Below are 111,862 nucleotides of genomic sequence, written 5' to 3'. Positions count from 1 at the left end.
CATTATCATCCCTGACGAAAGAATTTTACAACCCTAAGGCCTTCATCATTCACGCGGCATGGCTGCATCAGGCTTTCGCCCATTGTGCAAGATTCCCCACTGCTGCCTCCCGTAGGAGTCTGGGCCGTGTCTCAGTCCCAGTGTGGCTGATCATCCTCTCAGACCAGCTATGGATCGTCGCCTTTGTGAGCCATTACCTCACCAACTAGCTAATCCAACGCGGGCCGATCTTTCACCGATAAATCTTTCCCCCTAAGGGCGTATACGGTATTACCACCAGTTTCCCGGAGCTATTCCGTAGTGAAAGGTACGTTCCCACGCGTTACTCACCCGTCTGCCACTATATCGTTCGACTTGCATGTGTTAGGCCTGCCGCCAGCGTTCGTTCTGAGCCAGAATCAAACTCTCAAGTTGAGTGTTGATCTGACGATCCGTCCATTGGAATATGGACGGCTACTATTGCTGTTAAGCATAAGTATTGCGTTCTTTGACGAGAAACCCTTTTAGCAAAGACCAGGTCGAAACCTGATCGATGGAAAAAAGAATTCTCTCAAGAAACACATTCGTCGTGATCGTATTGGACATCTCGCGATGTCCGCAAGCCGTCACGCCGCCTGCGTTTCTCTTCCTATCTCTTACGATGTCAAACAGCTGGAAACGTGAGCTTCCGAAGGTCGTTGCCGAGGCCCTTGGGTCCCGGCGAAGTGGCGGCTTATACAGCCGGTCTTTTTCTCGTCAACACCCTTTTTTCGCTCTTCTGCAGTTCAGTGGATTAACCACCTCAGCTGCCAAATTCAGAGCGAACAGAACTCTCCGACCGATTATCTCGGCCCAAAAATTCAGGCGTTCAGAGGAACCGCACATATAGCCGCTGTTCGGGGGAAAGGGCAAGCCCTTTTCTTCGAAGAGGCGACCATCTGGGGGTCATCACGTCGCCCGCCCGAAGGCCGGTTCAGCGAAGAGCGCGAGATAGCCCCCTCACCCCGGAGCCGCAAGCCCTTATTCTGTGAATTACACAGCTTCGGTGCGTTTTTTGTGTCCCGGAGCTCAGAACTGCGCGGAAAGATACGACTTCATGGCCTTCGCTTCGGCTTCCGTCTCCGCGATCTTCCATTTTACGAGATCGCCGATCGAAACCACCCCGGTTAGCCGGTCGTTGTGGACGACTGGCAGGTGGCGGATGCGCCGGTCGGTCATGGTCTGCATGGCCTCATCTATGGCGGTCGAGGCGTGCACTGTGACGACGGCGCGGGTCATGGCGCTGCCCACGGTCATTTCCAACGCTGAGGCCCCGTGACGGGCCACCTGGCGCACGATATCGCGCTCTGACAGCACGCCGACGATCCGGTCATCTTCGTCCAGCGCCACAACGGCGCCGATTTTGCGCTCATCCATGAGGATCGCCGCGTCCTTGAGTGTAATGCCGGCTCGCAACGTGATCACTTCGCGGCCCTTGTCGTTCAGGATCTGCTCAACAATCATCACCCGGGCCTCCCGTCCCGCCGGCGCGATTGCTCTCAAAGTGGCGTGCGCCTGCGGCAGGATAACACACCCCTGCCCCCGAATCGACGGGCTTGTTGGCCCGTCAGGCCCCGCGGGACTGGATCTGCCACAGAACGCCGCGCATGAAGAGCGCCCCGGCTACATAGCCGCCGACATGGGCCTGCCAGGCAATTCCCGCCCCCAGAAGGCTCGGCCCGATCATCGCGAACACGGCGTTGGCCACCACAAACAGCGCACTGGTCACAAGGAATCGCTGACTGAGCAACCAGCGGCCCGGACCTTCGCGCACCAGCAGAACCGCGGCCAGGAGACCGCTGATTCCGCCTGACGCGCCGACCGCAGCGCCGCCATCGGGATAGTTGCCGGCAAGATAGACGGCACTGGCGATCACCTGGCTGGATACGAAAAGCCCGAGCAGCAAGGCCGACGCCGCAGGCTCGCCTGCCGGCCAGACGCGCCGGAACAGCTCCAGCAACGGCTTCGCCAACGCCACAAGGAAGGCCGCATTCAGGATCACGTGCATCCAGTCCGAATGAATGAACCCGCTCGCAATCATCGGGACAAAGGCCGCCAGCGCGTTGGCATATGGCGGCATGCCGTGCATCGACGCCAGATCCGGCGACATCCAGAAGCGCTCCGGCACCAGGGCGCCATGGAAGAAGATCGCGTTCTGGAACGAATCGGGCAGGAGGATCCGGATCAGGTGCGCTGCCACCATGAGGATCGCGAAGATCGCCACCGGCCAGGGAGCGTTGATGATCGGCGGCTGTCGGTCAGGGGGCGTCATAGAGGCTCCGGTAGCAGCGCCTCGGGCGCCCTCGAGGCTTCTATATAGGAGGAGAGGTGCCTTCGCGTATCCCTTGCCCGCCTGCGGCGCTGCGCTAGCTTTCCCGCCATGCTGATCCGGATCTTCCTGGCGCTGATGGCGCTCATGTTCGCGGCCTTCGGGCTTTATTCTCTTCTGAACCCCATCCAGATGGCCTCAGGGCTTGGCGTTGAGGTGGGCGGCCCCAACGGCGCCTACGAGTTGCGCGGCATCTATGGCGGGGTCAGCCTCGCAGCCGGCCTCCTGTGCGGCGCGGGTGCGGCCCGGCCCGCCCTGCGCCAACCAGCGCTCTGGTTTCTGGTCGTCTACATGGGCGGCTATGTCTTTGCCCGCGCAGCGGCACTGACCTTGGGGCCGCCGCCCACGCCGGATTTCGCGGCCTTCATCGCGTTCGAAGCTGTAAGCCTATTGCTCGCCGCCGCCGCCCTTCGCGCCACCTGCCGGGCCTGAAAAGAAAGAAGCCCCGCCGTTACCGGCGGGGCTTCCTCGATCTGAAGTCTTCGCCGCCTTAGAAGGACTTGCGAAGCGTCACGCCAAACGTGCGCGGCTGGTTCGGGTAGCCCGAGATCGAGCCGGCCTGAGCCACGGCCGGGAAGGCCACCGTGATGATTTCTTCGTCAGCCAGGTTGCGAACCCACGCCGTCACGCCAAGGCCGCCATCGGTTTCGAAACCGAGAGAAGCGTTGATGAGGCTGACTTCGCGCTTGTCGTTGATCAGGGCCTGGTTGCCCGGATCATCGAAGTAGGCGGCCGGGCCTTCATACTGCCAGTCGGCGCGGACGAAGGCGTCCATGCCTCGGACATCGAAGAAGTACGTGGCTGCGGTCGACGTCACAACTTCCGAAACGCCCGAGGGGGCCTGACCGGAAATGTCGCCCGAGGACGAGTTGATGAAGCTGTCATAGACCGGGTCCTGCAGCGTGCCGGCGAAGCTCAGCAGCAGCGGATCGATCGGCGTCCAGGTCACGTCAAGCTCGACACCCTTGTTGGACTGCTTACCAGCATTGGCGAGCGCAAAGCCCGTGCCGGTGAACACGTTCGACTGGAAGCCTTCGATCGTCTGATCGAAGACGGCCACGTTGAACGCCAGGCGGTCGAACTGGGCTTTGACGCCCGCTTCGAGCACCGCTGCCTCTTCCGGACCGGCGAACCGGGTGCCGGTGCCGAGGTTCGGCAGGGCGAGACCGGCTGCGCGGATCGGCGAACCGGCAGGCGCCGGCGAGCCGGCGGGCGAGCCGGGGATGAAGTCGGCCGGGAACGGACGCGAGTCGCGCGACAGGTTCCAGGACGTCGCCTTGAAGCCTGTGGCATACGAGAGGTAGCCGTTCACGTTGTCGGTGAAGTCATAGTTGAACCGCAGCGTGTAGGTCATGTTGTTGTCATGCGTGCGGCCAGATTCCACCGCGTTCGGGAACGCCAGGAAAGGCGGCAGGAACTGCAGCGGCCGCAGGCCCAGGAAGGGGTTGACAGCCGGGTTGTTTGCCAATTGCGGCGGAACACCGTTGGCCACGCCGAGCGCAACCAGATCAAGTGCCGAGAAGGTATCGGTGTTGTTGATCCGTCCGTAGGCGGTCTTTTCGTCATCCGTGTAGTTGACGCCAGCCGTGAACGTGGCGCGTTCGCTGAGGTGGAAGTCTACCGTCGCGAAGATCGACGAAGCGGTGTTGTCCTGGCCGAACTCTTCCGCAAGGCCTTGGCCGCTCCGCGCGAAGAGGGTTCCGATGGCGCCCGGCCCTGCGATCGCAGCTTCGATCTGATCGAGAGGGCTGAGAAGCGTACCGCCCAGCACACCGCCAACAACCTGAGCGGGAGTCAGGCCCGGGTTTGCGCCCAGCGCCGCCAGGATTTCAGCGTAGTTGCGGAAGTTGGTGCCATAGCGGAAATCGTTCTCGATCTCGACCGTTTCATCAAAGTAGAACGCACCGAGCATCCAGTCGACAGCGCCATCACCCGAAGACGATACGCGCAATTCCTGCGTGAACGTTTCGATGTCGGTCTTATTGGCATTTCGGCCGATCAGGTCAGCACTCGTAAAGTCAGAGTCCTGGTTCGTGTCGAGTTTCGACTGGCGATACGCCGTGATGGAGGTGAACTGCACTTCGCCGATGTCATAATCGGCCTGGAAAGAGACGCCGCCATTGTCGATCTTGTTGGTCGAACCGTAGTTGTAATAGACGTCGTAGCTGAACGGATCTGCGGCTGAGAGGTTGCCGCCGATGGCCCGGACAATTGCGCCCGTCGGGCCGTTGACGATATTGCCGGCTGCGCAGCAGACTTCGTCGATCACGTCATAGTCGCCGAGCAAGCGGAACGACAGGTTTTCAGACGGTTCGAAAAGCAGGTCGCCGCGCAGGCCGTAGCGGTTGCGCTCGTTCTGGTCGGGGCCGCCGCCGAGATCTTCGACATAACCGTCGCGCTTGTTGTAGGTCGCGCTGATGGCGCCTGCGAGGTTGTCGGTGATCGGGCCGGTGACATAGCCGTTCAGACGATAGCCGTTGAAGTTGCTGACCGTCGCATCGACCACGCCGCCGAATTCATACTGCGGCTTCTTGGTGACGACCGAGATGACGCCCGCCGAAGCGTTCTTACCGAAGAGCGTCGACTGCGGCCCGCGCAGCACTTCGACCCGTTCGATGTTCGGAAGGTCCGAAATCTGCGATGCCGAACGCGAGCGATAAACCCCGTCGATGAAGACGCCGACCGAAGGCTCGATACCGGCATTGTTCGCGCCGTTGCCGAAGCCGCGGATGACGAAGTTGGTGTTGGACGAAGATTGCAGCTGGCTGACGGTCAGCGACGGTATGATTGACTGAAGGTCGTTGAGGTCAACGATCACGGCCCGCTCAATCGTCGCGTCGTCGACCACCGAAACAGCGATCGGCACGTCCTGAAGGGTCTGCTCACGCTTGGTTGCTGTGATGGTCACGGTCTGGAGCGTGCGCGCTTCGTCAGCGCTCGCCTCTTCGGGGGCAGTAGCATCCTGGGCAAAGGCCGGGGTTGCGAAAGCGGTGAGGGCAGTGACGCCGGCACCAAGGCAAAGCATCGCCTTAAGCCCGCCAAAGCGGGCCTTGTTGGAATTGTAAGAGTGCACTCGGATTTCCTTCCTGGGAGTTTGAGGCAAACGGTGTATCGAGACCGGCTGTTCGCATCGCGAATCCAGTCTTCATTTATTTTGGGAATGGATAATCGGCAGCCGTTGCCGAGCGCAACCCCGCCCCCGTCTGCAATCGCAGCGCGTTCGGCAAACTGAACCACTTTTCCGGCCACTGACGCGTGACTGTTGCCGCAAGCCCACACCTGATCCCAGTGTTCCGCCTTGAAACGCCATGTCGCGGGAAGATCCTGCCAACTCGCCTCTGAGGACATGCCCGGCGGCATCCGCCTCGGCTTCAGGGTGAATACGCATGTCTTCTGAGGCGAGACTTTCCCATCCCCGGTGAACCGCGATCTGGAATGGATATTGCGATTGGCAACTCCGAAGAGGTCCCCCGACGGGGCCGCATAGATATCATCCGGAGTACCCCTCGCCCATGATCGACCGGTCGGTCCACCCGAACACGCGCATCCTGCTGGATGCCTGGCGCCGCATGCAGGCAGCCCCTCACGCCCACGGTATGACCGGCCCTGACGTCAGCGACCATGCCGGCCTCGTTGACCGCATCTTTGTCATCGAGCTGCGCGAGGACCATTCCTGGCTCGTGCGCACCTCCGGCGGAATCCTCAATGCGCTGGTCGGCCGCAACCTTGTGAATCGCAACTATCTCGACCTATGGACCGGCCCTGACCGCGCCATGATGGCTGCCTTCCTCGAAGCGATCCGCTTTGACGGCGCCCCGGGTGTCGTGCGCGGGCGCGGGGAGACGCTCAACGGAGAACGCGTCGAACTGGAAATCTCGCTGATGCCGCTCAGCCTCGAAACCGGAAGGTCACCGCGCCAGAGGATGCTGGGCCTCTACCAGACGCTCGAGCATGAACCGATGGTGACCACCAAACAGGTATTCCGCCACCGGATTGCGATGCTCGTGCCGCCGGACACGCGCCGTATCGGCGCGCAGTTGAGGCTGGTCGCCAACCGCTGATCCGGCGCTGATCAGGCAGGCGTCAGCGTCCGCTTCGGTTCTTCCGGGGCGAGAGGCTTTGCGCCGAGGATCAGGTCCGCAGCCTTCTCGGCCACCATGATTGTCGGCGCATTCGTGTTGCCGCCCACCAGCGTCGGCATCACCGACGCATCGACCACGCGCAGGCCTTCGATCCCGCGCACCTTCAGGTCGCCGTCAACCGGGCTGGACGATGTCGTCCCCATCGAAACCGTCCCGACCGGGTGGTAGATCGTCTCGCCCTTCTCGCGGATGAACGCGTCGATGTCCGCATCCGACACAACCCCTGCACCCGGCATGATCTCGCCGGCTGCATAGACCTGCAGCGAAGCCTGACGGATCACCTCGCGCACCATCTTCACAGACTCGCGCATCGCGCGACGGTCTTCTTCGGTCGCAAGATAGTTCGGGTCGATCGCCGGATGGTCGAACGGATCGGCGGTCTTCAGCATCACCGTGCCGCGGCTTTCCGGGCGAAGCTGGCAGGCGTGCACGGTGAAGCCGTCTTCGGTCGGCGTGAAGTTGGCATGATCCATCATGATCGCGTTCACCGCGTGCAGCTGAATGTCCGGCATCTCGAGGCCAGGGCGCGACTTCAGGAAAGCACCCGCCTGCAGGAAATTGTCTGCGCCGGCGCCCTTCTGCGTGGCGAGATACTGCAGGCCGACGAAAAGCTTCTTGATGCCCTTCTGCATGGAGTAGGCGGAAACGGGCTGCGTCATCCGGTTGATCACCGTCACGTCGAGATGGTCCTGGAGGTTCTTGCCGACGTTCGGCGAGGCAGCGTTCACCGCGATGCCGAGCGCTTTCAAAGCCTCCGGATCACCGATTCCCGACAGCTGAAGCAGCTGCGGCGACTGCACCGCGCCGGCGCAGACGATCACTTCCCGTGCGGCGCGCACACCGGAAGCGGCCTGCCCCCGGCCTTCGACGAACTCGGCGCCAACTGCGCGCCCGCCCTCGATCAGCACACGTGTCACGAGACCCGTCGAGATCACCTTCAGATTGGGACGCTTACCCTCGATCGGCCGCAGGTAGGCAAACGAGGCGCTCCAGCGCTCGCCCTTGTGAATTGTGCGTTGATAAGGGCCGAAGCCCTCCTGCTGCGCGCCGTTGAAGTCATTGGTCAGCGGATAGCCCGCCTCCCGGCCCGCCTCGACAAAGGCCTTGTAGATCGGGCTCGTCATCGGACTTTCGGACACGTTCAGCGGCCCGCTGCCGCCGTGGAAGTCATCAGCGCCGCGTTCGTAAGTCTCCGCGCGCTTGAAATAGGGCAACACGTCCGCGTAGCTCCAGCCCTTCAGGCCCATCTGGCCCCACTGGTCATAATCGCCGGCGTGACCGCGGATGTAGACCATCCCGTTGATCGAGGACGAGCCACCCCAACCCTTGCCCCGCGGCCAGTAAAGCTTGCGACCGTTCATGTGCGCCTGCGGCTCGCTCCAGAAACCCCAGTTATGGTCGTTCGCTTCCTTGATCAGGCTTCCGACACCGGCTGGCATGCGCACCATCAGGGAAGTGTCTTTCTTTCCCGCCTCGATCAGGCAGACCCGGATCGCGGGATCGGCCGAAAGCCGGTTGGCAAGCACGCAGCCCGCGCTGCCCGCGCCGATTATCACATAGTCAAACGTTTCGGTGCTCACTTGAAGTCTACTCCCGGGGGGTATGGTTTATCCGCCGTTATGCCTAACGCCTCTGAAGGGAGCGAGGCAACCAATTGTCAATCTTCCTCTCCTAAATGGGAAAGCTCGAACCCTGCGGCCGCAGGCGTTCAGGCCGCCGGGAACCGTCACGATGACGATGCCGAATTTCCTCCGTTCCGCGCCCCCTGCCGGCGCCGTCCCCAAGCGGGACCGGCGCAGCTACAAGCGCGTGGACCTGCGGCTCACCGGCCGGTTTCTCACGAGTGAAAGCGACGACCGCGAACTGCTGACCTCGAACGTGTCCTGCGACGGCGCCTTCATTCTTTCGTCCGCGCCCCCGGACGCCGGCCAGCAGATCGTCTGCTATTTCGATGAACTCGGCCGCGTTGTCGCGGACGTGATCCGGATGACCCCCGGCGGCTTTGCCGTGCGCTTCCAGACATCTACGTTGAAACGCGACAAGCTCGCCGACCGCCTCACCTGGCTCCTCAACAAGGACACGCTCGGCCTTGCCGAAGACCGCGCCTCGCCCCGTTTCTCAGCGACTGGCCAGGCGGTGGTGATCCTGCCGAACGGGATCCAGCTTCAGTGCCGCCTGACCGACATCTCGCTCACCGGCGCCGCCTTCGAAGCACAAGGCGCGCCGCCTTTCATCGGCGACCGTGTGCATACCGGAAACCTGCCCGCTGAAGTCGTACGCGTGGCCGGCAAGAAGTTCGCGGTCCGCTATCTGCGCGGCGCCGAGGCTGCCGGCAGCTGACCGTGCGTCTGCGCCCCCGTATCGACCGCGTGCTACCAGCTCGGACAAGCCGTCCGCCCACGAACAATACCCTCAACCTGGCCGACCTCGATCCCGCGGTCTGGCATGTGATGAGCCAGGGCAAGGCGCACGGACCCTTCACGCTCGGACAGCTCCAGGCGTATGCTGACGCTGGAAAGATCGGCCCGCTGACGCGCATTTCGTCCGGCGACGGCGAGCCTTTCCTGCCAGCCCTCGATCACGCGCCGCTGCGTCCCCGCATCGATGCCTTCCTCGAGCGCCGCGCAACACAGCGCGCCGAAGCCTCCAATTTCGTCATCGTTTCCGGCCCGGACTCCGGCGCCGGCACCAACCGTCGCCACGCCCTCGGCGCCGCGCTGAACCTGCTCGGGCGCTTCGCCGAACCGATACCCGGTACATTCCTCCTGCGGTCCGGGCATGCACTCAGTGATGTGCGGCGTGCCCTGGCGGCCGCTGTGCCCGATGGCACACAGCTGATGATCGTGGAATCCCGCGATGCCCGTATCGGCTGGTCCGGACTTTCTATTGACGGCGCCGAATCCGCGCGCGCCGTATGGGACGCTCCAATCAATCCGTCCACGAAGTAAATCGTCAGGCCTCAACCGATCTTGACCGTCTTCGCTTGGTGCTTGTGCCAGTTCTCGACATAGTGCAGCGCCGACATCCGGATCATCTGGATCTGCTGCGGCGAGACATCCTTGATCACTTTGCCCGGCGCGCCCATTACCAGCGAATTGTCCGGGATCTCCTTGCCCTCAGAGATCAGCGCATTCGCGCCGATAATGCAGTTCTTACCAATCTTCACGCGGTTCAGGAGGGTCGAACCCATGCCGATCAGCGTGTCGTCGCCGATCTCGCAGCCGTGCAGGATGACGCGGTGACCGACGGTCACGTTTGCGCCGATGGTCACCGGTGCGCCGATGTCGGTATGGATGACGGTCAGGTCCTGGATGTTGGAATTCTCACCGATCGTGATCGGGTCATTGTCGCCGCGCAGCACGCAGCCATACCAGACCGAGGCATTCGCTTTCAGCACCACATTGCCCATCACCTCAGCGCTGCCGGCGATCCAGTATCTGCCGTCTGCCGGTAGGGTCGGCCGCACGCCGCCAATCTCGTAAATCGCCATTTTTCCTGCCCTCTCGTTACGCCTGCGGAATGTCACTTAATCGTCTGATAATGGTGTTAACCTATAAGGGTTGTAGATTCGGAGAGGCAATGGCCGTTTTGGTGTCCATTCATCCCTCACCGCCGGAAGCCCTGCTTCCGGAGCCGGGTAGTCCGCCACCGGGACATGCCCTCTATCTCCCCCAAGTTCCGCCGAGCCGCTGCGCATTTTCGCCAGCGGCTTTTTTCATGCCCGCAGCCAAGGAGGCCTCCCATGGGTAAACGTAATGCAGCCAAGCGCCTGAAGACCGCAACCGAGGTTCGTTCCTCGGCCTGGTTCGACGAGCCGAGCCGCACGAAGGGACCCCATCTCCACGCCATCGAAGGCGGCCGCCGAACCTGGCATCCTGATGACGGCGAGACCGTCACCAACGTCCAGCCGCACGAGCGCACCCAGCGCTACCAGAAAACCGTGAAGCCCCGCTCCGAAAACCAGGCGCAGCTGATGAACGCGATGGACAGCCACGCCCTCGTCTGCGCCCTTGGCCCGGCCGGTACCGGCAAGACCTATCTCGCCATCTGCAAGGCCGTCGAAGCGCTCCAGAAGGGCAAGGTCTCGAAGATCGTCCTTTCGCGCCCCGCGGTCGAAGCCGGCGAGCAGATCGGCTTCCTGCCCGGCGGTATGGAAGACAAACTCGCGCCCTACCTTCGCCCCCTCTACGACGCGCTCGCCGACCGGCTCTCACCCGCTCAGCTGAAACACATGCTGGCCGAAGGCGTGATCGAGATCGCCCCGATCGGCTTCATGCGCGGGCGCACACTTAACAACGCCTTCATCGTCATCGACGAAGCGCAGAACTGCACCTACACGCAGCTGAAGATGCTGCTGACCCGCCTGGGGTGGCACTCGACCATGGTGATCACCGGCGACCCCGGCCAGACCGACCTCTCGCCGGAATTCTCCGGCCTCGCCAAAGCCGCCGAACGCCTCGAAGCCCTTACCGGCGCCGCCGTGATCAAGCTCGAAGGCGTTGACGTGGTGCGCCACCCGCTCGTGGCGGAGATGCTGGACGTCCTCTAGACTCCGTCATTCCCGGAAAAGGCCGACGGCCGATCGAACGGGACCCACTCGAAGCAGCAGCCCGTCCACAAGGCGGGCTGTTTGCTTTTCAGACCGCTTGACGCCCGCGCCTTCCCCGCCTCAGGTGCGGCCCAACCAGAAACGCCGGGAGTGACACGTCATGATCCGCCACGCCGCGCTCGCGCTGCTCGTCGCTGCCTTCGCCCACTTCACCGCCCGCGCCGAGGAAGCCGCCCCCATGAAAACCTATGCCTCCTTTGACGGCACCCTGATCAGCTACCACGACTTGGGCGAAGGCCCCGTCGTGATCCTGCTGCACGGCTTTTCCGGCAATGCTGACCTCAACTGGCTCCAGCCCGCGATCGCGCAGAAAGTCGCCGCCGCAGGCTACCGCGTCATCGCGCCGGACCTGCGCGGGCACGGCGCCTCGCCGTTCGAGGCGGCGCCCGAGCGCTGGCCCGCCGATGCCATCGCGCGCGACCAGATCGCCCTGACCGCCCATCTCGGCGAAGCCCCCTACGCCACGGTCGGTTACTCGATGGGCGCCATCTCGGCCCTGCGCTTCCACCTCCTTGGCCGCAACACAGGCCGTCTCATCCTCGGCGGCATCGGCGACTCCGTGGCGGACGAAAACAATACCGACCGCAACACTGCCTTCCGCGCCGCCATCGAGGAAGGTATCGCCGGCCGGGACACGCCCGGCGCCAAGGCCATCCTCGCCCGCGCGAAAGCAACCGGCGGCACGCTCAAAGGCTATCTCGGTGCCCTCTCGGCGCGCACCTATACGCCCGCCGACCTGCTCGCGACCTTCGACGTGCCGACGCTCGTGCTGACCGGTGACCAGGACCTCGACAACGGCTCAGGCCCGGCGCTCGCCGCAAAAATTCCCGGCGCCCGCTACCAACAACTCACCGGCACACATCTCACCGCCGTCCTCGACCCCGCATTTCCGGACGCCATCCTCGGCGACCTCGCTTCCGGGCGCTGAGCCCTTCCCCAACGTCCCCCCTCGCCCCGCCCTTACGTGCGCGTTAAACCGCCCTTCAAGCGGCGTTCACGAAGGAGCATGTGGCATGGCAAAAGGTGATCTTCCGGTCCTGATCGGTGTGGGCCAGTCGCTCAGCCAGTGGGACGGCAAAGCTGGCCCGGACGATGCGCCGTCGCCGCTCTCGCTGATGACCGACGCCTCGAAAGCCGCCTTCGCCGATACTGGCGTCCCCGGCATCGCCGGCGCCATCGACACCATCGCCGTCGTGCGCATCTTTGAGGATTCCGTGCGCGGCGCCCCGCACCCGCACGGCCACAACACAAACCTGCCCGGAACCCTCGCCCGCGAGACGGGCACGAAACCCGTCCGCCTCATCTACGAGACCGTTGGCGGCCAGAGCGCGCAGGCCCTCGTCAACGAATTTGCCCGGCGCATCCATGACGGCGAAGTCGATGCGGTGCTGATCTCCGGCTCGGAGGCCAACCGCGCCTCCAAGGGCGCGCGCAAGCACGGCGTGGAGATCAACTGGGCCGACAGCTCGGATGCTCCGTATGAGGATCGCGGCTCGGGCCCGATGATGCTGTCGCGCGAGGAAATCAAGCACGGCCTTGTCGCCCCAGCCTATTTCTACGGCCTGTTCGAGAATGCCATCGCCGCCCGCGAAGGCCGCGGTCGCGCCGCCCATCGCAAGGCAATGGCCGAGCTGTTCCAGCCCTTCACGGCGGTCGCAGCGAAGAACAAGTATTCCCAGTTCCCGCAGGAACATTCGGTCGAATTCCTCTCCACGCCCTCGCGCGAGAACTACGAGTATGCCGATCCCTTCCTGAAATGGTTCATCGCACAGGACGCCGTAAACCAGGGCGCAGCCGCCATCCTCGTCTCGTCCTCGAAAGCCGACGAACTCGGCGTGCCGCAGGACAAGCGCATCTACCTCCACGGCGGCGGCGACGCGGGCGACGACCTCATCTCGCTGCGCCCGGTGCTCGACCGGTCCTGGGCGATGGACATCGCCATCTCCCGTGCGCTCGCGCAGGCAGGCAAGTCCTCCGCCGAGATAAAACACTTCGATCTCTATTCCTGCTTCCCCTGCGCCGTCTTCTCCGCCGCCGCCGCCCTGGGCCTCAAATGGGAAACCGACAAACGCCCGCTCACCCTGACCGGCGGCCTGCCCTTCTTCGGTGGTCCGGGCAATAATTACTCCCTGCACGGAATAGCCGAAATGGCCGCCGCGCTGCGCAAGAACAAGGGCGACTTCGGCCTTGTTCTCGCCAATGGCGGCTGGATGACCAAGGAATCCGCCGGCGTCTATTCCACCACACCGCCGAAGACCTTCACCGCTGCCGAACCCGCCGCCAAAGCGAAGACGCAAGTGGAAGTCGCGATCGTCTCCGGCGATGCCACCCTCGAGACCTTCACTGTCACCCACGGCAAAGACGGCCCCGAACGCGGCATCATCTTTGCGCGCTTTGCCGACGGCCGCCGCGTCATCGCCAACAACGCCGACGCCGCCACCCTCGCGGTCCTGCGCGAAGACGCAAGCCCTGTAGGCCGCAAGGTGAGTGTCACGGCAAAGGACGAAACCGCGACGTTCGTCTTCTCCTGACCGGAATTTGCTGCCGTGACATCGCCTGAGCTTCCCATCAGAACATCCAAGCCGCCTTCGCGGCTGCGTCTCCTCGCTGGCAGCATCTGGCCATCCTTAGCAACGGCATTGTCGGCCATCTTCTCTCTGTTCGGCCTCCCCGTCTTTCTGCTCGCGATGGTCGGTGCGGCCAAGTACCTCCAGCTGTTCGACCTTATTGAACTCAAGGGCTGGGCCTTGAGCATTGTTGAAACCCAGGCCGACGTGCTCGAAGAGATCGCTGAGGCCGCGGCGGCTTACGGGATCAAGTTCCCGGCGATCCTAGCCGACGCGGCAATCATGTACCTTTCGGTCGGCAACACGATGGCGAGAGCTGAGAAGAATGACCTTGTAAGCGTCGACAACGACGACTCCAACCACTGGGCGCTATTCAAGGAGTGGCTCACTCGCGGCCGCGTCGATTCGCTCTTGCTCAGCCTGCCGAAGATCACCCGCGACGGGTTCGTCCGAATTTGCTGGCCCCTTATGATGCTCTACCGCCTCAAGACGCCTTTTGTCGTAAGCGGTCCGGGTCCATCGGGCGATACGATCAGTTCGTCCGTTCCGCGCCGCGAACTCGTGGCTTTCGCGCACATGGTGACCGAAGCGCACCAAACTTGGAAAGGGCAATCGGTCCAGGACTTCCGGCAGATTTTTGTCTGGCACGTCGTCCTTGTGCTCGGCGCCACATCTCTTTCGGCCTACGTATTCAAGCTCCTCGGCTGAAGCACCGCTTGCTCCCCATCCCAGCCTGCGCCACAACGCCCCCATGACAACGCACTTCAAGAAAATCGGCGTCATCGGCGCTGGCGCCTGGGGCACCGCCATCGCACAGATGCTGACCCGCGAGGGTCAGTCTGTTCTCCTCTGGGCGCTTGAGCCCGAGGTTGCAGCCGCCATCAACACACGCCACGAGAACACAGTCTTCCTGCCGGGGGTCTCGCTGAACCCCGCCCTGAGCGCGACGACCCATCTCGGTGATCTCGCCGGCGTCGACGCCCTCTTCTGCGTCACACCGGCCCAGCATACCCGCGCCACGCTCTCCCGCCTCGAAGGCTGGTTCAAACCGCAGGCTCCGGTCGTCCTCTGCTCCAAGGGCATCGAGCTTTCGACTGGCAAATTCATGACCGAAGTTCTCGCCGAAGAACTCCCCGATGCCGTGCCCGCCGTCATGTCCGGCCCGAGCTTCGCCATCGATGTCGCCAAAGGTCTGCCCACCGCCGTTACCCTCGCGATCCAGGACGCCGCCCTCGGTGCTGAATTGATCCAGGCCATCTGCACACCCACATTCCGGCCTTATCTGGGTACGGATCTTCTGGGGGCGGAGATTGGCGGAGCTGTAAAGAACGTCCTTGCCATCGCCTGTGGTATTGCGCTCGGAAAGGGCCTTGGCCGCTCCGCCCATGCCGCCCTCATCGCGCGCGGCTATGCCGAGATGACACGTCTCGCCCTCGCCCTCGGCGCCGAAGCCGAAACGCTGACCGGCCTATCCGGCCTCGGCGATCTCGTGCTCACCTGCTCCTCGGAAACGAGCCGCAACATGTCCCTCGGCCTCGCCCTCGGCGAAGGACAGGCGCTGGCCGATGTCCTCGGCGCGCGCAACTCGGTCACCGAAGGCGTCGCCACGGCCCCCGTCCTGCGCCAGCTCGCCCGCTCGAAAAACATCGAGATGCCGATCTGCGAAGCCGTGGCCGCAGTGGTCGAAGGCGAGATCAGCGTCGACGAAGCGATCCTCGCGCTCCTGATGCGTCCGGTGAAGGCCGAGACCGTCAAGGCCTGACCGGCCACCCTTTCGCCGGCGCGTTCACGTCCGCGTGATCGCGCCGGCCAATCCCTGCCGGGCTTCGTAAGACGCGCATCGGAACAAGCCACTGTCCGATTTGAACACGAGCCCCGATGGAGCCCCTGATGAAATTCCGTACACTGTTACTCGGCGCCGCGGCTGCCGCGCTCGCCGCCGCCTGCACGTCGACCGACGCCGCAACCGAAACCGCCCTAGCCGCACCGGCCGAGAAAGCCGCTGCTGCCGAAACCACCGTGATGGTCGGCGGCGCCGCGATGTATCCGAGCAAGAACATCGTGGAGAACGCCGTGAACTCGGCCGACCACACGACGCTCGTCGCCGCCGTCACTGCCGCGGGCCTCGCCGAAACCCTCTCCAGCCCCGGCCCTTTCACAGTCTTCGCGCCCGTCAACGAGGCCTTCGCGGCCTTGCCCGCCGGTACGGTCGACACGCTCCTTCTTCCGGAGAACAAAGACGCCCTTGTGAAAGTGCTCACCGCGCACGTTGTCGCGGGTGACCTGAAGGCCGCCGACCTGATCGCGCTGGCTGAAGCCAATGGCGGCACCGCGACGCTGACCACCGTCAGCGGCGACACGCTCACCTTTGCCGTCGAGGGCGGCGCAGCCGTCGTCACCGATGAAGGCGGCGGCAAGGGTACCGTCACAATCGCCGATGTCGACCAGTCGAACGGCGTCATCCACGTCGTCAACCGCGTCCTCCTGCCAAACTGACATCCGGGGTCGGAAGGCCCCTGCAGTCCCCTGCGCAGCGGGCCTGAAGAGGGGGGGAGCGGGCAACCGTTCCCCCTTTTTCCTGCGCCCGGCCCGCGCGCCCTTCACCCGCGGTTACCCCTCGCCGCCGCGCGCGCGCCTGCTACACTCCTGCCAAACGGAGGAACAAACCCATGCTCAAGACATCCTATGAAGCCTTCAAGGTGACGATCACCGATAAGGTCGCTCACATCCAGATGAACCGCCCCGAAGCGATGAACACGATGAACAAGGCCTTCTGGAACGAGCTTCCGGAAATCGTCCGTACCATCGACCAGAACGCGCTCGCCCGCGTCATCGTCATCTCATCCACCGGTAAGCACTTCTCCGCCGGCATGGACACCACCGTCTTCACCGGCCCGCGCCCGGCCGGCCCGCAGGATCGCTACGTCGCCGCCGAGGCTTTCCGCACAAACGTCAAGGCGATCCAGGCCTCCTTCAACTGCATGGAAGAGGCGCGCATCCCGGTTCTCTTCGCCTGCCATGGCGGCGTCATCGGCGGCGCCATCGACATGATCACCGCCGGCGACATCCGCTGGTGCACGAAGGATGCTTTCTTCTGCATCATGGAAATCAACATCGCGATGACCGCCGATGTCGGCACCTTCCCGCGCCTGCAGCGCTATATCCCTGAAGGCTGGGTCAAGGAACTTGCCTATACCGGTCGCCGCATCGACGCGGCGAAAGCCAAGGAAATCGGCCTCGTCAACGACATCTACGACACGCACGAAGAGCTGATCGCCGCCGTCATGGCCACCGCCCGCGAGATTGCCTCGAAGAATCCCGTCGCCGTCACCGGCTCGAAGGTGCTGATCAATTACGGCCGCGACCACAACACCGCCGACACGCTGGACTATATCGGCATCTGGAACGCCGCGATGTTCCCGCCGACCCACATGGCCGAAGCCTTCGCCGCCCGAGCCGAGAAGCGCGAGCCGGTGTTCCCGGACCTTGCGCCGTATCGTTCGGAGCCGATGTAGTTCCGGATATCCCCCACCTTCTGTCGCGCCGCGACGGGAGGTGAGGGCCTACTGCGGCGCCATCATCTGCGGGGCGTCGCTGCGCACCGCGCGGCGCAGAACATCGCCATAGCCGCGCGAGATGCACGCATAGCCGTCATAATAGCCGCGCGAGGCGAGCAACCTGTGCAATTTGCCCAGGTTGTAGGGCGGAATGCTCGCGAACATGTGGTGCTCGAGGTGATAGTTCACGTCGTTCGGCGCGATGAACACGCGCTGCCAGAACGGCGCCACGGTCGTGCCGGTGTTCAGGCGCGCATCCAGGCTCGTACGGTCCTGCGCCGTGCCATGCTCGCCGATCTGCCGAAGGCGGACAATGGCCGGATATACGGTCAGCTCCGCCGCCCACCACATCAGGTAGGCCCACGGCGCGCCCGCCAGCGTCAGCGCCCCCAGCAGCAGCACGTGGAAGGTCAGCCACGGCCAGTTCTTCGACAGCTTGAAGTTCCTTATCTTGCGCAGCGTGTCCCGGTACCCGGTCTGACCTGTCAGATCACGGAAGAACTTGCGCTTCAGGCTCTCCTTCGAGACGGGGTAGCTCTTCACGAAGCCGATATCCGGATCATCGGGCGTGCCGGCATACTTGTGATGCTTCAGGTGATAGGCCCGGTAGGCATGCAGCGAGGTATTCAGCGGCGCGCCGCACAGCCAGTGGCCTACAAACTCGTCCACTTTCGGACTGCTGAAGAAGGCATGATGCGCGCAGTCATGGTTCATCACGCCGAGCGCCAGCAGACGCCCGCCCAAGATGATGATGCCGAGCAGTATCGTCAGCGGGTTCGGCCATACTATGGCGATGGCAAAGGCAAAAACGATCAGGCCCCAGGTGAAGGCGAACGAGGCCGCCGCCTTCAGATCGGACTTCTTGCGCAGGTCCCGCAATTCGTCCTTGGACAGCGTGTCCGACAGTTTCAGCATATTGGCCACGGCAAGCCTCCCGGCAGGATCTCTTTTAGTGATTTATTACATGATCCGTCATATGATGTCAAAGTATGTTCTATTTTGAACCCCTCGCCCCGGCTGATGTCTCCGCCCGCGCCCTTGTCCTGTCGCTGATCAGCGGCGCCGAGGCCGGACCACAATCAATCGCGCGTCTCATCGGTGCCGCCGCACTGTTCGGCATCGAGGCGCCGGCCGTGCGTGTCGCGGTCACCCGGCTGATCAAGGAAGGCCTGCTCGAAAGCCCGGATCGCGGCCTTTACATGCCTGGCCCCCGCGCCCGCGCGCTCACCCGCCGCCTGCAGGACTGGCAGAATGTCCGCCGCAAAATCGCCCCCTGGAAAGGCGACTGGCTGATCGCACTCACTCACCATCTCGGCCGCAGCGATCGCAAGCAGCTGCGCGCCCGCGAGCGCGCCCTCACGCTTACCGGCTTCCGCGAGACGCCCTCTGCCATCTGGGTGCGCCCTGCCAACCTCTCCGACGGTCTCGCAGACCAGCGCGCTGACCTGATCGCCCTCGGCGCCGATGAAACCCTCACACTCCTGCGCGCTTCCGGCATTGCCGGCGAAGCCCCCTCAAGCTGGCCCGCCCTGTGGTCACCGGACGCACTCGACGCCAACTACGCCGCCGCCATGCGCGCCATGCAGCAAAGCCTCGCCCGCCTGCCCGGGCAGCCCGCCGACGTTGCCGCGCGCGAGACGCTCCTCATCGGTCAGGCCGTGCTCCGCCTGATCAACCTTGATCCGTTGCTGCCGGCAGAACTCGGCAACCAGGCGGATTTCCTTCGTATGGTCGACCAGATGCGCGCCTACAACGAAACCGGCCAGGCCTGCTGGCGGGACTACTACGCTGCCGCCGGCTAACCCGCCCGCTGCACCAGATCGCGCACCGATTGCCGCGACCGTTCGACCACGGATGAAACCAGCTCGTGCGAGAAGGTCGCCCCACTGAACCAGGTCCGCTTGCCGCCCTGGGCCTCGCGCATCGCCGTGAACAGGCCGTCCGCCACCGCCTCGGCGCGGTACTGCGGAAAATACTTCCAGGTCCGCGCATAGATCACGGTCTCGACCGTCACGCCAAGCCGTTCGATGTCCGACAGCAGGATCTCGCGGAGTTCCGGCGGCGTCAGGCCGTTGGAGAACTGCCCGGTCACATAGAGCCGCGCGCCATCCTCCATTACCTCGCCTTCTCGGCGCGAACCGAGCATCGCGCCGCGCAGCGACGGGTTCTTGCAGGCGCGTGAATAGCCATGCACCTGCGCGCCCGTGAACCAGTTCTTTGAGGAGACCAGCGTCGTCGTGTAGTTCTGCCACTCCACACCGTCGAGGATCGCCTGCTCTGCAGGCAGCAGGTTCGTCAGGCGGGCAAACTCATCCATCGGCAAGGTCGAGACCAGCGCGTCAAAGCGCTCGCGCCCGCCGCCGGAGACCACGACCACGCTGTTATCGCGCCGCTCGATCTGCTCGATGCCCGCCTCCAGCCGGATGTCGAACCGCGTCGCAAACCGCTTCCAGAACTCGCTCCAGCCTTCCACCGGCATGTGCATGTCGTTCAGCACGCCGGAGATCAGCAGGTCGAAATCACACCACTGGACCGTCTGCCCGATGGTCACTTCCTGCGCATAGCCATAGCCTTGCGCCGGCAGGATACGGTGCATGGCAAGATCCAGTTTGGGCAGGTCGAGGCGCGCCAGCCACGCGTCCACCGTCATCGACGCCTCAGCCAGAACGGCCGGTTCAGACGGCGCCTCGGCAATCCGCCTGCGCAGCCGCCCCGCTTCCGCCACGAACTTCAGCGCCTGCACCGCCAATGGCGGCCCAGCGCCCTTTTTCACATAGTCGACCACCGGCGCATCGTCATACCGCGCCTCGCCCAGCCGCCTCAGGTGAATGCCGTGCTGCTTCATCCAGCGCTTGACGATCACATGCTGGCGCGTGGTGTAGCAGGTCCCCATCTCATTGAACGCATCGCCGGTGCTGAACGAGAAAGACTTGCCGCCGATCCGATTATCCTTTTCAAAAACAACGGCCTGGTGGCCGGCCTCAAGGATAAACTGAGCTGCGCTCAGCCCCCCGGGGCCCCCACCAATGACCGCGATTTTCAACTTCTGCATGCCCGCACATCCTCGCGCCGCGCCTGCTCGTGCCAGCCTGACGGCGCCCTGTCCACATCCGGATTGGTCCGCGTGCCCATTTGCCCGCCTGTTGCACACGGGACACCATTCGCAAGCTGAAGGGCCAGGCTGGTTAACAAGTCGGAAACACGGGCGCGAAAATCCGTCCGGCCACTCAAGGCTGAAAACAAGGTTTCCCTGCCATAAACGCGGCCATGAGTGATACGCACAACTTCTTGCGGTATGTCCTGACGGGCAAGCCGAACGAGGACGCCGCCATTGGCCCGCGCGTACGCTTGCAACAACATCTCGACCTTGCGCGCGCCGTCCAGCTGATGGCGCTGATCACCATCTTCAACACGATAATCGCAGCCTACGTCGCCTTTTCGATGACGCAGGAATTGATGGTCGCGGCCTGGGCCAGCACAAACTTCGTGATGGCCGCGCTGATGCTGTTCGACTTTGCCCGCAAATCCGGCAGGCCGACCCCGAAAACCGTCAGCGGCCGCTACGTGCTGCGTTCGGAAAGCATGTCGATCTTCGTCGGCTTCGTGTTCGGCAGCCTTCCGCTCTACCTGTCGTCTGACCCGTTTGACTCGCTGATCTTCGCGAGCCTCTTCACGGTTTCGATGTGCGCCGGCCTGATGTGTGTCCTGCCGCGCAACCCGCGCCTCGTCATGCGCTATCTCGTCGGTTCGGTCCTGCCGCTTCTGGTGCACATCTGCATCCACTTCAGCGACCGCATGATCGCCATTGCGATCGGCCTCTCGCTCCTCTTCTTCACGATCTATTTCGGCGCCCGCGCGGCATTCAAGCTGTATCTGAAAGAAGTGAGATCCGTCGAGGAAGCCACCCAGCTTCGCGAAATCCTCGAGGTCGCCCTCGACGGCTCCGGCCAGGCCTTCGCCGTTCTGTCGAAAGATGGCAAGGTCGTCTTCGAGAACGAACTCTACACGCAGGTCAAACCCGCGCTGCGCAATGTCGAATCCCTCGGCGGCGTTGTCCACGCGCATGACCGCTACTGGCAGACCGCCAATTACGAAGTCGACAGCATCGGCTCGGTGGAAATCTTCACCGACGTGTCGCGCATCGAAGACGCCCGCCAGGAAGCTGAATCGCTGCGCCAGGAAGCTGACGAAGCCAGCCACGCCAAGACGCGCTTCCTGCGTTCAGTCACGTCCGAACTTCTGGTGCCGCTCCGCACCATCCGCCTGCAGGCCTCGATGATGGATGCAGGATCACGCATCCCGGTTACCAAGGCCGACATGAACCGCGCCGCCGACCAGATCCGCCTTCTGACGGAATCGCTCGAAGGCCGCGTCGAGCAGATCATCGGCTATGCCAGCGGCGACGCGACCCAGGCCGACCTCGCTGCCACCGCAGACCTGCGAGAAGCCGACACGAACCCGGTCCTCAAGCTCGAAAGCTTCCTGCGCCGCAGCCTGCGCACCGGCCAGCCCGGCCAGTAAAACCTATCGGCGCGCGGCAATCCGCTCGCCGTCCGGGCCGTCCATGCGCAGCGCGCCAGTCTCATCTACACTGAACATCGTGATGCCCACCAGCGCCTCCAGGAAGGCGCTCTCCTGCGTCATCAGCGCCCCGTCGCACGCCTTCTCGGTATAGGTAGGATCGCCGATGGAGAGGCCCTCCCCGGTCAGCGTGTACGGCGCGCCATACGAATTGCAGCCACCCGATCCGCCGATTTTGTCCGCTTTCGGATCAAACATCATCGTTACGCTGAAGCCGCCCACAAGGCGCTCGCCCCGGATGGTCTCCACTTGCCAGGCCGCACCGGTGAGTAGCGATTCTGTGTCCCCGCCGCAGCCCTTGAACACTTCATCGCCCAGCGTCACAGTCACGGTCTCCGGATAGGGAAGACCGGACATCACGTCGGCGCACGGCGCGTTCAGCACTGTCACCGCCAGACCGCCCGGCTTTTCGAAATACTCAATCCCGCCCTCGATCGCCTGCGACGGCGGCAGTACTGCCGTGTGACTTTTCTCGCCGTACGCATATGAGAAATCCGCCTTGCCGTTCTCGATCGTCAGGATCCATCCTGGCTCCTGCCCGCGCGCGGTCCATTTCGCAGGCGCAGCGACCTCTAGGGCGGGTTCTGCAACCGACGCCGCCGACTGGGCCGGAGCCGCCTCTGGCGCAACCGCCGCTTCGCGGGCACAGGCGGCCAGGCTCATCGCAGCGGCAACCATCAGGGCTGAGCGACATGAAATCATGGGACCGGTCCTCACCTGTTTCTGCTGGTGGCGACTTTACAGCTCCGTATGGCGAATCCACGGCAACAGCGATGGGAGACTGGTGGGCGATGACGGGCTCGAACCGCCGACATCCTGCGTGTAAAGCAGGCGCTCTACCAACTGAGCTAATCGCCCCCGCCGCCTCTTTGCCGGGCGACGCGGTGAAAGGCAAGTGTGGTTCGGCTTGGCCGCGCCAGTGCGTTCATGACCCCAGAACAAAAAAAAACCCCGCCTCCGTGGCCGGAATCGGGGTTTTTGATTTCAGATCCCTGGCCCGCTCAGTGCGGCGCGCGGATCGTGTCGGAGTCTCCGGTGCTCACGCCCGGTCCGCCCGTGAGGCTCGCCTGCAGCGCCGCTTCGTCGGCTTCAGACCACTCGATCGGCACCAGCGGGCGCGTCAGCGCCAGCTTGAGCACTTCCTGGATGTCGGAAACCGGGATGATCTTCATACCCGTCTTCACGTTCTCCGGGATCTCGTCGAGGTCCTTCTCGTTCTCCTTCGGGATCAGCACCGTCTTGATGCCGCCGCGCAGGGCAGCGAGCAGTTTCTCCTTGAGGCCGCCGATCGGCAGTACGCGTCCACGCAGGCTGATCTCGCCGGTCATCGCCACCTCGCGGTTCACCGGAATGCCGGTGAGCAGCGACACGATGGCCGTCGTCATCGCCGCGCCGGCGCTCGGGCCATCCTTGGGCGTCGCGCCATCCGGCACGTGCACGTGGATATCCGTCGTGCTGAACGCAGTCGGCTTGATGCCGAGCGAAACCGACCGTGCACGGACCAGCGAGCTGGCCGCCTGAATCGACTCCTTCATCACATCGCGCAGGTTACCCGTGACCTTCATGGCCCCGCGTCCCGGCATCTTGACCGCCTCGATGGTGAGGAGGTCACCGCCGACTTCGGTCCAGGCAAGGCCGGTAACGGCGCCCACCTGGTCGGTTTCGTCGGCCAGGCCATACCGGAACTTCCGCACGCCGGCGAAGGTCGCAAGGTTGTCCGACGTGATCGTCAGGCTCCCGGCCTCGTTCAGCGCCAGCTCACGCACCGCCTTGCGGGCAAGTCGCGCAATCTCGCGCTTCAGGCTGCGCACACCGGCTTCACGGGTGTAATAGCGGATCAGGTCGCTGATCGCGCCATCCGTGACGATCCACTCCTCGGCTTTGAGGCCGTGATCCTCCCGCACCTGAGGGATCAGGTGGCGCTTGGTGATCTCGAGCTTCTCATCCTCCGTGTACCCCGCAATCCGGATGATCTCCATCCGGTCCAGCAGGGGCTGCGGCATGTTGAGCGAATTCGCCGTCGTCACGAACATGACGTCGGAAAGGTCATAGTCGACCTCAAGATAGTGGTCGTTGAACGTCGAGTTCTGTTCGGGGTCCAGCACTTCGAGCAGGGCCGAGGCCGGGTCGCCCCGATGGTCCATGCCCATCTTGTCGATCTCGTCGAGCAGGAACAGCGGGTTGCCGCTCTTCACCTTCTTCAGGCTCTGGATCACCCGTCCCGGCATCGAGCCGATATAGGTGCGCCGGTGGCCACGGATCTCGCTCTCATCGCGCACGCCGCCGAGCGATACGCGCACGAAGTCACGCCCCGTCGCTTCCGCGATGGACTTGCCGAGCGAGGTCTTGCCGACGCCCGGCGGGCCGACGAGGCAGAGGATGGGTCCCTTCAGCTTGCCAGTGCGTTTCTGCACGGCAAGGTATTCGAGGATTCGCTCTTTCACCTTGTCGAGACCGTAGTGGTCATCGTCGAGCTGTTTTTCGGCCTTGCGCAGATCCGTGACGATCTCCTTGCGCTTGCCCCAGGGCAGCGACAGCAGCCAGTCAAGATAGTTGCGCACAACGGTCGATTCGGCCGACATCGGCGACATCTGACGCAGCTTCTTCATCTCGGCCTCGGCCTTGGTCCGGGCTTCCTGAGAGAGGGGCGTATCGGCGATCTTCTGGTCGAGTTCGGCCAGCTCGTCGCGCTCGCCGCCTTCCCCGCCCTGATCGCCCAGCTCGCGCTGGATCGCCTTCATCTGCTCGTTCAGGTAATACTCGCGCTGGGTCTTCTCCATCTGCCGCTTCACGCGGTTTTTGATCTTACGCTCCATCTGGAGCATGCCCATCTCGCCCTCCATCAGGGCGAACACCTTCTCGAGCCGGTCCTTGGCGTCCGGCATCTCGAGCAGTTCCTGCTTTTCGGAAAGCTTCACAGAGAGGTTCGAAGCCACCTGGTCGGCCAGCCGGCCCGGCTCGCTCATCTGCCCGATCGAAGACACAGCTTCCGGCGGGATCTTGCGGTTCAGCTTCACATAGCTCTCGAACTGCTCCTGCACGGCGCGCATCAGGGCCTGGATGTCCCCGCCCGCGCTTTCCGCTTCCGGCACTGTCTCGATCTCGGCCTCGAAATACTCGCCGCGGTCATGCAGCTCCACGAGCCGCGCACGCGACTTGCCCTCAACCAGTACCTTCACGGTGCCGTCTGGCAGCTTCAGCAGCTGCAGGATGGTCGCCAGCGTGCCCACCTGGTGCAGGTCGCCGGAACCAGGGTTGTCGATGGCGGCGTCACGCTGGGCCACAAGCATGATCTCGTTCTCGCTCTCCTCGATCATCTCGAGGGCGCGCACGGACTTGTCTCGGCCGACAAACAGCGGCGCCACCATGTCGGGGAAAACAACGATGTCCCGAAGCGGCAACACCGGTACTGTCTTCGATCTTGGCATGTTCATGCCTCCTTTACGTGAGCCCTGACTGGCAGCGACCCGGATACCCTAGTTCGCCGAATTGGGCGATTGTCAGGCGATGTGAATGATTTGGAAACCTCGGGTCCCAGCTTCAAGCCGCACTCTGCTCAACAAAGGTGTGAATTCCGCTGATCGTGTCTTTGAGGCGAGAGGACGGTGAACCGCAGGTAAATCTGGTATTTGGCACCTCGCGCGGCCCCCGAGAGCGCACTTTACCCTGCACGACAGGGCGATCCGGCGCTGCCGGCCGTGCGTCGCTGAGCCTCTCGACACGCGGGCCTGATCCGGCGCAGTCTCTTCAGGCTCAATGGAGACCTGCCATGCACCGTCTTGCCGCCACTGCCCTGTTCCTCGCCCTCGCCGCAGCTGCGCCCGCCAGCGCCCAGCTGGAAGGCCGCCCGGCCCTTGACCTTTCGGAAACCGGCAAGACGACCGGCACCGGCGCCGATACCGCCTTCGCCCGCTCTGTGGCCACCCGCTACGCCGGCGGCATCTCCGCAGACAGCATCCGGGCCGACCTGGCCGCCCAGGGCTTCGATTGCGCCGCAGACGGCACCTATTGCACCCGTGCGGTCATGGTCGGCCCCTGCGCCGATGGCTGGACCGTCGACATCGGCGAAGACGGCGCGCTCGGCAGCACGCTGCAGCGTGTCTGCATGGGGGCTGCGGCCGACGACGAGTAGCTCCACCCGCTCCGGCCGCGGCGCCTGGCCCCTTGCCGGCGTCCGCGAGTCCGGCTTCATACCGCCTCCCGGCAGAAAGCTGAGGGTTAAAGAGCCATTAAAGGTTTCTGCCTCTATCTGTCAGGACGATTCCGCCGGGGATTCCGGCGCCCCAGAGACGGAGAAACGGTCCCATGTCCTCAGCCCGGCAACTGAAGTCCGCCGACGACCTGCTGACCGGCTCTTCGGGCTATTCCGCCAAGGATATCGAGGTCCTGGAAGGCCTTGAGCCCGTCCGCAAACGCCCCGGCATGTATATTGGCGGCACCGACGAGCGCGCCTTCCACCACCTCTTCGCCGAAGTCCTCGACAACGCCATGGACGAGGCCGTTGCCGGCTATGCCAACCGGATTGAAATCAAACTCACCAATGACGGCTACCTGACCGTCACCGACAATGGCCGCGGGATCCCGGTCGATCCCCACCCGAAATTCCCCAAGAAATCAGCCCTCGAAGTCATCATGACGACGCTGCACTCGGGCGGTAAGTTCTCGGACAAGGCCTATTCCACCGCCGGCGGCTTGCACGGGGTCGGCATTTCGGTCGTCAACGCACTCTCCGAGCATGTCGAAGTCGAAGTCGCACGCGACCGCACCGTCTACCGCCAGGAATTCTCGCGCGGTACGCCGATGGGCAAGCTCGCCAAAGTCGGCACGACGCCCAACCGGCGCGGCACGAGCGTAAGGTTCAAGCCCGACCCCCAGATTTTCGGCGACAAGCTGCGCTGGCGCCCCGCGCGCCTGTTCGGCATGGCACGTTCCAAGGCCTATCTCTTCCGCGGCGTTGAAGTGCGCTGGTCCTGCGATGCGGACCTGCTGCCGGAAGACTCGAAAATCCCCGCTGACGCCATTCTCTCCTATCCTAACGGCCTCGCCGACCAGTTGCAGGAAGTCTTCCACGACAAGGCGACCATCACCGAGCAGCCCTTCACCGGCCTTGTCGACATGGGCCATGACGGCAAGTGCGAATGGGCCATCGCCTGGACCCAGGCCGGCTTCGGCGAGCAGGACGGTTTCGCCCGCTCCTACTGCAACACCATCCCGACCCCCGAGGGCGGCACCCATGAGGCCGGCTTCCGCTCGGCCATCACCAAGGGTCTTCGCAACTTCGGTGAACTGACCGGCAACAAGAAAGCTGCCGAGGTCACCGCCGAAGACGTCATGGGACATTCCGGCTTTCTGCTCTCAGTCTTCATCCGCGGCCCGGAATTTGTCGGCCAGACGAAAGACAAGCTCTCCTCTACGCACGCCTTCCGCCTCGTCGAGAACGCCGTGCGCGACCACTTCGACCACTGGCTCGCCCAATCACCCAAGGAAGCCAACAAGCTCCTCGCCTGGGCCATCGACCGCGCCGACGAGCGCGCCAAACGCCGCAAGGCAAAGGAAATCAGCCGAAAGTCGGCCACCAAGAAACTCCGCCTTCCTGGCAAGCTGGCTGACTGCTCAGCCAAGGGCCCGGAAGGCACCGAACTCTTCCTCGTCGAAGGCGACTCGGCCGGCGGCTCCGCCAAGCAGGCCCGCAACCGCGAGACCCAGGCGATCCTGCCCCTGCGCGGCAAGATCCTGAACGTCGAAAGCGCGTCCGACGACAAGCTGATGGGCAACCAGGAACTCGCCGACCTCTCGCTTGCTCTGGGTACGGAGCTTGGCCGCAAGTTCAACCTCGATGACCTGCGCTATGAGCGCATCATCATCATGACCGACGCCGACGTTGACGGCGCCCACATCGCGGCGCTGCTGATCACCTTCTTCTACCGGCTGACCCCCGGCCTGATCGAAGCGGGCCGACTCTACCTCGCCCAGCCGCCGCTGTATAAGCTCGCGAACAAGGGCAACATCCACTACGCGATGGATGATGAAGACCGGGCCCGGATCACCAAGGAACACTTCAAGGGCAACCAGAAGATCGAGCTGACCCGCTTCAAGGGTCTCGGCGAGATGAACCCCGCCCAGCTGAAGGAAACCACCATGAGCCCCGGCAGCCGCATCCTCGCGCGCGTCACCCTGCCGGACTCGATGGACGAACTCACCGAAATGAAGCCCGCCGACCTCATCAACACCCTGATGGGCAAGAAAGCCGAACTCCGCTTCAAGTTCATCCAGGAAAACGCAGCCTTCGTCGAAGCACTGGATATCTGACCTTCTAATCCCTCTCCATTCGGGGGGAGATCAGAGACCCTTGCCTGGCAATGGGAGGCGAGGGCCTTCACCAGACCCGCTGGCCTCAGGATCGTGCCAAAAGCAGATTGGAAGGGGCTCGCCTTACTCTACCTGCTGAACAATACCGCCGCCCGTGCTCGCGGTCACAGTCCCGCCCGAGGCACTGCCGAACGCCTGCGCGAGGCCGCGGTAAAAGGCGATGCGGTCTTCCGCATCCGGTGAAAGCACCAGCGCACGTCCCGCCCCGAAGAGCGGCGCAGGTTTCTTGTCCTCATGCGCGATTTCCATAATGTCAGACCAGAGGTCGGCCGGAAGGCCACCGCCTGTCACCCGGTTCATCGCGCTGTCATCGTCATTGCCGACCCACACGCCGCCAACATAGGCGGAGGTGAAGCCGATGAACCAGGCATCGCGCCAGTCCTGACTGGTGCCGGTCTTGCCCGCCACGGTCCAGGCGCCGAAACGCGCCTTCTGGCCAGTGCCGATAGAGGCATTCACCACCCGCGTCAGCATGGCATTCATGTCGGCGGCATAATCTTCCGCGTACACACGTTCCGGCTCAGTGGCCGGCTGCTCGAACAGCACATTGCCGCGCGTATCGGTCACTTTCGCGATGATCCACGGCTCCATCCGCTTGCCACCGGACTGGAACACGCCATAGGCGCCGGTGATCTCCCACAGGTTAACCTCCTGGCTGCCCAGCGCCAGCGAGGGAAAGGGCTGCATCTCGCTCCTGATGCCGAAGCGCTTGGCGAGGTCTATCACGCGCGCGGGATTCGACTCGTTGCCGAGTTCTGCGGCCACTGTGTTGGTCGAGCGCGTCAACGCCTCGCTCAACGTCATCGGGCCGATATACTCACCGTTATAGTTCACCGGCTTCCACTTGCCGATGCTGATCGGGCGGTCGTTGAACACGTCATAGGGCGAGTAGCCATCTTCCAGCGCCAGGGCGTACACGAACGGTTTGAAACTCGAGCCCGGCTGGCGCTTGGCCTGCGTCACGCGGTTGAAAGGTGAAGCCTTGTAATTGGTGCCGCCGGTCATCGCCACCACGCGCCCATCCTTGCCGAGGATCAGCGCTGCCGCCTGCCCCGCTTTTGCCGCCGGACCATCCTTCTTCATCCGCTCGGTGATACGCTGTTGCACACGTGCCTGCAGTTTCGGGTCAATCGTCAGCGTCACCACCGCGTCGCCGGGCACGCGCGGCATCACCGCCGCCAGCCGCTCGGTCGCCACATCGATCACATAGCCGAGTTCGGCGTCGTACACCGGCGGCGTGATAATGCTGATGTCTGCGTCCAGCGCGGCCTTCTCTTCTTCGCGCGAGATGAACCGCTCGGCGCGCATCTCGCGCAGCACATAGCTCTGCCGGTCCTTCGCCCCGGCCAGGTTCTCGCGCAGGTTCAGTTTCGACGGCGCCTTCGGCAGCGCTGCCAGCAGCGCGGCCTCCGCAATCGTGATCTGGTCAGGCGCCTTGCCGAAATAGTAACGCGACGCGGCATCAATACCGTAGAGGCCGGAGCCGAAATAAATGCGATTGAGATAGAGCGACAGGATCTCATCCTTCGTCATCTTCTTCTCGAGCTGGCGCGCCAGCGTGATTTCCTGCGCCTTACGCTGCATCGTCTGGCCGGAATGCAGCACCAGGTTCTTCACCACCTGCTGGGTGATCGTCGAGGCGCCAGAAACCGTCTCGCCGGCCGCTGCATTCGACAGCGCTGCGCGGGCGATGGCCGCTTCGTCGGCGCCGTCATGCTGATAGAAGCGCTTGTCTTCCGCCGCGAGGAAGGCCTGCGGCACGTGGCGCGGCAGGTCCTTCACGTCGATGGCCCGGCCGTAGCGGGGGCCCTTCACGGCCACGGTGACCCCGTTCGCGTCCACGAACTCGATGGCGGGTTCGCGGTTGGCGTCCCACAGCTCTGCAATGTTGGTTGGCAGTTTTGGCATACCGTTGTGCAGGCTGTGCCATTTCCACGCCGCCCAGAGGCCGCCGGCCAGCAGGATGCCGCCCACCGCGAGGACAAGGTAGCGCACCGCGGGGCTCTGCCGGCGCAGGAAGGCCGGCGTCGGCACGCGCACGATGCGGGGCAGGTTCGGAGGGGTGGGAAACTGGTTGGTCATGGGTGCGGGCGTTCTCGCTCTGCCAGGCTGAACCTGCCGTGAAAGCGCCAGCCTACCTGATAGAAGATTACGGCAGCGTGAAGGCGCACCGTCTAGGGACACTTCCCTAGCGTGCGCCGGCGCAAAGGGTGGTAAGGGACTCTCAGATGCAACCCGGGATTCCTCACATGCGACCTCTGCTATTTGCCCTCGCCGCGACAGGTTTGGCCCTCGCCGCAGGGTGCACCCCGGCCACCGAGGCGCCCGTTTCTGTGCCGGTCGAAGTGCCGGACGCCGCTGCCCCGGCCCCGGCTCCGGCCCCGGCTCCGGCCGGCCCGGTCATCGACGCGGCCGCCCTCGGCATCCCGATGGACGAAGCCTCCATCGCCGACGGACGGGAGATTGCCGTCCACAACTGCTCGAATTGTCATGGGCTCGACCAGGCCGCGAGCCTGCGCGCCGATGCCCCGCCGCTGCGCTATATTCTCTCGGTCTACCCCGCCGCCTCCCTCGCCGAGGACTTCCGCGCCGGCATCCATGTCGGGCACGAAGACATGCCCGGCTTCGTCTTCGGCGACCTCGGCATGGACGTGCTGCTGAGCTACCTCGTTTCCATTCAGGAAGCGCCCCCGCCGGAGTGACTTCGTTGCCATTCGCCCGCTTGAAGAAGAGGGGCCCAGGTAGCTAGGCCATTCCCGGCCGCCACGCATCCTTCAAGTGCGAGGGCAGATAGCCCGGTGCGATCGCTATGATGTCATACCGCCAGCCGCAGTCGTGAAATCTCGGCCGCTGCGCCAACCAGGTCTCCGCCGCCCGCGCAATCCGGCGCCATGCGGCGGGGCTCACGCAGCCAAGCGCCTCGTCCAGCGTCGCGCGCTCCTTCACCTCGATGAACACGATCACGTCACCCTTGCGCGCCACAAGGTCGATCTCGCCGACCGGCAGGCGCACCCGGCGCGAGAGGATCGTGTAGCCCTTCGCCCGCAGCCACCAGGCCGCCAGCGCCTCGGCCCTGCGGCCACGCGCTTCGGCGGCCTCACGTTTGCCCATCGCCGGACTTTATCTGGAGGGCGCGCTGGTAGACGTCGCGCTTCGGCAGGCCAAGCGCTTCGGCGACCGAAGAGGCCGCCGCCTTGGTCGGCATCTCGTTCAGCGCCACCCGCAGCGCCGCGTCGATATCTGCCGCTGTCGCAGCCACCTGCTTGGGCGGGCCGACGAGCAACACGATCTCGCCGCGCGGCGGACCGGCCTTGTCATAATGGGCGGCCAGCTCTGTCAGCGTGCCCCGGCGGGTTTCCTCAAACAGCTTCGTCAGCTCGCGCGCTACCGCCGCGTCCCGGTCGCCGAGCACGGCGGCAAGATCGGCCAGCGACTCTGACAGCCTCGGCCCGCTCTCATAGAAAACCAGCGTTGCCGGCACCTGTTTCAGGCTCCCGATCTCGGTGCGGCGCGCGCCGGATTTCGGCGGCAGGAAGCCCGCAAACAGAAACCGGTCGCTTGGCAGGCCGCTCGCCACCAGCCCCGCCAGCAAGGCGGACGCTCCCGGCACCGGATAGACCTTGATGCCGTGTTCCAGCGCTTCGTGGACCAGCTTCCAGCCCGGATCGGAGATCAGCGGCGTGCCCGCATCCGAAACCAGCGCAATCCGCGCGCCCTCCTCCAGCCGCTTCAGGAGGCCCGGCCGCCGTTCCGCCCCATTGTGGTCATGGTACGGGCTGAGCCGGGCTTTAATCCCGTAAGCGGACAACAATTTCGAGGCCACCCGCGTGTCTTCCGCCAGCACTTCTTCTGCGCCGCCCAGAATATCGAGCGCCCGCAAGGTGATGTCGCGCAGATTACCGATCGGTGTGGAGACAACATAAAGTCCGGGCGCTACAGCCACGGGCGGTTGCCCGGCCCGCGCCCCCACAATAGACTCTCCCTCGTCGGGAATCGCATCGGCGCCAGAAGGATCAGAAGATGACATCGCGTCCACCATCGCTCAGGAAATTCACTGCGCCAAGTGTTGTGCTGGCTTCGCTGCTTCTGGCCACGGCCTGCGCCAGTGCGCCGACCCGCCCGCCGGTGTCCATCGGCTCCGGCCAGCCACGCGTCGACCCCGTCACCGGTGAGCGCCTTCCCGAAGAGGCGGCAATCACCGAAGAAGCCACTGACGGCTTCGTGCGCGGCGATGGTGGCCTGACCCCGCCCTTCATGGTGGGCAAGGACGTGAAGCGCGCTGCAGTGCTGCTGCCCTTCTCGCATCCGACCGCCAATGTGCGCGCCGAAGCCGAGGCGATGCTCGCGGGCATCGAGCTCGCCCTGTTTGAAAACGGCGGCACCGATTTCCTGATCCTGCCCAAGGACACCGCCGGACGCGCCTCAACCGCGGAGGCCCGCGCCGATGAGGCCATCGATGAAGGCGTCGACATCATCCTCGGCCCGCTGTTCGGCGCTGAAGTCACCCCCGTAAAAGACGCGGTCAACCGCGAGCAGATCCCGGTCGTGGCCTTTTCGAACGACCGCACGGTCGCCGGAGGCGGCAGCTATCTCGCCTCGGTGATGCCGGAAGAAGAAGTCGTCCGCATCATGGGCTACGCCGCCAGCCGCGGCACGCGCACCTTTGCCTTCCTCGGCCCGGATTCCGCCTATGGGCGCCAGGTCGAAACCGCGATGCGCGCCGAAGCCGCGAAGAATGGCTGGACCATCATCGGCGCCGGTTTCTACGATCCGAGCACCAGCGCCAGCTCCGAAGTCTCCCGCGTTGCAAAACTCATCAAGGCTGAGTCGAGCCAGGTCGGCCTGCTGATCCCCGAACGCGGCACCAAGCTGCTCTCGATCGCCCCGCTGCTCGTGGTCAATGGCATCGACCCCGGTCGCACCCGCTTCCTCGGCACCAGCATCTGGGACGACTCGGCCATATGGCGCGAACCCGCCTTGGCTGGCGCGCTCTATTCGGCGGTCGACCCGGACAACATGACGACCTTCAAAGACACCTACCGCCGCATTTACGGCCGCGCCCCGACCGACCTGGCGGCAGCCGCCTATGACGCCGCCGCTCTCGCGATCACGCTGGCGGGCGAAAACAACATGAAACACGGCGGGGTCACCGATCCGGACGGCTTCATGGGGGTCAATGGCCTGTTCCGCTTCCGCCTCGACGGCACCTCGGAACGGGGCCTCGCGGTCAAGGAAATCCGCCAGTCAGGCGCCTCGGTCGTCGAAAAAGGGGTTACCAGATTTCCCCCCGGCGGTAGCTGATCGGGCGCGCAAGCCTGATGGAAAGCCCTTGCGGTGATAGGCGACACGCCCCAAATCACCGCCCACAGGGCAGACATCCCGGTTTGGCGGCCAGTTCATGAGCAAGCGCGACTATTATGACGTTCTCGGTGTAGAACGCGGAGCCGATGAAAAGGTTCTGAAATCAGCCTATCGCAAGCTCGCCATGAAGTATCACCCGGACCAGAATCAGGGCGATGCCAGCGCTGAAGAGAAGTTCAAGGAAGTTGGCGAAGCCTATGCCATCCTCTCCGATGCTCAGAAACGCGCCGCCTATGACCGGTTCGGCCATGCCGCCTTCGAGAATGGCGGCGGCGGCCCCGGCGGCAGCCCGTTCGGCCAGGGCGCCAATCCTGAAGACATCTTCCAGGACCTGTTCAGCCAGGTATTCGGCGGCGGCTTTGCTTCGGCTGGCCGCAAGCGCGGCGGCCCGCAGCGCGGCGCCGACCTGCGCTATGATCTCGAGATCACCCTCGCTGAAGCCTATGCCGGCAAGGAAGAAACCATTCACGTGCCGCAGGCGGTGGCGTGCAAGCCATGCGATGCTACCGGCGCCGCCCCCGGCACCAAGCCGGAGCCGTGCGAGACCTGCGGCGGACATGGCCGGGTGCGCGCCCAGCAGGGCTTCTTCACGATGGAGCGCACCTGCCATATCTGCCAGGGCCGCGGCACTGTCATCCGCAAGCCGTGCAAGACCTGCGGCGGCGCGGGGCAAGTGAAGGAAGAACGCAAGATCTCGGTCAAGATTCCGGCCGGTGTCGAAAGCGGCATGCGCATCCGCCTGACCGGCGAGGGCGAACCGGGTTCTGCCGGCGGGCCGAAGGGCGACCTCTACATTTTCGTCGAAGTCGTCGAGCACGACATCTTCGAGCGCGACGGACCGAACCTCTATTGCCGCGCGCCGGTGCCGATGGCGACGGCGGCGCTCGGCGGCGAGATCGAGATCCCGACGATCGATGGCGGCCGCGCCCGCGTTGCCATTCCCGAAGGCGCCCAGACAGGGCGCAAGCTGCGCCTGCGCGGCAAGGGCATGCCCTCCGTGCGCCAGGGAAACGCACAGGGCGACCTCTATGTCGAGATGTTCGTCGAGACCCCGCAGAACCTCACCGCCCGGCAGAAGGATCTGCTCCGTCAGTTCACGGAATGCTCCGGCGCGGACTGCCATCCGGAGAGCGAAGGCTTCCTGGGGCGTATCAAACGCTTCTGGGGCGGCAGTGATGGTGACGAGAAGCGCCCGACCTGACGGCGGGCGATAGGCTGGAGGCAGGCCCCTTCCCCGACGCGGCGGCTTGATCCCGCAGATGCGGACCATAGAGTGCCGCGCTGAACCTGCCGGGATATCCATGACCCATATTCTGAGACTACTGCCTCAAGTGGACACGCTGCTCAGCGGCGAGGAAATGGCCGGCCTTGCAGCAACCTATTCGCGCAGCGAGGTTGCAGACGCCCTGCGCAGCGAACTGGCTGCACTCAGGGCCGGCATCCAGTCCGGCGCCGTGCACGCCCTGCCGGACTTTTCAGGCAGGGCTTTCGCAGACCGGATCAGCGCGCGGCTGGACGCGCGCCGCCGGCCGAACCTCGTCAGCCTCATCAACGCCACCGGTATCATCGTGCATACCAATCTCGGCCGCTCGCGCCTTGCGCCGGAAGCGCTTGCCGCGATCGAAGCCGCCGGGCGCGACCATACCAATCTCGAAATGGACCTCACCACCGGCAAGCGCGGGTCACGCCACGCGCATGTCGAACAATTGATCTGTGAACTGACGGGAAGCGAGGCAGCGCTGGTCGTGAACAATTGCGCCGCCGCCGTTCTTCTGAGCCTGATGGCCACCGCGCAGGGCCGCAAAGTCATCGCCTCGCGCGGTGAGCTGATCGAGATTGGCGGATCGTTCCGCCTGCCGGACATCATCGCGCAGAGCGGCGCGGTGCTGAAGGAAGTCGGCGCGACAAACAAGACGCGCGCCGCCGACTATGCAGACGCCGTTGATGACGACACCGCCGTTCTGCTCAAAAGCCATACCAGCAATTACCAGATCGTCGGCTTCACGGCAGCACCAAAGCGCGAAGAACTGGCCGCCCTCGCCCGCGAGACGCGCACTATCTTCATGGAAGACCTCGGCAGCGGCGTGCTGATCGACCTGTCACCTTACGGACTTAAGGATGAGCCGGTCGTCTCTGACGTGATCCGTTCCGGAGCCGATCTCGTCATGTTTTCCGGCGACAAGCTGCTCGGCGGCCCGCAGTGCGGCATCATCGCCGGGCGCGCCGACATTGTCCGCAGCCTGAAGTCCCACCCCCTGTGCCGCGCCGTGCGCATCGACAAGCTGTCACTGGCCGCACTGGAGGCCACTCTGCGCCTTTACCGAGCGCCGCATGATCCCTTCAGGCGTGTACCTGTCCTGCGCGCGATTGCGCAGACAGCGGACGAACTTCAGGCACGAGCGCAGCGGCTGTCAGGCGCGCTGACGGCGCTCGGTCTAGGGGATGTCTCGGCCGTTCCGTCAACTGCCTATGTCGGCGGCGGATCTCTGCCGCAGCAGACGCTGGACAGTTGTGCCGTGACCGTCGCCCTGCCTGGCATGGCGCCGGATATGCTGGCTGCTCGGCTGAGGGGCTGCCGTGTTCCGGTCATCGGCCGCATCCGGGATGAACGTTTCCTGATGGATGTCCGCACACTGATCGATGAGGATGTTCCACAGATCGCGGCGGCCTTCAGGACCGTGACGGCGACATGACAACCTGCCCGCTTGTCGTGATCGGCCATGTCGATCATGGCAAAACCGCGCTGGTCCGCGCGCTGACGGGCAAGGACACTGACCGGCTGCCGGAGGAGAAGCGCCGCGGCCTCTCCATCGTACCCGGCTTTGCGCACCTCGAGCATCAGGGACACGTCATCGACCTGATCGACGCCCCCGGCCATGCCGATTTCATCCGCGCCATGATTTCCGGCGCAAGCGGCGCATGCGGCGCCCTGCTCGTCATCTCGGCGGTAGAAGGCATCCAGGCACAGACGCTGGAGCATATGGCGATTGCAGCAGCGCTCGGCATTCGCGAAGCGGCGGTGGCCGTAACGAAAGCAGACCTGCTCGCCCCCGGCGCGGCAGCCACGCGGGAGGCAGACCTGCGCAGCGCCCTGTCCGGCACCGCGTTCTCGCAAGCGCCGTTCGTATTCTGCTCGGCCGTCACCGGCGAAGGCCTCGCCCAACTTTCCGGCGCGCTGGCCGCCCTGGCGACGCGCGCCGTAGGTGATTCGCCGCCCCCTGGCGCCTTCCTCCCGGTTGACCGGGTCTTCATCGCCGAAGGCCACGGCACGGTGGTGACCGGCACACTGCTCGGCGCGCCCGTCGCGGTGAATGAGACGCTCGCGCTGTCGCCCGATGGGCGCGAAGTAACCGTGCGGCGCATCCAGGTGCGCGGCGAAGATGCGGTTATCGCGAGGACGGGCGAGCGTACGGCGCTGAACCTGCGCGGCCTTCCCGCAGGCGCCGTGCACCCCGGCGACATACTGCACACGCCAGGCGCCTTCGCGCCATCGCGCGAGGCTGACGCCGTCTTCTCGCTGCCAGCAGGTGCCCGCCGCCCGGTGCGGCACATGGAAGACGTGCGCGTACATTTCGGCACCGCGCAGGCGAGCGCGCGCCTGCACCTTTTTGGTGCGGCGCAAGTCGCGCCAGGCGACGCGGCGATGGTGCGCCTGAAGTTTCGTGCGCCGGTCTGCCTTTATGCCGGACAGCGCGTGATTCTGCGGCGTCTTTCGCCGGCGGAGACGCTGGGCGGCGCCCTGCTCCTTGATCCGGCCGCCCCGCCGCTCACGGCCGGCAAGGCTGCCCGGCTGGCGACCCTTGCGGCAGCGCAGGCCGGCGACCTTCCGGGCCTTGCGGACGCGCTCGCAAAGGAAGGCAGCGGCCTGGCGCGCCTCGCGGACATAGCGCGCCTCGCCCGAAGACCTGCAGAACGCGTCGCCGAAGCGCTGGTGAACAGGCTCGTTCCGGTCGGCAGTGATCGGCTTACTCCCGCCGAAACAATTGAGGCGGCGAAGGCTGCTTACCTTGCAAGCCTCGTCGCCTATCATGCCGCGTTTCCGCTCCGACTGCTTGCGCCCCGCAAAGACATGGCAGACCCGAAACTGGCGCCTGCAATTACTGCGGATGTCGAAATGCGGCTCGCGGCAGCAGGCGCCATCGTGCTCACCGCTGTCGGCGCCGCAACGGCAGGCCATGCACCCGAAGACAATCTTCTGCCGGCGCAGAAGGTGCGCATGGACGAGATCGGGGCAGCCGTCAAAGCCGCAGGGCTCAGCGCGCCGGGCATTGCCGCCTTTTCCGGCGCAGCAGAAGACGCCGACCTCCTCGCGCTGCTGATCCGTTCGGGCCGCGTGATCGAACTCCACAATGTCGCTCTGAACCAGATGCTGGTCTTCCATGCGGACGCGATTGCCGCCGCCGTCCGAACACTTGCCGAAGCCTTTCCCGGCCTTACCGCTTTCACGACCAGCGAAGCGCGCAAGGCGCTCGCCACCAACCGCAAAAGCATTGTACCGCTGCTCGAACATCTCGACAGCCTTGGCGTCACCGTGCGGACGGGTGACCTGCGGCATGTCGTATGAGGTTTGACGCGGGGCGGACGCCCGCTACTGTTGCGGGGTCACGGAGGTGACTGGAGTCTGGTGGCTTCCCTGGTCTTCAAAACCATGGACGCGCCCAACCGGCGCGTGGTGGGTTCGATTCCCATCCACCTCCGCCAGCGCCCCTGCGTAAGCCTAGACAAAAGCGCCGCGGCGCGGACTATAGGATCAAACCTGAGCGGACGTCGACATGACCGATTCAAAGCCTGCCTTCTCTCTGAAAACGCTGACTGGTGAAACGGTCAGCCTGCCGGGACCCGGCCCCGCGCTGGTCGTGTTCGTGAAGGAAGACTGCGAGACCTGCAACACGGCGGCGCCGGTCGTGCAGGCCTTCCACAGGGCTTATGGAGCCGCGATGCCTGTGGTGATGCCCGCGCAATCGGGCGAAGGCAATCACGTGCTGCGCGACCGTCACGGTCTCACACTGCCCATCCTCGATGACAGCGCCTGCAGGACATCTTTCGACTGGGATATCGAGATCGTTCCGTCTGTATTCTGGATTGACGGGAACGGCGGCGTGCTGTCGCATTTCGAGGGCTTTGTGCGCGAGGAATGGCAGGGCCTGAACGGCCAGATCGCCGCCAGCCTCGGCCTGCCCGCGGCGCAGATTGACTGGGACAGCCTTCCGCCCTGGCGGCCGGGATGCGGATCACAACATCTGTATCCGGAATATTTCGACAAGCTCACGGCAGAACGGGACGGCGGGCAGCTGAAGGCCCGGCGGATCGAGATTGCCGTGGCCGACGACGTGTCGGAGTTCATGTTCGACCAGGGTTTCTCGGACGGCCTTCCACTGGTGCCGCCGACGCCAGAGCGCGTGCTGCGCATGATGCAGGGCACCCGGCGCGCCCCGCAGGATCTGGTGGCGATCGTGCCGCCCAACATGGGTGAGGCGACCGTCGAGAAGGTCGCGATCAATGCCGTGATGGCGGGCTGCAAACCGGAATACATGCCGGTGATCATCGCGGCGCTCGAAGCTGTATGTACCGATGCCTTCAACGTCCACGGCGTGACGGCCACCACGATGGGCGCGGCGCCCGTGATCGTCGTCAACGGCCCCATCCGTGAACGGATCGGGATGAACAAGGGCCTCGCCGCCCTCGGCTCCGGCAACCGAGCCAACGCCACTATCGGCCGCGCCATCAGGCTGATCGTCGGCAATGTCGGCGGCGGCAAACCGGGCGGCGTCGAGCGCTCCACACTGGGCAACCCGATGAAGTACACGATGTGCTTTGCTGAGAACGAGGAACGTTCTCCCTGGCCGCCGCTGCATGTCGAGCGCGGGTTCCGGAAGGAAGACTCGGTTGTGACGGTGTTTGCGATGACCGGCGGGCCGGTCCACATTGTCGATCAGGAATCGCGTGCACCCGACCAGGTGGCGGGCTCCATCGGTCTCGGCCTCGAAGGCGTCTTTCTGCCCAAGCTGCACAATCTTCCAGTCGACACGCTGCTCGTCGTCTGCCCGGAACATATCGACACGCTGATGAGCGACGGGCCCTATTCGAAAGAGCGGCTGCGCGCCCGCATCCAGGCCGTCACCCAGCGGCCGCTGCGCGAGATGGTAGCCGATCCGGTCTCCGGCGCCGGCATACCGGCAGCCATCGCCGAGAAGATGGGCGCCGAGCGGCTGGCGGCGCTGGCGCCCAAGTTCGCCGGGGAGCAATACATCCACATTGTTGTGGCCGGCTCCGATGCCGGGAAGTTCAGTTCGGCTTTCCATGGCTGGGCGACAGGGGAAATCGGTTCACAGTCCGTCTCTCGCCGGGTCGATTCGGACTAGCCGCGCGGGCAAATGCAGTTACTCTGACCCCAGCCCGACAGAAAAAGGAGGACGGATGACGATAATCCTAGACCCCACCGATGAACGAAAGCCGGTCGCCCGGCAGGTGAGCCCGCGCAAAGCCGCAATCAGCGGAACGGTAGGCCTGATGGACATCCGCAAGCCGCGCGGCAATGTGCTGCTCGACGAACTGGAACGCCAGCTCATGGCCACCGTGCCCGGGATCAAGGTGCAACGTTTCGCCAAGCCGACCTTCACCAAGCCCTGTCCGGATGACCTGCGCCGCGAGATCGCCGGCAAGGTCGACTACCTGATCGAGGCCCTTGCGGATTGAGGTTCCTGTACGACGTGCAGTCTGCACGACACAGTCTGGTTTGAAATCCAGGGAATCCCGTCCGTCAGCATAGCCTCTTCGGAGTTTGACGAAGCCGCCGACTTCCAGCGCAAGGCGCTCGGAATGAATGATGCGCGTTACGTGCTTGTCCCGCACCCGATTCAGGATGCAACGGATGAGGAAATGCGCGCCAAGGCCCGCGCCGTACTGCAGCAGGTGCTGGACGCGCTGACGCTCTGACATACCGCGCCGCCGTGGCTGCTCCCTGCTCGGGAACGCGGCGGCGGCGCGGTCACTGCTGGCGTCCGGCGGCGAGGTCCCCTAAAGCACCTCAGACCGAGCCTTAATCACCCCCGGATGCCATGGACCCTGACTGGCCCCTTTCCAGAGACCTTGTGCTGGTCGGCGGCGGGCACACGCATGCGCTGGTTCTGCGCCGCTGGGGGATGAAACCGCTGCCGGGGGCGCGACTGACGCTGATAGAGCCCGGCGCCTGCGCCACCTATACTGGCATGCTGCCCGGCCTTGTGGCCGGCCACTACGCCTTGCGCGACATCCAGATCGACCTCGTGCGCCTTGCCCGGTTTGCAGGCGCACGGATCATCTTCGACAAGGCCACCGGGCTCGACCGGGAGGCCCGGCTGGTGCACCTCGCGGGCCGTCCGCCAGTGCGCTACGACCTAGCCTCGTTCGATATCGGGGCCACGGCGGCCTTGTCTGGTATCGAGGGCTTTGATGAATTCGCCCATTCCGTCAAACCGATGGGTCCGTTTGCTTCTGCCTGGCAGGCCTTCGTGGAAGGCCGGCAGGCGCGCCGCTCGCCTGCCCGGTGCACCGTGATCGGTGGCGGCGTGGCGGGGGTGGAACTTGCTCTCGCCATGGCGCACAGGCTTCGCGCGGCGGGCCTTCCGGATTCGAAGGTTGTCCTGATTGAAGCCGGCTGCAGCATACTTGCCGCAACGCATGCCGGTACGCGCCGCCGCCTCATTGCAGCGTGTAACCGGTTGGGCATCGAGATTCTGACCGCAACCCGCATCGTCCGCCTACGAAGTGGTTCCGCGGAACTCTCAGATGGACGTGAGCTGGCGGCTGACTTCATCGTCAGCGCGGCCGGGGCGCGCGCGCATGACTGGATCGCGCGGACGGGACTTTCACACACAGACGGGTTCATCAATGTCCGTGCAGACCTGCGGTCCGTGGATGATGCCAATGTGTTTGCGGTCGGCGACTGCGCTCACCTGACCCATGCGCCACGCCCCAAGGCCGGCGTATTCGCTGTACGCGAAGCCCCTGTCCTTCTGCACAACCTGAGGGCGTCGCTATCCGGCGCGTCCTTGATGGAATATCATCCGCAAGCGGATTACCTGAAACTGATCTCGATGGGCGACAAGTCTGCCATCGGGCACAAGCACCTCTTCGCGCTGTCAGGCCGCCGGGTCTGGTCGCTCAAGGACCATATCGACCGGACCTTCATGGCGCGGCTGAATGACCTGCCGGTTATGCGCGCGCCTGAGCCGCCGGCCGAGCGGGCGCTGGACGAGGTGGGCGGCGCGCCGCAGGACAGGCTCTGCGGCGGGTGCGGCGCGAAGGTCGGACGCTCCAGCCTGAATGCTGCACTGAAGGATATCGCCCCCGCCCAGCGGGACGATACGGTGCGCGGTCGCGGCGATGACAGCGCAGTGCTGCGCACCGGCGGGCAGCTCCAGGTGTTCACGACCGATCACCTGCGCGCCTTCATCGAAGACCCGTATCTGATGGGCCGGATCACCGCCGTCCACGCGCTCGGGGATATCTGGGCGATGGGCGCACTACCGCAGTCCGCGCTCCTGTCGCTGATCATACCGCGCATGAGCGAGGCGATGCAGGCGGCAACGGTGGGCGAGGTCACTGCCGCCGTGAGCGACGTGCTGCGCGACACGGGCGCCGATCTCGTCGGCGGACACACCAGCATGGGGCGTGAGTTAACGGTGGGTCTGTCCGTGACCGGGTTATTGGAGGGGGCCGCAATCGGACTTGACGGCGCCCGACCGGGTGACGTGCTCGTCCTGACCAAGCCGATTGGCTCCGGCGTCATCCTCGCCGGCGACATGCGCGGCGCCGCGCGCGGCGACGAAGTGCGTCAGGCATTGGAAATCATGCAGCGCCCGCTCACAGCCGCCTCGCGCATCCTGGCCCCCGCCGCGCACGCGATGACCGACGTGACCGGCTTCGGCCTCGCTGGGCACCTGATGAGCATTCTGGAAGCCTCCGGCGCAGCAGCCGAGGTATCTCTGTCGGCCGTTCCCATGATGCCCGGCGCAGAATGGCTGGCAGGACAAGGCGTGCGCTCTTCGATCTGGCTGTCCAATTCATCCCTGGACGGACGGATCACGCGACCTGCTTCGGCGGCCAGTGACCTGCTTTACGATCCCCAGACAGCCGGCGGGCTTCTGGCCGCTTTGCCGGAAGCGCTTGTGCCGGGCGTGCTGGATCAACTGGCGGCAGCCGGAGAAACCGGCTGGGTGATTGGCACGGTCACCGAGGGAACGCCTGCGATCAGGGTGACCTGAGCGGCGCAGTCCCGCGCTCTGTCAGCTTGATGATCTCGGCTGCTGCACGCTCCAGATCCGGTACCGAAAAGTCTGTCAGGCGGATCGTTCCCAGTTCGGGCTCCGTATCGCGGGCACGCTGACGGGCGTATTTAGGATCGTAGTGATGTGCGGCTATCTCCCTGGCCAGTTCTTCGGTGCGCCCGGCGGCGGCAAGGCCATGCCATTCCGCAATCCGGTCGGCCGCATGATAGGGCCGCAGCTGGTCAATGGTCCGGATCAGCCGCTCCGGGTCCGCCGCAACGTCGACGTAAGCCCGGGCGAGATAGGCGCCGCGCGCAGTCAGCGTCGCTTCGATCCGGATCCTCGGGGCGCGGCGCATGTTTTCCCAGATCGTGCGCGGCAAGGTCAGCTGGCCGATCCGGCTCGATTCGGCTTCCACAAAGACCGGGCGGGACGGATCAAAGGCCACGATCTTCAGGGCAAGGGCGCTCTCCAGCGCTTTCTGGGACGGTTGTTGCGCAGCGAGCGCGCCGAACAGCGAGCCCCGGTGTCCGGCAAGGCTTTCAAGGTCGAGCACCTGAGCGCCGTGGCCCGCGAGTTTTTGCAGAATTTCGGTCTTGGCGGTTCCGGTATTGCCGTCGAGGACCACGATCGGACCGGTGAGGCTTTCGCCCGCCTCGCGGGGCCGGTGCAGCAAGTCGACAACAAGACGGCGGAAGGACTTGTAGCCACCCTCCAGCGTTTCGGCCCGCCAGCCGATCTGTTTCAGGATGGTCGCGAAGGCGCCGGACCGCATGCCGCCCCGCCAGCAGTAGACCAGGGGCCGGTAGCTGCCGGGCCTGTCCAGGAGGTGCGCCTCGATGTTCGCACCGGCCCGCCTGGCCACCAGCGCGCCGCCCACTTTGCGGGCGAGGAATGCGCTCTCCTGCTTGTAGATCGTGCCCACGCGGGCGCGCTCTTCGTCGTCCAGAACCGGCAGGTTGATGGCCCCGGGCACGTGGTCTTCGGCAAACTCGCCCGGCGAGCGAACGTCAATAATCTCGTCGAAGGGGCTGCGGAGGAGATCGTTCAAGGCTGAGAGCGTGTAGGGCATGCGCCTGCCTAACCACTGGAGTTTCCAGCGCAAGGGGGGCTTCTGCAAACCTGGGCGACGCAGGAGCCCGCTTGGAGAACAGTGCGCCGTCACCCTCCCGGGCGAAGTGGACATTAAGTTTAGATGAAGTCGGCCTTTCCAGTATGGCTGTCGCTTGCAATGCGGGGGCGCCGCCGCCAATTACTCCGTGTGCGGACCGGGCCCCTCTGGCAGGCGGCGCTCCCTCGAGGGAGGCGCCTGCGATGTCGGACCGCACCGGGAGACAACCCGGTGCCGGCTCAGTGCAGACATTGCCCGACAACCCGCATCGCAACTCCCGAAACCAAGCAAGAGGAGTATGCCATGTCATCCAACTACATCCACGCCTTGGCCCAGCGCCATGCCGCCATCGAGCGCCGGATCGAGGACGCCCTGAAAGCGCCTTCGCCTGACACGCTCTATATCACCTCGCTGAAGAAGCTGCGCCTCGTCTATCGCGAGCGCATCCGTGAAGCGATACGGCAGAAGCGGATGCGCAGCACGGCCGCCCGTCCGAAGCGATGGTCACCGGCGGCAGCAGCTCCGGCGCAAATCGGCGGGGGGCACTGACCATGCCATTGCATACATCGCCGATTGACGGCGCCCCAATGCGTACTGTCCGCCGCTACGGCATCGAGATCGACGTCTGCCCGACCACGGGCGGCGTCTGGCTCGACCGGGGCGAACTCGAAAAGCTGATCGAGATCATCCGCGAGGATGCCGCACAGGAAATCCCCTCGCGCGCGCGCCTGCGCCAGGACCAGGATGAGTTTGACGATGACGGCCCGTCCCGCCGCGGGCGGATGGATCGCAAGTCCAGGCTGCTGGACCTGTTCGACTTCTGAATGGCTGAGCGCCGCTCCGGAAACGGGGCGGCGCTTTAGCCTTCGGGCGGAACTAGAAGCGGTCCGGCCGGAGGACCTTCACCTCTGCGACGCTCAAGACACCGATATGGCTGCCGAGCAGCCGTTCGAGCTCTGAAAGTGCGGCCTGGACCTGCGCATCAGCGCCAATTGAAATAATGACCACCATGTCGCTCGAAGCGGACATGTCCGTATCACGGCTCCACCGTGTCTTGCCGCCGAAGCCGGAGATGGCCGGCAGGATCGTGTAGCCGGTGAGGCCGGACGCCTCGAGGATTTTGGAGGCGCGCGGCGCGGCCATGCGCTCGATGAACAGTTCAAGGCGATGGCGCGTGTGCATGTATCAAGCGGCTCCGGGCGTTATAGCTCTTGCCAGCCAGATATAGAGCGGCAGGCCAAGGATGAGATTGAACGGGAATGTAATGCCGAGCGAGAGCGTGAGATAGATAGAGGGCCGTGCTTTCGGAAGGGCTAGGCGCATGGCGGCAGGCACGGCGATGTAGGACGCCGACGCCGCCAGCGTGATAAGCAGCGCTGCATCGCCGGTGCCCATGCCATTGAGCGCCGCCACGCCGGCCGCCAGCAGGCCGGAGATAAGCGGCATATAAATCCCAAAGGCAATCGTTCCCGGACCAAGCTGGCGCCAGCCATTGCGCAGGCCGCGGCCGGCGGAGAGGCCCATATCCAGCAGGAAAAGGCAGAGCACGCCCTGGAAGGGCTCCACAAAAAAGGGCGCAATGGTCTTCATGCCCTTCTCGCCGCTGATCCAGCCGATGATCAGTGAACCTATCAGCACGACGACCGACGCATTGAGCATTACCTCACGGGCAAGCTCGCCCCGGTCCGATCCAGCAACGCTTTCCTGGCTGCCGGGGCTGCGATGTGCGATGATCAGTGCCGAGATGATCGCGGGCACTTCCATCAGCGCAGCGACAGCGACAAGGTAGCCCGAGGTTTCGAGGCCGGCGGCCGCGATGGCCTGGCCGGCGGCGACGAAGGTGACGATGGAAATGGAGCCGTAATGCGCGGCGGTGGCGGCGGCATCGACGGCGCCGAGGCGTGTGGTGAAGCGCAGGAGGCCGTAGGCGATGACCGGCAGGAGGAAGGACAGCGCGACAGCCGAGATCATCACGAAGCCGGCATCCCAGCCCAGATCACCCTCGGAGATGGCCACGCCGCCTTTCAGGCCGATCGACATCATCAGGTAGATCGCAAGGCCTTTCGCGAAGGCCTCCGGGATCGTCATCTGGGACTTGAGAAGCGCTGCCCCGAGGCCAAGCAGAAAGAAAAGGACAATCGGCGACAGGAGCGTGGCGAGCGCGATGTCCATGCGGGTCTGCTCCGTTGCCAGAAGGCGGGCGGCCTCCGTCTGCCGCAGGCCTCTAGCGGAGTAAGGGGCGCAGACGCCAATCGATAGAAGGGATGCTTTCGATAGCCTTAGGCTATCGAAGTTGACCTATTCGGAGCGCAATACCTTTTCAGCCGCGGCCCGCAAGGGGCCAGCAAGTCCCTGCAGGCTGGCCGCCAATGGCGAGGTGTCCCGCCAGATCAGCGACACTTCCCGCCGGGCCAGAGGGTGATCGATAAGGCGCGCATTCAGCCCCTTGTTTCGCCGCGCTTCGGACAGCGCGTAGAGGCTCGGCAGGACGGCAATACCGGCGCCCATCTCCGCCATCAGGCGGATCGCATCGAGACTGGTGCCCTCATATTCGGTGCTGACAAGGGCGCCGGAGGCTGCCGCGAGTTCTCGAATAATCGCGTTCAGACGGTGACCCTGGCCGAGGGTCAGCAGGGAGTGGCCCTTGAGATCCTTCAGCCGCACCGGACCTTCGCCCTTCGACAGCGGATCTTCGGCGGGCGCGCAGACATAGAGCCTTTCAGAAAAAAGGACTTCGTGGTGGACGTTCTCATGGTCGATGGCGCAGGAGATGATTGTGTCGAATTCGCCGGCCTGCAGATGCTCGTCGAGATCGACGGTGCGCTCCTCGCGCACGCTGAGGCGCAGCTCGGGAAAGCGCCTGTGCAGATCGCCGGTGGCAAGCGGCAGGAGATAGGGACCAACGGTCGGCAGGACACCAAGGCGCAGCCGGCCGGACAGCTCGGCCCGGCCGAAACGCGCAACCGCCTTCAGGTCTTCCACCTCGCGCAGGATGTTCCGTGCACGCCGCACCAGCTCCTGGCCCGCAATGGTAAGCATGGCGCCGCGACGAGAGCGTTCGACAAGCTGGACGCCGAGGCTCGCTTCCATCTCCGCAATCTGCGCGGACAGGCTTGGCTGGCTGACATTTACCTGGCGGGCGGCATCGCCGAACTTACCGGTATCGGCAATGGCGATGAGATACTGCATCTGACGAAGTGTCGGTCTCAAGGTATAGTCTTTTGCTATCGAATTGAAAGAATAGTTAGATTGGAACTATCACTCTTCAAGCCCCATTTCGCTAGTGAACCAGAAAGCGGTTCGCAATGAGGAGACCACCATGAGCTACGATATCCATGCCAAAGGCCATGTCGGTGTAGCCGGACAAGGCCACCTTCCGGCGACCGTGCAGGCATCCCCCATCTCTGCGCGGCCCGGTCAGCCGGAGCGCCGGGGCTGGCGCAAGCGGCGGAAATTCCGTGCACGGCGCGCCAGCGGATTGCGGGGTATCTGACATGCTGTCGCCCGCGGACTTCGACATGCTGTTTCCGGACAAGCCGCGCAAGGCCGCACAGCCGGCCCGGCGACCTCAGCGACAGCGTGTGCTGCAACCAGCCCTGGCGGTCGCAGCCTACCCCCTCCAGACCGTACGGCGGCGATAGCCGTCGTGGGTCACTTACCGCCGGCGGGAACCCTCTCCCCGCCGGCGGATTTTTTTTGCCTGTTATCCTCAAGCCAAAAGTATGCCGGCGGCGCACTGGAGCTGCGCCGCCGGCCGCTTTGTCCTCTTCTTTTCCTTATTCCTCGCGCGGCGAGAGAATCGACAGGATGAACTGGAAGAGATTCACGAAGTTCAGGTAGAGCGAGAGGGCGCCAAGGCTGGTGGCCGCTGCCATCGCGCGCGCATCCCCTTCAAGAACATAGTATTCCTGCTTCAGTCGCTGCGTGTCAAAGGCCGTGAGGGCTGAAAAGACCACCACGCCGATCACCGAGATGGCGAAGCTGAGCAGCGAGGATTGGAAGAACAGATTGGCGAGGGAGGCGAGCACCAGGCCCACGACACCCATCACGAGAATTGTTCCGAAGGCGGATAGATCCCGGCGGGTCGTATAGCCCCACAGGCTGAGCGCGCCGAAAGCCGCCGACGTGATGAAGAAAGCCTTCGCAATCGTCAGGAAGTCGGCGCCCGTGCCAAGCCGGGCGGCAAGTACCCAGGCGCCGAGGCTGGCGCCGATCAACGAGGCAACCGACCAGTAGAGCAGGTTTGCGGCGATCGGAGACGGCCGGCGCATGGCGAAGGCCGCGACAAGCAGGAGTGCAAGCGGGCCGAACATGACGACATAGCGCAGCGGTGTGCCGAAGATCAGCGAGGAAAGCGCCGGCACGGAGCCAACCGTCCAGGCGATGGTTGCCGAAACGGCGAGGCCCAGGGCCATCTTGTTGTAGATGCCCAGCATGTAAGCGCGAAGGCCCGCATCCACAGCCATGCTGGGCGCCTGGGGCGCGGTCCGGGATGCGTAGTTGAGTTCCGACATTTAAGTCTCCGGGGTTGGACACGTGACCCGCGCAACGATGCGGGGCTCTGGAGGGAAGTCGCTATGCGAAGGCGTCCGTGCCAAGACGATTTTCCGTTACTCACAATAGGAGTTTCCTATATTCCCCGGACCCTGTCCGGCGTCCCCAGGAAAGTCAGCACTGGTACTAATTTCTGATCGCAGCCATAGGCGCGGACTATCGCGGCAATTGAGCGCCAACCCCAAGAACATGTTTTTTCTGTTTTATATCAATGCACTGAACTGGGGACGCCTCTGAACACTCCCGCCTTCAAGGTCAAGCCGCCGCCGCCGCAAGAGGCGAGAAGAAACGTCCGGACACCTCCTCTTGCTACGGAAGATCCGGCAAACCATATGACGCGCTGCAACCGGGCCCCTCTGGCAAGTGCCGCCCGCACACTTGCGATGTCGGAGCATGAAGCGTGATCCGCCGGGCGGAGTGATCAAACATGGAATTTCTGTTCGCGAACGTGCTCGGCACGCCCTTATGGCTGTGGGCGGCGTTCATCGGCATTGTCGTGCTACTGCTTGCCTTCGATCTCGGCGTGCTGCACCGCGATGCCCACGAGATTGGCGTTCGTGAAAGCCTTTTGCTTTCGGCCTTCTATATCACCATCGGCCTCGCCTTCGGTGGATGGGTCTGGTACCTGCGCGGCCAGGAAGATGCCGTCCTCTACTGGACCGGATTCGTCGTCGAGAAGAGCCTCGCGATGGACAACGTGTTCGTCATTGCGATGATCTTTGCCTATTTCGGCATTCCCCGCGCTTACCAACACCGCGTGCTGCTGTATGGCATCCTCGGCGTTATTGTCCTGCGCGGCATCATGATTGGAGCCGGCGCGGCCATTGTCGATCAGTATAGCTGGGTACTCTATATCTTCGCCGCTTTCCTGATTTTTACAGGCGTCAAGATGCTGTCGGCCGGACACTCCGAGTATGACGTTGCTTCAAGCCCTGTGCTGAAGTTCGTGCGCAAGCGCATGCGGGTGACCGATACGCTGCACGGCCAGCGCTTCTTCGTGCGGGAAGTCGACAGCAAGACCGGGAAGATTGTCACGGCGGCGACGCCGCTCTTCCTGGCGCTCGTGATGGTGGAGTTTGCCGATGTGATCTTTGCGGTCGACTCGATCCCTGCGATTTTCGCGATAACGACGGATCCTTTCCTCGTCTACACCTCCAACCTGTTTGCCATTCTGGGCCTGAGGGCACTTTATTTCGCGCTGGCAGCCATGGTGCACCGCTTCGTCTACCTGAAGCATGCGCTGTCACTGGTGCTGATCTTCATTGGTTCGAAGATCTTCCTGGCCGACATGCTTGGACTTGCGAAGATACCGCCTGCCGTCTCGCTGAGCGTGACGCTGGCGTTGCTCGCCGGCGGCATCATCTACTCGCTGATGAAGACGCGGGCGCCGAAGCCGGGCATCGAACAGGCTCAGACCGAAGTCTGATCACAATCATCGGCGGCCCCTTGGTATGAGGGGCCGCCGACTCTTTCTTTCTGTCCCCGCGTCTGGGTTGCGCCGGGCGATTCAGAATTCCCGGCCGATGAACACCTTTGCCATGAGGTCATCGGATCCGTCCGTCAGTCCGGCGCGCACGGCCGTTTGCAGGTAGGCGCCGTTGTCCCACTTGGCCTTAAAGACAGGGCCGAACTGGTGGGCCTGCTGATTGAAACCCGGCAGGTCGTCGCTGTTGCCGTACTCGCTGAAAAGTTCGGCGCCAAAGCGCATCTCGTCTGTGCCCATCCACCTGGCGGAAAGCGCCCGGGTCAGCTGGAGTCGGCTCTCCAGCTCGGCGCCTTCGGCACGCTGATCGCCGGTTTCAAAGGCCGCGATCAGGTTTGCTCGCCATTCCCAGTCCCGGGCGAACTTGTCGGTCAGCGTAACGCGGGCCGCGACTTCGTCAGGCGATCCATTCTCGGCGAAGGTGTAGGCGAGCCGGAGGCCACCATTCAGCCCCGCGCCATCTCCAGCTTCCTCAGCCCACTGAAACCAGTTCTCGAGCGTGAACCCGGAATAGTCCCAGCTTCCACCTTCCGGCTGCCGGAATGAGGCAATGGCGCGCAGCTGGTACCAGCCTGCAAAGGCGTGCTCGATATGAGCACGGCTCCGGACGTTACCTTCGTCATCGATGCCGGCACGCAACTCTGCGGCGCTGTCACCCGCGGTGATGTTTGCAGAGCCAGCATTCCCTGTCAGCGATTGAGCCTGCGCGGCGCCTGTGAAAACGCCAGAAACTACTAATGAAAAGAGCAAGGGGCGGACCGAAAGAGGCATATTTGAATCTCCGGGTTTCGGGAAACGCAGCGAGGTCTGAAGCCATGCGGAGGACGGTGGCGGACCGGGCCGGAACTGTTGCGATGCCGATCGAATTACCGACCAGGATCCACGGTTCAAGCGGAGGCAACGTCTGTAATTTTCTGTTCATCTGCCCGTAATCGCTCTGTCATCGGATTGTCAGGCGTTTCTCACCGTATTCTGCCATCTCGCAGCTCACGACGCGGCAAACGCTGCGCATCATCACAGAGGAACGAAGATCATGAGCACAAGCAAGCTGCGCATCCTGCCCGCCCTTTTACTGACCGGCGTTATTTCGGTCGGCGCCTGCGCCACGGCGCAGCCGCCCGTGGCTGCAGCCTCGGCGTCCGAAGCGGCCCTGCCGACCAGCGAAATCTCGCGCGAGGAAGTGCTCGCGGCGCAGCAGGCCTGGGGCGCTGCGCTGGTGCAGATTGCAACCGACAACGAGAAGGGCGGCTTTGACGCCGCCAAGGCCACAGCGGAGAAAGTTCTGGACTCGGCCTATGGCTACAATCTCGGCCCCGTCCTGTTCAAACCGACACTGACCACGGCCCCACAGACTTTCCGCACGACGCGCGACGGGGCACTTGCCTATTTCGTTGGCGGCGACACGAACTTCCCGGCTGACAAGGGCTTTGCCCTGAACGACTGGCGCAAGTTCGAGACTGAAAACGCCGCGATCTTCATTGACGGCGATGTGGCGATGTCGATGGGCAAGGTTCGCCTGACCGATCAGGAAGGCAATGTCACGGAAGTCGACAAGACCTGGGGCTACAAGCGCGACCCGCAAGGAAATCTGCGCATCGTGCTGCACCACTCCTCGCTGCCCTACACGGCGGACTAGGACCTGGGATCTACCTTAAGGGCGGCGGCCAGTCCGGCGGCCGCCCTTTTTTTATCCGCGGATGCGGTAGCCGACTCCGCGGACCGTTTCGATGATGCTGGTGCCGAACGGTTCATCGACCTTAGAGCGAAGACGGCGGATATAGACATCGACCACATTCGTCAGCGGATCTTCGTCGATGCCCCAGACATTCGTCAGGATGCGCTGGCGGCTGAAGACCCGGCCCGGCGCCGACATCAGAAGCTCCAGCAGCGCGAGTTCCTTGGTCGTCAGACGGATTTCCTCGCCGCCGCGGTGCAGCGTAAAGCGCGAACGGTCGAGTTCCAGGTCAGCAACCTTGAGGACCGCGCCGGCGGGCTCTGAAATCAGGGGTCCGCGGCGCAGCAGCGCTTCGATGCGGGCAAGCAGCTCCTCGAAGCCGAAGGGTTTGACAAGGTAGTCGTCTGCGCCCATGCGCAGCCCCGCCACCCGGTCCTCGATGCGGCCAAGCGCTGTCAGCATCAGGATTGGCAGGTTTATGTGCGAAGCGCGCAGTGTCTGGCAAAGATCCAGTCCGTTCATGCCGGGCAGCATCAGATCGAGCAGGACAAGGCCGCGCGCACCGGTCTGAACCTGCTCGTCCCAAAGAGCGCGGCAAGCCTCCAGACCGTCCGTACCCGTCGCAGCGACACGAATGCGGTAGCCTTCGGCTTTCAGGCCGCGCTCCAGGAAATCAGCGACGCGCTGGTCGTCTTCAACAATCAGAATGTTCATCAAGCCGCCTCAAGCCTCAACGTCGGCACGCTGAGGCGCACGGTGGTGCCCTGCCCGACGGCGCTTTCGAGATCAAGTTTGCCGCCGTGGCGCTCAGCGAAGGCCTTGGCGATCGAAAGGCCGAGGCCGGAGCCGTCGGCGCGGTGCGTGCGCGCCGAACTGGCACGGAAGCCGCGTTCGAAGATTCGCGGGAAGTCTTCTTCCGGGATGCCAATCCCGAAATCGCGCACTTCCAGGTGCCAGCCGTCCGGGCTGCACCGCGTGGCGACCTCGACCCTGCCGCCGGGATGGGAATAGCGGATCGCGTTGTCGAGCAGCACGCTCATGATCTGGCCGAGGCGGCGGGCATCGCCCTGCACGAAGGCCTCAGCCTCCTGAAGCGCCGGGACAAGCTGCACCTGGCGCAGATTGGCGAGCGTGCTGACCTGGCTTATGGCGCGGCGCAGTTCCAGTTCAGGCTCGACCACATCTGTCTTCAGGGTGAGCATTTCAGCATCATCGAGTGCGATCGTGAGCAGGTCTTCGATCTGTTTGCCGAGCTGTTCGGCGCTGGTGGCAATGCGTGCGAGGCTCTCGCGGTAGGCGGCGTCGGTCATTTCCCGTCCGCGCAGCGCCACTTCGGCCTCGCCCCGGATCACCGTGGTTGGCGTGCGCAGTTCATGGCCGATATCGGCGAGCAGCTGGCGCCGGCGCGCTTCCGATCTCTGAAGGTCGGCCACCGCTGCCTGAAGGTCTACCGTCCGCTCACTGACCATGACTTCCAGACCAGAGCGCAGCTCCCGCTCGCGCTGGCTGGTCAGGTCGAGCTGGCTGGCCATCTGGTTCATTCGGCTGGCGAGCGTGCCGAACTCGTCCTTGCTGAGAGCGGGGATGCGAAAGGCAAGGTCGCCCGCTTCGAAGGCCTGCGCGCCAGCGGTCAGCTCGCGCAAAGGGCGGCGCAGAGCGTAGGAAAAGTAGACCGACAGGATAACGGCGAGGATGACAATGGAGCTGGCCGCCATATTGGAGACAGCGCGGGCCTGAGCGAGCGATTCATCGGCGGAGGCCCGGTCGCGCCGGAGTGCCTCGGTCTCGGCGGCGATCGCCTGGTTCAGCACCGCGCGGACGTCATACTGGCCATAGCGGTCGAACACTTCGTCGACGGCTGATAGAGGGATCTTGCCGCCGTCCCCTGCGGCGCGTGTATTGATAACATCCACCCGGTTGAGCATCGAGGCGACGGAATTCTCGAGCAGATCGATCGTCCGGGCCCGATCGGCATGTTCCTTCTGGAGGCCCGGATCGTTGCCATCCATGCGGGCAGCTTCGGCGGCGAAGCCCCGCAACAGTTCGATGTCGCGCTGCATGCTTTGAGCAAGCCCGGGCCCGGTCTCGGGATCGGTCGAGGGGTCGGCGATGCTCTGCAGAACCCAGACTCGCAGGCGGGCCTTCTCGGCAGACACGTCGAGATAGGTGCTGAGCAAGTCCGCGGCGACTCGCCCCCGGACCACGCGGTGCTCCGCAAGCCGGGAGACCCAGCCATTGAGGGCGCCGAGCGCTACCGCCAGCAAGGCAAAAGCGGCAAAGGCGAGGATCAGGCGCCGGGAAAACATCAGTCTCATCCGAAAACGGGGCGCAAGTCCGCCTTGGGGCGGGTTGTAGGGGCCTGGCGGGCCGACACAACCCACCGCGCGGAACTCCACTGTTAAATTCAGATGAACACTGGCCGGGCGGGCCCGGCGCCGTGCAGGTCAGGCATGCGCCCGCGCAGGCCGATTCCGCTTTGACAACGTTGCAATTCCTGCGTTTGTGTTCGCCCATGACCGCTCACAAGACCGCTCCTCTCAGCCTCGACTGGGCGCAGGACTTTCTGCGCCGGGAGGCGGCCCGCATCGACGCCGACCCGCTGACCAATTCGGTTTTCTCCCTTGCCCAGACGCTCTTCCGGAAACTGGAAGCGGGCGAGACGCGGCTTGAGGACCTCTCGGCGCTGGCTGGCGAGGTGCATCTGATCCTGCTCGAAGAGCGCGCCGGGCATTTTCGCGAGCAGCATGCCGGAGCCGAGCCCAAGGCCGGCTGGGCGCCAGTGCGCGCGCGGTTAAAGGCGCTTGCAGGGGAAGGGTTTGACGCGTTTCGGGCGGCGGTGGAGACACCCGCCGGCGGCATCGTGTTCACGGCGCACCCGACCTTTGCCCTTTCGCAGGCGCTGCGCCTTGCGCTTGCCGCCTATGTGACGAAACCCGGCGCGGGCCAGCGCGCCGCGCTGAAGAAGCTGATCCGCGAGGATGGGCGTATCTGGAACCAATCGATCACGCTCGACGGCGAGCATCGCGAGGCGCAGGCCGCGCTCGCCCACGCCGCCGAAGCACAGGCGGTCTATGCCGGGCATGTGGTCGAAATCGCGCGCGAGGCGTTTCCGGGTGCCTGGAAGGCGCTGCGGCCCGCTCTGCCGACAATTGCGAGTTGGGTCGGATATGACCTTGACGGGCGTACGGACATTCCGTGGTTCCGCTCGGTGCAGCTGCGGCTTGGTGAGAAGGCCGTGCAGCTGGAGCGCTACGGCGCGCAGCTGGCAGAAATACTTGAGGGCGTGAAGGCCCCGGCGGCGCTGGGCGCGCTGGTGAAAAAGCTGAAGCGGGCGGCGACAGCGGCAAATGCGCATGCCGTGCGGTTCTCGGCGGAGCTGACAGACGCGGCGCTGCTGGTGGAGGCGGCGAACGCGTTGACCGCTGAGAGCCCGGACAAGATTACCCATGTCCGTGAGCTGACGGATGTGATTGATGCGGCGATCGGCAAGGTACCGGAAATCACGGCGGCGCAGCTGATCGTGCTGCGAGCGCAGATGGAAGCGCTCCAGCTTGGCACCGGGCGCATCCATCTGCGGGTCAATGCCGCTCAGGTTCGAACCGTGCTGGCGCGCGACCTTGGTCTCGAGACAGAGGACCGCGAACTCGGGCGCGTGGCGCTTGCGGAACTGGCGGAAAAGGCGCGCGGGTCTGTGCCGCTGCCGATAAACTTCGCCGATCTCTTCCGCGAACAGTCCACCGCCCGGCGCCAGTTCATGATGTGCGCGCAGATCCTGAAGCATGTCGATTCCGGCTCGGAAATCCGCTTCCTGATTGCCGAGAGCGAGAACCCCGCGACCGTGATGGGCGCGCTCTACCTCGCCCGCCAATACGGCGTCGCCGGACACCTCGACATCTCGCCTCTGTTCGAGACACCTGAAGCGCTGGAGACCGGCGGGCGCTTCATCGAGCGACTGCTGGAGGAGCCTGAATTCCTTGCCTATGTGAAGGCGCGCGGTTGCCTGTCCATCCAGTTCGGCTTTTCCGATTCCGGGCGTTTCATCGGTCAGGTCGCCGCCTCGATGGCGATCGAGCGGATCCACAACCAGATCATCCGGGCGCTGGCAGCGGCGAACGCGAATGTCAGCCTGCTCATCTTCAACACGCATGGCGAGTCGATGGGGCGCGGCGCCTGGCCGGGCACGTTTGAGCAACGCTTTGATCATCTTCTCAGCCCCTGGACGCGCGCGGGTGCGGCGGCGCGCGGCGTGCCACTGATCCACGAAGTGAGCTTCCAGGGCGGCGACGGCTTCCTTCACTTTGCCTCGCTTGAGCTTGCCGAGACGACCTTCGCCGCCTGGGCCGAGAGCCGCCTTGCCCCGCCGCCCGAGGGCGTGACCGACCCATTCTACACGCGCACGGATCTTGTCTGGGACTTCTACCGCTCGCTGCGGGCCTGGCATGAGCGATTGTTCGCGGATCCTGATTATGGCCGCCTGCTCGGCTCCTTTGCGGCGGGACTCGTGGTGCGCGCGGGCTCGCGCCAGAAGAAGCGCAGCGGCGGGCCAGCAGGCCCGGCGGCGCTGCGCGCGATTTCGCACAATGCGACGCTGCACCAGCTCGGAATTCCTGTGAACACGGCGGCGGGCATCGGCTCCAGCCTGCAGCGCGAGAGCGAGCGCGTCGCCGCGCTGATCAGCGAGAGCCCGCGTATGCGCAGCCTGATTCTGCTCGCCAGCGAAGCGCGCACGCGCACGAGCCTGCCGACGCTGCGCGCCTACGCCAACCTCTTCGATCCCGGCGTCTGGATCGCGCATGCCCGCCTTGCCTCGCCGGACAAGGCCGGCGCCTACCGCGCCGCCTATTATGTGCTGCGCGGCGATGAGACGGCCGTCTCCATCCACCGGATCGCGAACCTGCTCTCGATCGACCTTGGCCGGTTTGACCGGCTGCTCGCGCGCGTCTCAGGCGTACCGTCAGCTGCTGCGCGCCGTGAGAGCCGGCTGGACCTGCACGTGCTGCATGCGATCCGGCAGGCGCTTTTCATGAAGGCCATCGCCCTCGCCGGCAGTATCCCGCGCATCTCGGAGCGCCACGACGTGAGTCAGCGTGACATCATCCGTATGGTAACGGAACTGCGCCTTGGCGAAGCCGTCGAGGTGCTCACTCGCATCTTTCCCCGCTCCGGCAGCGAGGACGAGCCGCTGACCGGTCTGACCGAGCCCGGCTCTGGCCAGACCTCCGGCTATGGCTACGACCGCATCCACGAGACCATCATCGGCCCGCTCGACCAGATCGACCGCGAGTTGCACGCGATCAGCCTCGTGCTGACGCATGCTTACGGCGCTTTTGGCTAGCGCAGGCGCGTATCACGGGCGTTCAGCTCGACACCGAACTGCTCGAATGGGATGTCCGGCAGGCTCAGCACCATCCGGCTGCGGCGCCGGTCGATCTGCACACGGAACTCCGACAAGAAGTCCAGTCCAATCACCATGACAGGCTCCTTGTCGATGCCGAGCAGGCGGAACAGCGCAGGATCGGAAACGAACAGGTCCGCGTTCCCGAAGTTGAAGTCCCCGAGGCGCACCCTTCGCGCAGTGGCCACGCGCAGCGACTGGTCGCCGCCGGTGGCGCCCTGCAGGAGCTGTGTCTTCTCCGGATTGGTCTTGAGGCCGGAAAGGTCTGCGAACACGGAATTGACATAGGTCAGGTTCGAGCCGGTATCGATCAGCGCACGGCCCTTGCGGCCATTGATTCGGATGGTGACATACATCAGCCCGCCATCCAGCTCATAGGGCACGATGTCGTAAAGCGCGGTCTCCGGCTTGTCTGGCTGGCCGTCATAGGCGGAAATCTTCCGGGCGCGAAAATCAAATTCGAGGATGTCGCCCGGAAAGGCCGAAGCCGGCAGGACGTTGGCGGCCGAGCCCGGAATGTCGAGATCGCGGCTGAAGGCTGCTTCGAACGCATCGAGCCGCACATTGCCGGACCGCACGCTGCCGAGGCGGACAATGGGATAGTCCTTCACGCCGTTAACGCCCAGGATGCTGACGCGCGGTGTGGCAGCATCCGGAGCGGTCACGCCGCTGCGCAAAGCTGTGCGCCCGTCGATCATCGGAAAGGTCGCGGCGGTGTCCACCACGCCCGTGGTGATCGTCGTGCCGTTGATTTCCAACGGGATCTGCATGTGTTCAAGATCGCTGATCTGGAACGGGATCACGAGACGCTCTGCCCCAAGAGCAGGCATACCCAGCGCGGCCGCGCCAAACAGGGCCAGCGCCAGTTTCAAGATGGGTCCACGGCTTTGCGCCATGTGCGTGTCTCCCGTTAGGAATTTATCTCACAGTTTACCACGGACGGACAGGGGCGGCATATTCAACAGAGCCCCTTCAGGTGCCCCAGCGTCACGGCTTCCGCTTACGCTTACGTTCGCGTAAAGCAAAATTCAGTGACGCCTCTAGCCTATGGGCAGTCCACAAAGGGAGATTCATCATGGCCGAAGCCTATATTATTGACGCCGTCCGCACGCCGCGCGGGATTGGCAAAGTTGGCAAGGGCGCGCTCGCCCACATGCACCCGCAGCATCTCGCCGCGACCGTTCTGAGCGCGCTGCGTGATCGCAACAAGCTCGATACCGCCACTGTTGACGACATCATCTGGGGCACCTCCAGCCAGCGCGGCGCGCAAGGCGCCGACATGGGCCGCATGGCGGCCCTCGACGCCGGCTTCGACATCAAGGCCTCGGGCGTGACGCTCGACCGTTTCTGCGGCTCGGGCATCACCACGGTCGCCCTCGCCGCCGCACAGGTCATGTCCGGCATGGAAGACTGCGTCATCGCAGGCGGCTGCGAGATGATGAGCTACACGGCCTCGACCGCTGATCCGAAAAACCCGCCGACAATGGACGCCGGCAACACCCGCCTGCGCGAGAAGCATCCGCAATCGCAGCAAGGCGTGTGCGCCGATGCGATCGCCACCCTGGAAGGCATCGACCGCGAAGCCGTTGACCGCCTTGCCGTGGTCAGCCAGCAGCGCGCCGCCCGCGCCATCGCCGAAGGCCGCTTCAAGAAATCGGTCGTGCCGGTTTACAACGTGGACGGAACACTGGCGCTGGACCACGAAGAGTTCCCGCGTCCGCAGACGACGATGGAAAGCCTTGCCGGCCTGAAGACCGTGTTCAACATGTATATGGACATCCCGGTCGACGACAAAGGCAACACCTATGGCAACATGGTGACCCGCAAGTACCCGCAGATCGAAGGCAAGGTGAACCATGTTCACCACGCCGGTAACTCCTCGGGCGTTGTGGACGGCGCGGCGGCCATCCTCGTCACTTCGGAAGCCTACGCGAAGAAACATGGGCTGAAGCCGCGCGCCCGCATCGTCGCCACGGCGAACATCGGCGACTGCCCGACCCTGATGCTGAACGCACCGGTCGCCGCTGCCAAGAAAGTGCTCGAGAAAGCTGGCCTGAAAACGACCGACATCGACGTGTACGAAATCAACGAGGCTTTCTCGGTCGTTGCCGAGAAGTTCATCCGTGACCTGAAACTCGATCGTGACAAGGTGAACATCAACGGCGGCGCGATGGCCCTCGGCCACCCGATCGGCGCCACCGGTTCGATCCTGATCGGCACCGCGCTCGACGAACTCGAGCGTTCGGGTGGCCGCTACGGCCTCGTCACCATGTGCGCCGCCGGCGGCATGGCCCCAGCGATCATCATCGAGCGCCTCGACGCCTAAGCCTTCCCAGAGGGACATCGAACAAACCCCGCCGGTTCACGCCGGCGGGGCTTTTCTTTGACGTTGTCTGGCGCGGTAAAACCGGGATACCGGCACCAAAACCGGGAGGCTCGCCGGCAAGTCCGTGCTGATCATTGGCGCGCAGGACAATGGTCCCGGCTCGCGCGACGAGATGATCCGGCCGCTGATGGAGGCTAATGCGGCGATCGAAGCGATCAACGCCACGACCGTCATGCTACCGGGCGACCATTCCTTCTCATGGAGCCGCGAGGCCCTGATCAACACTGTCGCCGATCGGGCGCAGATTGGGCGAAGGGTTGCCGCTAGTTCGGCGCGGTATCGACCATCTGGTTTTCGAGATTGAACTCGGTTGTCTCTCCGGCGGTGATCTCGGTACGGACGAAGTAGGTCCCGCCGCGATAGTTGGTCGGAATCCTGACATAGATCTCGTTCGTCCCGCCGCCGCGCAGGGAAATCTCTCTTACCTGGGTTGGAATATCGGTGCGCTTCCAGAAGACCGGGATCACGAGATAATAGCTGCCTGGCTTAAGGTCTTCGAACACGGCGACATCGGCGGCGGTGCATTCACCCCGTTTCTGGCCCTTGAACTTGCGGCGAAACAGGCGCGTTGCGTCCGGCGCGGTACCGCCGACATACGTCGTGCCTTCCCGCCTCACGATCAGTTCAGGTGTAGCGTAGATCGAGGCAAAGCCGTTGTCCGTGCCGGGATAGAACTGCTCGATGACCGACGTGGACTTCGCGTTCACAGGCAGCGCATAGGTCATTTCACCGGCGCAGAACTGGCGCGTGCCAAAATTGTCTGTGACGTTGACATGGATCTCGGCCCGGCCCGATGGCTCGGCGAATACTTGCGGTGCCGCAAACAGAAGGGCGGCCACCAACGAGGGGAGAAGGCGTTGTATCATTGAGGTGGAAACGTATTCCCTTCTGACGCGAGTGTAAATAGGCGGACCAGCCCGTGCGAGACGCCTTTCCTTCCGGGGCGCAGGCGGCTATCGCAGCGCGGATGATGGATCCTTTAGTCTTTGATACGCTGCTGCTGGCCCTTGAGGACGGCGCCGTTCCGTTGCCCGGAACCGGGCCGATCCTTGTGCTGAATGCCGAGCCCGGCCACTGGCTGATGCAGTTGCCGAAGGACCAGCTGGTCTGCCGGACGACGTTCAAGCCCAGCCATACGGCGCTGAAGGCGGCAGGTTTCAACGTGCTGCCGGTGGACTCGGTGGACCTGCCTGACGCGCTGCTGACCATCGTGGTGCCGCCGCGCCAGCGCGACCAAGCGCGCGCGCTCTATGCCCGCGCCCTGCTTGCCGCGCCCGAGGGCGGCTATGTGCTGGCGAGCCTGCCAAACACACTGGGTGGCAAGACCGGCGAGAAACAGCTGGCTGAGATTTCCGGAGAGGCCGGCAGCCTGTCGAAACACAAATGCCGCGCCTTCTGGGCGCGCAAGGCGGACGCAGCCGTGAACCATCCGCTGGCGGAGGAATGGATCGAGGCGGACGCGATCCGCGAGATCGAGCCGGGCCTGTTCAGCCGGCCGGGCCTGTTCAGCTGGGACCGCGTAGACCCCGGCAGCGAACTCTTAGCCGACAGCGTGCCGGAAGTGACCAAGGGCATCGGTGCAGACCTTGGGGGCGGCTACGGCTTCCTCAGCCGGGAACTGCTGACCCATTGCGCCGGGATCGAGCGGATCGATCTCTACGAGGCAGAATACCGTGCGATCGCCTGCATCCGCGAAACGCTGGCGGAGTTCGAAGGCCGCTTCACGGCGCACTGGGCCGATGTGCTGACCGAGCTGCCGAAGGCCACTTATGATTTCGTAGTCATGAACCCGCCCTTCCACACCGGGCGCGCCGACAATTCGGCGCTGGGCCGGGGCTTCATCCGCGCTGCCGCGCAGACGCTGAAGCCCGGCGGTACACTGTGGCTGGTCGCCAACCGCCATCTGCCCTACGAAGCCGAACTCGCCGCCTGCTTCAAGGAGCACGAGATGCTGGAGGACGAGGCAGGCTACAAGATCATCCGCGCGGCACGGCCGAAACGTCAGAAATGAAGGATACGCGCGCGCTCGCCAAATACCTCGCCGGGCTCGGTTATGGCTCGCGCCGCGAGATGGAGGCCGCAATCCGGCGAGGGCGCGTGTCCGGCTGGGAGCCCGACATCCGCTTCGACGGTGAGCCGCTGGACCCTCCCCCCGGACTGGTGGTTATGCTGAACAAGCCGGCAGGCTTTACCTGCTCGCATGCCGATCAGGGCCGCCTCGTCTACGAACTGCTGCCGCCGCGTTTCCAGAAGCGTGACCCGAAACTCTCCTCCGTCGGCCGGCTTGATGCGGAGACGACCGGGCTTATTCTGTTCACGGATGATGGCGCGTTGCTGCACAGGCTGATCTCGCCGAAATCGAATCTGCCGAAAACCTATGAGGCAACGCTCGCCCGCCCGCTGGAGGGCCACGAGGCGGGGCTGTTTGCCTCCGGCACGCTGGTGCTGCGCGGCGAGGAGAAGCCCTGCCTGCCGGGCGAACTCGACGTGACCGGCGAGCGCACGGCGCGCCTGACGCTGACCGAGGGCAAGTACCACCAGGTGCGCCGGATGTTTGCCGCGGCCGGCAACCATGTCGAGGCGCTGCACCGCGCCGCTTTCGGCCCGCTCACGCTGGAGGGTCTCACCGAAGGCAGCTGGCGGCTGCTCTCGGCGCAAGAAGTGGCGCTTCTGAAGGGCTAGGCCGACAGCACCTTGAACGTCGCGCTCGCCCGCGCGACCGGCTCGCCATCAGCGCGCACGAGGCAATCGGCAAAGCAGATCGAGCCGCCGGTCTTCACAAAATGAGTGTCCGTCGCCAGCCACTGGCCGAGGCGCGCGCTACCGAGATAGTCCGTGGACAGGCTGATGGTGACGAGACCGCCGGTCGGCGCGCGGGCCTCACCGCTCAGCGCCGCAACGCAGGAGAGGCCCATCGCATTGTCCGCCAGCGAGGCGATCAGCCCGCCATGCACAAGGCCGCGCGAGTTGCAGTGCGCCTCGGCGAGCAAAAGGCCGATCGAGACCTCGCGCGCGGCGGTGCGCGAATAGAGCGGCTCCCAGGGATCGGTGAACCGGGATTTGCGGAAATGTGGCACGTAGCCTTCGGGCGGAGTAAGTTCTGACATGGAACGGACTTTGTGCAGCGCCCCGCAGCCCGTCCAGCCTTCCCCTCGCGGCAAGCCCTAGCGCCCGAGCACCTGAGCCGCTATCTCCCCGGCATGGCCCTCCCTCCCCTGATTTCCCTCACCGATGTGCGCCTCACCTTCGGCAGCGGCCCGCTGTTCGAGGGCGTCACGCTCTCCCTGTCCAAGGGCGAGCGCGCCGCGCTGGTCGGCCGCAACGGGGCCGGCAAGTCGACCCTGATGAAGATCATCTCTGAAGTGATCGAGCCCGATTCCGGCGAGGTCTGGCGCCAGCCCGGCATCACCTACGCGACCGTGCCGCAGGAGCCGGATCTTTCCGGCTTTGCGACCGTGCTGGATTATGTCGCCGATGGCCTGGACGGTGCCTACATGGCTGAGGCCGAGATCATGGAGTTCGGCATCGACCCGCAGGCCAATCCGGCGAAACTCTCCGGCGGGCAGAAGCGCCGCGCGGCGCTCGCCAAGGCTTTTGCAGCAGAGCCGACGATCCTGCTGCTCGACGAGCCGACGAACCATCTCGACGTCCCGATGATCGAGTATCTCGAAGGACGACTGAAGGCGTTCAACGGCGTCGTACTCGTGGTGAGCCACGACCGGCGCTTCCTCGAGACAGTGTCAACCAACACGCTGTGGCTGCGCCAGGGCAAGGTTCTGAAGAGCCCCGAAGGCTATGTAAAATTCGATCAGTGGGCGGAGCAGATCGAGGAAGAGGACGAGCGCCAGCTGCGCCGGATGACGACGCAGCTGAAGGACGAACAGCACTGGCTGGCGCGCGGGGTGACGGCGCGCCGGAAGCGCAACCAGGGCCGCCTTGCCCGCCTGCGGCAGATGAAGGTTGACCATGCGCAGATGCGCAGCGCGCTGAACGACCGCAAGTCGCTGGCCGAGTTCAGCGCCGATGCCGGCGGCGCCATGAGCAAGAAGGTGATCGAGGCGAAGGGGCTGTCAAAGACCTTCCAGACCGCCGACGGCCCACTGGTGATCGCGAACGATCTCGACCTGCGCATCCTGCGGGGCGACCGGATCGGCATCATCGGCCCGAATGGCGCGGGCAAAACGACGCTTGTGCGCCTGCTGCTCGGCGAGATCGCGCCGGATGCCGGAACAGTGACGCATTCGAAGACGCTGCAGGTGACCTATCAGGACCAGACGCGCGACACCCTGAAAGCGACCGACACGATGTGGGAAGCGCTCGCCCCGATGGGCGGGGACTCGATCAACGTACAGGGCCACCAGCGCCACATTGCGGCCTATGCAAAGGATTTCCTGTTCCGCCCGGAACAGCTGCGCCAGCCGGTCGGCGCGCTCTCGGGCGGCGAGCGCAACCGTCTCGCCCTGGCCATCGGCCTTGCGCAGACCTCGAACTTGCTGGTGATGGACGAGCCGACCAACGATCTCGACATGCAGACACTGGAACTGCTGGAAGACATGCTACTGGCCTATGAGGGCACGCTGATCCTCGTCAGCCACGACCGTGCCTTCCTCGATTCTACCGTCACGAGCTGCCTCTGCCCGTTGGGCGACGGCGAGTGGATCCAGACCGCCGGCGGCTGGAGCGATGCGCAGGAACAGCTGAAGGGCCTACGCCAGAAGAACGCGCCCAAGTCGGACAAGTCGAAGTCGCCGGCGCCCGCCACCAGGCCGAAGGCGGCCGCCGCCAAGCTCTCCTTCAAGGACGAGCACCGGCAGAAGGAGATCGACGCACTGATCCCCAAGCTGCAAGCTGAGATTGCCGCGCTGGAGAAGGATCTGGCCGATCCGGGCCTCTATGGCCGCAATGCAGCGGCCTTTTCGCAGAAGTCCGCCCGCATCGGCGCCGCCCGGGAACAACTCGAGGGCATCGAGATGGAATGGCTGGAAATTGAGGAAAAGCGGGCGAGCCTGACAAGCTAAAGCCCCGTCCCAGGGCAAACGCTTCGTTAACGCGCCCCGGCTAGGGTTCCGCCTGCTATATTCCCGGGAGGAGTGTTCCCATGCGTCTCGCCATTCTGCTCGCCGCCACCGCCCTGATTGGACTTGCTGCCGGCGCCGACGGCGTCTCCCGCAAGGCCGTCTCCTCGCCTGGCATGGATCCCCTGTCTGCCACTGGCGGCTCCGCCTGGAACGGCCCGGATACGCCCGGCCACGAGAAACACCGCTATCGTCACGGCTCCACCTACAAGGTCGATGCCGGTTCTACGGCTGACGCCTGCGAAGCGGCCTGCGGCGAAGACGGCGTCTGCCAGTCCTGGTCATTCGTGGAAGCCTATGGCAGCGCGGCTGCGCGCTGCGAGCTGAAACGCGGCAGCGGCAAGTCGGAAGAAAACCTGCTGGCGACTTCAGGCGTCTCGCCGCGCGTGGACGCGAGCTACTGGGGCGAGGCGGCCGTTGCCGCCCCGTCGCCGAGCACAACGCTCAGCGGCGAAGCTGATGCCACACCGGAAATCGACGGGAACTAGATCGACCGCTCTTTCGTGGCTGTGAACCGGATCCCCGGGTTCTTTTCCTGCGCGTAGCCGACATCCCAGGCGTTCTTTGCAAGATACACCGGCGCGCCATCGAGATCTGTTCCGGAGGCGGACTTGTTCTTCTCCATGAACTCCTCGATCTTCTTCGGGTCATCCGACGAAATCCAGCGCGCGACGTTGTAGGGCGCGGGCTCGAAGAAGACTTCGAGGCTGTATTCCGCCGTCATCCGCTCTATCATCACCTCGAACTGCAGCTGGCCGACAGCGCCGACAATCATGTCCGAACCGATCTGCGGCGTGAACAGTTGCGTCACGCCCTCCTCGGCAAGGCTTTCAAGCGCCTTGCGCAGATGTTTCGCCTTCATCGGGTCTTTCACACGGGCGCGCCGCAGGAGTTCCGGCGCAAAGTTCGGGATGCCGCCGAACTGGATCTCTCCGCTCTCGGACAACGAATCGCCCACCCGCAGCTGGCCGTGGTTTGACACGCCAATGACGTCGCCGGCATAAGCGGTTTCGGCAATCTCGCGGTCCTGCGCCATGAACATCATCGGGTTGTGGATGTTAAGCTGCTTGCCACCAGCGGTTTTGAGCCGCATGCCGCGCCGGAATTCGCCGGAGCAAAGCCGCACGAAGGCCACGCGGTCACGGTGGTTCGGGTCCATGTTTGCCTGGATCTTGAAGACGAAACCACTGACCGTATTGTCGGCGGCGTGCACGCGGATGGGCTCGCTCTTCCGGATTGCCTTCTGGTCGCGCGGCGCGGGCGCATAAGTGTGCAGCGTACGAAGCAGTTCCGCCACGCCGAAATAACGCAGCGCCGATCCGAACACGACCGGCGTCATGTTGCCGGAACGGAATGCATCCGCGTCAAACGCCGGCAGCAGGCTGCGGGCCATCTCGATGCCTTCGGTCAGCTCCGCAAACACGTAAGGGTCCAGGTTTGCCTTGAGGCTGGCCGCATCGGCAGCAATCTCCGTGGCCGGACCAATCCGGGCGGGCTGGCCAGGAAGGCGTTCAAACTGGAGGAACCTGTCACGCGCAAGGTCCAGCATCCCGGCAAAGCGCTGGCCGCTTGCGGCGGGCCAATAGAGCGGCGCGGTGTCGAGCTGCAGCTTGTCCTGCACCTCGTCCAGCAGCGCGATCGGCTCCAGCGCCTCGCGGTCCATCTTGTTGATGAAGGTGACGATCGGGATGTCGCGCATCCGGCAGACTTCGAACAGTTTGAGGGTCTGCGGCTCGATGCCCTTGGCAGCGTCGAGCACCATAACCGCGCAATCCGCCGCCGTCAGTGTACGGTAGGTATCTTCCGAGAAGTCTTCGTGGCCCGGCGTATCGAGCAGGTTGAACATGAAGCCGTCGAACTCGAACGTCATCACCGAGGCCGAGACCGAGATGCCCCGGTCGCGCTCGATCTTCATCCAGTCCGACCGCGTGCGCCGCGCCTCACCGCGCGCCGCCACTTCGCCGGCCGCCCGGATGGCTCCGCCGGCCAGCAGCAGGTTCTCGGTCAGCGTCGTCTTGCCGGCGTCCGGGTGCGAGATAATGGCAAAGGTGCGCCGCCGGGCGGCTTCAGTCACGTGCGACATGGGTCAGGTTCTCTCTCTGGCGGAGGCCCTAACCGATTTACGGAATGGATTGAAGGGGCTGGATCAGGCCGCGCGGGGCCAGAACTGACGGATATCGGGCCTGGCGCCTTCGGCGAGGCGGGTGCGCACAGATTCGAGGATGCTTTCCGGCAGGATCGTGAGGCGCGGCTCGGACACCCGGCCTTCATGCACCGGGAAGAGCGCAGCGTTCGCGCCGGTCTTGGCGATGATCAGGGCGGCGAGGTCGTCAACCAGCGCCGCGTCGGGCACGGTGCCGGCATCGTGGCAAGCTTGCAGGCGGTTGCGGGCCAGCTCGATCGCCTCGCGGGCGCGCATTGAATGGATATCCTCAAAACCGAGGATCGCCCCGCGCTTCAGCAGGCGCAGCTCTGGCGCCTCGATCTCCGTGACATACTCGTTCAACAGGAAAAGCATCGCTGCCGTCGCCCCTTTATCCCAGCGAATCGCAAGGTGGACGAGAGGTAGTTAATGCCCCGTTATTGCAGCAGAATGCGCGACGGACCGGCCGGTTGCGTCTTGGGCAGGAGGACGATCTCGTATTCTTTGAGAAGGTCCGCCGTTTTCGCGTTCGCGCCGCAGGCCGGTTGGTAACCCTTGATCAGCAAGGCAACCTTTGTGGCGAGAGGCTCGGCCGTCATCCATAGCTTTTCATAGCTCCGCTGACGCGCGACTTTTTTCACTGCCCATATCGCCGAAACGGGTGCCCGGTGACGTGTCCGGCTTAGTGCCGCAAAGGCAGTAGAAGTGGTCATTCTCATCGGTGATCAGCTTCTGCTTCATTTGGAATTCGCTCACCCGCTGGGCCATCCGGGTCAGAATTGGCCCGTGTTGCGCGGCGTCCGCGCGCAGGACCGCTTCCGCCTGCGCAGAGCCCTGCGCCATGGCGAGGGCCGGCGTGCCCGCGACCATCAGCAGGCTGAGCGTGATCAGGTTCGTTCTCATGGCCGCCCCCTTCTTCACGGAACGGATCAGACCGGCGTCTGCGTCAGTTTTCAACCGGTTCCGTAAGGAACGTTCGCCCCTCCCGGTCCTCGATCTCGATGATCCAGAGGTCGCGGTCGCGCGCCTTGGCGCGCTGCACATATTCATCCACGCTGGCCTCGTCCGGGCCTATCCCCTGCATCGCAAGGTTCAGAAAAATGCGTTCGCCCTCGAGGTTCATCGAGGGGGCATAGGCGGCGGCGTTGCCATTGAGGCAGGCGACCTTGATCAGCACGTCACCGCGATCATCATCCCCATGCTGAACGATGAAGGCACTGGCCCCGGAGAGCTGCGCTCGCCGGGCCAGTGCCTCGATCCATAGTCGGGTGGGTAAGCGGTCCATGGCGGAGAGTCCTCCCACACGGGCGCCTGCACCGAGCGCCCTGGCGATCAGCCTTCGGCGGCCGCGCCCATCATGCAGCTCATGCCGGCCGACATCAGCGCGCCCATCACGGCGCCCTGCTTCTCGGTCGGAAGCTCGTTGATCATTTGTTCGCCTTCGGCCTCACCGGCAGCCATGGCGGTGGCAACGACCTTGAAGGTTTCCTTGTCGAGGCCCTTTTCCAGGCTGTCGGCGATGCAGGTGCAGTTGGCTTCGGTCTCACCGCTCTCGGTGCAGGATTTCACCATGGCGGTCTTCTCGCCGCCGCCAATAGCGCCGCAACCTGCCAGCGCAAGGGCTGCAACGGCGGCAAAAACGAACTTCTTCATGGGCATCCCCTCTTGATTGATGTCAGACGGTGGCATGGTTCGAGGGGGCGGGAAACTCTAATTTTCTGGCCGTCGCGCCGCAGCGGGGCCCTGCGGAGGGAGCTACACCGTTGCTGCGGCGCCGGCCGCCCGGCGCAGGCTGTCCAGCAGGAAGCGGCGGCTATGCGTTTCCAGCACGACCTCGCGGGCGGTCCGCGCCATGGCTTGGAGGGCGCGGCGGGCCTCGTCAGACTGAACAAGACGTAGCAAAATTTCGGTGAAGCTGTCCTCATCGGCGGCCTGATGGAAATGCAGGTTCGGCTGGAGGTTCAGCCCTTCGGCGCCGAGCGGGGTCGTCACCACCGGCACGGCATATTCGAGCGCGTCGATGATCTTCGTCTTGATGCCAGTGCCGTTGAGGATCGGGGCCACTAGCACGGCATCCTTGGAAAGAAAGGCACCAAGGTCCGGCACGAAGCCGGCAACCTCGACATGGGCCAATGCGAGGCCGGGATCCGGCTTTCCGGCGGCGGCGAAGCTGAAGGGCACGGCGCCCTCGCCTGCACCGGCTCTTACCCGCGCAGCGATCCGGTCAAGCAACGCCAGCGCTTCGGTATTTGGTCCGTACACGGCATTGCCGACAAAGACGAACCGAAGACCGGTGCTGAAATCAGCCGGTAAGACCTGGCGCACCTCAATCAGCGGCGGGAACCCTATCGCCTTCTTTCCCGGAAACTCGGTGTTGAACTTGCTCGCCTCCAGCGGCGAAACCATCAGGATACTATCGAACAGGCCGTGTGCGCGCCGCTCGATGCGCGCCATCAGGCGGCGCTCGATTGTCAGCAGCAACTTCGGAAGCAGCGAGGCCACAGCCCGGACCGGGCCAGGCAAGCGGGCGGTAAAGGTGCCGCCGAGACCGTCACTGGCCTTGTTGTTCAGCATCCGCTGGTAGCGCTCGGACAGGCGGTCGTCCATGTCGAGCACGAGGCGGATTTTCGGGAAGCGTTTCCTCACCAGCCGGGCAAGGCTGTAGAGGCGCGCCATGTCGAAGATGACGACATCCGGCTGTATCTCGTCCACAGCGGCGAGCAGTTCGTGCTGAACCGTGCCGTTCAGGAACAGGTGGCTTTGCAGCGGAAGGCCGGGGCGTAGCAGCAGGCTGCGCGCGACATCCGGCAGGCCGGACATCTGAACTTTCCGCGCAGAGGCGATATGAGCCGGCGGCGGCGCGCCGGGGCTTCCAGAGTCGGCGAAGGACAGCAGATGGACTTCGGCGAAGGCCGCGGTTAAGGCCAGTGTCTGATCGATCATGCGCTGGCGGCCCATCTCGATTGGCCATGGCCACCGCGTTGCGACGTATAGAACCTTCATCGCCAATCCCCTTAACCCGGCAGGCCCGCCTCAAGGGAGCGCATCATCCAGCATATTTCCTGCCAATTCGTGTGCAACGCCCGTGCCGGTTTGAAAGGGCCCCTATTGCGCCGCTTCTTCCAGCGGGGCGAAATCGGCTTCAGCGGCGCGCGGGAGGGTGACCTCGACCTTCGTGCCCTTGCCGGGCTTTGATTCGATACGCAGGTTGCCGCCGTGCAGCTCCGCGAACCGGCGCACAACCGACAGGCCGAGGCCTGTGCCGGGCTTGGCGCCGGTACCCTGCGCGAAAGGCTCGGTCAGCCGGACAAGATCAGCCGCGGCAATGCCGGCGCCCTTGTCGGTGACCGAGAGCAGCGCCGCGCCGTTATCGATCCGCGTCTCCAAGGTCACGGTCTTTCCGCTGGCGGAGTATTTGATCGCGTTCGAGACAAGGTTCTGCCAGATCTGGCGCACTGCGCGCGCGTCCGCCTCGGCCCAGACTTCGCCAGCCGTCTTCAGCTTCAGCGTCACGCCCAGCCTGTCTGCCTGCCCCGTCAGCTGGCGAATGACCGACTCGGCGGAGGCCGACAGGTCCACCGGCTCGGGCTCCAGGCGCGGCTGGCCGGCTTCGGAACGGGCGAGATCGAGTATGTCGTCGACCAGAAGCAAGAGGTCCGTGCCGCTCTCGTGGATGATCGCCGGATAGTCCGCATACGGCTTGGGCATCGGTCCCATCAGTTCGGCCTGCATCACTTCAGAATAGCCGAGGATGGCGTTCAGCGGCGTTTTCAGGTCGTGGCCGAGCGAGGCGAAGAAGGCGGTGCGCGCGTGCAGCTTGGCCTCAAGGTCGGCTACTGTGCTGGCGGGTAGTTCCGCCACTTCGTCCAGCGCGTCCACCATCAGCAGGTGGCAGCCCTTGGCATGGCGTTCGGCGATCACGCGCACGCGCTGGCCGGAGACGAGTTCGGCGGTGACGAGCTTGCGGCCGGTGCGCCCCGGCGGCGGCAGCGGGAAGTCATGATCGGTGAACAGGCTCGCCAGCGCCGAACCGGGCCGCATGGTGACGAGGCCGAACGTGTCGCCCTGGACGCGGCGGAGGCGCCCTTCAGATGTCACGTCCAGCCAGCTGATGCCCGCCATAGCGAACGGGGCAAGATCGGGGTCCGGATGCGCCTCGGGCGGCGGGACGGCGGCGGCGCGGCGGGCCTCGTCGGCACGCGCGTCGACGAGGTGCCAGATTACCAGCGCGGCCAGCACGACGCCTGCGAAGGCAAACGGTGCGGCCAGTTCCGGCGCGCCCGGCGGCGGCGGCGGGATCCAGCCGAGCGGCGTCGCGATGACGACGGCAAACAGGGCCAGCGCCGCGAACGTGCCGGCCTCCGTCGCCATCCGCTGCGCCCCTGCCAGCAACGCGGAAAGCGGCGCCGCAATCAAAAGCACGATCAGCGGGGAGACGCCCCCGCCTGTCAGCACCACGGCGACCAGCGCCGCAACCAGCCAGGCGATCACCAGAAAGCCGCGTCGCAGCGTGTCGCCAGCGCCGGCGACCGCGTAGCCCGTGAGCCCAGGGATCAGCGCCAAAAGCACGGCCGCGGCAAGGCTCGCGAACGGCGCGCCGGCGATCCCGCCGGACACGGCGGCCGTCAGCCCCAGCGCGATCCACGCGAGGTGAACGAATTGTAACCGCTTCTGCGCCGCTTCGGGGGCCAACTCTTAACACCCCATAGAGAATTGTTAGGCATTCTAGCCGGATCAGGTGCCCCTGCTGCTGTATTTGTAATGCGCAAATCACACAAGGCATGGTTCCCCCTGCCGGGAAGATGGGGCAACACTATCGCGTGTCGCGTGAGGGAGTTTTAGAATGAAGACCTCTGGGGTAATTGCTGCAGTTGTCTGCGGCCTGGCACTATCGGCCGGCGCATCCGCGCAAAAGGCCGATCCGATTTCGGAAAACGCGGCTGTCTACATGACGTTCCAGTCGGACGCTGAAGACGTGGCCGCCAAGCCGTTCAAGAATGCCGGCGATCTTGATTCTGCGCTCAACACGCTCGGCGGCTACAATGCCGACCAGCTGACGCGCGGCTGGATGGCCTATTCCGCACTGATCGCGGCGCAGGATCCGGAATTTGCCGCCACTGTCCGCGACATCGAAGCTTTCTACGGCCGTGAGCCCGTGATGAAGAGTTTTGCGGCCGGCAACAACTATGCCCGCTCACTGGCTGGCGGCGACAATGCCGTCGGCAGCGCCATTGCGGTGACGGATACCGACCTGCCGAAAATCTATTCCAACGCCGCCATCATCAAGGAACAGGGATATTCTCTGCAAGGTTATGGATGGGCGAAATCCCGCATCCGCAACGGCAGCCAGCGCGCCGAAACGGTCAAGGTGCTTCAGGGCAAGGGCGCCAGCGCCGACAACCTGATCGTCACCGCCCTGACCATGACCACCCCGCTGACCGGCGAAACCAAGGCCGGCATCATCAACGCGGCGGCCACCAGCGAAGATGTGGCCGGCGCGGTACGCCTGCCCGCCTTCATGACAAGCGGCTTTACCGGCAAACGCCAGAAAGTGAAATACGGCAAGGAAGCCGTGGCCAACCAGATCGCCTCGCTTGCCGCCATGCGTGTTATCGGCGCCGGCGCAGTCGACCAGGCCCGCCTGGCCAAGGTGATGAGCGAACCAGCGGTTCAGAGCTGCCTCAAAATGCAGAACCTGCAACTTCAGGGCTGCGTCGCCGGCGTCGGCCAGGAGTTCGAACTGCCGCATTGCATCAGCCAGCACACCCTCACCGAAGTCGCTGATTGCCTTGGCGACGTCTACAAGTAGTTCTCACCGACCAGACTGTCTCTGCACTCCAGCCCCGGCAGCCACTGGCTTGCCGGGGTTTTCTTTTGTGGTCGCGCAAATCATATGGATGCAGATGAGCATCGAGACCAAAGCCGCAGAGATACGGGAAGAATTCTCCTGGCTGGAAGATTGGGAGGCGCGGTATGCGCACCTGATCGACCTCGGCAAGGCGAATCCGCCGCTGGCGCCAGACGAGCGTAGCGAGGAGACGCGCGTGCGCGGCTGCGCCTCGCAGGTGTGGATGGTGACCGATGTGGAAAACGGCGCGCTGACGGTACGCGCGGAGTCCGATGCGATCATCGTGTCCGGTCTGATCGCCCTGCTGGTACGGCTGTACTCCGGCGAGCCGCCTGCCGACATCCTTGGTTTCGATGCGCACACGCTGCTGGACCAGATCGGCGTGTCCGGCGCGCTGACAGCGCAGCGCTCGAATGGCCTCGCTTCCATGCTCGCGCGCATCCGGGCCGATGCGCTGGTCGCGGCCGCCTAGGGCCCAGGACACGGCGCCGGTCAGCCCGGGACCTCGGCTAATCCTTCCGCCTGCAGAAGTTCGGCAACGCTGCCCCGGATGCGGGAGTCCGCTGCGCCCAGTCGGCGAACTCGATGGAAACTGCGATTTGAAACATCCGCTCCGGCGCGCGAGCATACCGGCCATTCAAGTCCCGCGCTGTCAGGCGGCGAAGCGGGGCAACGTTGTGTCGGTGTCCAGCGACGGGTCGGCAGCGCGGCGGTTCGCGACGAGTTCGTCGTGGCAAAGGACCATCGTGAGGTCGCCGTGCTCGTCGGCGACCGGGAGGCGCAGCCAGGCGTGGAGCCGGTTGCCGGTTTCGATAACGCCCCCGACGGGGTTGCCGCGCTCGAGGGCGGAGGAGAGGCCGAGGGCATAGCACTCGCCATGGGTGCCGGCGATCTCGGCGACGCGGCGACCGCGCACGTCCATGCCGAAAATGTCGCGCAGACGGGAGCCCGCGATGCGGAAGCGGCCCTCGCCGGCTTCATCGATCTCGACGATGGAGAGGCAGGCCAGCGTGCTGCGCACGATGCCGGGATCGATCGCATCGCGCGGGACGAGGCCATCGGACGCGCGGCAAGCGTACCAATGGGTAATCAGGAGGCGCTGCGCCTCGGTAACGCCCGAAAAGTTAGGCTTGTTGAGCATGTCGTCGCCACCCCCGTGGTGATTCGGAAGAATCACCTATTGCGCGAGTGGACTCGCCGATCAAGAGTCTTTGTAGCTTTTTGTTAACACTGATTGCCGGAATATTTCATTCCGTATCCGGAACAATCCCGCATTTACTGTGGCTATTCTTCGCGCGTACTGCGCCCGAGACCCATTTTCTTTGCGAGCTTTGACCGCTTCTCAGAATATCCGGGCGCAACCATCGGATAATCGACCGGAAGACCCCATTTCTGGCGGTATTCGTCCGGAGACAGACCATATTTCGAGCGCAGATGGCGTTTGAGGGATTTGAACTTCAGCCCGTCTTCCAGGCAGATCAGGTAATCCTTGAAGATCGACTTTTTCACCGGAACGGCCGGTTTGGGCGGCTCTGGCTCGGCGGCAGAGGGGCTCGAGAGGTCCTGCAAGGCGGCATGAACACTGCGGATCAAGTCTGGCAGGTCGGCCATCCCCACCGTGTTATTACGCACATAGGCCGAGACAATCCCGGTCGCGTACACGACATTCAGGCTGCCCGGCATCGTGTCTTCACCGCCCAACACCATGTCCTGCGCCTCCAGCAAGGGCCGGCCCCGGCTGGCCCCGCCGCAAGCAGCAGGCAAGGCCGTGGCAAGCCGAAGGCCCCGCTGTCATGGCGCAATATGGCCATTTTTTGTCACCCTGTAGCTACAGGATTTTTCAGCTCGTCAGGTACGACACCAGAAGCACGACGGACAGAATCACGGCCGTCCAGACCGTCATTCCGCGTGACACGGGGTTTCGGGACAAGACGCCGCGCGGGCTGAACGTATCGACCAGACGGTCATAGGTTCGTTCGGAGACGCCCCGGAAGATCGCCGTCAGCGCCGGGCCGAGCTTGGCCCAGACCGTATCGATCCAGCGGACGACGCCGTAGCCGGCCTTACGGTAGACCCAGTCGGTGTCGAGGATGACACCGGGCTTCTCCGGCGGATAGAGGCCGAGGCGCTGCAACAGAATGAAGGCGAACACGGCGAGCGCCAGCAGCTGCAGCTGAGCCAGGATATGGCCGAGGGTGAACGGCTGATAGCTGGCGGCCTCAATCGGGTATGGCAGCAGACTGTAGAGCCATTCATAGCCGAAGCCCGGCAAGAAAGCCGGCAAGCCGATGGCGATGCAGAGGAAGGACGCCATGCCCATCGCGAGGAGCATGTTGAAAGGCGCTTCCTTCACGCGTTTGCCGCTGTCGTGGCCGAAGAAGGCGAAGTACGGGATCTTGATGCCCGAGTGCTCGAGCACACCGGCTGAAGCGAACATCAGCATGAGCCAGACGACGATCAGGCCGGTGGAGGCCACAGCCGAGAGGATCATCGACTTGGTCACGAAAGCCGAGAAGAGCGGCATCGCCGAGATCGACACAGCACCGACGAGGCAGAACAGCGTCGTCCATGGCATCGAGCGGTAGAGCCCGCCGAGCTCGTTCGCCTTGGTGGTGCCGGTCCGGTAAAGGACCGCGCCCATCGACATGAACAGGAGGCCTTTGAACAGGATATCGGCAAAGGCGTGGGCGACTGCGCCATTGAGCGCGAGCGGCGTGCCGACGCCGATGGCACAGATCATGAAGCCGACCTGGTTATTTGTCGAATAGGCCAAAACGCGGCGCAGGTCGTTCTCGATGACGGCGAAGAAGACCGGGAAGACAGTCATGATCGCGCCGATCCAGATGAGCTCATCTTGGCCGGGGAACATGCGCGCGAAGGCGTAGACAGCAAGCTTGGTCGTGAACGCAGAGAGGACCACCGCGCCAACGACTGAAGCCTTCGGGTAGGAGTCCTGAAGCCAGTTGTGCAGGAACGGGAACGCCGCCTTGATGCCGAAGGCGATGAAGATGATCTGCGCGCCCGGCTGGTCGAGGCTGGTGAAAGCAGTGAGCGACAGGCTGCCGGTGGCGTTCCACACATAAGCGATGCCTGCGAGCAGCAGGACGCCCGAAAGGATCTGGACGCCGAGATAGCGCATCGAGGCGAAGTAGGCGGCGCGGGTGCCTGCCTGCAGGATCAGGAAAACTGAGGTAACGGCAGTCAGTTCCCAGAACACGAACAGCGTGAGCAGGTCGCCGGAGAAGACCGCCGATACGGCGGCCCCGCCATAGGCGAGCGCCATGCCGTCCTGGATACGGTTGTCTGTGTGCAGAGCATAGATGGCGTTCAGCAGTGCAGCGATCAGGAAGGCAAGGCCGAACAGGAAGCTGAGGCTGTCGACGCGGTAGAAGGACATCGTGATGCCGAGCGTTTCATAGGTCAGCAGGTCAACGCCGTGCTGGGTGCCGGACAGCAGCAGGATCCCGAGGATCGGCGCGGCAATGGTTATCACCTGCCGCACGATGCGGACCTGGACAAACAGGGCCAAGAGGCCCGCGGCAATCAGCAGCCAGCCGGGGTTCAGGGCAGTGAGGAAAGCGGGCATCAGTGCTCTCCTCCGTGCGGGCCATGGCCGCTTCCGAGAGGCGTGCCCTCAAGGCCAGGATCGATGTCGTCCGGCGGGCCGCCGGCATCTCCGTAATAGTTCTCGTCGCGGCGCAGCAGGCGGCCGAGCGGCCAACCCATCAGCACGACAAAGGAGAAGGAGATGAAACCCCAGAGGCCGAAGAAGCCGATGGATTCGGCAAAGTGAAGGTATTCGTGACGGTCGATGACGAGATCGGCGAGCACGAGGATGATCGACAGGATGGCGAGCGCCCAGAACAGGATGGCGCCGATGTTCTTTGTCTCGGTCCAGCCGAACAGGACTTTCGACATCGGATGGACGCCCTCGTCATTGGTGCGGCTCATGGCGTTCACGGTTTCTGCCGCGCGCTTGACGAAGCGGCCCGAGGTGTCGCGGCCAGTTGGCGTTTCGTCGGTCATGGCAGGTCCGCCTCGATGAGTGTGCCGGGCGCCTCAAAGGCAGGCGCGAGGAAATTGCTGATCGGGGTGATCATGAAGAACAGGAAGATGCACAGCGCCGCCGTAAACGCCGGCGCGGCGACGGTAAGGGCGGGCGCCCCGCCCGGCCGCTTGAACTCCTTCGGCGGCTTGGTGCCGGGCACCGGCATCAGCGCCAGGATCGGGATGGGCAGCAGGTAGGCTATGTTGAGTAGCGAGGAGATGATCAGCACAGCGAGCACCCAGTCCATCCCTGCATCAACCGCGCCCTGCATCAGTTCATATTTCGGCCATGCCCCGGCCAGCGGCGGAATACCTATGATCGACAACGAGGCGACAAAGAAGGCGATGAAGACGATCGGCATCTTCCGGCCGAGGCCTTTCATGTCCGAGATATTGGTCAGGCCAGTCGCGACATAGATAGCGCCAGCGCACATGAAGAGGGTGATCTTGCCGGCGGCGTGCGCCGCGATCTGCAGCGAGCCGCCCATCATGCCAGCCTCGGTGGCGAGCAGTGCGCCGAGCGTGACATAGGCCAGCTGGGCAATGGTCGAATAGGCCAGCCGGGCCTTGAGATTGTCCTTGGTCATCGCGATGAGAGAAGCGAGCACAATGGTCACGCAGGCTACAACGATCAGGAAATCTGCTGACGGCGTGGCGTTCATCAGGTCCACACCAAAGATGTAGACGGAAATCTTCATCACCGCGAACACGCCGGCTTTCACAACGGCCACAGCGTGCAGCAACGCCGAGACCGGCGTCGGCGCGACCATCGCGTTAGGTAGCCAGAAGTGGAAGGGCATCAGCGCCGCCTTGCCGAGGCCGAACACGAAGAGCAGCAGCAGCGCGCTGGCGACGACCGGCGACATCGCGACATTGGCGAGCAACCCGCCATCGACGAAGTCGAGGTTCTGGCCAGCGAGCGCCCAGGTCCACATCACGGCGGTGAGGAAGAATCCGATGGACGTGCCGAGCAGCGTGAGCAGGTAGATGCGTGCGCCGCGCTGGGCCGCCGCGTCGCCCTTGTGCGCGACGAGCGGATAGGTCGACAGCGTGAGGACTTCGTAAAAGACGAAGAGCGTGAACAGGTTGCCGGACATCGCGACACCCATGGCGCCGCAGATGGCGAGGGCGAAGCAGATGTAGAAGCGCGTCTGGTTGCGTTCGCGATTCCCGCGCATGTAGCCGATGGAATAGAACGAGTTCACGATCCACAGGCCGCTGGCGACGACGGCGAAGAGCGCGCCGAGCGGCTCGAGCTTGAAGGCGAAAGCCAGGCCCGGTACCGCTTCACCGATAAAGAGTTCCGGGCGTTGACCTGCTGAGACCATCATCGTCAGCTGCACGACCACCGCGAACAACGCGAAGGATCCGACAATCGTGACGCCTTCGCGCAGGTTCGGGAACTTGCCGAGCACGGCGATGCCGGCCGCGATGATGAGCGGCAGGATCAGCGCGGCGGCGATCAGGAATTCCGGCGTCATGGGAACGCCTCCAGGCCGAGGGCAGCGACCGCGCCGTCACGGGCGAGACCCGCCGGGAAGCTGGCATCAATGCCGAAATAGATGTTGGCGAGCGCAAGGATCCAGAGCGGCACGAGCAGCAGCAGCGGGGCCTCCTTCCGGGACTTGCGGGGATTGGCGGGCGGCAGGAAGAACACCGACTGCAGAATCCGGCCGATGTAGAAGACGGCCAGGAAGCTGGAGAACACCACCAGCAGCACGGCCCACCACCATCCGTGCTCGAACAAGGCGTAGCCGAGCTGCAGCTTCGAGATGAAGCCGGCGGTCAGCGGCACGCCGATCAGCGAAAGGCCGGCAATGGCGAACGCCGCCATCGTCAAAGGCGCCGAGCGGCCCAGGCCTGCGAAATCGCGGATCGTGGTGCCCTTGTAGTTGATGCAGATGCCGGCGATCGCCATGAACAGCGCGCCCTTCATGAGGGCATGATTGAACAGGTGCAGCAGGCCTGCCGACACGCCGTCCGTGGTGGCGATCGAGATGCCGAGGATCATGTAGCCGACCTGCGCCACCGAAGAATAGGCGAGCATGCGGCGCACGTCGGTCTGGAAAACGGCCTGGAAGGAGCAGACCACCATCGCAGCAATCCCGAGCGGGGCGAGGACAAAAGTGAAGATCGCCTGTTCGAACGGGAATTCCGGATTGAAGATGGTGAAGAGCCAGCGGATCATCGCGTAAAGCGCCACCTTCGTCGCCGTCGCGGCGAGGAACATCGTGACGAAGCTCGGGCTGTAGCCGTAGGCATTCGGCAGCCACTGGTGCAGCGGCCACATGGCGGCTTTGAGACCCAGGCCGACGATAATGAACGCAAAGCCGACCTGGACCGAACGGTTGCCGGAGAGCGCCGGCAGCTGTGCCGCAAGCTCGGCCATATTCAGCGTGCCGGTGGCCGCATACAGGAAGCCTACGCCGATGATATAGAAGCTGGCGCCGAGCGTGCCCATGATCAGGTAGTCGAACGCGGAAGTCAGTGCGCGCCGGTCGCGCGAGGCGCCCATAGCGACGAGCACGTAAGTCGCCAGCGAACTGATCTCGATGAAAACGAAGAGGTTGAACGCGTCCCCCGTGGCGGCCACGCCGCAGAGGCCTGCGAAGCACAGGAGGAAGGCGCTGAGGAACAGCGATATCTTCTGCTTCTCCACTTCCGCCACGATGGTCGGCCAGGCGAAAACGGACGCGAGGAAGCCCATGCCGGAGACCAGCAGCAGGATCATCGCGTTCAGCGCATCGACCCGGAACTCGATGCCGATGAGGTACCAGTTGCCGATCCAGTATTCGATGATGCCGCCGGGCGTCGACTGAACGATGCCGAGCGTCAGAAGCGCGAAATAGAACGAGGCGGCCGTGGCCACCATGGAAAGGATCCAGGACAGGCGGCCGCTGGGGCTGAGGGCCAGCATTGGCGCCATGATCAACGGCACGACCGGGATCAATACGGGCGCATGACGGATCGCCCAGTCCGGCGCCGAGACAAGCAGGGATTCGAGGATCATGCCGCGGCCTCGTGCTGGTCTTTTTCGGCTTCTGCTTCCTGCGCGATCGCGGTCTCGATATCGATCGCGCGCAGGTCGTCTGCCTCGATCGTGCCATAGGCTTCGCGAATGCGAACGATCAGCGCGAGGCCGACCGACAGCGTGGCGACGCCGACGACAATGGCCGTCAGCATGAGGACGTGGGGCAGCGGGTTGGAGTAGATGTGGACAAGGTCGGCGACACGCTCACCGCCGGCGGCGACAAGGTGCGCATCCGGCGCAGCGGCCGTAGGGCCGACGCCGCCATAGGGCATGTCTTCCTTCAAGAGGATCGGGGCGGTGCCGCCTGTGATCTTGGCGAGGGTGACGTAGAACAGGCAGATCGTCGTCATGAAAAGGGACAGGCCGACGAGCCGCTTGATCAGGTTCTCCGACGAAAACGCGATGAAGAGTCCGATCATCATCAAGCCGATGATCGCCCAGTAACCTGCGCGCTCGAGAATGAATTCCCACATTTCTACCAGTCCTCGTCACGGATTTCGGCAACGCGCCCGGCCAATGCATAGAAGATCGTCGTCAGGGCGCCGGAGACAGCAAACAGCACGCCGAGCTCGATGATGATGATGCCGGCATGCTGGCCATCATGGCCACCCGGGCCTTCGCCGAAGAGGGCCTGATATTCGAGATAGTCCCCGCCCTTCAGCATCGCCCAGACGCCGACGCCGGCATAGATGATGACACCTAGAGCGGAGAGCGAGCGGGTGAACCAGGGCGGCACGGCGCGCATCGTGGCGGTGAGGCCGAAGACGAGCGCGTTGAGGATCAGAGCTACCGCCAGCACGACGCCCGCCTGGAAGGCGCCGCCGGCGCTCACTTCACCGTGGAACTGCACGTAGAAGGCATAGATCACGATCAGCGGGATCAGGCACTTTGCTATGACGCGCAGGATCATATGATGGTCACCCTTCATGTACCGTCTCCATCCTTGCGCACGGAGGGAGGACGGGCATCGGACTTTGGTGTGCGGCGCAGTGTGTCGGCGAGCGAGCGCTCGCCGAAGCCAAGCAGCAATGCAACCGCGAGACCGGCCGTGAACACCACGGCGGTTTCGCCGAGCGTATCAAAGCCGCGGTAGCTTGCGAGCACCGAGGTAACGACGTTCGGTACCCCGGTATCGTACCAGTTGACCTTCAGGTAAGTCAGGCCGACGCCGGAATTGGCGGGCGATGTCGGGTCACCGAGCGGCGGCAGGTCGATCGTTGCATAGAGCAGCATGATGCCGGCCGCCGCACAGACGATGAACGGCCCGATGCGCGAGAACGGCTTTTCCGGCTTGGCGGTGCGCGCCGTCAGCAGCATCGCGGCGAGCAGAACGGCGGTGGACATGCCCGCGCCGACAGCCGCTTCGGTGAAGCCCACATCGACAGCGTCGACCAGAATGTACCAGGCCGCGGAGACGAGCGAGTAGACGCCCGACAGCATCACGATGGCGAACAGGCTGCGCAGGCGCGCGATGGCGATGGCCACCACAAACAGGATGGCCAGCAAGAGAATGTTGATGAGGGCGGTTCCGGTTCCGCCGAGTACGGCGTCGGTCAATGCTCGTCCTCCTCGTCTTCTTCATGGCCGCTGCGGGCCATCGGTCCGATCTTCGGCTGAAGGCCGGCGGTGTGCGCCGCGTTGACCAGCGCATGTGAGCTGGTGGCGCAGGTCAGCAGCAGGAAACCAATGATGCAGAACACCTTCACGACAATGATCCAGTGCGGCGCCATCAGCGCCATACCCAGCAGCACCAGACCAGCACCGGACGTATCGGTGATGCTGGCTGCATGGACGCGGGTATAGAAATCCGGGAAGCGCAGCACGCCGATGGTACCGATAATGCAGAGGATAGCGCCCAGCAGGCAGGCCGCGCCGCCGAGCGGGAAACGCACGACATCCCATGTATTGCCGAGGAGGGCGAAGAACTCAGCCATTGCTGTCACCTCCGCTCGCAGCCGGATCGGGGCGGCGCACCAGCGGCACCTGGAAAGAGCGGTAGCGGAAGAACTTCAGCACCGCGATGGTCGCGACGAAATTGATCAGCGTGTAGAGGATGGCAATATCGAGGAAATCCGGACGACCCATCACGAAGCCGAGCAGGCCGAGCACCAGAACCGTCTTCGTTCCGAACGAGTTGACCGCGAGGACCCGGTCATAGAGCGTCGGCCCCAGAAGAGCCCGCACAAGCAGAAGACACATCCCGATCAGGATGGCGAACAGGGCGGCCAGTGTCATGCACGCTTCTCCACGGGGTCGGCGGCGCGGGCACACCGGCGGTCCATTTCCTCGAACGCTTCTGGCTGCGTATTCGCCTCATAGAGTCCGTGCACGAGCAATTTGTCGCCTTCGATCTCAACCGTGACTGTACCAGGTGTCATCGTAATCGAGTTTGCGAAGGTGACCTTCGCCAGATCGGTCTTGCAGATCGTCTTCAACTTCACGAGTGATGGGTTGATGTCGAGCTCGGCGCGCAGGCAGGCCTTGATGATGACCCAGTTCGACTTGACGACTTCCCAGGTAAGCCAGGGATAGTAGGCCAGCCATCCGAACAGCCGGACATAGGGCGCTCCCTCACGGTCGATTATTTTCAGCCTGGCGCAAAGGAAGAGCGTGATCACAAAGGAAATCGCCGCAAAGCCAAGCATCAGCGGCTTGTAATGGCCGGAGTTGCCCATCCAGAATGCGAAGATCGCGAAGAAAATACCGAGTAAGTACGCCACTGCGCCCCTCTGCCTGGATCAGTCCCTATGGTGAACGCCTGACGTAATCGCCAGAGACGGGATTGGAAAGCCTGTTTTGGCGAAGTGCGGCCTAATTTCCGAAAACCAGCCTGGCCGTGCGCTGCGACGTGGAATACTCCACTTCTTCATTGGCCGGGGCTCCAAGGTCCTGCGCCTGACGGAGCGCTCCGGGCGAATACGCCGCCGACAGGGACCAGTTCCAGTAACGCAGCGTGGTCTGCGCCTTCGCGACAGACAGGACTTCGTAGGTTTCGGCAACGAGCGCAAAGGCGGGATTGATCTCGCCGGGCGCAGTTTCCAGCGGGCGGCGCAGCGCCGTCCACAGCAGCCGCAGGTACTCGCGCTTCAGGCCGGTGGCCTTGCAAAGGACCGCCAGGCCCTCACCGCCGGCGTCCGACAGGATCTTGGCAGCGGTGACCGGCTTGATGCCGGCGAGGTAGCCGATTTCCTGGGCCATCTCCGCATCGATGCCGTCGGCCGCTGCAACGGAAATCGCCCCCTCAAGGCTGTCATAGGGACTGCGTTCAATCGCCGCACGGTTGCGCTGGCGCCGTTCGATCAGTTGCAAAGCCTTGCGGGTGACGGGGTCGGACCAGCCTTCTGCGGCCGCCATCTCGAACACGTCCCGGCAGATCGAGATCATTTCCGACCGGTCAGCCGCCTGACGGGTGAGGATCTTGCGGCGGGTAGCCGCGTCGGCCCACCAGAACATTGCCATGGCATGCGAGGAGCGAAGTTCGATCCGCTCTACGAGCATGGCGCAGAAGGACGGCTCCTCGCGCGACACGGCCACGAGCCGGTCGATGGTGGTCTCTGCCAAGGGCGCATTCCGGTTGGCGAGCAGCTCGCGCACGACCGGCAGTTCGCTGACCTGCGCGAGGCAGGCCGTGACCGTGACGCAGAGATTGCGCCGCCGGGCGATGACCATACGGTGCTCGAGACCCGTATTCTGGCAGATTTCCACCAAGTCGCAGGCATCGAACGCATCGCTCTCCTCGAGCAGCGGGCGGGCGACGGCGAAGGAGCATTGAGCAAGGTAGCGCAGAACCCGCCGGGGCGCATCGCGGCAGACGGCGAGCCGGGATGCGCACAAGCTGCGCTCGCGGTCAGTCACATGCAGCAGCATGTCGAGGAGGATGTCCCCGGCCATGGAGCGGTCCTGCGGCGGGATGCGGGAGCCGGGCATGGCCACAACGTCAATAAGTCGGCGAACCAGCGCATCCTGTGCGGCGCTGGGCGGCTTGGGTGCGGAGGACTGCGACGGGTCGCTCATGAAAAAGGCCTGCCTAATCCGCAGAATCTCGCTCAGAAGCGTTAACGAGACGTGGATCGGCCTTAATTTTTCAGCACTTTCAGGGCTTGGAGGCGCTTAGTGCCGGCTGCGTTCCCGGGGATGCACGACCAGCAGGAGAATGCTGAGCGCAAGGAAAATGACATAGACGAGGAAATGGGCGCCCCCGTCCGTGCCGCCTTCCGGCAAAGGCAACTCGCGGCTGAGCCAAGGAGACAGGTGGAGGCCAACGCCTGTGCCCAGCAGAAGGGCCGCGAAGCCTGCCCCGACCCGCCGGCTCGCGGGAAGCAGGATCAGCAGGCCGGCAATGAGTTCAAGAACGCCGGACGCGAACCGTCCGGCGGGCTCGAACAAGGAAACGCCAGTGCTTGCAGAAAGGGCTGAAAACAAAAGGTTTTCACCCGGTGCATCGTAAAACTTCACATAGCCCGGCACAGGGTTCGGCCAAGGATGAAGCGTCACGTGCAAAAAGAACGCGACGAGCGCGACGGCCAAGACCCAGCTTGCGACAAGGCGGAATGCAATCATGACAGATGCCTCCTCCACGGCGCTTCTTCTGCTAACCTACTGGCAGGCCCCCATCGAAGCAAGCGAAGGCGTTTCGCCGGAATTCTCCCGTGTCTGCATCACACCCGTACCGCTACCAGTTGAACCAGATACCGCGGCTGCAAATTGTCGCCGCGGGCTCGAAAGCGATCGGCGAGCGCCTGCATCTCCAAGGCGAGTTCCGCAGCGTCTGACGCACGCAGGCCCATGTCCAGCCAAAGTTCCAAGGCAGCACCGGTCTGCGCAGGGTCTTTGAGAAGGTTCGCCCGCGGTCGCTGACCGTCATGTGTGAAACTCACTCCAACCAGAGATCGCGCGAGGTGCCGGTCAAGCGCTTCGCGCATTTGCTGGGCGAGACCGGTTCCCGGGAGCTCGACAATGAGTTCCGCCGGCACGACGAACTCTTTCGCCGCCGCGCAATACACCTTTTGCGCTCGGCCGGCGCGTCGCTGCTCTTCAACAACTTCGATCAAGCCCAGGCGCATCAATTTGGAGACGTGATAGTGCACCAGGCTGAGTGGCAGCGCGACCACACCTGAAAGGGCGACGAGCGTCAGGCGGGCCGCCATAAGGGCCTGAATAATCTTTCGCTGCCGCTCCGAAGCAAAGACCGCCGCTGCGGCTTGGCTGTCCACGATGATGCGATCCTTCATCCTCAACCTTCTTTGCGATCAGCCCATCCGTATCTAGTTCAATATTGGACATAGAATTTGAAGTTGGCGATAGCCCAATGTGGCCTCTCAACCTCGGGAGACACCAAAGTGAAGCTTAGCCACACTTCGACGGCCGTCCTGTTTACGCTGGCCGCTCTGAGCGGGTGCACCAGCGCGGGCATCGCCGCTTCAGCTGACAGCGATCCTGTGATGAGCTGCATCGCGGCCGAAGCAAGCAGAATGAACCTGTCCGGCGTCATCGCGGTATCCAGAGCCGGAAAAACGAAGACCCACGCCCAAGGACATTTGGCGGGACCGGACAGCTGGAACACAGCGCCTGAAACCTCGTTCAACCTGGGCTCCGCCGGAAAGATGTTTACCGCCGTTGCAGTGGCGCAGTTGGTCGACGCCAAAAAGATCAGCTTGGACGATCCGATCGGGAGTTACGTGAAGGGTCTGACGCCAGAAGCGGCAGACGTGACGGTTCGGCAATTGCTCACCCATAGCGGGGGCCTCGGGAACTTTTTCGTGCCTGAAAACTTGCCGGCGATGCAGGCTGCGAAAGGCCTCAGCCACTTGTTTCCATTGGTCGCAAACGACAAGCCCGCTTTCGAACCCGGCGCGCGGTTCGAGTATTCAAACTCGGGATTCCTATTGCTGGGCCTCATGGTCGAAACGGTGTCCGGGCAGCCGTTTGGCGACTATCTCGACCAGCATGTGTTCGCGCCGGCCGGGATGCTGAATTCAGGGCTCGACCCTGCTGCTCTGGACGTGCGCGCCATCGGGATGACGACCCTGCCGGAGCTCCCACCCCTGCCTCCGGGCGGGTTGCCGGGTCAAGGACCGGGACAGCCCCCCCGCCCCGATGGTCCTCCGCCTCCTGGTCTGTCACCCTCCGGGCCTCCAATGCTGCCTGCTGGGCCGCTAAGACCCGCGACTGAAGCCTCTCTTTATGGAACGTCTGCAGGCGGCAGCTACAGCAGCGCACTCGACATGAACCGGTTCTTCGAAGCGCTGTTGGCCGGGAAACTGACCAGCCCCGAAATGCGGGACGCCATGACATCGCCTCAGATCCTGTCCGTCGCGGAAAAGGACGGTCGGCCGGCACACTATTATGGGCTCGGGTTCGCGCTGGGCAGCTACAAGGACCACGCCTGGATCGGCCACAATGGCGGCGCTGTCGGCGTCAACACGGAAAGCAGAACCTTCCCGGCCGACCAGATCACAGTCACAATCCTGACGAACCGAGATCCAGCCGGTGCCAGCGACATGATGCGAAAAGTGCAATCCGCGCTGTTCGACGGCGCAGCTTGCAAGGCCTTGCCACCCAGCTGAAACGGCGCGCCACCCGCCGCCTGAAACAGGCGCTTGCAGGCCTCGCCCCTTTCCTTCCGTACCTCGCCTCCCTAATGTCCCGCCTTGGTGGCGGGAGCGTAAAGCGTATGAACGGCGACATCGAAAAGATTGTCGACGAAATGGCCGAGGAAGCGTCCGAAAGCGTGACGTCGCCCGTCAGCGGCCTGAGTGAAGCCCTGGGCGCGGGCGCGAGCTTTCTTGTCAGCGCCACGCATTGGCGCGCCAAGCGCCTGCGGCGCGTCGTCAAGATTGAGCTGCCGGGCTACCTGGCCGTGCAGTGCAGCTGGTTCCTCGCCTTCGGCCTTCAGCTGGTGCTGTTCCCATACCTGATCACCGGCCGCGACCATCTCAACATGGACGGCCTTGCCCTCGGCCTTGCCAACATGGCGCTGTCCCTGCCCTCGGTGATCTTCCTTCTGATCGGCGGCGTGGTGGCCGAGCGCGCGGATGGGCGGCGGCTGCTGGTGCTTTTGCACCTTCTGGCGGCGACCCCGCCGATGCTGCTGGCCTTCTATGTCGAGCCGGGCGAGCTGACCTATGCGGCGATGATCTTCTATGCGCTGACCATCGGCACCATCGGCGCCTTCATGATGCCTGCGCGCGATTCCATCGTAAATGAGGTCGTGGACCGCCGCCGCCGGGTCGGCTCCGGCGTGACGCTGCAACTGGGTGTGACCCTCGCCACCATGGCGCAGTTCCTGGCGCAGATCGCGGGCCTCATCCTCGCCGGCTATGCCGACCGGGCGACGAAGATGCCCTCCTGGCTGGGCGGGTTCAGCATCGGACCGATCTCGGCGGAAACCCTTCTGGCTCTGCAAGGCATCGTCCTGATCAGCGGCGCCGGCTTCGCCCTGATGCTGGCGAAAGGGCGTCCGGTGCGCCCGACGCGGCAAGGGCCGGGCTCCACCTTCGGCGACATCCTGGACGGCCTGCGCGCCGTGCGGGCCGAGCCAAAGCTTTGGGCGATGACGACGCTGATGTTCGGCGTCGGCGTTTTCGTCATCGGCTCGTTCCTCGTGGTGCTGCCGATCATCAACCGCGACGTCTACCATTTCGGCTCGTCCGGCATCCGGGACATGTTCGTGACCTTCTGGATGGGTGCATTCGTCTCCTCCGCCGTACTGGCGGTGTTCAAGCGCATCAAGCGCCAGGGCCGCCTGCTGCTGATCGCGCAGTTCGTGGCCTCCGCCAGCATCCTGATGATGATGGGCAGCGTGCCGCACTGGTTCTTCCTCGCTATCGTCTTCGTCTGGGGCCTTGCGGCGGGCATCTCGATCGCGATGAGCCGCTCTATCGTGCAGGACTCTGCACCCAAGGCGAAGCTCGCCCGGGTGCTGTCGATCTACCAGCTGGGCTTCATGGCAGGCGCCCCGTTCGGCGCCGCGCTGATGGGCGCGTTGGTGGATCTGTTCGGCCCGGAGAAGATCGCTGTCGTACCCGCCGGCGGCATGATCGCGCTGATCCTGTGGATGGTTTTCTTCACGCCGGTCTGGAACATGAAGGGCTCGGCCTGGCTTGCGCATCACGAGGGGCGCAAACAGCCGTGATGACAACCGGCGCAATCTCGCCTAGCGCTTGATCGCATGAGCTTTATGCCCCGCGCGACCGTTCTGACGTCCAATATCGTGGACAACTGGCGCACTTTGGATGCCCTGCATCCGGGCGCGACCACCGCCGCTGTCGTGAAGGCGGATGCCTATGGTCTCGGCGCGGCAAAGGTGGCGCGCGCGCTGAAGATCGCCGGCTGCCAGACCTTCTTCGTTGCCTACCTCGAAGAAGGCATGGCCCTGCGCAAGGCGGTCGGCAAGGGCGCGCGTATCTTCGTGCTGAACGGCCCGATGCGCGGCGAAGTGGCGGCGTACCGGGACGCAGAGCTGACGGCCGTGCTCTCCAGCGAGCTGCACCTGAAGCTCTGGTCCACCGCGGCGCGCGGTACCTGCGCCATCCATGTCGATACGGGCATGAACCGGTTGGGCCTGCCTCTGGCGATGATCGACACCGAGGCAACTGCCCTGCGCCGTCTCGCGCCTGTGCTGGTGATGAGCCACCTCGCTTGCGCGGACGATCCGAAGAACCCCATGAACGCGGCGCAGCGCCGGGCCTTTGAGGAGGTCGCCGACACCTTCCCGGACACGCCGGCAAGCCTTGCCAATTCGGCGGGCTGCTATCTCGGCAAGGGTTATGGTTTCGACCTGACCCGGCCGGGCCTCGCCCTCTATGGCGGCACAACGCCGCCCGCGAATGTCACCCTTAAGACGGGGGTTGTGCTCGAATCGACCATCATCAACGTCTTCAAGGGGCGCAAGGATACCTCGGTGGGCTATGGCGCGACCTATTCGCTGTCGGAAGACCGGCTGCTGGCCACCTGCGCCATTGGCTATGCAGACGGCCTGCTGCGGGCTGGTTCCGGCAAGCTCAAGGGCTGGATCGACGGCGTCCCCTGCCCGGTTGCCGGGCGCATCTCTATGGATCTGGTAACTCTGGACATCACCGACGGACCGAAAGGCATAAAGCCCGGAGCGCACGTTGAATTTCTGGGTGAGCACGCCAAACTGGAGGCACAGGCTGCAGCGTGCGGAACGCTCGGCTATGAGCTGCTCACAGGGCTTGGCCCGCGCGTGCAACGCAACTATCGCTGAGGCCGATCATGGCAAACCCTTTCCAGTTCGTCGGCCGAATCACGCTCGGCCTGTTCGCGGAGATCGGCCGGCTGGCCGTGTTCGCGGGCCGCGTGAAAGGCGCCGCCTTCACCCCTCGCTGGTATGGCGGGGAAATCCTGCGCCAGATGGTGCGCATCGGTTTCTACTCCCTGCCCGTCGTCGGCCTTTCTGCCGTGTTCATCGGTGCCGCGCTCGCCCTCAACATCTATGAAGGCGGCAGCCGCTACGGCGCCGAACAGTTCGTGCCCAACATCGTGGTGCTCGGCATCTCGCGCGAGCTGGGCGCGGTGATCACCGGCCTGATGCTGGCGGGCCGCGTCTCGGCCGGCATCGCCGCCGAGATCGGCGCCATGCGCGTCACCGAACAGATCGACGCGCTCGAGACGCTGTCGGCCTCGCGCTACCGGTATCTCTACGCCCCGCGCTTCCTCGCCGCCGTGTTCACGCTGCCTTTGCTGGTCGTCGCCGCCAACATCATCGGCGTGATGGGCGGATGGCTGGTCAGCGTCTACGGCCTCGGCTTCGACTCCACCGTCTACCTGCGCAACACGATCGACTTCGTGACGCGCGACGACATCCTTGTTGGCCTGATCAAAGCCGTGCTGTTCGGCGCCATCATCGCCATCATGGGCTGCTACCAGGGCGACCGCAGCCAGGCCGGCGCCACCGGGGTCGGCCGCGCGGCGACGCTCTCGATGGTGGGCGCGGCGGTGCTCGTGCTCGCTTTCAACTACGTGCTGTCCACACTCTTTGTGGAGATCGGGCTATGAGCGGACCACTGCTGAAACTCGAAGGCGTCGAGAAATCCTTCGGCACGAAACAGGTTCTCCGCGGGGTCGATCTCGATGTTGCGCCGGGCCAGAGCCTCGTGGTCATCGGCGGGTCGGGCTCCGGCAAGTCGGTGATGCTGAAGAATGCCCTCGGCCTGATGACGCCGGACAAGGGCAAGATCTTCTTCGACGGCGAAGACGTGACCAAGGCGACCGGCAAGGCGCGCGAGAAGATGCGCGCGCGGATCGGCATGCTGTTCCAGTCCGGCGCGCTGTTCGACTCTCTGACCGTCTGGGAAAACGTCGCCTTCCGCCTGATCAATGCAGAAGGCACGAAGCGCAAGGACGCGAAAGAGCGCGCCATCGCAACGCTCAAGAAAGTGCGCCTGGGGTCGGACGTTGCAAACCTGTACCCGGCGGAGATCTCCGGCGGCATGCAGAAGCGCGTCTCGCTTGCCCGCTCGATCATCTCGGAGCCGGACCTGATCTTCTTCGACGAGCCGACCACCGGCCTCGATCCGATTACGGCCGACGCGATCAACGACCTGATCGTGGAAATGGTGCGCGGCCTCGGCGCGGCGGCCGTCTCAATCACGCATGACATGGCCAGCGCCCGCAAGATCGCTGACGAAATCGCCATGCTGTTCGAAGGCAAGATCATCTGGCGCGGGCCAGCCTCCGCCGTGTACGACAGCGGCAACGCCTATGTCGATCAGTTCGTGAACGGACGAGCCGAGGGGCCTATCCAGCCGGCAATATGAATCCGTCAAACAAGACAGTAACAAGCATGCTTAGGGTCTATGGCCGAGCGAGTTCTATAAACGTGCGCAAGGTTCTGTGGACATGCGATGAGCTTTGCATTGCGTTTGAGCGGGAAGATTGGGGAGCCGGCTTCCGGTCCACGCGTGAGGCGGAATTTCTTGCGCTCAATCCGAAAGCGCTGATACCCGTAGTCATTGACGGCAATACGGTGCTGACCGAGTCAAATGCTATTTGCCGCTTTATCGCGTCAAAGCATGGCAGCGAATTGCTTCCGGCCGACCCTGCCCGCCGCGCCGAGGTCGAAGCGTGGATGGACTGGATGATATCTGATCTGAACATGGCCTGGCGCTACGCGGTTCAAGCCCTCGTGCGAAAACGCCCCGGCTATGACAATCCGGTCGAAGTTCAGAAGTCCGTGGACGAATGGAATGGCTTGATGCGCGATCTCGATGCGCAGCTCGCAATCCGTCCGGACTACCTGTGCGACGCGTTTACGCTGGCTGACGTTCCAGTAGGCCTGGCCATCCACCGCTGGCTCAACACACCCATCGCGCGCATCGACCTGCCCAATGTGATGCGGTATTATAACCTACTTCAGACCCGGCCAGCTTTTGCTCGGTACGCCAACGACGCATTCAATTGACGAGCGAAGCCGCGTGCCCCGCCACGCGCCCTTTTTGCGAGGCACGCTGTCAGGAGATAACCGCCCATTGGCGCGTCCCACGCGATCATTTTCCCGGTGCAAGTAAGATCGTCGGAGCATTGAGCATCAGGCCGTCGCCGAGCGCGCCCCGGGGGCACGCCGCCCGCGGTCGAGATGGCGGTGACCATCGGGGCGGGCGCGGTGAGAGTGTGCGGCGGGCATTGGTCAGGCAGGCGATGTTTCCGCACAGGCGGGCCAATCGCGCCCTTTAACCGACAACTTGAGGCGCGCGACTTGCAGTGCTTGTCCCGGATTGGCACGAAGCAGGATAACCGGTGTTTCCATGGCAGCCTCGCCGCGCGCGCAGTTGACCTCCTTGCAGGCCGGGCGCGCCGTTGCAGCCATCTCTGTCGTGATTTTTCACCTCAACGCATTTTACCTGCCGCAGCGCATCTATGAGGGCGAGACGCTCTCGATGGCTGCCGGCATGGGCTATGCGGGCGTAGAGTATTTCTTCGCGTTGTCAGGCTTCCTGATGGTGTATGCCCACGCCAAGGATTTCGGGAAACCTGAGCGCCTGATGAATTTTGCGGAGCGGCGCATCACCCGGATCTACCCGGTCTACTGGCTTATCCTGCTCGGCCTGGTGGCGGCCTACCTGGCCGTTCCCGCTTTGGCACCTGAAGGCGGCCTGACAGTATCGCGCGTCCTGGCCAATCTCAGCCTCATGCCGCTTGAGGAAACCGCGATCCTGGAAGTCGCCTGGACGCTGCAATACGAAATGGTTTTCTATGTCCTGTTCGCGACGCTGATCCTGTCGCCCCGGATTGGCGCTGCGGTGCTGTCGGTCTGGTTCGCGGGCTGCGTGCTGGCATTGACGGTCCTGAAAACCGAATTTCCGCTGGGCTTCCTGTTTGCGCCCTATAACTTCATCTTCTTTGCCGGCATGGCCGGTGCCGGGCTCTACACGAAGCTGCCTTCCCCAGCCGCAATCCTGGCGGTACTGGCCGGCGCGGCGACGTTTTTCGGCGCCGGCCTATCTGACGTTTACGGCGCCTGGCCGTTCGGCGCCGGCTGGCGCACGGTTGCGCTCGGCGCCGGCGCAGCGCTGCTGATCACCGGGCTGGCCGGCCTCGAACATCGCGGCCACTTCCGCGCGCCCCGGTTCCTCGTCAGCATAGGCGACGCATCCTACTCGCTTTACCTGCTGCACATCCCGCTGCTGGCGCTGGCGTCAAAGGTCGTGGTTGCAGCCGGACTCAACCTGCTCATCGGTGTCTGGGCGATGGCTGCGCTGCTGACCGCCGGCTGCATTGTCGTTTCGCTGGTCTTCTACAAGCGGGTGGAACGCCCGCTCGTCACAGCGCTACAGAGCAAGCGCCGCCCCGCCGGCGCTATGCCTGCCTCGACGCCGCCCGCCCCGCTACGCGCCCTGTTGCGAGGCACGCCGTCAGGAGATAACCGCCCGTTGGCGCGTCCCATGCGATCATTTCCCCGGCGCAAAAAGCGCCCGGCAGGGCTTTGAGCATCAGGCTGTCGTCCAGCGCAATCCAGGGGACGCCGCCAGCGGTCGAGATGGCGGTGTCCAGCGGCGCGGTGCCTGTGAGGGTCAGGGGCAGCGCCTTGAGAAGGCGGGCAAGCGCTTCGGGCCCCCGCGGGGCGGCGCCCTTCGTCACTTCGTGAAGCAGCGCGGCTTTCACACCGTCGATTTTCACCGCCTTGCGCAGACGGTTTGACAGCGAATCCTTCGGATGTGCTGCCGCGAGGCGGGCAGCGAGCGCCGCTTCGTCCGCCTCCGGCAGAAGGTCGATGGTGAGGACCGCGCGCCCGTCTGCCGCGATGTCGCGGCGCAGGGCGGCGGCCAGCGGGTAGACCGCACCGCTCTCGATACCGGCGCGCGTGATGACGAAATCCCCGCGCACGTATTGTCCGTGCACGGAAAGGACAACTGACTTGACCGGCGCGCCTTCGTGCGCGCGCATCCTGTCCGACCAGGACACGATGAACCCGCAGTTCGACGGCGCAAAAGGCTCCAGCGCGACGCCCCGCCTCGCGAGGATGTCTGCCCAGGCCCCGTCCGACCCCAGCCGCTTCCAGCTCGCGCCGCCCAGCGCCAGCACAACACTGTCCGGCTTCGCCGTGGCTCGACCGGTCATCGTCTCGAACGTCAGCGCGCCGTCCGCGTTCCATCCCGTCCAGCGATGGCGCGTATGCAGCTGGGCGCCTGTTTCCCCCAGCCGGGCGAGCCAGCGGCGCAGCAGCGGCGAGGCCTTCATGCCGCCAGGAAACACCCGGCCCGACGAGCCGACATGCGCCTCAACGCCGAGCCCCGCCATCCATTTCACGATCTCGGCCGGGCCGAACACCTCCACCATTCCGGCGAGGCGCTGGTCCGGCGCGTGATAGCGCGTGCGGAACATGGCCTCATCTTCCGAATGGGTGATGTTGAGCCCGCTCTTGCCCGCCATCAGGAACTTGCGCCCCGCGCTCGGCATCGCGTCGTAAATGTCCACGCACGCACCTGCGCTGAGCGCTGCCTCCGCCGCCATCAGCCCTGCAGGGCCCGCGCCAATGATCGCGACGTGTTTCATCCTGCCCCTCTACCCCTGCCCGCCCGCCCTTGCCAGCCCGCGGCGAAACCGCCTAACCCTTGCCCCATGGCCAAAGCCTCCACATCCGCCTTCGTCTGCCAGTCCTGCGGCGCCGTGCATGCCAAATGGGCGGGACGCTGCGAGGCATGCGGTGAGTGGAATACGCTGGTGGAAGAAGCCGTCAGCGCGCCGCCCGGCGCCTTGAAGGCCGAAAAGACGCCCACTGCGAAACGCGGGCCCAAGACCGAGTTCATCGCCTTGAACGCCGATGTCGATACGCCGCCCCGCGTGGTGATTGGCGTCGAAGAGCTCGACCGCGTGTTTGGCGGCGGTATCGTTCCGTCCTCCGCCACGCTGATCGGCGGCGATCCCGGCATCGGCAAGTCCACGTTGCTTCTGCAGGCGGCCGCCCGCCTCGCCCGCAACGGCGTGAAGACTGTCTATGTCTCCGGCGAGGAAGCCGCCGCCCAGATCCAGGAGCGCGCCAAGCGCCTGAAGGTCGCGAACTCGCCCGTGCAACTGGCGACCGAGACTGACCTGCGGCGCATCCTCGCCGCGCTCAAGGAGTCCAATCCCGGCTTCGTGGTGATCGACTCGATCCAGACACTCTGGTCCGACGCTCTGGAAGCCGCGCCCGGCTCGGTCGCGCAGGTCCGCGCCTGCGCGCAGGAACTGGTCCGCTGGGCGAAGAAGTCCGGCGCGGCGCTCGTGCTGGTCGGCCACGTCACCAAAGAAGGCACCATCGCCGGCCCGCGCGTTGTGGAGCACATGGTTGACGCGGTTTTCTATTTCGAAGGCGAGCGCGGCCACCAGTTCCGCATCCTGCGCGCCGTGAAGAACCGGTTCGGGCCGACTGACGAGATCGGCATCTTCGAGATGCACGCCCTCGGCCTTACGCCGGCCAAGGAGCCCTCCGCCCTGTTTCTCTCGGCCGAGGCCGAGCCCGGCGGCGGTACGGCGGTGTTCGCGGCGATGGAAGGCTCGCGCCCGGTGCTGGCAGAGGTTCAGGCCCTTGTCGCGAAAAGCCCGTTCGGCACGCCAAGGCGCAGCGTCATCGGCTTCGATTCCGGGCGTCTTGCAATGATCATGGCCGTGCTCGAAACGCGCTGCGGCGTCAATTTCGCCGGTATGGACGTCTACCTCTCGGTCGCGGGCGGCTACCGCATCAACGAGCCGGCGGGCGATCTGGCCGCCGCTGCCGCCCTGCTGTCGTCGCTTTCCGGTAATGCCGTGCCCTCGCGCAGTGTTTTCTTTGGAGAAATTGCGCTCTCGGGGGCGGTTCGGGCAGCGCCAAGGATGGACCAGCGGCTGAAAGAAGCCGCGCGTCTCGGATTCCAGCGCGCCTATGGTCCGGACAGCAGCCCAGCGGCAGAGGGCGGCTTGACGGTTAGCCCGATTGCACGGCTTATCGCGCTTGTGGATCTACTCGCGCCGGACGCCGCAAATGCTTGAAAACATTTCTGCTTTTGACGGCATCGCGCTCGGCATCATCCTCATTTCGGCACTCATGGCGTTTGCCCGCGGCTTCCTGCGCGAACTCGCCACACTGGGCGCTTTCATCGGCGCGCTCGCGGCAGCCTACTATGCGCGGAAATTCCTTCATGGCACGGTTGCAGACCTGCTGCCGGCCGGCAGCCATCCCCTCGCGCCCGACATTATTCTCGTCGTCTCCGCTTTCCTGATTGTCTACGTTATTGTCGCCTGGCTTGGACAATCTCTTTCAAAATCTATCATGACGAATGGCGACATTGGCCTGTTTGACCATATTGCCGGTCTCGTCTTCGGCGTGATCCGGGGCTGCGTCGCGCTCGTTTTCTTTGCAGTCCTGCTTTCGGTCGGTCTGGAAGATGACCGGGTGCCGCCGTTTATCCAGGATAGCTTCAGCTATCCGATCCTTGCCGGCGCTGCAGACGCGGTGACGGGGGAAGCCCGGGAAGCGAGCCGCAGCGCCACGGATCCCGCACCCGCCTCAGGCGACTGACCTTGATGCCGTGGCGGGCCGGGTTAGTCTGGCCGCTGCACCCGTTCGAAGGGGAGGATGACCTTGACGCATCGCCACGTCCCGCTGTCGCGCCGCAATTTCCTGCTGGCGTCTGCCTCTGTGGCCATTGTTTCCGCGTGCGCGACTTCGGTGCCGGGCGAGGACCAGCCGGAGCTGGCTGCCACCCCATCGATGGCAGGCACACTGACGGCGGCGGCTGTGCCGATCTTCAGCCTGACGCCGGAAGACCCCGGCGTCGCTTCCCTGGCCTCGCGCCTTGCTGGCGCGAGGATCGCCGGGCTCGGCGAAGCGACCCATGGTTCGCATGAAGATGCGCTGCTGAAGTCCGCGCTGATCCAGGCGCTGGTGCAGGACCATGACCTGCGCGTCGTACTTCTGGAGGCCAACCGCACCGGCACGGCTCAGCTCGATGCCTATGCCTCTGCTGCTCCGACCGGCCTGCTCGCCGCAGATGCGGTGCGCCAAGCCCCGGTTTTCCGCATCCTGAAGACCGAAGTGATGGCTGACCTGCTCTCCTGGCTGCGGGGCTGGAACGCCGTGAATGGCGACCGCCCTGTCCGCGTGATCGGCGTCGACTGCCAGGCCAGCAGCCAGGATGCGGGCGATGCGCTGGCGGCCCTCGCTGCCGTCAATTCGGGCGCCGCCGAAGCCCTCGCCGACGCGCTCGCCCCGATCCTGACGCCGGACGCCCGCGCAGCACGCCATGACCTGATGCTGAAACAGCTGACCTCGGCCCAGCGCCTTGCTGCGGAGTCGGCCTGCCGGTCACTGGAAGCAGAACTGAACAGCGCCGGACTTCCGGACGCCGCCTTCACGGCGCGCCGCGCCTGGCAGGGATTGAACGCCTTCGAGCACGAGACGAGCGACGGCGACATGACCCGCGCCACCCCGGAATACTGGAGCCGCCGCGACGTGTTCATGGGAGAGAATGCGATCACGCTCGCCAAGGGCCAGCCGGCCGTCTTCTGGGGGCACAACTCCCACGTCGCGGGCGGACGCCCCGGCGGTGACAGCGCCGGCTATGTGCCGAGCGGCGCCGTGCTGCGCGAACGCCTCGGCACAGACTATATCGTGCTGATCCAAGACTTTGCCGAAGCAAGCTTCCTCGCAATCCCGACAGCCGAAACGCTGAAGCCGGACGCACCCCAGGTTGCCGTCCAGCGCGTCGCGCGGCCCGGGACGCTGAATGCTCTCCTCGCCTCGGTCAGCAAGACTACGTCGTGGTTCGACATTGCCCGGCTGCCGGATACGGCGGCTGTCCGCGACTGGCGCGCAGCCCCCATCGGGCTCGACTGGTATGGCTATGCCGCGAGCGAGGCGCCGCAGCCTCAGGACCTGCTCAACGTGGCGCCCCGGTCGTTGTTCGACCTGATGGTCATACATCCGAAGCTGACCCCTTCGCGGATGCTGTAGACCGGGAACCGGAGGCGTCCTTCAGGGTTTACCTGAAAGCATCGGCGCGGCGTGCCTGCCATCAGGGAGGGCCGGATGGCCCGCAAGCGATTTCCCATTGTGCTGGCGTCTGGCGCCCTAGCCCTGCATGCCTCCGCGTGCGGCGAGCCCGACACCGGCGACAGCGTGACGGTCCCTGCCGCAACACCGACACCGGAGTCCGGCATCAGCGGCGCAAAGCCCGCCGTTCCTGCCCGGTTCAACGCAGCCGTGCCAGCCATGCGGTTCCGGCGCATCGGCATGCCCCTCGACGAACTCAGGGCGCAGACAGTGCCGGTCGAACGGTCCACGCGCAATCTTGAGGGCGCCGACGAGGCCAAGGCGGCCGTGAACCTTGAAACAGGCCAGACGGTCACCGGAAACTTCGGCGCCGAAGGCAAGCTCTGCAACATCGGGGCGGACACGCCTGGCATCGCCGGCAACACTGGAATCGGGATCGGCGCGCCCCTGTCGGACCTGCTGGGCGCTTATCCTGACGGCCGCCTGATCATCAGCCTCGAGGAGGGCCGCTATGCCAGTGACCCTTCCTGCGCGAAAACTGGTCCTTTACGGGACTCGTGTTGGCCAATCCCCGCCCTTCGGCAGAAAGGATCGCATCTGCGCCCTTTCACAGCCGAAAAAACCGAACTATATCCCGCCTCGGGCAGCGGCGCCCCAAAGCGAGTCGGACCTTCCGATGGCCTATTTCGACAACGATGACGACAAGCCACGCGAAGAGTGCGGGGTTTTTGGCGTGTTCGGGAACAAGGAAGCGAGCCTCCTCACGGCGCTCGGCCTCCATGCGCTCCAGCACCGCGGCCAGGAAGCGTGCGGCATCGTCAGTTTTGACGGCAAGCGCTTCAACTCCGAACGCCACATGGGCCTCGTCGGCGAGCATTTTGGCGGCGATCTGCGCCAGCGCCTGCCCGGCCACGCCGCCATCGGCCACAACCGGTATTCCACGCAGGGCCGGCCGATGCTTCGCAACATCCAGCCGATCTTTGCCGACCTCGCGCTCGGCGGCTTCGCCGTCGCGCACAATGGCAACCTGACCAACGCGCGCCAGGTGCGCCAGCAGCTGGTCAAGGACGGCGCCATCTTCCAGTCCACCATGGACACCGAGGTGATTCTCCACCTCGTCGCGCGCAGCTCCAAGAAACGCTTCGTCGACCGCCTGATCGACGCGATGCACCAGATTGAAGGCGGCTACGCCCTCGTCGGCATCACCGGCAAGAAACTGATCGGCGCGCGCGACCCCATCGGCCTTCGTCCGCTCGTGCTGGGCCGCATTGGCAACGCCTATGTGCTCGCTTCGGAAACCTGCGCGCTCGACATCATCGGCGCCGAATTCGTGCGCGAGATCGAGAATGGCGAAGTCGTCGTCATTTCGGACGAGGGCCTCGAGAGTTTCCGCGCCTTCGCGCCGCGCCCGCCGAGCCCCTGCGTGTTCGAATATGTCTACTTCGCGCGCCCCGACAGTTTCATCCAGGGCCGCTCTGTCTACGAAGTGCGCCGCCGGATGGGCCACCAGCTGGCCGCCGAGACGCCCGCCGATGCTGACGTGATCGTGCCGGTGCCGGACTCCGGCGTGCCGGCCGCGCTTGGCTTCTCCGAAGCGTCCGGCATCCCGTTCCAGATGGGGATCATCCGCAACCACTATGTCGGGCGCACCTTCATTCAGCCGACACAACTCGGCCGCCAGACCGCGATCTCGAAGAAGCACAGCCCGAACCGCGCCGCCCTCGAAGGCAAGCGCGTGATCCTCGTCGACGACTCCATCGTGCGCGGCAACACGTCGAAGAAGATCGTGCAGATGGTGCGCGAGGCCGGCGCCCGCGAGATCCACTTCCGCTCTGCCAGCCCGCCGATCCTGAATCCGGATTTCTACGGCATCGACATGGCCGGCAAGTCCGAGCTGTTCGCCGCGACCCATACCCATGAGGAAATGGTGCGCGAGCTGAAAGTCGAAAGCCTCGGTTTCCTCTCGGTCCCCGGCCTATACAAGGCGATCGGCGAGCCGCTGCGCAACAGTATGATCCCGCAATTTGCAGATCACTGTTTCACCGGCGAGTATCCGACCCCGCTGGTCGACTACCAGCAGGACCAGGCCGACAAGGAACGTCAGCTGTCATTGCTGGACGACGTCTGAGCCGCGCGCTAAAGGCGCGCCATGACCCAGACACCCCGCCTCATTCTCGTCACCGGCGCCTCGCGCGGGATCGGCCGCGCCGCTGCGCTGGAACTCGCCCGGCAGGGTGACCTCGTGATCGCTGTTGCCCGCTCCAAGGCCGCGCTGCAGAAGCTCGACGACGAGATCCGCGCGCTCGGCTCCGAGGCGCTGCTGGTGCCGATGGACCTGAAGGACACCAAGGGTATCGAGACGCTCGGCAAGGCGCTGACAGAGAAGTTCGGACATCTCGACGGCTTCGTTGCCAATGCCGGCCTCCTCGGCACGCTTGGCCCGCTGGAGACAACCGGCCCGCGCAGCCTCGAGGAAACCATCCAGGTGAACCTGACCGCGAACGCCCACCTGATCCGCGCGCTCGGCCCGCTGCTGCACCAGTCGGACGCCCCGCGTGCGGTGTTCGTCACATCCGGCGTCGTGCCGCGCCCGCGCGCTTTCTGGGGGCCTTACCAGGCCTCCAAGGCTGGCCTCGAAGCGCTGGTAAAAGCCTGGGCCGACGAGAACGAGAAAATGGCGCTGCGCGTGAACCTGTTCGACCCCGGCGCCGTGCGCACCGGTATGCGCGCCGAAGCGATGCCGGGCGAAGACCCGATGACGCTGCCCACACCGGAAGCGGTGGCGAAGGAACTGGTGAAGCTCGTCAGCAAGACCGAGACGCGGACAGGCGCGCGGGTAGTCTATCGCGACCTGGCGGCGGGCTAAGCTTCAGCATCCCTCACACGACAACTCCGCGCTCATCCTGAGCGACATCGAAGGATGAGCTGCATTGGGTTGCGGCTCAGTCCACGCCTGCCAGAACGGCGGCCTCTGCGGCCTCTGCCATCGCGACGGCGGCGACCGTGCCATGCGCGGGCACCGGGCTGCGCGCGAGACCGAGGCAGGCGGCATAGAAGCCCTCGTCCGCCGCGCCGAGCGGATCGGGAAGGTCTGCCGCAATGTCCACGCGCACTTCATAGGGCGTCGTGTTCTTGAGCTTGCGCGTGAGGAAATCGATGTCGATCTCGCCGGAGGGGTAAACCACGCGCATCGTCCGTTCACGGATTTCTGCGGCGCGGCTTGCGCGCAGCTTTGCCTTGCCGCCGCTGGCATAGGTGAACACCGCTTCCGCTTCGTCGATGTGGGGCGAGTGCACGCGGCGCCCTGTTGCTTCGACGCCCGTGAACTCACGGCCCAGCAGCATGGCGGCAAGGTCGAGGTCATGGATCATCAGATCCCAGATCACCGAGACATCGCCTGCCCGCCCGCCCGGTGCCGGCGGCCCCGAGCGCACGGACTCGACCAGCAGCGGCACTTCCTCGATTGCCAGCACGCCCATCGCTTTCGCGACGAAACGCTCCTGGTGACCGACCTGCAGGATGCGCCCGCGCGCGGCGGCTTCGTCAGCAAGGTCGCGCGCCGCAACGCCAGACAGCGCCAGCGGCTTTTCCACAAGCACATGCCGGTTGGCCTCGATCGCCTGTCGCGAGAGGGATTCGTGCCAGGTGGCCGGCACCGCGATCACAACCGCGTCACATCCCTCGAGAAATGCGGCATAGTCGTCAAAGCCGCGGGCGCCGAATGTCTCGGCCAGCCTTTCGGCCCGGCCAAGGTCAACATCGAAAATGCCTGTCAGGTCGGCCCGCGCCGATGCGGCGGCTTTCTGCGCATGGTAGTTTCCGAAAACACCTGCGCCTGCGACGCCCACTTTCAGCTTCGTCATCCGGGTTCCGTCCCTTTTGCCATCCGCAATGGCACCCTAAACGCGGCCCTGCAAGTGTCGCAGCGGCAGCTGAATCTTCGGCTCGCCCCCTTCACAGGCCGCGCCAGCCAGTTCATGTGGACCCAGCACAAAACAATAGAGAGGTGATGGACATGGCCAAGTTGACTTCGACGGAATGGTCTCTCGCAGCCCGCCCCGTGGGCATGCCGAAACTTTCGGACTTCCAGACGAAAGCGGTCGACGTACGGGCGCCGGGCGAAGGTGAGATTCAGGTGATGAATACCTGGATGTCGGTCGACCCCTACATGCGCGGCCGGATGTATGACCGCGAGAGCTATGTGCCGCCCTTCCAGATCGGCGAAACGCTGCAGGGCGGCGCCGTCGGCCGGGTGACCGCCTCCGCGCATCCGGATTACAAAGTCGGCGACCTCGTCTCCTCCTTCCTCGGCTGGCGCACGGCCTGGACGGCGCAGCCTGCGGCAGCCGCCGTGCAGAAACTGCCCGCCACCGGCCTGCCCGAGAGCGCCTTCCTCGGCGTCGCCGGCATGCCGGGCCTGACGGCCTATGCCGGCCTCCTGCGCATCGCGGAACTGAAGCCCACCGATGTCGTGTTCGTCTCCGGCGCCGCCGGCGCGGTCGGCTCGACGGTCGTGCAGATCGCCAAGATCAAGGGTGCCACCGTTATCGGCTCGGCCGGCGGCGCTGAAAAGTGCGCGCTGGTCAAGTCGCTCGGCGCCGACCACGTCATCGATTACAAGCAGGCCAAGGGCTATGACGGCCTCGTCGCCGCCCTGCGGGCTGCGGCGCCCAAGGGCATCGACGTCTATTTCGACAATGTCGGCGGCGACCATCTGACGGCGGCCATCGAAGTCGCCCGCCCGCTCGCACGCTTCGCCCTTTGCGGAATGATCGCGCAGTACAACGAGACCGGCGTGCCGACCGGCCCGCACAACATCATCCAGGCAGTGGGCAAGCAGCTGAAGCTGCAGGGCTTCATCGTCTCCACCCACGCCGACATGCAGCCTGCCTTCCTTGCCGACATGGCGAAGTGGATTGCGGGCGGCCAGATGAAATTCGAGGAAACTGTCATGACCGGAATCGAAAAGGCGCCCGAGGCTTTCCTCGGCCTCTTCACCGGCGCCAACACCGGCAAGATGCTGGTCAAGCTCGCGTAACGCCATGGCCCTGTTCGACGCATACATCATGGTGGACTGGAGCGCGGCGGCAAAGCCGGCGCTCGGTCCGAACTCGATCTGGATCGGCATGCTGGTCAAGGACGCGCGCCTGAAGCTGCAGTTCAAGGCGGTGAACATCGACACGCGCCTGAAAGCGCGTGCGTTCATCGAGGACATGCTCGCCAAGCTGACGAAGCGCGGCGACAAGGTCCTGCTCGGGTTCGACTTCTCGCTCGGCTATCCGGCGGGCACGGCGAAGGCGCTTGGCCTGGACACCGCGAAGCAAGCACCCTGGGCCGCGATGCACGCGCATCTGGCGACGCGCTACAAGGACAAGCCGGACAATAACTCCCGTCCGCGCTTCGCCATCGCCGCCGGCCTCAACTACACGATCTCCAAGGGGCCCTATCCGTTCTGGGGCGCGCCGCCGTCTGACCGGGCAACCACCCTTTCCTCGACCAAGCCCGACTATGCCGGCCAGCCACTCGCCGAGTTCCGCCTCGCGGAGCAGCGCCTGCGCAGCGTGCCAGGCGCGTCGCCAAAATCCTGCTGGCAACTTTACGGTGCAGGATCGGTCGGCAGCCAGAGCCTGACCGGCATCCCGCATGTGCATGCTCTCCGGCAGGCCTGGCCGAAGGCCCGTGTGTGGCCTTTCGAGATCGGTGAAGGCGCCCCTCTGACCGCCGAAATGCTCGACGGCGTCGAGATTGTGATCGCCGAGATCTACCCCTCGCTGGTTAAGCCGGCGCCGGAAAAAGGCGAGGTCGCCGACGAGGCCCAAGTGCGCCAGATTGCCCGCCACTACGCCGATCTGGACGAGAAAAACGCCCTCGGAGCCGCTTTTTCCACAGGCAAATCCCTTTCCGAAGAACAGAACGGGGTCATTACCGGCGAAGAGGGCTGGATTCTCGGCGTTTAGCCCGTGTTTATTGGGGTTCCGGCGTATCCACGGGATTCGAATCGTGGGTAAGTCGGCCCAATGGCGTCCCTGGCGTCATTTAATCTAGAGGAGAACCCCTATGAACAAGGGTGAACTGACCAAAGCGGTGGCCACGGCCGTCGGCATTTCGCAAGCGGAAGCCGGCAAGGCCGTCGACGCAGTTTTCGACACCATCGCAGCCTCGGTTAAGGGTCGCGAGCAGGTTGCAATCGCCGGTTTCGGCACGTTCGTCGCCAAGACGCGCAACGCCCGTGAAGGCCGCAACCCTGCGACCAAGGAAGTGATCAAGATTCCGGAAAAAACCTCGGTGGCTTTCAAGCCGGCCTCGGTTCTCAAGGACATCTGACCTTCCCGCCCCTCAGTGGGGTATGAAGACGGTTCCGGCGGCGCGTTCCTTGATGGGGCGCGCCGCTTTCCATTCCAGCAGCGCCACCTGCAGCAATCCCGCCACCAGCACGCCGACGGTTGCGCCTTCGAGCACGCCCTGCGCCCCGCGTCCCTGCGTGATGCCGAGCCAGTAGCAGACCGGGATCATCACCAGGAAGAACGAGCCGACATGGATCGCCGTCGGCAGCCAGACCATGCCCTGCGCGCGCAGCGCAAACGAGGCGGTCGCCTGCAACCCGTCGAAGACCGTTGCCAGCGCCGCCAGCCAGAGCAGCGCCGCAATCGCCGGCGCCAGAGCGACGCCGCTGATGACCGCATCCTCGCGCACCAGCAGGATCGAGATGAAGTCGCGGAACAACACAAGCACCACGCACAGGATCAGGCCCATGACGATGGTCGCCACCACGCCGAGACGCCCGGCATTCTTCACCGCCTGCCCGTCGCCGCGCCCCATGCCTTCAGCAACCCGCACGGACGTGGCCGAGGCGATGCCGAGATAGAACATGAAGCACAGGCCCATCACCTGCACGGTGTAGCCATAGACGGAGTTGGCCGCGATCGAGATCCAGGTCGCGATAACGAACGTGATGTTGAAGCCGCCCCATTCGGCAACATTGCTGATGGCGGTGCCGGTGCCGACTTCCAGCTGGCGCCGCGCCTCACCGGCCGGCGCCGGAGGCGAGCGGCGGAAGCCCGGCGTCAGGCGCGCCACGAAGATCAGCATCGCCACCACGATCAACCAGCGCGTGATCGTGGTCGCCCAGGCCACGCCCTCTGCGCCCATCTGCGGCATGCCCCACCATCCGCCGACGAAGGCGAGGTTGAGGAACAGGTTGAACACCACGCCCGTATACATGACGATGGTCACCAGCAGCGGCCGGCGCAGCGCTTCAAGATAATAGCTGCAGGCCTGGCTCATCATGTGACCCATCAGGCCGAAGGCAAGGATGCGCGTGACCGAGGCGGTCTCGGCCGCCACCACTTCCGGCGGCGCGTCGATACCGGCCGTTTCGCTGGCCGGCGCGATGGTGATGAAAACCCAGCGGAAGAAACTGTCCGCGGTCGGCACCAGGACCAGCGTCAACGCGCCCGCGAGGATCACCGCCCAGAACAGGCCGCGCCGGAAGATTCGCCCGGAATCGGCTTCCTTGCCCACGCCCAGAAGTTCGGACGTCAGCACCTGCACGCCCAGAAGGATGCCGAGGCCCAACCCCAGCGAAATGCCCATCGGCAGCCAGGCGTTCAGCACATAGGCCAGCTCGCCCGGCGCATACTGGCCGAGCACGATGGCATCCGTCAGGCCCATCAACATCATCGCCATGCGGCTGATGGCGATCGGCACCGACAGACGCATCAGGTCTGCAATGTCCGCGGGGCGAGCCCAGGCGGGCAGCCGTGACTTGGTCATCCTGCCCTCCCTTTGATTTTCCGGCTGTTTGCTATCCGGTATCTGAGCAGCCGGGCGTGATGGCTCAAAATCACGCCCGGATCAAGACAGGTCTCAAGAGGTAATCAGGCCGCGATACGGATTTGCAGGGCGATCCTCCACCGCGCCGGTCCATCCGTTCACGTGCGGCTCCGGCGTTTTCCGCACCACAACATCCGGATTTCCGTAGGGCACGGCGTAGGGCGGATAGGCCGGCGCCGAATAGACCGGATTGCCCTAGGCATCGCGCGAGTCGCACCCGGCATAGGGCGCACACGGATTACCGGAGACGGACTGCGGCACACCGGCGGCCGGAGGCGATGTTCATCGCGATGACCTGCGGGCTCTGCATGTTCTGCGCGATGATGTCGCTCAGGCCGGATTGCATCTGGTCGTTCTGGCCAGCGGCGCAGAAAACGGTTCAGCTCTTTGCGAATATTCTTTGGCAATCCCGGTAACGTGTGCCTTTTCAAGGCGCTGCGCCCGCCCGCGCCGCTCCCCTGTTGCGCGCAGCCGCTTGCAATCAAGCCGCCCCCAAGGCAGCAATTGACCCGGGGAAATCAAAGAGCGCGCAGCCATGAGCCATGAACCGGAACTCGCCATCTCGGCAATGTCGGCCCGCGACCGCGACCGGCTGCTGGGCGAAGTGTATGATGAATTGCGCGTGCTTGCCCGCAAGATCCTGGCCGGCGACCGGGCCCGCCAGCACATTGCGCCGACAGAGCTTGTGCACGGCGCCGCCATCAAGATCATCGGCCAGCGCCAGATCTCGGCGAAGGAGCGCACACACTTCTTCGCCTATTCCGCCCACATCATGCGCCAGGTGCTGATTGACGAAGTGCGCCGCGAGCGGGCTGGCAAGCGCGGCGGCCCGAAGGTCACACTGATCACCGAGATCGCCGAGAACGCCGTCCCGGAAGGCGACGCCGTCGATGTCGAAGCGATCCACGAGGCCCTGAACAAGCTCGCCGAGGCCGACCCCGCCCTCGCCGCGCTCGTCGAGAAACGCTACTTCTCCGGCCTTACGCTGGATGAGATCGCCGAGGCAGAGAACGTCTCACTCTCCACCGTGAAGCGCCAATGGCGCGTTGCCCGCGCCTGGCTGCACGACGCGCTGAGATCCGCCTAGCCGCAGCGTCCCTTTGCGGCGAGATCGTCAAGCAGGGCGATGTCGTTCGTCCGGTCAAATTCCGAAAGGCCCCACTTGTCCTCGACGGCCTTCCACGCCGCGCGCGCTTCCTCCACCCCCCGGCAGCCCGCCTCGCGCCCGCGCGCATCAAACATCATCTCCGCCCGTCCGCGCATCGGCACGGCCACCCGCCGCACAGCATCGCCGTCCTGCGGATTGGCCGACGCCTGGGCCCGGTAGCCTTCCAGCTGCCGTTCAACGATCGAAAGCGCCTCTTCCGGCCGTCCGTTGATGTTCAGCATCAGCGCAATCTGTCCCTCTGAAACTTCGGCAAGGCGCTGCGCCAGACGGTCGGTCGGATCCCAGGCCAGCAACTGGCGCGCCGTGTCCATCGACAGTTCGGCCTCCCTTAGCCCGCCGGCGAGGTCGCCGAGATCCGCCCGCGTACTCGACAGCGAATAGTGCGCATAATGCAGGCCTGTCAGCAGCCGCCGGTTCAGCGGCGCCTTGGCGATACCGGCCTCGAAATGGCCCGCCCCGCGCTGGTAGGCGGCCTGCGCGTGCTCGATCCGTTTGAGATAGTAGTAGCCGTCTCCAAGTAGCGCCGAGACCCGGCCCGCCTCGAAGTCGAAGTCCATGCCCGCACGCTCATCTGGCGTCAGGTTCAGCAACCTTGCCTCCTCCGCCTCACGGATGTTCACGGCTTCTTCGAGATCGCCCTCTGTCTGCACCGCGTCCGCAATGGTCATCCGTATACCCACCAACACGGAATGGACTTCACCTGGCGGAATCTCGCCTGGTTGCGCCAGTGCGGCCAGCACATCCGGCTCCGCCCGCCGGGCAAGATCCAGCTGCATCGCCGTGTCCTGCTCCAACGACGCCTTGGTGATGGCAAGGAAATAGAGCGCGCGCCCTCGCGCCAGCCTGAGCGAAGGGTCGCCGGGTGTCTCGGCAATCAGCTGGTCCAGCGAGACAATGGCTCGCTCGAGGTTCTCCACCGCCAGCGGCCCGAGGCCAAGGTTCGGCCGGCTCGGGACGCCCTGCACTTCGGCGAGGCGTACGAGCCCCGTCGCCGCCTCAGCCTGCAGCGCCGCATTGCCGCCCGCCGAGGCGCCCAGCGCATCTAGATAGTCCTGCGCCTTTTCCGACATCGCCAGCCGCGCCGGCGTTGCCCCCGGCACCTGTTCCAGCTGACTGTTCAGGTCAAAGATCATGAAACCCGCCAGACTCCGCAGCTGCGTGAAGCGCTGGTCGGCGTTCCGGCGCGATTGCTCCGCATCCAGATAAAGATGCGTGATGATGCCCAGCGCCGCAAAGGTCGCCGCCACACCGCCCGCCATCGAGGCGAGCGCCACAGGCCGGCGCTGCGCAAACCGGCGCGAGAGGTAGGCAAACGTGCGCGGCACAGCGCTCACCGCCTGCACGCTCTGCCAACGCGCAAGGTCTGCATCGAAGGCCTCGATGCTGCGATAACGCTCTTCCGGGTCCGGCGACAACGCCTTCCACAGGATGGCCGACAGGTCTTCCGGATTGCGCGCCGGGCCCTCGATCCGCAGCAGCTCAGGCGCCGCGCCAAGGTCAGGACGGCCCGGATCGTGCCAGGGCAATTTCCCCGCCAGCAATTCATACAGCGTCACCGCCAGCGCGTAGACATCATCCGCCAGCGTCGCCGCCTGCCTGCGGCAACGCTCCGGGCTTGCATAGGCGCGCGTCACGGCGTCGATCATGTCAGCGGCCGCCACTTCCTGCAGCCGCGCAATCCCGAAATCGATCAGCTTCGCGCGCCCGCCTGGCGTCACGAGAATGTTGGACGGCTTCACGTCGCAATGAACAATGCGTGACTGGTGCGCATGAGCCAGCGCCCCCGCCACCTGCCGCACCAGTGCCACGCGCGCTGCCACATCCAGCTGGCGCGCCTCGCAGTCATCGTCCAGCGGCTCGCCCGCCACATATTCCATCACGAGGTAGCTGAGCCCGGTCTGCGTCACCCCGCCATCCAGGATGCGCGCGATGGATTCGTGATCCATCCGCGCCAGCGCGCGGCGCTCGGCGGCGATCAGCGGCCCGAGATCATACGCCCCCTGCTTCGCCCGGATGAACTTTATCGCCACTGTCTGGTCGAACAATCCGTCCGCCCGCCGCGCGCGGTAGACCGAGCCCATGCCGCCCGCCCCGATCAGCGCCTCCAGCCGGTAGACGCCGATCTGGTCCGGCGGCATCTCCAGCGGTGCGCCCTCGATCTCGGCGACCATGGAGGTCACCTCGCTGTCGGCCTCCATCAGCGCGATCACGCGGCCCAAAAGTTCGCTGTCGCCCCTGCAGGCCTTCTCGATCCAGTCAAGCCGCGCCTCGCCCGCAAGCTCGACGGCTTCGAAGAACAGCTTCAGTGCCGTGCGTTCGCGTTCGGGTGTCAGCATCGCGTCCCGGTCCCCGGATAGCCACTTATCCGGCCCTAGGCGTAGCGCGCTGCCAAAACGGGTCAAAGGGATTCCCGAAACGGGCGCCTCAGAACAGCGTTGATGCTCCGTTGGCGATATTGTGCGCGATCACCGGCAGCAGCAGGCTGCCCGTCCGTTCGCGCATCCAGAGCAGCAGGAGCGACGGTGCGCCGGTCATTGCGAAGGTCATCAGGTCGAAGTCCGCCGCGCCCGCCTCATAGCTCAGCGCATGCGTCAGGCCGAACAGCACACATGACAGTAAGCCGCCATAACCGATCGGCGCGCCCAGCGCGTTCGTCCGGGTCCGGAAGGCTTCGTTCAGCGCCAGCAGCAGCGTGCCGCGATAAAACAGCTCCTCGTCGAGGCCCGGCATCGTCCACTGGAAGGCGATGGTCTCAAGGCCGTCCGGCTTGCCATCGGTGCCGCTGAACGCGAGGCCGAAGAACAGCAGCGCAAGGCCCGCAAACATCACGATGGCCCCGCCCCAACGCGGCCCCTGGTCCAGCGTCAGGCCGCACCGCTTCCACCCGAACACCGGCATCGACATCACGGCGAGCGTGCCGGTGACAGCGGCGAATTTTCCCGCCCAATTCCAGTCCGCGCCCGGAAACGGATCGGGGATCATCCAGAACCCCCGCGTCAGCAGCGCCTGATAGACAAGGTTCAGCACCAGCGCCGCGGCGAGCCACTTCCATCGGAAGCTGCTGCGGAAAAAGACAGCCCCCAGCAAACCGAGCCCTGCCAGCAGGCCGGTCTCGATCAACGTCCTCACAAACTCATCCATGCGCACACTCCCGCTCTCTAGCCCGAGATGCAGTGCGCGAGGCGTCTGGATGCAGGGCGCCTGCTTCTCCTACAAAAAAGTCATCGTAGCCGGGCTCGACGGCACCGGCAGGTCCCGCTTTAGTTCCACGCGGGGCGCACAAAAGGCGTGAGCGAATGCCTGTTAATGACGACGCGCATCCAGCCACCTCGACCTGGACCCCATCTGCGAGTGAGCTGACCCGGTGCCAAGCCACAACGCGCGGCGGCTGGCCTTGCAGGAACAGGGCGCGCATCGGTGGCTTTTGCGGCTCGCACCATTCCAAGGTTCCCCCCGACGTCATGGCGGCGCACCAGGAGCGCGTGGAGGCTTTGCAGAAGTCTGCCGCGAGGCCGCACCGAAGGTTGGCCTACCTGATTGATGATCTGGTCCATGGCTTCGGGGCCATGGCCTTGCTCTGCGCCGCGCCTTTCCTGGCCTACGGCGCGATGCTCGCGCTGTTCTGGATCCTGAGCGTCGGCACGGCCTTGCTGATTATGGCCGCAGACTAGCGGGGCGAGTGCATTGTGGCCTTTGGCCCAAAGCACGCCGCACGTTAGCCCGCCTTGCGTGCGCCCTCGCCGCCGGCTTCGACCGCCTGCAGCTTCTCCGCCACAAGGAACGCGAGTTCCAACGCCTGCTCGCCATTGAGGCGTGGGTCGCAGTGTGTGTGGTAGCGGCTCGAGAGATCTTCTTCCGAGATCGCCTGCGCGCCGCCGATGCACTCGGTCACGTCCTGGCCGGTCATCTCGATATGCACCCCTCCGGGATAGCAGCCTTCGGCCGGCAGGATGTCGATGAACTGGCGCACTTCGCTCAGCACGCGGTCCACCGGACGCGTCTTGAAGCCGGTGCCGGTCTTTAATGTGTTGCCGTGCATCGGATCACAAGACCAGACGACCGTGCGGCCGGATTTCTTCACCGCGCGCGCCAACGGAGGCAGGCCCTTCGCCACGCCTTCGGAGCCGAAGCGCGAGATCAGCGTGATGCGGCCGGCTTCGTCCTTCGGGTTCAGCGTCTCGATTAGGCGGATCAACTCGTCCGGCTCCATGCCGGGGCCGCACTTGATGCCAATCGGGTTCCTGATGCCCTTGCAGAAGTTCACGTGCGCATGATCGAGCTGGCGGGTCCGGTGGCCGATCCACAGCATGTGGGCCGAGGTGTCATACCAGTCGCCGCTGGTGGAATCGATGCGCGTCATCGCTTCCTCATAACCGAGCAACAACGCCTCGTGGCTCGTATAGAATTCCACCTGCGCCATCTGCGGAACGGTCTCAGCATTAAGACCCACAGCCTGCATGAAGCGCAGCGAAGCGGAGATCTGGTCCGCCAGTTTCTGGTAGCGCTCGCCTTGCGGGCTGCGGTCGACGAAGCCCAGCATCCAACGCTGCACGTTCGCAAGGCTGGCATAGCCGCCCTGGCTGAACGCGCGCAGCAGGTTCAGCGTCGCCGCCGACTGCGAGTACGCCTGCACAAGGCGCTCAGGGTCCGGAATCCGGCTCTCCGGCGTGAACTCCATGCCGTTGATATTGTCGCCCCGGTAAGAGGGCAGCGTCACGCCATCGATGGTCTCGATCGGCTCGGACCGCGGCTTGCCGAACTGGCCCGCAATCCGGCCCACCTTCACGACCGGTTTGGCCGCCGCAAAGGTCAGCACCACCGCCATCTGCAGGATAACGCGGAACGTGTCGCGGATATTGTCCGGGTGGAATTCCTTGAAGCTCTCGGCGCAGTCGCCGCCCTGCAGCAGGAAGGCATTGCCCGCCGCAACCTCGGCGAGGCGCGTCTTCAGGCGGCGTGCCTCGCCTGCAAAAACCAGTGGCGGATAGCTCCGGAGACGGTTTTCGACAGCCGTCAGCGCGCCCGCGTCAGGATAATCCTGCGGGATGTGCTGCGCGGGCAGTTTGCGCCAATCAGAGGGGTGCCAGGTCATTACAGGGGTACTCCGGTTCTGCGGGGCATAAATCACATGGCGGCGCCATGCTCAAGTTTCACCATAATTTCACAGCAGATAGCTGGCCGATCATGGTTTTCGGCGGCTAAAAGGCTCAGGGGAATCAAGGGTCAGAGACGGGGACTGATGCGCCATGCCGCATGTCTATATCAGCCATTCCGGCGCCGATCCGGATGCCCTGCTGCAGCTGCACGAGGCGCTGCGCGTGGCTGCAATTGCCGACCGCTACGTCGTCGGCGAGCCGAACCGGGCCGAGGCTGACGAGGCCATCAGCACGGCCTTTGCCGTCATCGTGTTGGTTTCCGCAGCGTCAGTGCGGTCCAGAACCGTGCGCCAGGACGTCGAAACCGCGAAAGCGACCGGCATCCGGCTCATCCCCTACCAGATAGACAAGGCGCGCCTGAACGGCTTCTTCAAGACCGAAGTCCAGCCCCACCTGCGCCTCTCCTCCGCCATGCCCGACGGCATGGACCAGCTCGTCGCCGAAACGCAGGCTGCCTACCGCAAGAAATGCCCGGTCGTCGCCGTGATGAACCTGAAAGGCGGCGTCGGCAAAACCACCGTCACCGCCCAGCTCTCCGGCGCCTGGCAGGAAAACTTCGGTGGCCGCGTCCTGCTGATCGACCTCGATCCGCAATACAACCTCACCCAGACCTTCTTCAGCATGGAGCATGCTGACGCCTCCTCCGGCGCCGACCGCTCTGTCATCTCGCTGTTCGAGCGCTCGCGCCTGCACGCGAAAGATGCCGTCT

General features: G+C 64.5%; 107 protein-coding genes, 2 tRNA genes, 1 rRNA gene and 1 pseudogene (1 of these 111 only partly in view). 56 read left to right on the top strand and 55 right to left on the bottom strand.

The features are described from left to right. From Q0C17_RS11175 to Q0C17_RS11165, 3 genes are all read right to left on the bottom strand, one after another. Positions 1-414 (bottom strand): 16S ribosomal RNA (locus tag Q0C17_RS11175); the annotation flags it as partial. Between the two features lie 633 nt (positions 415-1,047). Beyond that, positions 1,048-1,482, bottom strand: coding sequence for a CBS domain-containing protein (locus Q0C17_RS11170; RefSeq protein WP_291205953.1), 435 nt, complete (start codon positions 1,480-1,482; stop codon positions 1,048-1,050). Between the two features lie 103 nt (positions 1,483-1,585). Continuing rightward, a complete protein-coding gene (locus Q0C17_RS11165; RefSeq protein ID WP_291205950.1) occupies positions 1,586-2,290 on the bottom strand; it encodes a rhomboid family intramembrane serine protease in 705 nt (234 codons plus the stop codon). A 108-nt stretch (positions 2,291-2,398) separates the two neighbouring features. On the opposite strand from Q0C17_RS11165, the gene Q0C17_RS11160 reads away from it, so the two are divergent. Beyond that, positions 2,399-2,779 (top strand): DUF4345 domain-containing protein, encoded by a 381-nt coding sequence (locus Q0C17_RS11160; protein WP_291205947.1) that lies wholly within the window; start codon positions 2,399-2,401, stop codon positions 2,777-2,779. Between the two features lie 58 nt (positions 2,780-2,837). Here the strand turns inward: Q0C17_RS11160 and Q0C17_RS11155 are convergent, their stop codons facing one another. Continuing rightward, positions 2,838-5,420: a TonB-dependent receptor gene (locus tag Q0C17_RS11155; protein ID WP_291205944.1), complete on the bottom strand. Its 2,583-nt coding sequence runs from the start codon at positions 5,418-5,420 to the stop codon at positions 2,838-2,840. A gap of 439 nt (positions 5,421-5,859) precedes the next feature. Between Q0C17_RS11155 and Q0C17_RS11150 the strand changes: the two genes are divergently transcribed. Beyond that, entirely contained in the window at positions 5,860-6,408 is a 549-nt protein-coding gene (locus tag Q0C17_RS11150) for a PAS domain-containing protein (protein ID WP_291205942.1), read from the top strand. A gap of 11 nt (positions 6,409-6,419) precedes the next feature. Here Q0C17_RS11150 and Q0C17_RS11145 read toward each other — a convergent pair whose 3' ends face one another. Further along, positions 6,420-8,069, bottom strand: a complete 1,650-nt coding sequence (locus tag Q0C17_RS11145; protein WP_291205940.1) for a choline dehydrogenase — start codon at positions 8,067-8,069, stop codon at positions 6,420-6,422. A gap of 151 nt (positions 8,070-8,220) precedes the next feature. On the opposite strand from Q0C17_RS11145, the gene Q0C17_RS11140 reads away from it, so the two are divergent. Both Q0C17_RS11140 and Q0C17_RS11135 read left to right on the top strand, forming a co-directional pair. Continuing rightward, positions 8,221-8,829 carry a PilZ domain-containing protein gene (locus Q0C17_RS11140; RefSeq protein ID WP_291205937.1) on the top strand — a complete coding sequence of 203 codons (609 nt, stop codon included), beginning with the start codon at positions 8,221-8,223 and terminating at the stop codon, positions 8,827-8,829. A gap of 2 nt (positions 8,830-8,831) precedes the next feature. Further along, positions 8,832-9,437 (top strand): GYF domain-containing protein, encoded by a 606-nt coding sequence (locus Q0C17_RS11135; protein WP_291205934.1) that lies wholly within the window; start codon positions 8,832-8,834, stop codon positions 9,435-9,437. 11 nt (positions 9,438-9,448) lie between these two features. On the opposite strand, the gene Q0C17_RS11130 is transcribed toward Q0C17_RS11135, so the two are convergent. Next, positions 9,449-9,979: a gamma carbonic anhydrase family protein gene (locus Q0C17_RS11130; RefSeq protein WP_291205930.1), complete on the bottom strand. Its 531-nt coding sequence runs from the start codon at positions 9,977-9,979 to the stop codon at positions 9,449-9,451. Between the two features lie 252 nt (positions 9,980-10,231). On the opposite strand from Q0C17_RS11130, the gene Q0C17_RS11125 reads away from it, so the two are divergent. The 7 genes from Q0C17_RS11125 to Q0C17_RS11095 all read left to right on the top strand — a co-directional run bounded on the left by Q0C17_RS11125 (position 10,232) and on the right by Q0C17_RS11095 (position 17,180). Beyond that, positions 10,232-11,038 carry a PhoH family protein gene (locus Q0C17_RS11125; protein ID WP_291205926.1) on the top strand — a complete coding sequence of 269 codons (807 nt, stop codon included), beginning with the start codon at positions 10,232-10,234 and terminating at the stop codon, positions 11,036-11,038. A 160-nt stretch (positions 11,039-11,198) separates the two neighbouring features. Further along, positions 11,199-12,026, top strand: coding sequence for an alpha/beta fold hydrolase (locus tag Q0C17_RS11120; RefSeq protein WP_291205923.1), 828 nt, complete (start codon positions 11,199-11,201; stop codon positions 12,024-12,026). Positions 12,027-12,111: 85 nt separating this feature from the next. After that, on the top strand, positions 12,112-13,629 hold the full coding sequence (locus Q0C17_RS11115) for an acetyl-CoA acetyltransferase (protein WP_291205920.1): 1,518 nt from the start codon (positions 12,112-12,114) through the stop codon (positions 13,627-13,629). A gap of 108 nt (positions 13,630-13,737) precedes the next feature. Continuing rightward, positions 13,738-14,373 (top strand): hypothetical protein, encoded by a 636-nt coding sequence (locus Q0C17_RS11110; protein WP_291205917.1) that lies wholly within the window; start codon positions 13,738-13,740, stop codon positions 14,371-14,373. A gap of 43 nt (positions 14,374-14,416) precedes the next feature. Beyond that, positions 14,417-15,427 (top strand): NAD(P)H-dependent glycerol-3-phosphate dehydrogenase, encoded by a 1,011-nt coding sequence (locus Q0C17_RS11105; RefSeq protein ID WP_291205914.1) that lies wholly within the window; start codon positions 14,417-14,419, stop codon positions 15,425-15,427. A 128-nt stretch (positions 15,428-15,555) separates the two neighbouring features. Continuing rightward, positions 15,556-16,161, top strand: a complete 606-nt coding sequence (locus tag Q0C17_RS11100; protein ID WP_291205911.1) for a fasciclin domain-containing protein — start codon at positions 15,556-15,558, stop codon at positions 16,159-16,161. Between the two features lie 173 nt (positions 16,162-16,334). Then, the gene (locus tag Q0C17_RS11095; protein ID WP_291205908.1) at positions 16,335-17,180 is read left to right on the top strand and encodes a crotonase/enoyl-CoA hydratase family protein; all 846 of its coding nucleotides are present in this window, start codon (positions 16,335-16,337) and stop codon (positions 17,178-17,180) included. Positions 17,181-17,228: 48 nt separating this feature from the next. On the opposite strand, the gene Q0C17_RS11090 is transcribed toward Q0C17_RS11095, so the two are convergent. Then, complete coding sequence (locus tag Q0C17_RS11090) at positions 17,229-18,137, bottom strand: fatty acid desaturase family protein (RefSeq protein ID WP_291205957.1); 909 nt, start codon at positions 18,135-18,137, stop codon at positions 17,229-17,231. 74 nt (positions 18,138-18,211) lie between these two features. Between Q0C17_RS11090 and Q0C17_RS11085 the strand changes: the two genes are divergently transcribed. Continuing rightward, positions 18,212-19,024, top strand: a complete 813-nt coding sequence (locus Q0C17_RS11085) for a hypothetical protein (protein ID WP_291205905.1) — start codon at positions 18,212-18,214, stop codon at positions 19,022-19,024. Here the strand turns inward: Q0C17_RS11085 and Q0C17_RS11080 are convergent. Next, positions 19,021-20,274, bottom strand: a complete 1,254-nt coding sequence (locus Q0C17_RS11080; RefSeq protein ID WP_291205902.1) for an FAD-dependent oxidoreductase — start codon at positions 20,272-20,274, stop codon at positions 19,021-19,023. The two genes, Q0C17_RS11085 and Q0C17_RS11080, sit on opposite strands and share 4 nt — an antisense overlap. Before the next feature lie 215 nt (positions 20,275-20,489). Between Q0C17_RS11080 and Q0C17_RS11075 the strand changes: the two genes are divergently transcribed. After that, positions 20,490-21,743 (top strand): hypothetical protein, encoded by a 1,254-nt coding sequence (locus Q0C17_RS11075; protein WP_291205900.1) that lies wholly within the window; start codon positions 20,490-20,492, stop codon positions 21,741-21,743. Between the two features lie 3 nt (positions 21,744-21,746). On the opposite strand, the gene Q0C17_RS11070 is transcribed toward Q0C17_RS11075, so the two are convergent. The 3 genes from Q0C17_RS11070 to lon form a co-directional block, all read right to left on the bottom strand. Then, positions 21,747-22,505 carry an META domain-containing protein gene (locus Q0C17_RS11070; RefSeq protein ID WP_291205898.1) on the bottom strand — a complete coding sequence of 253 codons (759 nt, stop codon included), beginning with the start codon at positions 22,503-22,505 and terminating at the stop codon, positions 21,747-21,749. A gap of 80 nt (positions 22,506-22,585) precedes the next feature. Beyond that, positions 22,586-22,661 (bottom strand) — tRNA-Val (locus Q0C17_RS11065). Positions 22,662-22,804: 143 nt separating this feature from the next. Beyond that, positions 22,805-25,231, bottom strand: coding sequence for an endopeptidase La (gene lon / locus Q0C17_RS11060; RefSeq protein WP_291205895.1), 2,427 nt, complete (start codon positions 25,229-25,231; stop codon positions 22,805-22,807). Positions 25,232-25,572: 341 nt separating this feature from the next. Between lon and Q0C17_RS11055 the strand changes: the two genes are divergently transcribed. After that, entirely contained in the window at positions 25,573-25,935 is a 363-nt protein-coding gene (locus tag Q0C17_RS11055) for a hypothetical protein (protein WP_291205892.1), read from the top strand. Between the two features lie 173 nt (positions 25,936-26,108). After that, positions 26,109-28,112, top strand: coding sequence for a DNA topoisomerase IV subunit B (parE, locus tag Q0C17_RS11050; RefSeq protein WP_291205889.1), 2,004 nt, complete (start codon positions 26,109-26,111; stop codon positions 28,110-28,112). A gap of 123 nt (positions 28,113-28,235) precedes the next feature. Here the strand turns inward: parE and Q0C17_RS11045 are convergent, their stop codons facing one another. Beyond that, a complete protein-coding gene (locus Q0C17_RS11045) occupies positions 28,236-30,254 on the bottom strand; it encodes a transglycosylase domain-containing protein (protein WP_291205886.1) in 2,019 nt (672 codons plus the stop codon). A 167-nt stretch (positions 30,255-30,421) separates the two neighbouring features. Here Q0C17_RS11045 and Q0C17_RS11040 point away from each other — a divergent pair, with 167 nt between their 5' ends. Beyond that, a complete protein-coding gene (locus Q0C17_RS11040) occupies positions 30,422-30,874 on the top strand; it encodes a hypothetical protein (RefSeq protein WP_291205883.1) in 453 nt (150 codons plus the stop codon). Positions 30,875-30,917: 43 nt separating this feature from the next. On the opposite strand, the gene Q0C17_RS11035 is transcribed toward Q0C17_RS11040, so the two are convergent. Then, positions 30,918-31,283 carry a YraN family protein gene (locus tag Q0C17_RS11035; protein ID WP_291205880.1) on the bottom strand — a complete coding sequence of 122 codons (366 nt, stop codon included), beginning with the start codon at positions 31,281-31,283 and terminating at the stop codon, positions 30,918-30,920. Continuing rightward, positions 31,270-32,115, bottom strand: a complete 846-nt coding sequence (rsmI, locus tag Q0C17_RS11030; protein ID WP_291205877.1) for a 16S rRNA (cytidine(1402)-2'-O)-methyltransferase — start codon at positions 32,113-32,115, stop codon at positions 31,270-31,272. The genes Q0C17_RS11035 and rsmI overlap by 14 nt, the downstream gene beginning before the upstream one ends. Before the next feature lie 77 nt (positions 32,116-32,192). Here rsmI and Q0C17_RS11025 point away from each other — a divergent pair, with 77 nt between their 5' ends. The 8 genes from Q0C17_RS11025 (at position 32,193) to selD (ending at position 42,778) form a co-directional block, all read left to right on the top strand. Further along, positions 32,193-33,473, top strand: a complete 1,281-nt coding sequence (locus Q0C17_RS11025) for a penicillin-binding protein activator (RefSeq protein WP_291205874.1) — start codon at positions 32,193-32,195, stop codon at positions 33,471-33,473. Positions 33,474-33,570: 97 nt separating this feature from the next. Further along, positions 33,571-34,734: a molecular chaperone DnaJ gene (gene dnaJ / locus Q0C17_RS11020; RefSeq protein ID WP_291205871.1), complete on the top strand. Its 1,164-nt coding sequence runs from the start codon at positions 33,571-33,573 to the stop codon at positions 34,732-34,734. Positions 34,735-34,834: 100 nt separating this feature from the next. Next, on the top strand, positions 34,835-36,226 hold the full coding sequence (gene selA, locus Q0C17_RS11015) for an L-seryl-tRNA(Sec) selenium transferase (RefSeq protein WP_291205866.1): 1,392 nt from the start codon (positions 34,835-34,837) through the stop codon (positions 36,224-36,226). After that, on the top strand, positions 36,223-38,097 hold the full coding sequence (locus Q0C17_RS11010) for a SelB C-terminal domain-containing protein (protein ID WP_291205863.1): 1,875 nt from the start codon (positions 36,223-36,225) through the stop codon (positions 38,095-38,097). Before selA ends, Q0C17_RS11010 begins: the two co-directional genes overlap by 4 nt. A gap of 42 nt (positions 38,098-38,139) precedes the next feature. After that, a tRNA-Sec gene (locus Q0C17_RS11005) sits at positions 38,140-38,234 on the top strand. Between the two features lie 71 nt (positions 38,235-38,305). Next, positions 38,306-39,895: a TlpA disulfide reductase family protein gene (locus Q0C17_RS11000; RefSeq protein ID WP_291205860.1), complete on the top strand. Its 1,590-nt coding sequence runs from the start codon at positions 38,306-38,308 to the stop codon at positions 39,893-39,895. Between the two features lie 55 nt (positions 39,896-39,950). Continuing rightward, entirely contained in the window at positions 39,951-40,469 is a 519-nt protein-coding gene (locus Q0C17_RS10995) for a UGSC family (seleno)protein (RefSeq protein ID WP_291205857.1), read from the top strand. Positions 40,470-40,591: 122 nt separating this feature from the next. Next, on the top strand, positions 40,592-42,778 hold the full coding sequence (gene selD / locus Q0C17_RS10990; RefSeq protein ID WP_291205854.1) for a selenide, water dikinase SelD: 2,187 nt from the start codon (positions 40,592-40,594) through the stop codon (positions 42,776-42,778). Here selD and mnmH read toward each other — a convergent pair. Next, on the bottom strand, positions 42,765-43,853 hold the full coding sequence (gene mnmH / locus Q0C17_RS10985; RefSeq protein WP_291205851.1) for a tRNA 2-selenouridine(34) synthase MnmH: 1,089 nt from the start codon (positions 43,851-43,853) through the stop codon (positions 42,765-42,767). The genes selD and mnmH overlap by 14 nt on opposite strands. A gap of 342 nt (positions 43,854-44,195) precedes the next feature. Between mnmH and Q0C17_RS10980 the strand changes: the two genes are divergently transcribed. Together Q0C17_RS10980 and Q0C17_RS10975 are read left to right on the top strand one after the other, a co-directional pair. Continuing rightward, entirely contained in the window at positions 44,196-44,441 is a 246-nt protein-coding gene (locus Q0C17_RS10980) for a DUF465 domain-containing protein (protein ID WP_291205848.1), read from the top strand. Between the two features lie 2 nt (positions 44,442-44,443). Next, positions 44,444-44,716 (top strand): zf-TFIIB domain-containing protein, encoded by a 273-nt coding sequence (locus tag Q0C17_RS10975; RefSeq protein ID WP_291205845.1) that lies wholly within the window; start codon positions 44,444-44,446, stop codon positions 44,714-44,716. Positions 44,717-44,768: 52 nt separating this feature from the next. Here Q0C17_RS10975 and Q0C17_RS10970 read toward each other — a convergent pair whose 3' ends face one another. The 3 genes from Q0C17_RS10970 to Q0C17_RS10960 form a co-directional block, all read right to left on the bottom strand. Next, positions 44,769-45,074 (bottom strand): DUF190 domain-containing protein, encoded by a 306-nt coding sequence (locus Q0C17_RS10970; protein ID WP_291205841.1) that lies wholly within the window; start codon positions 45,072-45,074, stop codon positions 44,769-44,771. A 3-nt stretch (positions 45,075-45,077) separates the two neighbouring features. Next, positions 45,078-46,064, bottom strand: a complete 987-nt coding sequence (locus tag Q0C17_RS10965; protein WP_291205835.1) for a sodium-dependent bicarbonate transport family permease — start codon at positions 46,062-46,064, stop codon at positions 45,078-45,080. 126 nt (positions 46,065-46,190) lie between these two features. Further along, complete coding sequence (locus Q0C17_RS10960; protein WP_291205828.1) at positions 46,191-47,102, bottom strand: hydrogen peroxide-inducible genes activator; 912 nt, start codon at positions 47,100-47,102, stop codon at positions 46,191-46,193. Between the two features lie 109 nt (positions 47,103-47,211). Between Q0C17_RS10960 and Q0C17_RS10955 the strand changes: the two genes are divergently transcribed. Further along, entirely contained in the window at positions 47,212-47,385 is a 174-nt protein-coding gene (locus tag Q0C17_RS10955; RefSeq protein WP_291205825.1) for a hypothetical protein, read from the top strand. Between the two features lie 283 nt (positions 47,386-47,668). On the opposite strand, the gene Q0C17_RS10950 is transcribed toward Q0C17_RS10955, so the two are convergent. Then, positions 47,669-48,406, bottom strand: coding sequence for a Bax inhibitor-1/YccA family protein (locus tag Q0C17_RS10950; RefSeq protein ID WP_291205822.1), 738 nt, complete (start codon positions 48,404-48,406; stop codon positions 47,669-47,671). Positions 48,407-48,873: 467 nt separating this feature from the next. Here Q0C17_RS10950 and Q0C17_RS10945 point away from each other — a divergent pair, with 467 nt between their 5' ends. Beyond that, positions 48,874-49,872, top strand: a complete 999-nt coding sequence (locus tag Q0C17_RS10945) for a TerC family protein (RefSeq protein WP_291205819.1) — start codon at positions 48,874-48,876, stop codon at positions 49,870-49,872. An 81-nt stretch (positions 49,873-49,953) separates the two neighbouring features. Here Q0C17_RS10945 and Q0C17_RS10940 read toward each other — a convergent pair whose 3' ends face one another. Then, entirely contained in the window at positions 49,954-50,700 is a 747-nt protein-coding gene (locus tag Q0C17_RS10940; protein WP_291205816.1) for a hypothetical protein, read from the bottom strand. Positions 50,701-50,962: 262 nt separating this feature from the next. Here Q0C17_RS10940 and Q0C17_RS10935 point away from each other — a divergent pair, with 262 nt between their 5' ends. Further along, the gene (locus tag Q0C17_RS10935) at positions 50,963-51,565 is read left to right on the top strand and encodes a phosphoribosyl-AMP cyclohydrolase (RefSeq protein WP_291205813.1); all 603 of its coding nucleotides are present in this window, start codon (positions 50,963-50,965) and stop codon (positions 51,563-51,565) included. A gap of 51 nt (positions 51,566-51,616) precedes the next feature. Here Q0C17_RS10935 and Q0C17_RS10930 read toward each other — a convergent pair whose 3' ends face one another. Next, a complete protein-coding gene (locus Q0C17_RS10930) occupies positions 51,617-52,318 on the bottom strand; it encodes a response regulator transcription factor (protein WP_291205810.1) in 702 nt (233 codons plus the stop codon). Next, positions 52,318-53,910, bottom strand: a complete 1,593-nt coding sequence (locus tag Q0C17_RS10925; RefSeq protein ID WP_291205807.1) for a HAMP domain-containing sensor histidine kinase — start codon at positions 53,908-53,910, stop codon at positions 52,318-52,320. Before Q0C17_RS10925 ends, Q0C17_RS10930 begins: the two co-directional genes overlap by 1 nt. 206 nt (positions 53,911-54,116) lie before the next feature. Between Q0C17_RS10925 and Q0C17_RS10920 the strand changes: the two genes are divergently transcribed. Further along, a complete protein-coding gene (locus tag Q0C17_RS10920; RefSeq protein ID WP_291205804.1) occupies positions 54,117-56,939 on the top strand; it encodes a phosphoenolpyruvate carboxylase in 2,823 nt (940 codons plus the stop codon). Here Q0C17_RS10920 and Q0C17_RS10915 read toward each other — a convergent pair. Next, on the bottom strand, positions 56,936-57,895 hold the full coding sequence (locus Q0C17_RS10915; protein WP_291205801.1) for an aspartyl protease family protein: 960 nt from the start codon (positions 57,893-57,895) through the stop codon (positions 56,936-56,938). The two genes, Q0C17_RS10920 and Q0C17_RS10915, sit on opposite strands and share 4 nt — an antisense overlap. 179 nt (positions 57,896-58,074) lie before the next feature. On the opposite strand from Q0C17_RS10915, the gene Q0C17_RS10910 reads away from it, so the two are divergent. Continuing rightward, positions 58,075-59,325: an acetyl-CoA C-acetyltransferase gene (locus tag Q0C17_RS10910; RefSeq protein ID WP_291205798.1), complete on the top strand. Its 1,251-nt coding sequence runs from the start codon at positions 58,075-58,077 to the stop codon at positions 59,323-59,325. 323 nt (positions 59,326-59,648) lie between these two features. Here Q0C17_RS10910 and Q0C17_RS10905 read toward each other — a convergent pair whose 3' ends face one another. Further along, positions 59,649-60,251, bottom strand: a complete 603-nt coding sequence (locus tag Q0C17_RS10905) for a hypothetical protein (protein ID WP_291205795.1) — start codon at positions 60,249-60,251, stop codon at positions 59,649-59,651. A gap of 104 nt (positions 60,252-60,355) precedes the next feature. Between Q0C17_RS10905 and Q0C17_RS10900 the strand changes: the two genes are divergently transcribed. Together Q0C17_RS10900 and Q0C17_RS10895 are read left to right on the top strand one after the other, a co-directional pair. Beyond that, on the top strand, positions 60,356-61,396 hold the full coding sequence (locus tag Q0C17_RS10900; protein ID WP_291205792.1) for a methyltransferase: 1,041 nt from the start codon (positions 60,356-60,358) through the stop codon (positions 61,394-61,396). After that, entirely contained in the window at positions 61,393-62,067 is a 675-nt protein-coding gene (locus tag Q0C17_RS10895; RefSeq protein ID WP_291205789.1) for a 16S rRNA pseudouridine(516) synthase, read from the top strand. Before Q0C17_RS10900 ends, Q0C17_RS10895 begins: the two co-directional genes overlap by 4 nt. On the opposite strand, the gene Q0C17_RS10890 is transcribed toward Q0C17_RS10895, so the two are convergent. Then, a complete protein-coding gene (locus Q0C17_RS10890) occupies positions 62,064-62,492 on the bottom strand; it encodes a PaaI family thioesterase (RefSeq protein WP_291205786.1) in 429 nt (142 codons plus the stop codon). The genes Q0C17_RS10895 and Q0C17_RS10890 overlap by 4 nt on opposite strands. A gap of 93 nt (positions 62,493-62,585) precedes the next feature. On the opposite strand from Q0C17_RS10890, the gene Q0C17_RS10885 reads away from it, so the two are divergent. Together Q0C17_RS10885 and Q0C17_RS10880 are read left to right on the top strand one after the other, a co-directional pair. Continuing rightward, entirely contained in the window at positions 62,586-64,403 is a 1,818-nt protein-coding gene (locus tag Q0C17_RS10885; protein ID WP_291205783.1) for an ABC-F family ATP-binding cassette domain-containing protein, read from the top strand. Positions 64,404-64,483: 80 nt separating this feature from the next. Continuing rightward, positions 64,484-64,948, top strand: a complete 465-nt coding sequence (locus Q0C17_RS10880; RefSeq protein ID WP_291205780.1) for a PAN domain-containing protein — start codon at positions 64,484-64,486, stop codon at positions 64,946-64,948. On the opposite strand, the gene Q0C17_RS10875 is transcribed toward Q0C17_RS10880, so the two are convergent. The 8 genes from Q0C17_RS10875 to Q0C17_RS10840 all read right to left on the bottom strand — a co-directional run bounded on the left by Q0C17_RS10875 (position 64,945) and on the right by Q0C17_RS10840 (position 71,295). Further along, entirely contained in the window at positions 64,945-66,543 is a 1,599-nt protein-coding gene (locus Q0C17_RS10875; protein WP_291205776.1) for a peptide chain release factor 3, read from the bottom strand. The genes Q0C17_RS10880 and Q0C17_RS10875 overlap by 4 nt on opposite strands. 63 nt (positions 66,544-66,606) lie before the next feature. Continuing rightward, complete coding sequence (locus tag Q0C17_RS10870) at positions 66,607-66,978, bottom strand: hypothetical protein (protein WP_291205772.1); 372 nt, start codon at positions 66,976-66,978, stop codon at positions 66,607-66,609. Between the two features lie 62 nt (positions 66,979-67,040). Continuing rightward, positions 67,041-67,202, bottom strand: a complete 162-nt coding sequence (locus Q0C17_RS10865) for a hypothetical protein (RefSeq protein WP_291205766.1) — start codon at positions 67,200-67,202, stop codon at positions 67,041-67,043. Positions 67,203-67,212: 10 nt separating this feature from the next. Beyond that, entirely contained in the window at positions 67,213-67,524 is a 312-nt protein-coding gene (locus tag Q0C17_RS10860) for a hypothetical protein (RefSeq protein WP_291205757.1), read from the bottom strand. A gap of 25 nt (positions 67,525-67,549) precedes the next feature. Beyond that, entirely contained in the window at positions 67,550-67,888 is a 339-nt protein-coding gene (locus tag Q0C17_RS10855) for a DUF1491 family protein (protein WP_291205754.1), read from the bottom strand. A 47-nt stretch (positions 67,889-67,935) separates the two neighbouring features. Then, positions 67,936-68,256, bottom strand: coding sequence for a lipoprotein (locus tag Q0C17_RS10850; RefSeq protein ID WP_291205751.1), 321 nt, complete (start codon positions 68,254-68,256; stop codon positions 67,936-67,938). A gap of 102 nt (positions 68,257-68,358) precedes the next feature. Continuing rightward, positions 68,359-69,606: a glycosyltransferase gene (locus tag Q0C17_RS10845; protein ID WP_291205748.1), complete on the bottom strand. Its 1,248-nt coding sequence runs from the start codon at positions 69,604-69,606 to the stop codon at positions 68,359-68,361. A gap of 102 nt (positions 69,607-69,708) precedes the next feature. Beyond that, a complete protein-coding gene (locus tag Q0C17_RS10840) occupies positions 69,709-71,295 on the bottom strand; it encodes a HAMP domain-containing sensor histidine kinase (RefSeq protein WP_291205745.1) in 1,587 nt (528 codons plus the stop codon). 151 nt (positions 71,296-71,446) lie between these two features. On the opposite strand from Q0C17_RS10840, the gene Q0C17_RS10835 reads away from it, so the two are divergent. Both Q0C17_RS10835 and Q0C17_RS10830 read left to right on the top strand, forming a co-directional pair. After that, positions 71,447-72,412, top strand: coding sequence for a hypothetical protein (locus Q0C17_RS10835; protein WP_291205742.1), 966 nt, complete (start codon positions 71,447-71,449; stop codon positions 72,410-72,412). A 94-nt stretch (positions 72,413-72,506) separates the two neighbouring features. After that, positions 72,507-72,923, top strand: coding sequence for a SufE family protein (locus tag Q0C17_RS10830; protein ID WP_291205739.1), 417 nt, complete (start codon positions 72,507-72,509; stop codon positions 72,921-72,923). A 180-nt stretch (positions 72,924-73,103) separates the two neighbouring features. On the opposite strand, the gene Q0C17_RS10825 is transcribed toward Q0C17_RS10830, so the two are convergent. The 15 genes from Q0C17_RS10825 to Q0C17_RS10755 form a co-directional block, all read right to left on the bottom strand. Continuing rightward, positions 73,104-73,592: a PAS domain-containing protein gene (locus tag Q0C17_RS10825; protein ID WP_291205736.1), complete on the bottom strand. Its 489-nt coding sequence runs from the start codon at positions 73,590-73,592 to the stop codon at positions 73,104-73,106. 143 nt (positions 73,593-73,735) lie between these two features. Then, the gene (locus tag Q0C17_RS10820) at positions 73,736-74,158 is read right to left on the bottom strand and encodes a MucR family transcriptional regulator (RefSeq protein WP_291205733.1); all 423 of its coding nucleotides are present in this window, start codon (positions 74,156-74,158) and stop codon (positions 73,736-73,738) included. A 133-nt stretch (positions 74,159-74,291) separates the two neighbouring features. Then, entirely contained in the window at positions 74,292-76,037 is a 1,746-nt protein-coding gene (locus Q0C17_RS10815; RefSeq protein ID WP_291205730.1) for a Na(+)/H(+) antiporter subunit D, read from the bottom strand. Then, entirely contained in the window at positions 76,037-76,477 is a 441-nt protein-coding gene (locus tag Q0C17_RS10810) for a hypothetical protein (RefSeq protein WP_291205727.1), read from the bottom strand. Before Q0C17_RS10810 ends, Q0C17_RS10815 begins: the two co-directional genes overlap by 1 nt. Beyond that, positions 76,474-77,979, bottom strand: a complete 1,506-nt coding sequence (locus Q0C17_RS10805; protein ID WP_291205724.1) for a proton-conducting transporter membrane subunit — start codon at positions 77,977-77,979, stop codon at positions 76,474-76,476. Before Q0C17_RS10805 ends, Q0C17_RS10810 begins: the two co-directional genes overlap by 4 nt. Beyond that, the gene (locus Q0C17_RS10800; protein ID WP_291205721.1) at positions 77,976-79,508 is read right to left on the bottom strand and encodes a monovalent cation/H+ antiporter subunit D family protein; all 1,533 of its coding nucleotides are present in this window, start codon (positions 79,506-79,508) and stop codon (positions 77,976-77,978) included. Before Q0C17_RS10800 ends, Q0C17_RS10805 begins: the two co-directional genes overlap by 4 nt. After that, positions 79,505-80,002 carry a cation:proton antiporter subunit C gene (locus Q0C17_RS10795; RefSeq protein ID WP_291205718.1) on the bottom strand — a complete coding sequence of 166 codons (498 nt, stop codon included), beginning with the start codon at positions 80,000-80,002 and terminating at the stop codon, positions 79,505-79,507. Before Q0C17_RS10795 ends, Q0C17_RS10800 begins: the two co-directional genes overlap by 4 nt. Before the next feature lie 2 nt (positions 80,003-80,004). Beyond that, the gene (locus tag Q0C17_RS10790; RefSeq protein ID WP_291205715.1) at positions 80,005-80,457 is read right to left on the bottom strand and encodes a Na(+)/H(+) antiporter subunit B; all 453 of its coding nucleotides are present in this window, start codon (positions 80,455-80,457) and stop codon (positions 80,005-80,007) included. Continuing rightward, positions 80,454-81,086: a DUF4040 domain-containing protein gene (locus Q0C17_RS10785; RefSeq protein ID WP_291205712.1), complete on the bottom strand. Its 633-nt coding sequence runs from the start codon at positions 81,084-81,086 to the stop codon at positions 80,454-80,456. Before Q0C17_RS10785 ends, Q0C17_RS10790 begins: the two co-directional genes overlap by 4 nt. Beyond that, positions 81,083-81,463, bottom strand: a complete 381-nt coding sequence (mnhG, locus tag Q0C17_RS10780) for a monovalent cation/H(+) antiporter subunit G (protein WP_291205710.1) — start codon at positions 81,461-81,463, stop codon at positions 81,083-81,085. The genes Q0C17_RS10785 and mnhG overlap by 4 nt, the downstream gene beginning before the upstream one ends. Then, complete coding sequence (locus tag Q0C17_RS10775; RefSeq protein ID WP_291205708.1) at positions 81,456-81,764, bottom strand: monovalent cation/H+ antiporter complex subunit F; 309 nt, start codon at positions 81,762-81,764, stop codon at positions 81,456-81,458. The genes mnhG and Q0C17_RS10775 overlap by 8 nt, the downstream gene beginning before the upstream one ends. Next, positions 81,761-82,249: a Na+/H+ antiporter subunit E gene (locus Q0C17_RS10770; protein ID WP_291205705.1), complete on the bottom strand. Its 489-nt coding sequence runs from the start codon at positions 82,247-82,249 to the stop codon at positions 81,761-81,763. The genes Q0C17_RS10775 and Q0C17_RS10770 overlap by 4 nt, the downstream gene beginning before the upstream one ends. Before the next feature lie 91 nt (positions 82,250-82,340). Then, the gene (locus Q0C17_RS10765) at positions 82,341-83,543 is read right to left on the bottom strand and encodes a DUF2336 domain-containing protein (protein ID WP_291205702.1); all 1,203 of its coding nucleotides are present in this window, start codon (positions 83,541-83,543) and stop codon (positions 82,341-82,343) included. 96 nt (positions 83,544-83,639) lie between these two features. Next, entirely contained in the window at positions 83,640-84,089 is a 450-nt protein-coding gene (locus Q0C17_RS10760; protein WP_291205699.1) for a hypothetical protein, read from the bottom strand. A 98-nt stretch (positions 84,090-84,187) separates the two neighbouring features. Continuing rightward, positions 84,188-84,760 (bottom strand): winged helix-turn-helix domain-containing protein, encoded by a 573-nt coding sequence (locus tag Q0C17_RS10755; RefSeq protein ID WP_291205696.1) that lies wholly within the window; start codon positions 84,758-84,760, stop codon positions 84,188-84,190. A gap of 108 nt (positions 84,761-84,868) precedes the next feature. On the opposite strand from Q0C17_RS10755, the gene Q0C17_RS10750 reads away from it, so the two are divergent. The 6 genes from Q0C17_RS10750 (at position 84,869) to Q0C17_RS10725 (ending at position 90,951) form a co-directional block, all read left to right on the top strand. After that, complete coding sequence (locus tag Q0C17_RS10750) at positions 84,869-86,095, top strand: serine hydrolase domain-containing protein (protein ID WP_291205693.1); 1,227 nt, start codon at positions 84,869-84,871, stop codon at positions 86,093-86,095. Positions 86,096-86,202: 107 nt separating this feature from the next. Continuing rightward, positions 86,203-87,663: an MFS transporter gene (locus tag Q0C17_RS10745; protein WP_291205690.1), complete on the top strand. Its 1,461-nt coding sequence runs from the start codon at positions 86,203-86,205 to the stop codon at positions 87,661-87,663. A 36-nt stretch (positions 87,664-87,699) separates the two neighbouring features. Beyond that, positions 87,700-88,755 (top strand): alanine racemase, encoded by a 1,056-nt coding sequence (alr, locus tag Q0C17_RS10740; protein WP_291205687.1) that lies wholly within the window; start codon positions 87,700-87,702, stop codon positions 88,753-88,755. An 8-nt stretch (positions 88,756-88,763) separates the two neighbouring features. Next, entirely contained in the window at positions 88,764-89,546 is a 783-nt protein-coding gene (locus Q0C17_RS10735; protein WP_291205684.1) for an ABC transporter permease, read from the top strand. Further along, positions 89,543-90,307 carry an ATP-binding cassette domain-containing protein gene (locus Q0C17_RS10730; RefSeq protein WP_291205681.1) on the top strand — a complete coding sequence of 255 codons (765 nt, stop codon included), beginning with the start codon at positions 89,543-89,545 and terminating at the stop codon, positions 90,305-90,307. Before Q0C17_RS10735 ends, Q0C17_RS10730 begins: the two co-directional genes overlap by 4 nt. Beyond that, on the top strand, positions 90,304-90,951 hold the full coding sequence (locus Q0C17_RS10725; RefSeq protein ID WP_366914807.1) for a glutathione S-transferase: 648 nt from the start codon (positions 90,304-90,306) through the stop codon (positions 90,949-90,951). Before Q0C17_RS10730 ends, Q0C17_RS10725 begins: the two co-directional genes overlap by 4 nt. On the opposite strand, the gene Q0C17_RS18180 is transcribed toward Q0C17_RS10725, so the two are convergent. Beyond that, complete coding sequence (locus Q0C17_RS18180) at positions 90,903-91,199, bottom strand: NAD(P)/FAD-dependent oxidoreductase (RefSeq protein WP_366914806.1); 297 nt, start codon at positions 91,197-91,199, stop codon at positions 90,903-90,905. The genes Q0C17_RS10725 and Q0C17_RS18180 overlap by 49 nt on opposite strands. Positions 91,200-91,294: 95 nt before the next feature. On the opposite strand from Q0C17_RS18180, the pseudogene Q0C17_RS10720 reads away from it, so the two are divergent. After that, positions 91,295-92,275 (top strand): annotated as a pseudogene (locus tag Q0C17_RS10720) (acyltransferase); the annotation flags it as partial. A 70-nt stretch (positions 92,276-92,345) separates the two neighbouring features. Here the strand turns inward: Q0C17_RS10720 and Q0C17_RS10715 are convergent. Further along, entirely contained in the window at positions 92,346-93,542 is a 1,197-nt protein-coding gene (locus Q0C17_RS10715) for a TIGR03862 family flavoprotein (protein ID WP_291205674.1), read from the bottom strand. A 66-nt stretch (positions 93,543-93,608) separates the two neighbouring features. On the opposite strand from Q0C17_RS10715, the gene radA reads away from it, so the two are divergent. From radA to Q0C17_RS10685, 6 genes are all read left to right on the top strand, one after another. Further along, the gene (radA, locus tag Q0C17_RS10710; RefSeq protein ID WP_291205671.1) at positions 93,609-94,994 is read left to right on the top strand and encodes a DNA repair protein RadA; all 1,386 of its coding nucleotides are present in this window, start codon (positions 93,609-93,611) and stop codon (positions 94,992-94,994) included. Then, on the top strand, positions 94,987-95,523 hold the full coding sequence (locus Q0C17_RS10705; RefSeq protein WP_291205668.1) for a CvpA family protein: 537 nt from the start codon (positions 94,987-94,989) through the stop codon (positions 95,521-95,523). The genes radA and Q0C17_RS10705 overlap by 8 nt, the downstream gene beginning before the upstream one ends. A gap of 63 nt (positions 95,524-95,586) precedes the next feature. Beyond that, the gene (locus Q0C17_RS10700; RefSeq protein WP_291205665.1) at positions 95,587-96,957 is read left to right on the top strand and encodes an erythromycin esterase family protein; all 1,371 of its coding nucleotides are present in this window, start codon (positions 95,587-95,589) and stop codon (positions 96,955-96,957) included. A 75-nt stretch (positions 96,958-97,032) separates the two neighbouring features. After that, the gene (locus tag Q0C17_RS10695) at positions 97,033-97,695 is read left to right on the top strand and encodes a hypothetical protein (protein WP_291205662.1); all 663 of its coding nucleotides are present in this window, start codon (positions 97,033-97,035) and stop codon (positions 97,693-97,695) included. Further along, positions 97,673-99,124, top strand: coding sequence for an amidophosphoribosyltransferase (gene purF, locus Q0C17_RS10690; protein WP_291205659.1), 1,452 nt, complete (start codon positions 97,673-97,675; stop codon positions 99,122-99,124). The genes Q0C17_RS10695 and purF overlap by 23 nt, the downstream gene beginning before the upstream one ends. Before the next feature lie 21 nt (positions 99,125-99,145). Continuing rightward, a complete protein-coding gene (locus Q0C17_RS10685) occupies positions 99,146-99,862 on the top strand; it encodes an SDR family NAD(P)-dependent oxidoreductase (protein ID WP_291205657.1) in 717 nt (238 codons plus the stop codon). Between the two features lie 76 nt (positions 99,863-99,938). Here the strand turns inward: Q0C17_RS10685 and Q0C17_RS10680 are convergent, their stop codons facing one another. Further along, entirely contained in the window at positions 99,939-100,859 is a 921-nt protein-coding gene (locus Q0C17_RS10680) for a Gfo/Idh/MocA family oxidoreductase (RefSeq protein ID WP_291205655.1), read from the bottom strand. 152 nt (positions 100,860-101,011) lie between these two features. On the opposite strand from Q0C17_RS10680, the gene Q0C17_RS10675 reads away from it, so the two are divergent. From Q0C17_RS10675 to Q0C17_RS10665, 3 genes are all read left to right on the top strand, one after another. Further along, positions 101,012-102,034, top strand: coding sequence for an NADP-dependent oxidoreductase (locus Q0C17_RS10675; protein ID WP_291205651.1), 1,023 nt, complete (start codon positions 101,012-101,014; stop codon positions 102,032-102,034). Positions 102,035-102,038: 4 nt separating this feature from the next. Next, on the top strand, positions 102,039-102,953 hold the full coding sequence (locus Q0C17_RS10670) for a hypothetical protein (RefSeq protein ID WP_291205648.1): 915 nt from the start codon (positions 102,039-102,041) through the stop codon (positions 102,951-102,953). A gap of 100 nt (positions 102,954-103,053) precedes the next feature. Continuing rightward, positions 103,054-103,320 carry an HU family DNA-binding protein gene (locus Q0C17_RS10665; protein ID WP_291205645.1) on the top strand — a complete coding sequence of 89 codons (267 nt, stop codon included), beginning with the start codon at positions 103,054-103,056 and terminating at the stop codon, positions 103,318-103,320. Between the two features lie 12 nt (positions 103,321-103,332). Here Q0C17_RS10665 and Q0C17_RS10660 read toward each other — a convergent pair whose 3' ends face one another. Continuing rightward, positions 103,333-104,769, bottom strand: coding sequence for an MATE family efflux transporter (locus tag Q0C17_RS10660; RefSeq protein WP_291205641.1), 1,437 nt, complete (start codon positions 104,767-104,769; stop codon positions 103,333-103,335). A gap of 595 nt (positions 104,770-105,364) precedes the next feature. Between Q0C17_RS10660 and Q0C17_RS10655 the strand changes: the two genes are divergently transcribed. Beyond that, on the top strand, positions 105,365-105,916 hold the full coding sequence (locus Q0C17_RS10655) for an ECF-type sigma factor (protein ID WP_291205638.1): 552 nt from the start codon (positions 105,365-105,367) through the stop codon (positions 105,914-105,916). Here the strand turns inward: Q0C17_RS10655 and Q0C17_RS10650 are convergent. Further along, positions 105,913-108,333: a serine/threonine-protein kinase gene (locus Q0C17_RS10650; protein WP_291205635.1), complete on the bottom strand. Its 2,421-nt coding sequence runs from the start codon at positions 108,331-108,333 to the stop codon at positions 105,913-105,915. The genes Q0C17_RS10655 and Q0C17_RS10650 overlap by 4 nt on opposite strands. A gap of 88 nt (positions 108,334-108,421) precedes the next feature. Next, positions 108,422-109,138 carry a CPBP family intramembrane glutamic endopeptidase gene (locus Q0C17_RS10645; protein WP_291205632.1) on the bottom strand — a complete coding sequence of 239 codons (717 nt, stop codon included), beginning with the start codon at positions 109,136-109,138 and terminating at the stop codon, positions 108,422-108,424. 383 nt (positions 109,139-109,521) lie between these two features. Here Q0C17_RS10645 and Q0C17_RS10640 point away from each other — a divergent pair, with 383 nt between their 5' ends. After that, positions 109,522-109,668: a hypothetical protein gene (locus tag Q0C17_RS10640; RefSeq protein ID WP_291205629.1), complete on the top strand. Its 147-nt coding sequence runs from the start codon at positions 109,522-109,524 to the stop codon at positions 109,666-109,668. A 44-nt stretch (positions 109,669-109,712) separates the two neighbouring features. Here the strand turns inward: Q0C17_RS10640 and Q0C17_RS10635 are convergent, their stop codons facing one another. After that, the gene (locus Q0C17_RS10635; protein ID WP_291205626.1) at positions 109,713-111,089 is read right to left on the bottom strand and encodes a class II 3-deoxy-7-phosphoheptulonate synthase; all 1,377 of its coding nucleotides are present in this window, start codon (positions 111,087-111,089) and stop codon (positions 109,713-109,715) included. A gap of 154 nt (positions 111,090-111,243) precedes the next feature. Here Q0C17_RS10635 and Q0C17_RS10630 point away from each other — a divergent pair, with 154 nt between their 5' ends. Beyond that, on the top strand, positions 111,244-111,862 hold the start of the coding sequence (locus Q0C17_RS10630) for an AAA family ATPase (RefSeq protein ID WP_291205623.1). 692 nt of this gene lie beyond the right edge of the window; only the first 619 of its 1,311 coding nucleotides appear in the window; the start codon lies at positions 111,244-111,246; its stop codon lies off the right edge, out of view.

The organism is Hyphomonas sp. (genome assembly GCF_022844445.1).
In the GTDB taxonomy this organism is placed as follows: Bacteria; Pseudomonadota; Alphaproteobacteria; order Caulobacterales; family Hyphomonadaceae; genus Hyphomonas.
Note: the sequence above shows the minus strand (reverse complement) of the source record. Positions and strands in the feature narration are given on the sequence as shown.

Coding starts and splice junctions, on each gene's coding strand:
- Q0C17_RS11170 (WP_291205953.1), bottom strand. CDS start 1,482: ATGATTGTTGAGCAGATCCTGAACGACAAGGGCCGCGAAGTGATCACG.
- Q0C17_RS11165 (WP_291205950.1), bottom strand. CDS start 2,290: ATGACGCCCCCTGACCGACAGCCGCCGATCATCAACGCTCCCTGGCCG.
- Q0C17_RS11160 (WP_291205947.1), top strand. CDS start 2,399: ATGCTGATCCGGATCTTCCTGGCGCTGATGGCGCTCATGTTCGCGGCC.
- Q0C17_RS11150 (WP_291205942.1), top strand. CDS start 5,860: ATGATCGACCGGTCGGTCCACCCGAACACGCGCATCCTGCTGGATGCC.
- Q0C17_RS11140 (WP_291205937.1), top strand. CDS start 8,221: ATGACGATGCCGAATTTCCTCCGTTCCGCGCCCCCTGCCGGCGCCGTC.
- Q0C17_RS11130 (WP_291205930.1), bottom strand. CDS start 9,979: ATGGCGATTTACGAGATTGGCGGCGTGCGGCCGACCCTACCGGCAGAC.
- Q0C17_RS11125 (WP_291205926.1), top strand. CDS start 10,232: ATGGGTAAACGTAATGCAGCCAAGCGCCTGAAGACCGCAACCGAGGTT.
- Q0C17_RS11120 (WP_291205923.1), top strand. CDS start 11,199: ATGATCCGCCACGCCGCGCTCGCGCTGCTCGTCGCTGCCTTCGCCCAC.
- Q0C17_RS11115 (WP_291205920.1), top strand. CDS start 12,112: ATGGCAAAAGGTGATCTTCCGGTCCTGATCGGTGTGGGCCAGTCGCTC.
- Q0C17_RS11105 (WP_291205914.1), top strand. CDS start 14,417: ATGACAACGCACTTCAAGAAAATCGGCGTCATCGGCGCTGGCGCCTGG.
- Q0C17_RS11100 (WP_291205911.1), top strand. CDS start 15,556: ATGAAATTCCGTACACTGTTACTCGGCGCCGCGGCTGCCGCGCTCGCC.
- Q0C17_RS11095 (WP_291205908.1), top strand. CDS start 16,335: ATGCTCAAGACATCCTATGAAGCCTTCAAGGTGACGATCACCGATAAG.
- Q0C17_RS11090 (WP_291205957.1), bottom strand. CDS start 18,137: ATGCTGAAACTGTCGGACACGCTGTCCAAGGACGAATTGCGGGACCTG.
- Q0C17_RS11085 (WP_291205905.1), top strand. CDS start 18,212: ATGTTCTATTTTGAACCCCTCGCCCCGGCTGATGTCTCCGCCCGCGCC.
- Q0C17_RS11080 (WP_291205902.1), bottom strand. CDS start 20,274: ATGCAGAAGTTGAAAATCGCGGTCATTGGTGGGGGCCCCGGGGGGCTG.
- Q0C17_RS11075 (WP_291205900.1), top strand. CDS start 20,490: ATGAGTGATACGCACAACTTCTTGCGGTATGTCCTGACGGGCAAGCCG.
- Q0C17_RS11070 (WP_291205898.1), bottom strand. CDS start 22,505: ATGATTTCATGTCGCTCAGCCCTGATGGTTGCCGCTGCGATGAGCCTG.
- lon (WP_291205895.1), bottom strand. CDS start 25,231: ATGCCAAGATCGAAGACAGTACCGGTGTTGCCGCTTCGGGACATCGTT.
- Q0C17_RS11055 (WP_291205892.1), top strand. CDS start 25,573: ATGCACCGTCTTGCCGCCACTGCCCTGTTCCTCGCCCTCGCCGCAGCT.
- parE (WP_291205889.1), top strand. CDS start 26,109: ATGTCCTCAGCCCGGCAACTGAAGTCCGCCGACGACCTGCTGACCGGC.
- Q0C17_RS11045 (WP_291205886.1), bottom strand. CDS start 30,254: ATGACCAACCAGTTTCCCACCCCTCCGAACCTGCCCCGCATCGTGCGC.
- Q0C17_RS11040 (WP_291205883.1), top strand. CDS start 30,422: ATGCGACCTCTGCTATTTGCCCTCGCCGCGACAGGTTTGGCCCTCGCC.
- Q0C17_RS11035 (WP_291205880.1), bottom strand. CDS start 31,283: ATGGGCAAACGTGAGGCCGCCGAAGCGCGTGGCCGCAGGGCCGAGGCG.
- Q0C17_RS11025 (WP_291205874.1), top strand. CDS start 32,193: ATGACATCGCGTCCACCATCGCTCAGGAAATTCACTGCGCCAAGTGTT.
- dnaJ (WP_291205871.1), top strand. CDS start 33,571: ATGAGCAAGCGCGACTATTATGACGTTCTCGGTGTAGAACGCGGAGCC.
- selA (WP_291205866.1), top strand. CDS start 34,835: ATGACCCATATTCTGAGACTACTGCCTCAAGTGGACACGCTGCTCAGC.
- Q0C17_RS11010 (WP_291205863.1), top strand. CDS start 36,223: ATGACAACCTGCCCGCTTGTCGTGATCGGCCATGTCGATCATGGCAAA.
- Q0C17_RS11000 (WP_291205860.1), top strand. CDS start 38,306: ATGACCGATTCAAAGCCTGCCTTCTCTCTGAAAACGCTGACTGGTGAA.
- selD (WP_291205854.1), top strand. CDS start 40,592: ATGGACCCTGACTGGCCCCTTTCCAGAGACCTTGTGCTGGTCGGCGGC.
- mnmH (WP_291205851.1), bottom strand. CDS start 43,853: ATGCCCTACACGCTCTCAGCCTTGAACGATCTCCTCCGCAGCCCCTTC.
- Q0C17_RS10980 (WP_291205848.1), top strand. CDS start 44,196: ATGTCATCCAACTACATCCACGCCTTGGCCCAGCGCCATGCCGCCATC.
- Q0C17_RS10975 (WP_291205845.1), top strand. CDS start 44,444: ATGCCATTGCATACATCGCCGATTGACGGCGCCCCAATGCGTACTGTC.
- Q0C17_RS10970 (WP_291205841.1), bottom strand. CDS start 45,074: ATGCACACGCGCCATCGCCTTGAACTGTTCATCGAGCGCATGGCCGCG.
- Q0C17_RS10965 (WP_291205835.1), bottom strand. CDS start 46,064: ATGGACATCGCGCTCGCCACGCTCCTGTCGCCGATTGTCCTTTTCTTT.
- Q0C17_RS10955 (WP_291205825.1), top strand. CDS start 47,212: ATGAGCTACGATATCCATGCCAAAGGCCATGTCGGTGTAGCCGGACAA.
- Q0C17_RS10950 (WP_291205822.1), bottom strand. CDS start 48,406: ATGTCGGAACTCAACTACGCATCCCGGACCGCGCCCCAGGCGCCCAGC.
- Q0C17_RS10945 (WP_291205819.1), top strand. CDS start 48,874: ATGGAATTTCTGTTCGCGAACGTGCTCGGCACGCCCTTATGGCTGTGG.
- Q0C17_RS10940 (WP_291205816.1), bottom strand. CDS start 50,700: ATGCCTCTTTCGGTCCGCCCCTTGCTCTTTTCATTAGTAGTTTCTGGC.
- Q0C17_RS10935 (WP_291205813.1), top strand. CDS start 50,963: ATGAGCACAAGCAAGCTGCGCATCCTGCCCGCCCTTTTACTGACCGGC.
- Q0C17_RS10930 (WP_291205810.1), bottom strand. CDS start 52,318: ATGAACATTCTGATTGTTGAAGACGACCAGCGCGTCGCTGATTTCCTG.
- Q0C17_RS10925 (WP_291205807.1), bottom strand. CDS start 53,910: ATGTTTTCCCGGCGCCTGATCCTCGCCTTTGCCGCTTTTGCCTTGCTG.
- Q0C17_RS10920 (WP_291205804.1), top strand. CDS start 54,117: ATGACCGCTCACAAGACCGCTCCTCTCAGCCTCGACTGGGCGCAGGAC.
- Q0C17_RS10915 (WP_291205801.1), bottom strand. CDS start 57,895: ATGGCGCAAAGCCGTGGACCCATCTTGAAACTGGCGCTGGCCCTGTTT.
- Q0C17_RS10910 (WP_291205798.1), top strand. CDS start 58,075: ATGGCCGAAGCCTATATTATTGACGCCGTCCGCACGCCGCGCGGGATT.
- Q0C17_RS10905 (WP_291205795.1), bottom strand. CDS start 60,251: ATGATACAACGCCTTCTCCCCTCGTTGGTGGCCGCCCTTCTGTTTGCG.
- Q0C17_RS10900 (WP_291205792.1), top strand. CDS start 60,356: ATGGATCCTTTAGTCTTTGATACGCTGCTGCTGGCCCTTGAGGACGGC.
- Q0C17_RS10895 (WP_291205789.1), top strand. CDS start 61,393: ATGAAGGATACGCGCGCGCTCGCCAAATACCTCGCCGGGCTCGGTTAT.
- Q0C17_RS10890 (WP_291205786.1), bottom strand. CDS start 62,492: ATGTCAGAACTTACTCCGCCCGAAGGCTACGTGCCACATTTCCGCAAA.
- Q0C17_RS10885 (WP_291205783.1), top strand. CDS start 62,586: ATGGCCCTCCCTCCCCTGATTTCCCTCACCGATGTGCGCCTCACCTTC.
- Q0C17_RS10880 (WP_291205780.1), top strand. CDS start 64,484: ATGCGTCTCGCCATTCTGCTCGCCGCCACCGCCCTGATTGGACTTGCT.
- Q0C17_RS10875 (WP_291205776.1), bottom strand. CDS start 66,543: ATGTCGCACGTGACTGAAGCCGCCCGGCGGCGCACCTTTGCCATTATC.
- Q0C17_RS10870 (WP_291205772.1), bottom strand. CDS start 66,978: ATGCTTTTCCTGTTGAACGAGTATGTCACGGAGATCGAGGCGCCAGAG.
- Q0C17_RS10865 (WP_291205766.1), bottom strand. CDS start 67,202: ATGACGGCCGAGCCTCTCGCCACAAAGGTTGCCTTGCTGATCAAGGGT.
- Q0C17_RS10855 (WP_291205754.1), bottom strand. CDS start 67,888: ATGGACCGCTTACCCACCCGACTATGGATCGAGGCACTGGCCCGGCGA.
- Q0C17_RS10850 (WP_291205751.1), bottom strand. CDS start 68,256: ATGAAGAAGTTCGTTTTTGCCGCCGTTGCAGCCCTTGCGCTGGCAGGT.
- Q0C17_RS10845 (WP_291205748.1), bottom strand. CDS start 69,606: ATGAAGGTTCTATACGTCGCAACGCGGTGGCCATGGCCAATCGAGATG.
- Q0C17_RS10835 (WP_291205742.1), top strand. CDS start 71,447: ATGAAGACCTCTGGGGTAATTGCTGCAGTTGTCTGCGGCCTGGCACTA.
- Q0C17_RS10830 (WP_291205739.1), top strand. CDS start 72,507: ATGAGCATCGAGACCAAAGCCGCAGAGATACGGGAAGAATTCTCCTGG.
- Q0C17_RS10825 (WP_291205736.1), bottom strand. CDS start 73,592: ATGCTCAACAAGCCTAACTTTTCGGGCGTTACCGAGGCGCAGCGCCTC.
- Q0C17_RS10820 (WP_291205733.1), bottom strand. CDS start 74,158: ATGGTGTTGGGCGGTGAAGACACGATGCCGGGCAGCCTGAATGTCGTG.
- Q0C17_RS10815 (WP_291205730.1), bottom strand. CDS start 76,037: ATGCCCGCTTTCCTCACTGCCCTGAACCCCGGCTGGCTGCTGATTGCC.
- Q0C17_RS10810 (WP_291205727.1), bottom strand. CDS start 76,477: ATGACCGACGAAACGCCAACTGGCCGCGACACCTCGGGCCGCTTCGTC.
- Q0C17_RS10805 (WP_291205724.1), bottom strand. CDS start 77,979: ATGACGCCGGAATTCCTGATCGCCGCCGCGCTGATCCTGCCGCTCATC.
- Q0C17_RS10800 (WP_291205721.1), bottom strand. CDS start 79,508: ATGATCCTCGAATCCCTGCTTGTCTCGGCGCCGGACTGGGCGATCCGT.
- Q0C17_RS10795 (WP_291205718.1), bottom strand. CDS start 80,002: ATGTGGGAATTCATTCTCGAGCGCGCAGGTTACTGGGCGATCATCGGC.
- Q0C17_RS10790 (WP_291205715.1), bottom strand. CDS start 80,457: ATGAAGGGTGACCATCATATGATCCTGCGCGTCATAGCAAAGTGCCTG.
- mnhG (WP_291205710.1), bottom strand. CDS start 81,463: ATGGCTGAGTTCTTCGCCCTCCTCGGCAATACATGGGATGTCGTGCGT.
- Q0C17_RS10775 (WP_291205708.1), bottom strand. CDS start 81,764: ATGACACTGGCCGCCCTGTTCGCCATCCTGATCGGGATGTGTCTTCTG.
- Q0C17_RS10765 (WP_291205702.1), bottom strand. CDS start 83,543: ATGAGCGACCCGTCGCAGTCCTCCGCACCCAAGCCGCCCAGCGCCGCA.
- Q0C17_RS10760 (WP_291205699.1), bottom strand. CDS start 84,089: ATGATTGCATTCCGCCTTGTCGCAAGCTGGGTCTTGGCCGTCGCGCTC.
- Q0C17_RS10755 (WP_291205696.1), bottom strand. CDS start 84,760: ATGAAGGATCGCATCATCGTGGACAGCCAAGCCGCAGCGGCGGTCTTT.
- Q0C17_RS10745 (WP_291205690.1), top strand. CDS start 86,203: ATGAACGGCGACATCGAAAAGATTGTCGACGAAATGGCCGAGGAAGCG.
- alr (WP_291205687.1), top strand. CDS start 87,700: ATGAGCTTTATGCCCCGCGCGACCGTTCTGACGTCCAATATCGTGGAC.
- Q0C17_RS10735 (WP_291205684.1), top strand. CDS start 88,764: ATGGCAAACCCTTTCCAGTTCGTCGGCCGAATCACGCTCGGCCTGTTC.
- Q0C17_RS10730 (WP_291205681.1), top strand. CDS start 89,543: ATGAGCGGACCACTGCTGAAACTCGAAGGCGTCGAGAAATCCTTCGGC.
- Q0C17_RS10725 (WP_366914807.1), top strand. CDS start 90,304: ATGAATCCGTCAAACAAGACAGTAACAAGCATGCTTAGGGTCTATGGC.
- Q0C17_RS10715 (WP_291205674.1), bottom strand. CDS start 93,542: ATGAAACACGTCGCGATCATTGGCGCGGGCCCTGCAGGGCTGATGGCG.
- radA (WP_291205671.1), top strand. CDS start 93,609: ATGGCCAAAGCCTCCACATCCGCCTTCGTCTGCCAGTCCTGCGGCGCC.
- Q0C17_RS10705 (WP_291205668.1), top strand. CDS start 94,987: ATGCTTGAAAACATTTCTGCTTTTGACGGCATCGCGCTCGGCATCATC.
- Q0C17_RS10695 (WP_291205662.1), top strand. CDS start 97,033: ATGGCCCGCAAGCGATTTCCCATTGTGCTGGCGTCTGGCGCCCTAGCC.
- purF (WP_291205659.1), top strand. CDS start 97,673: ATGGCCTATTTCGACAACGATGACGACAAGCCACGCGAAGAGTGCGGG.
- Q0C17_RS10685 (WP_291205657.1), top strand. CDS start 99,146: ATGACCCAGACACCCCGCCTCATTCTCGTCACCGGCGCCTCGCGCGGG.
- Q0C17_RS10680 (WP_291205655.1), bottom strand. CDS start 100,859: ATGACGAAGCTGAAAGTGGGCGTCGCAGGCGCAGGTGTTTTCGGAAAC.
- Q0C17_RS10675 (WP_291205651.1), top strand. CDS start 101,012: ATGGCCAAGTTGACTTCGACGGAATGGTCTCTCGCAGCCCGCCCCGTG.
- Q0C17_RS10670 (WP_291205648.1), top strand. CDS start 102,039: ATGGCCCTGTTCGACGCATACATCATGGTGGACTGGAGCGCGGCGGCA.
- Q0C17_RS10665 (WP_291205645.1), top strand. CDS start 103,054: ATGAACAAGGGTGAACTGACCAAAGCGGTGGCCACGGCCGTCGGCATT.
- Q0C17_RS10660 (WP_291205641.1), bottom strand. CDS start 104,769: ATGACCAAGTCACGGCTGCCCGCCTGGGCTCGCCCCGCGGACATTGCA.
- Q0C17_RS10655 (WP_291205638.1), top strand. CDS start 105,365: ATGAGCCATGAACCGGAACTCGCCATCTCGGCAATGTCGGCCCGCGAC.
- Q0C17_RS10650 (WP_291205635.1), bottom strand. CDS start 108,333: ATGCTGACACCCGAACGCGAACGCACGGCACTGAAGCTGTTCTTCGAA.
- Q0C17_RS10645 (WP_291205632.1), bottom strand. CDS start 109,138: ATGGATGAGTTTGTGAGGACGTTGATCGAGACCGGCCTGCTGGCAGGG.
- Q0C17_RS10635 (WP_291205626.1), bottom strand. CDS start 111,089: ATGACCTGGCACCCCTCTGATTGGCGCAAACTGCCCGCGCAGCACATC.